Origin of the sequence: Paenirhodobacter huangdaonensis (genome assembly GCF_004022465.1) — a bacterium.
Taxonomy (GTDB): Bacteria; Pseudomonadota; Alphaproteobacteria; order Rhodobacterales; family Rhodobacteraceae; genus Rhodobacter; species Rhodobacter huangdaonensis.
Genome location: NZ_SAVA01000011.1, coordinates 1 through 112673 on the forward strand (window position 1 = coordinate 1; position 112673 = coordinate 112673).

104 protein-coding genes are annotated in these 112673 nt (G+C 68.3%); 50 read left to right on the top strand and 54 right to left on the bottom strand.

Annotated features, from left to right (window positions below; translation table 11 throughout):
- Window positions 1-252 precede the first annotated feature (252 nt).
- The 3 genes from EOW66_RS16375 to EOW66_RS16385 all read left to right on the top strand — a co-directional run bounded on the left by EOW66_RS16375 (window position 253) and on the right by EOW66_RS16385 (window position 2427).
- On the top strand, window positions 253-492 hold the full coding sequence (locus EOW66_RS16375; RefSeq protein ID WP_128157367.1) for a hypothetical protein: 240 nt from the start codon (window positions 253-255) through the stop codon (window positions 490-492).
- 34 nt (window positions 493-526) lie between these two features.
- The gene (locus EOW66_RS16380) at window positions 527-940 is read left to right on the top strand and encodes an N-acetylmuramoyl-L-alanine amidase (RefSeq protein WP_164881159.1); all 414 of its coding nucleotides are present in this window, start codon (window positions 527-529) and stop codon (window positions 938-940) included.
- 347 nt (window positions 941-1287) lie between these two features.
- The gene (locus EOW66_RS16385; protein WP_128157369.1) at window positions 1288-2427 is read left to right on the top strand and encodes a rolling circle replication-associated protein; all 1140 of its coding nucleotides are present in this window, start codon (window positions 1288-1290) and stop codon (window positions 2425-2427) included.
- A 609-nt stretch (window positions 2428-3036) separates the two neighbouring features.
- On the opposite strand, the gene EOW66_RS16390 is transcribed toward EOW66_RS16385, so the two are convergent.
- From EOW66_RS16390 to EOW66_RS16415, 6 genes are all read right to left on the bottom strand, one after another.
- A complete protein-coding gene (locus tag EOW66_RS16390; RefSeq protein WP_128157370.1) occupies window positions 3037-4689 on the bottom strand; it encodes a glycosyltransferase family 4 protein in 1653 nt (550 codons plus the stop codon).
- Window positions 4682-6304, bottom strand: coding sequence for a class I SAM-dependent methyltransferase (locus EOW66_RS16395; RefSeq protein ID WP_128157371.1), 1623 nt, complete (start codon window positions 6302-6304; stop codon window positions 4682-4684). The genes EOW66_RS16390 and EOW66_RS16395 overlap by 8 nt, the downstream gene beginning before the upstream one ends.
- A 42-nt stretch (window positions 6305-6346) precedes the next feature.
- On the bottom strand, window positions 6347-7135 hold the full coding sequence (locus tag EOW66_RS16400) for a hypothetical protein (protein ID WP_338054887.1): 789 nt from the start codon (window positions 7133-7135) through the stop codon (window positions 6347-6349).
- Between the two features lie 38 nt (window positions 7136-7173).
- The gene (locus EOW66_RS16405; RefSeq protein ID WP_128157372.1) at window positions 7174-9492 is read right to left on the bottom strand and encodes a Hint domain-containing protein; all 2319 of its coding nucleotides are present in this window, start codon (window positions 9490-9492) and stop codon (window positions 7174-7176) included.
- A 59-nt stretch (window positions 9493-9551) separates the two neighbouring features.
- A complete protein-coding gene (locus EOW66_RS16410; protein ID WP_128157373.1) occupies window positions 9552-9830 on the bottom strand; it encodes a hypothetical protein in 279 nt (92 codons plus the stop codon).
- Window positions 9831-10338: 508 nt separating this feature from the next.
- Entirely contained in the window at window positions 10339-11268 is a 930-nt protein-coding gene (locus tag EOW66_RS16415; protein ID WP_164881160.1) for a LysR family transcriptional regulator, read from the bottom strand.
- Window positions 11269-11399: 131 nt separating this feature from the next.
- Here EOW66_RS16415 and chvE point away from each other — a divergent pair, with 131 nt between their 5' ends.
- From chvE to EOW66_RS16465, 10 genes are all read left to right on the top strand, one after another.
- Window positions 11400-12464, top strand: coding sequence for a multiple monosaccharide ABC transporter substrate-binding protein (chvE, locus tag EOW66_RS16420; RefSeq protein WP_128157375.1), 1065 nt, complete (start codon window positions 11400-11402; stop codon window positions 12462-12464).
- A gap of 72 nt (window positions 12465-12536) precedes the next feature.
- The gene (gene mmsA, locus EOW66_RS16425; protein ID WP_128157376.1) at window positions 12537-14051 is read left to right on the top strand and encodes a multiple monosaccharide ABC transporter ATP-binding protein; all 1515 of its coding nucleotides are present in this window, start codon (window positions 12537-12539) and stop codon (window positions 14049-14051) included.
- Window positions 14052-14055: 4 nt separating this feature from the next.
- Window positions 14056-15288 (top strand): multiple monosaccharide ABC transporter permease, encoded by a 1233-nt coding sequence (gene mmsB, locus EOW66_RS16430; RefSeq protein WP_128157377.1) that lies wholly within the window; start codon window positions 14056-14058, stop codon window positions 15286-15288.
- Between the two features lie 3 nt (window positions 15289-15291).
- Entirely contained in the window at window positions 15292-16260 is a 969-nt protein-coding gene (gene araD1 / locus EOW66_RS16435) for an AraD1 family protein (RefSeq protein WP_128157378.1), read from the top strand.
- A 31-nt stretch (window positions 16261-16291) separates the two neighbouring features.
- The gene (gene araD / locus EOW66_RS16440) at window positions 16292-18043 is read left to right on the top strand and encodes an L-arabinonate dehydratase (protein WP_128157379.1); all 1752 of its coding nucleotides are present in this window, start codon (window positions 16292-16294) and stop codon (window positions 18041-18043) included.
- 56 nt (window positions 18044-18099) lie between these two features.
- Window positions 18100-18993: a 2-dehydro-3-deoxygalactonokinase gene (locus tag EOW66_RS16445; RefSeq protein ID WP_128157380.1), complete on the top strand. Its 894-nt coding sequence runs from the start codon at window positions 18100-18102 to the stop codon at window positions 18991-18993.
- Window positions 18990-19607, top strand: coding sequence for a 2-dehydro-3-deoxy-6-phosphogalactonate aldolase (locus tag EOW66_RS16450; RefSeq protein ID WP_128157381.1), 618 nt, complete (start codon window positions 18990-18992; stop codon window positions 19605-19607). The genes EOW66_RS16445 and EOW66_RS16450 overlap by 4 nt, the downstream gene beginning before the upstream one ends.
- Window positions 19604-20485, top strand: coding sequence for an SMP-30/gluconolactonase/LRE family protein (locus EOW66_RS16455; RefSeq protein ID WP_128157382.1), 882 nt, complete (start codon window positions 19604-19606; stop codon window positions 20483-20485). Before EOW66_RS16450 ends, EOW66_RS16455 begins: the two co-directional genes overlap by 4 nt.
- Window positions 20482-21408 (top strand): Gfo/Idh/MocA family protein, encoded by a 927-nt coding sequence (locus EOW66_RS16460; RefSeq protein ID WP_128157383.1) that lies wholly within the window; start codon window positions 20482-20484, stop codon window positions 21406-21408. Before EOW66_RS16455 ends, EOW66_RS16460 begins: the two co-directional genes overlap by 4 nt.
- Entirely contained in the window at window positions 21405-22439 is a 1035-nt protein-coding gene (locus EOW66_RS16465; protein WP_128157384.1) for an aldose epimerase family protein, read from the top strand. Before EOW66_RS16460 ends, EOW66_RS16465 begins: the two co-directional genes overlap by 4 nt.
- On the opposite strand, the gene EOW66_RS16470 is transcribed toward EOW66_RS16465, so the two are convergent.
- The 16 genes from EOW66_RS16470 to EOW66_RS16535 form a co-directional block, all read right to left on the bottom strand.
- On the bottom strand, window positions 22400-22675 hold the full coding sequence (locus EOW66_RS16470) for a hypothetical protein (RefSeq protein WP_128157385.1): 276 nt from the start codon (window positions 22673-22675) through the stop codon (window positions 22400-22402). The genes EOW66_RS16465 and EOW66_RS16470 overlap by 40 nt on opposite strands.
- A 100-nt stretch (window positions 22676-22775) precedes the next feature.
- On the bottom strand, window positions 22776-24191 hold the full coding sequence (locus tag EOW66_RS20840; RefSeq protein WP_128157386.1) for an FAD/NAD(P)-binding protein: 1416 nt from the start codon (window positions 24189-24191) through the stop codon (window positions 22776-22778).
- On the bottom strand, window positions 24188-24322 hold the full coding sequence (locus EOW66_RS20845; protein ID WP_275402052.1) for a hypothetical protein: 135 nt from the start codon (window positions 24320-24322) through the stop codon (window positions 24188-24190). The genes EOW66_RS20840 and EOW66_RS20845 overlap by 4 nt, the downstream gene beginning before the upstream one ends.
- A 13-nt stretch (window positions 24323-24335) precedes the next feature.
- Window positions 24336-25199 (bottom strand): amidohydrolase family protein, encoded by an 864-nt coding sequence (locus EOW66_RS16480; RefSeq protein WP_128157387.1) that lies wholly within the window; start codon window positions 25197-25199, stop codon window positions 24336-24338.
- Between the two features lie 10 nt (window positions 25200-25209).
- A complete protein-coding gene (ssuD, locus tag EOW66_RS16485) occupies window positions 25210-26337 on the bottom strand; it encodes an FMNH2-dependent alkanesulfonate monooxygenase (protein WP_128157388.1) in 1128 nt (375 codons plus the stop codon).
- Window positions 26334-27788, bottom strand: a complete 1455-nt coding sequence (locus EOW66_RS16490; RefSeq protein WP_128157389.1) for an LLM class flavin-dependent oxidoreductase — start codon at window positions 27786-27788, stop codon at window positions 26334-26336. The genes ssuD and EOW66_RS16490 overlap by 4 nt, the downstream gene beginning before the upstream one ends.
- Window positions 27789-27802: 14 nt before the next feature.
- Entirely contained in the window at window positions 27803-28360 is a 558-nt protein-coding gene (locus EOW66_RS16495; protein ID WP_128157390.1) for an NAD(P)H-dependent oxidoreductase, read from the bottom strand.
- Between the two features lie 153 nt (window positions 28361-28513).
- On the bottom strand, window positions 28514-28936 hold the full coding sequence (locus EOW66_RS20935; RefSeq protein ID WP_128157391.1) for a Hint domain-containing protein: 423 nt from the start codon (window positions 28934-28936) through the stop codon (window positions 28514-28516).
- 99 nt (window positions 28937-29035) lie between these two features.
- Window positions 29036-29803: a hypothetical protein gene (locus EOW66_RS16505; RefSeq protein WP_128157462.1), complete on the bottom strand. Its 768-nt coding sequence runs from the start codon at window positions 29801-29803 to the stop codon at window positions 29036-29038.
- Window positions 29804-29861: 58 nt separating this feature from the next.
- Window positions 29862-32264: a Hint domain-containing protein gene (locus tag EOW66_RS16510; protein WP_164881161.1), complete on the bottom strand. Its 2403-nt coding sequence runs from the start codon at window positions 32262-32264 to the stop codon at window positions 29862-29864.
- 184 nt (window positions 32265-32448) lie between these two features.
- Complete coding sequence (locus EOW66_RS20445; protein ID WP_164881162.1) at window positions 32449-32589, bottom strand: hypothetical protein; 141 nt, start codon at window positions 32587-32589, stop codon at window positions 32449-32451.
- Between the two features lie 151 nt (window positions 32590-32740).
- Window positions 32741-34054: a TRAP transporter large permease gene (locus EOW66_RS16515; protein WP_128157393.1), complete on the bottom strand. Its 1314-nt coding sequence runs from the start codon at window positions 34052-34054 to the stop codon at window positions 32741-32743.
- A 21-nt stretch (window positions 34055-34075) separates the two neighbouring features.
- Window positions 34076-34648 carry a TRAP transporter small permease subunit gene (locus EOW66_RS16520; protein ID WP_164881163.1) on the bottom strand — a complete coding sequence of 191 codons (573 nt, stop codon included), beginning with the start codon at window positions 34646-34648 and terminating at the stop codon, window positions 34076-34078.
- Window positions 34648-35643, bottom strand: coding sequence for a TRAP transporter substrate-binding protein (locus EOW66_RS16525; protein WP_164881164.1), 996 nt, complete (start codon window positions 35641-35643; stop codon window positions 34648-34650). The genes EOW66_RS16520 and EOW66_RS16525 overlap by 1 nt, the downstream gene beginning before the upstream one ends.
- A gap of 70 nt (window positions 35644-35713) precedes the next feature.
- Complete coding sequence (locus tag EOW66_RS16530; RefSeq protein WP_128157396.1) at window positions 35714-37435, bottom strand: hydantoinase B/oxoprolinase family protein; 1722 nt, start codon at window positions 37433-37435, stop codon at window positions 35714-35716.
- Window positions 37432-39486, bottom strand: a complete 2055-nt coding sequence (locus EOW66_RS16535; RefSeq protein WP_128157397.1) for a hydantoinase/oxoprolinase family protein — start codon at window positions 39484-39486, stop codon at window positions 37432-37434. The genes EOW66_RS16530 and EOW66_RS16535 overlap by 4 nt, the downstream gene beginning before the upstream one ends.
- Window positions 39487-39633: 147 nt before the next feature.
- Here EOW66_RS16535 and EOW66_RS16540 point away from each other — a divergent pair, with 147 nt between their 5' ends.
- Window positions 39634-40359, top strand: coding sequence for a GntR family transcriptional regulator (locus EOW66_RS16540; RefSeq protein ID WP_164881165.1), 726 nt, complete (start codon window positions 39634-39636; stop codon window positions 40357-40359).
- 40 nt (window positions 40360-40399) lie between these two features.
- On the opposite strand, the gene EOW66_RS16545 is transcribed toward EOW66_RS16540, so the two are convergent.
- On the bottom strand, window positions 40400-41722 hold the full coding sequence (locus EOW66_RS16545; protein WP_128157399.1) for an NAD(P)/FAD-dependent oxidoreductase: 1323 nt from the start codon (window positions 41720-41722) through the stop codon (window positions 40400-40402).
- Window positions 41722-43071: a glutamine synthetase family protein gene (locus EOW66_RS16550; RefSeq protein WP_128157400.1), complete on the bottom strand. Its 1350-nt coding sequence runs from the start codon at window positions 43069-43071 to the stop codon at window positions 41722-41724. The genes EOW66_RS16545 and EOW66_RS16550 overlap by 1 nt, the downstream gene beginning before the upstream one ends.
- A 118-nt stretch (window positions 43072-43189) precedes the next feature.
- Between EOW66_RS16550 and EOW66_RS16555 the strand changes: the two genes are divergently transcribed.
- A complete protein-coding gene (locus EOW66_RS16555; protein WP_128157401.1) occupies window positions 43190-43870 on the top strand; it encodes a GntR family transcriptional regulator in 681 nt (226 codons plus the stop codon).
- A gap of 3 nt (window positions 43871-43873) precedes the next feature.
- Here the strand turns inward: EOW66_RS16555 and EOW66_RS16560 are convergent, their stop codons facing one another.
- From EOW66_RS16560 to EOW66_RS16580, 5 genes are all read right to left on the bottom strand, one after another.
- Window positions 43874-44125 (bottom strand): WGR domain-containing protein, encoded by a 252-nt coding sequence (locus EOW66_RS16560; RefSeq protein ID WP_128157402.1) that lies wholly within the window; start codon window positions 44123-44125, stop codon window positions 43874-43876.
- 130 nt (window positions 44126-44255) lie between these two features.
- Window positions 44256-45437, bottom strand: a complete 1182-nt coding sequence (gene repC, locus EOW66_RS16565; protein WP_128157403.1) for a plasmid replication protein RepC — start codon at window positions 45435-45437, stop codon at window positions 44256-44258.
- A 173-nt stretch (window positions 45438-45610) separates the two neighbouring features.
- On the bottom strand, window positions 45611-46573 hold the full coding sequence (repB, locus tag EOW66_RS16570; RefSeq protein WP_128157404.1) for a plasmid partitioning protein RepB: 963 nt from the start codon (window positions 46571-46573) through the stop codon (window positions 45611-45613).
- A complete protein-coding gene (repA, locus tag EOW66_RS16575) occupies window positions 46570-47763 on the bottom strand; it encodes a plasmid partitioning protein RepA (RefSeq protein ID WP_128157405.1) in 1194 nt (397 codons plus the stop codon). Before repA ends, repB begins: the two co-directional genes overlap by 4 nt.
- A 200-nt stretch (window positions 47764-47963) precedes the next feature.
- On the bottom strand, window positions 47964-48605 hold the full coding sequence (locus EOW66_RS16580) for a GntR family transcriptional regulator (protein WP_164881166.1): 642 nt from the start codon (window positions 48603-48605) through the stop codon (window positions 47964-47966).
- A 212-nt stretch (window positions 48606-48817) separates the two neighbouring features.
- Here EOW66_RS16580 and hydA point away from each other — a divergent pair, with 212 nt between their 5' ends.
- The 8 genes from hydA (at window position 48818) to EOW66_RS16620 (ending at window position 57625) form a co-directional block, all read left to right on the top strand.
- Window positions 48818-50227, top strand: a complete 1410-nt coding sequence (hydA, locus tag EOW66_RS16585) for a dihydropyrimidinase (RefSeq protein WP_128157407.1) — start codon at window positions 48818-48820, stop codon at window positions 50225-50227.
- Window positions 50224-50952 (top strand): maleate cis-trans isomerase family protein, encoded by a 729-nt coding sequence (locus EOW66_RS16590; protein ID WP_128157408.1) that lies wholly within the window; start codon window positions 50224-50226, stop codon window positions 50950-50952. The genes hydA and EOW66_RS16590 overlap by 4 nt, the downstream gene beginning before the upstream one ends.
- A gap of 44 nt (window positions 50953-50996) precedes the next feature.
- Window positions 50997-52025: a TRAP transporter substrate-binding protein gene (locus tag EOW66_RS16595; RefSeq protein ID WP_128157409.1), complete on the top strand. Its 1029-nt coding sequence runs from the start codon at window positions 50997-50999 to the stop codon at window positions 52023-52025.
- Window positions 52026-52095: 70 nt separating this feature from the next.
- Window positions 52096-52653: a TRAP transporter small permease subunit gene (locus EOW66_RS16600; protein WP_164881167.1), complete on the top strand. Its 558-nt coding sequence runs from the start codon at window positions 52096-52098 to the stop codon at window positions 52651-52653.
- Window positions 52654-52663: 10 nt separating this feature from the next.
- On the top strand, window positions 52664-53968 hold the full coding sequence (locus tag EOW66_RS16605) for a TRAP transporter large permease (protein ID WP_239017618.1): 1305 nt from the start codon (window positions 52664-52666) through the stop codon (window positions 53966-53968).
- Window positions 53969-53982: 14 nt separating this feature from the next.
- Window positions 53983-54717, top strand: coding sequence for a cyclase family protein (locus EOW66_RS16610; protein WP_128157411.1), 735 nt, complete (start codon window positions 53983-53985; stop codon window positions 54715-54717).
- A 90-nt stretch (window positions 54718-54807) separates the two neighbouring features.
- Window positions 54808-56190, top strand: a complete 1383-nt coding sequence (locus EOW66_RS16615; RefSeq protein ID WP_206363724.1) for an amidase — start codon at window positions 54808-54810, stop codon at window positions 56188-56190.
- Window positions 56191-56569: 379 nt separating this feature from the next.
- Window positions 56570-57625 (top strand): Hint domain-containing protein, encoded by a 1056-nt coding sequence (locus tag EOW66_RS16620; protein WP_239017619.1) that lies wholly within the window; start codon window positions 56570-56572, stop codon window positions 57623-57625.
- 71 nt (window positions 57626-57696) lie between these two features.
- On the opposite strand, the gene EOW66_RS16625 is transcribed toward EOW66_RS16620, so the two are convergent.
- Window positions 57697-58629, bottom strand: coding sequence for a LysR substrate-binding domain-containing protein (locus EOW66_RS16625; RefSeq protein ID WP_128157414.1), 933 nt, complete (start codon window positions 58627-58629; stop codon window positions 57697-57699).
- A gap of 115 nt (window positions 58630-58744) precedes the next feature.
- Between EOW66_RS16625 and lysA the strand changes: the two genes are divergently transcribed.
- The 8 genes from lysA to EOW66_RS16665 all read left to right on the top strand — a co-directional run bounded on the left by lysA (window position 58745) and on the right by EOW66_RS16665 (window position 67794).
- Window positions 58745-60058 carry a diaminopimelate decarboxylase gene (gene lysA, locus EOW66_RS16630; RefSeq protein ID WP_128157415.1) on the top strand — a complete coding sequence of 438 codons (1314 nt, stop codon included), beginning with the start codon at window positions 58745-58747 and terminating at the stop codon, window positions 60056-60058.
- A gap of 95 nt (window positions 60059-60153) precedes the next feature.
- Window positions 60154-61737 carry an ABC transporter substrate-binding protein gene (locus tag EOW66_RS16635; protein ID WP_128157416.1) on the top strand — a complete coding sequence of 528 codons (1584 nt, stop codon included), beginning with the start codon at window positions 60154-60156 and terminating at the stop codon, window positions 61735-61737.
- Between the two features lie 100 nt (window positions 61738-61837).
- Window positions 61838-62767, top strand: a complete 930-nt coding sequence (locus tag EOW66_RS16640; protein WP_206363725.1) for an ABC transporter permease — start codon at window positions 61838-61840, stop codon at window positions 62765-62767.
- Window positions 62767-63654, top strand: a complete 888-nt coding sequence (locus EOW66_RS16645) for an ABC transporter permease (protein ID WP_128157418.1) — start codon at window positions 62767-62769, stop codon at window positions 63652-63654. The genes EOW66_RS16640 and EOW66_RS16645 overlap by 1 nt, the downstream gene beginning before the upstream one ends.
- Before the next feature lie 4 nt (window positions 63655-63658).
- A complete protein-coding gene (locus EOW66_RS16650) occupies window positions 63659-64666 on the top strand; it encodes an ABC transporter ATP-binding protein (protein WP_128157419.1) in 1008 nt (335 codons plus the stop codon).
- Window positions 64663-65652 carry an ABC transporter ATP-binding protein gene (locus tag EOW66_RS16655; RefSeq protein WP_128157420.1) on the top strand — a complete coding sequence of 330 codons (990 nt, stop codon included), beginning with the start codon at window positions 64663-64665 and terminating at the stop codon, window positions 65650-65652. Before EOW66_RS16650 ends, EOW66_RS16655 begins: the two co-directional genes overlap by 4 nt.
- Before the next feature lie 8 nt (window positions 65653-65660).
- Complete coding sequence (locus EOW66_RS16660; protein ID WP_128157421.1) at window positions 65661-66176, top strand: L,D-transpeptidase family protein; 516 nt, start codon at window positions 65661-65663, stop codon at window positions 66174-66176.
- Between the two features lie 28 nt (window positions 66177-66204).
- The gene (locus EOW66_RS16665) at window positions 66205-67794 is read left to right on the top strand and encodes a D-aminopeptidase (protein ID WP_128157422.1); all 1590 of its coding nucleotides are present in this window, start codon (window positions 66205-66207) and stop codon (window positions 67792-67794) included.
- Between the two features lie 321 nt (window positions 67795-68115).
- On the opposite strand, the gene EOW66_RS16675 is transcribed toward EOW66_RS16665, so the two are convergent.
- The 3 genes from EOW66_RS16675 to EOW66_RS16685 are packed head-to-tail and all read right to left on the bottom strand — an operon-like array spanning window position 68116 to window position 69201.
- Window positions 68116-68526 carry an amino acid-binding ACT domain-containing protein gene (locus tag EOW66_RS16675; RefSeq protein ID WP_128157423.1) on the bottom strand — a complete coding sequence of 137 codons (411 nt, stop codon included), beginning with the start codon at window positions 68524-68526 and terminating at the stop codon, window positions 68116-68118.
- Complete coding sequence (locus EOW66_RS16680; protein ID WP_128157424.1) at window positions 68519-68881, bottom strand: antibiotic biosynthesis monooxygenase family protein; 363 nt, start codon at window positions 68879-68881, stop codon at window positions 68519-68521. The genes EOW66_RS16675 and EOW66_RS16680 overlap by 8 nt, the downstream gene beginning before the upstream one ends.
- Window positions 68878-69201, bottom strand: a complete 324-nt coding sequence (locus EOW66_RS16685; RefSeq protein WP_128157425.1) for an NIPSNAP family protein — start codon at window positions 69199-69201, stop codon at window positions 68878-68880. The genes EOW66_RS16680 and EOW66_RS16685 overlap by 4 nt, the downstream gene beginning before the upstream one ends.
- A 73-nt stretch (window positions 69202-69274) precedes the next feature.
- Between EOW66_RS16685 and EOW66_RS16690 the strand changes: the two genes are divergently transcribed.
- Complete coding sequence (locus EOW66_RS16690; protein WP_128157426.1) at window positions 69275-69940, top strand: ArsR/SmtB family transcription factor; 666 nt, start codon at window positions 69275-69277, stop codon at window positions 69938-69940.
- A 108-nt stretch (window positions 69941-70048) separates the two neighbouring features.
- Here EOW66_RS16690 and EOW66_RS16695 read toward each other — a convergent pair whose 3' ends face one another.
- Together EOW66_RS16695 and EOW66_RS16700 are read right to left on the bottom strand one after the other, a co-directional pair.
- Window positions 70049-70453, bottom strand: a complete 405-nt coding sequence (locus EOW66_RS16695; RefSeq protein WP_128157427.1) for a type II toxin-antitoxin system VapC family toxin — start codon at window positions 70451-70453, stop codon at window positions 70049-70051.
- Window positions 70453-70704 (bottom strand): type II toxin-antitoxin system Phd/YefM family antitoxin, encoded by a 252-nt coding sequence (locus EOW66_RS16700; protein ID WP_128149064.1) that lies wholly within the window; start codon window positions 70702-70704, stop codon window positions 70453-70455. The genes EOW66_RS16695 and EOW66_RS16700 overlap by 1 nt, the downstream gene beginning before the upstream one ends.
- Before the next feature lie 170 nt (window positions 70705-70874).
- Here EOW66_RS16700 and pqqA point away from each other — a divergent pair, with 170 nt between their 5' ends.
- The 5 genes from pqqA to pqqE are packed head-to-tail and all read left to right on the top strand — an operon-like array spanning window position 70875 to window position 74014.
- On the top strand, window positions 70875-70970 hold the full coding sequence (gene pqqA / locus EOW66_RS16705) for a pyrroloquinoline quinone precursor peptide PqqA (RefSeq protein ID WP_113901478.1): 96 nt from the start codon (window positions 70875-70877) through the stop codon (window positions 70968-70970).
- Between the two features lie 5 nt (window positions 70971-70975).
- Window positions 70976-71869 carry a pyrroloquinoline quinone biosynthesis protein PqqB gene (pqqB, locus tag EOW66_RS16710; RefSeq protein ID WP_206363729.1) on the top strand — a complete coding sequence of 298 codons (894 nt, stop codon included), beginning with the start codon at window positions 70976-70978 and terminating at the stop codon, window positions 71867-71869.
- Entirely contained in the window at window positions 71866-72627 is a 762-nt protein-coding gene (gene pqqC / locus EOW66_RS16715; protein ID WP_128157429.1) for a pyrroloquinoline-quinone synthase PqqC, read from the top strand. Before pqqB ends, pqqC begins: the two co-directional genes overlap by 4 nt.
- On the top strand, window positions 72624-72902 hold the full coding sequence (gene pqqD, locus EOW66_RS16720; protein WP_128157430.1) for a pyrroloquinoline quinone biosynthesis peptide chaperone PqqD: 279 nt from the start codon (window positions 72624-72626) through the stop codon (window positions 72900-72902). The genes pqqC and pqqD overlap by 4 nt, the downstream gene beginning before the upstream one ends.
- Complete coding sequence (gene pqqE, locus EOW66_RS16725; RefSeq protein ID WP_206363726.1) at window positions 72899-74014, top strand: pyrroloquinoline quinone biosynthesis protein PqqE; 1116 nt, start codon at window positions 72899-72901, stop codon at window positions 74012-74014. Before pqqD ends, pqqE begins: the two co-directional genes overlap by 4 nt.
- Here pqqE and EOW66_RS16730 read toward each other — a convergent pair.
- The 3 genes from EOW66_RS16730 to EOW66_RS16740 form a co-directional block, all read right to left on the bottom strand.
- Window positions 74011-75048 (bottom strand): hypothetical protein, encoded by a 1038-nt coding sequence (locus tag EOW66_RS16730; RefSeq protein ID WP_128157431.1) that lies wholly within the window; start codon window positions 75046-75048, stop codon window positions 74011-74013. The two genes, pqqE and EOW66_RS16730, sit on opposite strands and share 4 nt — an antisense overlap.
- Before the next feature lie 70 nt (window positions 75049-75118).
- Complete coding sequence (locus EOW66_RS16735) at window positions 75119-75673, bottom strand: transferrin-binding protein-like solute binding protein (RefSeq protein WP_128157432.1); 555 nt, start codon at window positions 75671-75673, stop codon at window positions 75119-75121.
- 99 nt (window positions 75674-75772) lie between these two features.
- Complete coding sequence (locus tag EOW66_RS16740; RefSeq protein ID WP_128157433.1) at window positions 75773-81913, bottom strand: cadherin-like domain-containing protein; 6141 nt, start codon at window positions 81911-81913, stop codon at window positions 75773-75775.
- Between the two features lie 237 nt (window positions 81914-82150).
- On the opposite strand from EOW66_RS16740, the gene EOW66_RS16745 reads away from it, so the two are divergent.
- On the top strand, window positions 82151-83035 hold the full coding sequence (locus EOW66_RS16745; RefSeq protein WP_164881168.1) for a LysR family transcriptional regulator: 885 nt from the start codon (window positions 82151-82153) through the stop codon (window positions 83033-83035).
- Here the strand turns inward: EOW66_RS16745 and EOW66_RS16750 are convergent.
- From EOW66_RS16750 to EOW66_RS16765, 4 genes are all read right to left on the bottom strand, one after another.
- Window positions 83032-84354, bottom strand: coding sequence for an HlyD family type I secretion periplasmic adaptor subunit (locus EOW66_RS16750; protein WP_128157435.1), 1323 nt, complete (start codon window positions 84352-84354; stop codon window positions 83032-83034). The two genes, EOW66_RS16745 and EOW66_RS16750, sit on opposite strands and share 4 nt — an antisense overlap.
- Window positions 84351-86081 carry a type I secretion system permease/ATPase gene (locus EOW66_RS16755; RefSeq protein ID WP_128157436.1) on the bottom strand — a complete coding sequence of 577 codons (1731 nt, stop codon included), beginning with the start codon at window positions 86079-86081 and terminating at the stop codon, window positions 84351-84353. The genes EOW66_RS16750 and EOW66_RS16755 overlap by 4 nt, the downstream gene beginning before the upstream one ends.
- A 114-nt stretch (window positions 86082-86195) precedes the next feature.
- Window positions 86196-87446 (bottom strand): NAD(P)/FAD-dependent oxidoreductase, encoded by a 1251-nt coding sequence (locus EOW66_RS16760; protein WP_128157437.1) that lies wholly within the window; start codon window positions 87444-87446, stop codon window positions 86196-86198.
- 67 nt (window positions 87447-87513) lie between these two features.
- Window positions 87514-88152: a TetR/AcrR family transcriptional regulator gene (locus EOW66_RS16765; protein ID WP_128157438.1), complete on the bottom strand. Its 639-nt coding sequence runs from the start codon at window positions 88150-88152 to the stop codon at window positions 87514-87516.
- Window positions 88153-88259: 107 nt separating this feature from the next.
- Between EOW66_RS16765 and EOW66_RS16770 the strand changes: the two genes are divergently transcribed.
- The 12 genes from EOW66_RS16770 to EOW66_RS16825 all read left to right on the top strand — a co-directional run bounded on the left by EOW66_RS16770 (window position 88260) and on the right by EOW66_RS16825 (window position 99578).
- Window positions 88260-89309: an extracellular solute-binding protein gene (locus EOW66_RS16770; protein WP_239017620.1), complete on the top strand. Its 1050-nt coding sequence runs from the start codon at window positions 88260-88262 to the stop codon at window positions 89307-89309.
- A 1-nt stretch (window position 89310) separates the two neighbouring features.
- The gene (locus EOW66_RS16775; protein WP_128157440.1) at window positions 89311-90165 is read left to right on the top strand and encodes an ABC transporter permease; all 855 of its coding nucleotides are present in this window, start codon (window positions 89311-89313) and stop codon (window positions 90163-90165) included.
- Window positions 90165-90935, top strand: coding sequence for an ABC transporter permease (locus EOW66_RS16780; RefSeq protein WP_128157441.1), 771 nt, complete (start codon window positions 90165-90167; stop codon window positions 90933-90935). Before EOW66_RS16775 ends, EOW66_RS16780 begins: the two co-directional genes overlap by 1 nt.
- Entirely contained in the window at window positions 90932-91966 is a 1035-nt protein-coding gene (locus tag EOW66_RS16785) for an ABC transporter ATP-binding protein (RefSeq protein WP_128157442.1), read from the top strand. Before EOW66_RS16780 ends, EOW66_RS16785 begins: the two co-directional genes overlap by 4 nt.
- Window positions 91963-92691, top strand: coding sequence for an MBL fold metallo-hydrolase (locus EOW66_RS16790; RefSeq protein ID WP_128157443.1), 729 nt, complete (start codon window positions 91963-91965; stop codon window positions 92689-92691). Before EOW66_RS16785 ends, EOW66_RS16790 begins: the two co-directional genes overlap by 4 nt.
- 37 nt (window positions 92692-92728) lie before the next feature.
- Window positions 92729-93697: a LysR family transcriptional regulator gene (locus EOW66_RS16795; protein ID WP_128157444.1), complete on the top strand. Its 969-nt coding sequence runs from the start codon at window positions 92729-92731 to the stop codon at window positions 93695-93697.
- Between the two features lie 67 nt (window positions 93698-93764).
- Window positions 93765-94718 carry an agmatinase gene (speB, locus tag EOW66_RS16800; RefSeq protein ID WP_128157445.1) on the top strand — a complete coding sequence of 318 codons (954 nt, stop codon included), beginning with the start codon at window positions 93765-93767 and terminating at the stop codon, window positions 94716-94718.
- A gap of 30 nt (window positions 94719-94748) precedes the next feature.
- Window positions 94749-95816 carry an ABC transporter substrate-binding protein gene (locus EOW66_RS16805; RefSeq protein WP_128157446.1) on the top strand — a complete coding sequence of 356 codons (1068 nt, stop codon included), beginning with the start codon at window positions 94749-94751 and terminating at the stop codon, window positions 95814-95816.
- Window positions 95817-95874: 58 nt separating this feature from the next.
- A complete protein-coding gene (locus tag EOW66_RS16810) occupies window positions 95875-96912 on the top strand; it encodes an ABC transporter ATP-binding protein (protein WP_128157447.1) in 1038 nt (345 codons plus the stop codon).
- Window positions 96909-97766, top strand: coding sequence for an ABC transporter permease (locus EOW66_RS16815; protein ID WP_128157448.1), 858 nt, complete (start codon window positions 96909-96911; stop codon window positions 97764-97766). Before EOW66_RS16810 ends, EOW66_RS16815 begins: the two co-directional genes overlap by 4 nt.
- On the top strand, window positions 97763-98563 hold the full coding sequence (locus EOW66_RS16820; protein ID WP_128157449.1) for an ABC transporter permease: 801 nt from the start codon (window positions 97763-97765) through the stop codon (window positions 98561-98563). The genes EOW66_RS16815 and EOW66_RS16820 overlap by 4 nt, the downstream gene beginning before the upstream one ends.
- A complete protein-coding gene (locus EOW66_RS16825; protein WP_128157450.1) occupies window positions 98556-99578 on the top strand; it encodes an alcohol dehydrogenase catalytic domain-containing protein in 1023 nt (340 codons plus the stop codon). The genes EOW66_RS16820 and EOW66_RS16825 overlap by 8 nt, the downstream gene beginning before the upstream one ends.
- Window positions 99579-99586: 8 nt before the next feature.
- Here the strand turns inward: EOW66_RS16825 and EOW66_RS16830 are convergent, their stop codons facing one another.
- From EOW66_RS16830 to arcD, 12 genes are all read right to left on the bottom strand, one after another.
- Window positions 99587-101356, bottom strand: a complete 1770-nt coding sequence (locus EOW66_RS16830) for a sigma-54-dependent Fis family transcriptional regulator (protein ID WP_128157451.1) — start codon at window positions 101354-101356, stop codon at window positions 99587-99589.
- A gap of 128 nt (window positions 101357-101484) precedes the next feature.
- Complete coding sequence (locus tag EOW66_RS16835; protein ID WP_128157452.1) at window positions 101485-103065, bottom strand: GMC family oxidoreductase; 1581 nt, start codon at window positions 103063-103065, stop codon at window positions 101485-101487.
- Window positions 103066-103076: 11 nt separating this feature from the next.
- On the bottom strand, window positions 103077-103676 hold the full coding sequence (locus EOW66_RS16840; RefSeq protein WP_128157453.1) for a twin-arginine translocation signal domain-containing protein: 600 nt from the start codon (window positions 103674-103676) through the stop codon (window positions 103077-103079).
- 202 nt (window positions 103677-103878) lie between these two features.
- On the bottom strand, window positions 103879-104598 hold the full coding sequence (locus tag EOW66_RS16845) for a lipoyl protein ligase domain-containing protein (protein WP_128157454.1): 720 nt from the start codon (window positions 104596-104598) through the stop codon (window positions 103879-103881).
- Window positions 104595-105287: a 2-oxo acid dehydrogenase subunit E2 gene (locus EOW66_RS16850; RefSeq protein ID WP_128157455.1), complete on the bottom strand. Its 693-nt coding sequence runs from the start codon at window positions 105285-105287 to the stop codon at window positions 104595-104597. Before EOW66_RS16850 ends, EOW66_RS16845 begins: the two co-directional genes overlap by 4 nt.
- Window positions 105284-105517, bottom strand: coding sequence for a biotin/lipoyl-containing protein (locus EOW66_RS16855; RefSeq protein WP_128157456.1), 234 nt, complete (start codon window positions 105515-105517; stop codon window positions 105284-105286). The genes EOW66_RS16850 and EOW66_RS16855 overlap by 4 nt, the downstream gene beginning before the upstream one ends.
- 74 nt (window positions 105518-105591) lie before the next feature.
- Window positions 105592-106620, bottom strand: coding sequence for an alpha-ketoacid dehydrogenase subunit beta (locus EOW66_RS16860; RefSeq protein ID WP_164881169.1), 1029 nt, complete (start codon window positions 106618-106620; stop codon window positions 105592-105594).
- A 10-nt stretch (window positions 106621-106630) separates the two neighbouring features.
- Entirely contained in the window at window positions 106631-107617 is a 987-nt protein-coding gene (locus tag EOW66_RS16865) for a thiamine pyrophosphate-dependent dehydrogenase E1 component subunit alpha (RefSeq protein ID WP_239017621.1), read from the bottom strand.
- A 239-nt stretch (window positions 107618-107856) separates the two neighbouring features.
- Window positions 107857-108768, bottom strand: coding sequence for a carbamate kinase (gene arcC / locus EOW66_RS16870; protein ID WP_128157457.1), 912 nt, complete (start codon window positions 108766-108768; stop codon window positions 107857-107859).
- A 3-nt stretch (window positions 108769-108771) separates the two neighbouring features.
- Window positions 108772-109773 (bottom strand): ornithine carbamoyltransferase, encoded by a 1002-nt coding sequence (gene argF / locus EOW66_RS16875; RefSeq protein WP_128157458.1) that lies wholly within the window; start codon window positions 109771-109773, stop codon window positions 108772-108774.
- A 15-nt stretch (window positions 109774-109788) separates the two neighbouring features.
- On the bottom strand, window positions 109789-111006 hold the full coding sequence (locus EOW66_RS16880) for an arginine deiminase (RefSeq protein WP_128157459.1): 1218 nt from the start codon (window positions 111004-111006) through the stop codon (window positions 109789-109791).
- Between the two features lie 14 nt (window positions 111007-111020).
- On the bottom strand, window positions 111021-112475 hold the full coding sequence (arcD, locus tag EOW66_RS16885; RefSeq protein WP_206363727.1) for an arginine-ornithine antiporter: 1455 nt from the start codon (window positions 112473-112475) through the stop codon (window positions 111021-111023).
- Window positions 112476-112673: the final 198 nt, after the last annotated feature.

Sequence of the window (112673 nt, forward strand, 5' to 3'; positions counted from 1 at the left end):
GCCGGATGGAGCGCGAGATGCGCCTCACCATGGCGCGGATGCAGGCGGCGACGGCGCGGGTGGAGGCGCGTGAGCGCGCCCTCGCGCAGGTCGAGCGTATGCCGAAAGCGCCGGTCGAGCGCGAGCCCGAGGTGATCGAGGCGCCGGAGGCGACGGCGCAGGCTGGTGAGTAGCCGGCGCTATGTGAAGCGGATCTGGCGTGTCCCGAGAGATCGGGGCGCGCTGGAATACCTCGCGACACTCATTGTCAAGATGCTGGTCAAGCACGGCTGGCCGGCGTCGTGGCGTCGCGAGCCCTTCACTGATGGTTTCGTCGTGGTCAGCCATGACCACGGCGAGGCCTTGCCGCCCGACTTCCTAGAGGCCGTGCAGATCGCGGCGCGGATCGTCGCGAGGACCTATCGCGTCGAGATTGAGCAGCATGGCTCTTTCGTTGGCCTGCTCTGTGACTATGAGGTCACGGCTGGCGGGCACTTTAAAAAGCTGATGTAATCACATGATTTTGCAAGGAAAGGCTCGGGCCCCTGTGCGCGAGGTGGTCTTGCATTGCGCGGCGATCAGGACCGGGCAATTCTCGCACATGTCGCCGTTTCAGGTGTTCGCTACGGTTAATCGGTGGCACACCGAGCGGGGTTTTAAGAACGGTTTCGGGTATCACGGGCTGTTCATGCCCGATGGCACCTGGTATTCCGGGCGCCCTCTCACGATGATCGGCGCACATGTCCTTGGGCATAACACCGGCACGCTCGGGTTTCTGCTGATTGAAAGTCAGCAGATCACCCATATTGCGCAGTTCGGCGACTGGTTCACCTCCGCGCAGGCGCTGGCCGTCAAGGCCAAGCTGCGCGATCTCGACGGCATCGAGAAGGTTTCTGGGCACAATGACTATGCCCCGAAGCTGTGCCCCGGCTTCCATGTGCAATCGGGGGATTGGTTGTGATGTTTTTCCATGGTGTCGTTGGCTTGCTTGGCGCAGCTTCGTTTCTGTTGTCGTCCCGGGCATATCAAGGCTTCTGGCGTATCGTCGGCGTGGTTCTCGCCGCGTGCGCCTGTGCTTGGGCCTTGTTGTGCTTTTTGTTGTGGGCGTCGCTGTGATCTAGCGCCGACCGCGCGCCCTACCCGCCTGTTTCAGGCGGGTGGGGCGGCGCATTACCCTTGTTCCTGTATGCAGTTTAAGAAACTCTGGACATGTGCACCCGCCCTATTGAGAAAGACGGAAAGACCTTTGCCTGTCGCACCTGCGACGAATGTATTGCCACTCGCCGGCATGGCTGGGTGGCTCGGGCGATGGCCGAGAAAACGGGGCACGCGCATTGCCTCGTGATCGCGTTGACCTACTCGGACGAAACTGAAATCGGGCGGCAGGGCGCGCGGATGTTCGCATATGCGGACGTGCGCGCCTTTTTCGCGCGTCTGCGCGCTGCCGCTCGTCGGTATGCTGATGCTGAGAGGCTGAACGAGGCGCCGGTTATTCGGTTCCTGTGTGCCGGTGAGCAGGGCGACCGGAACGGGCGCTGCCACTGGCACATGATCGTGTATAGCAACCTCGATCTGATGAAGCTTGGCACTTTTGAGGGCCGCTTTGGTCGCGTGACCAAGCGGGCCGATATGATGACGGTCGGCAAGCGTAAGCGCCGCCTGAACTGGTCCCTGTGGCCTTACGGCTTCGTGACCCTGCAAGAGCCTGACCAAGGCGGGATGAACTACGTCCTGAGTTACTGTCTTAAAGACCAGTTCACCGGCGAAAAGTCCGAAGGGACCATGCGCGAGGCCAAAGCCGAGCGGTTCGCCACTGGTCTGTTTCGAATGAGCAAACGCCCGGCCATTGGCGAGGCGTGGCTCTATTCGAAGATGGAAGCGCTTGACGCCAAGGGCGCGGTGCTTCCTGCCGTGGAGCTGAGGATACCCGATTTTCACGGCTATTACGTCCCGAGCGGTTCCTTTCGTGAGAAAACGCTCTGGGCTCTCGTCGCGCTGAACAGGCGCGTTGTATGGGCCACCGGCGCCCCCGCGCCGCAGTGGCCCTCTTTGCTTGCCTCGTGTCGTGAGAACGAGGCAGATTTGGAGATCCTGAATGGCCCACAAACCGACGAAGAAGACCCCCTCGAAGTCGAGATTGAGCGGCGGCGCTCTCTCGCGGCCGGCGAAAGCGCGCGGCGTGATTTTGCCCGGCGATGCGGCGCCGCTGTGGCCTGCGATTGGTGCCTCGGATTCCTTACCGAAGCGGCGCTTGCCGAGCGAGGTATTGAACGCTTCGAGGACGAGGCCGGCGTCTGGCAATATCGCTCGACTCCGGGCCGAGCGTCACTTGCCGAGCGCCGTGCTGAGCGCGGAAGCGGCATCAATTCCGACTGCCGCGAGCGAGGCACGAAGCTCGCCCGTCTCACCTTCCCGGCGACGGGAGGAGGTGCGGGACATGCTGGATGACCCGCGAAAGACGGTCTGCAAGGAGCGTCCCAAGGATACCAAATCCAAGGGGGGTGGTTCACGGGCCTTTGTCCCGTGGTGTGATCGTAAGAAATAAGCCCCCGGCCCCGCTCTTTTCATTAAGGGCTGTAGGGGCCGGGGGCGTGGTTGGAGCTGGCGCAACGCCAGCGTCCTGTTTGGCCCGGGGCACGGTTCGGCAGGTAGCACGGTGCTTGCTCTCCGTTCGCTCTGCGCGCGCTGCTGAGTGTCCCCGGTGCCGCTTATGCGCAGCCCCCCATGACTGGGGGGCGCAGCGCAAGGGGGGTTGATCCCCCTCCCTCTCGGGAGGGAATGGTGATACTGCATCCCCCGGATGGATCGGCCCTGCAAACGATGCAGTTCAACCGGAGGTTGTTTTCACCTCATAATGTGTTGTCATCGTGCGTGTTAACCTGTTCGGTTTATGTTCACGCCAGAATTTGCGCCAAAGGCGTTGACAACCTCACCCCCTTGTGTTTACTATAAGATGTGCGATTTTCGCACCGCGCTTGACCTTCTCTTGCTTATACGAATCGCGATGCCCTTGGGCTGATCTGGCTGACCGCCCCAGATCAGTCGTGCCTGCAGCCTTTAGTCCGCCAATCCATATTTCTGCAGAAACAGTGTGCAGCGCTCGACCGTGAGCCTGTTCCAGCCGAGATCGGTCGCCAGTTCATCTATCGTGCCGCCCGCTGCGCCACGTGCGGTCAGCGCCGCCAGGACGCCTTCCAGCGTTGAGATTTTCTCGGCGGACCAGCCCAACCTGTCATAGCCGCGCACTTCAAAAATCAGTTTCAGGCGCGCGGCATCGCCGACGGCAACCACCCTGTCATCCGAGCGGTTTGCGAGCACCGTCGGATAGCTTCCGAAGATATCCATTGGCGCCGTTCCGACGGGATTATGGTGTGAGCCTCTGCCTTCGGGATTGCCCGAGATCAGGCGAATGGACGTCAGCTCTTCCCAGAAGTCCTGGATCTTCGGGATGATCACGCTCCAATCATACTCGCTTCTGACGCGGCGCATTCCGGCAGCGCCCATGCGCCGGCGCATCTGCGCGTCGCGGGCCAGCGCAACGAAGGCGGCGGTCATCTGGCGCAGGTCGATCCGGGTCAGCATGGATAGCCGGTTGCCATATTGCGCATAGGAAAACTCGCCGGACAGGTAGCCTGCGGCCTCTCGCTGGCTGGCGTCGGCTGCCACACTGCGGGTCGGAACCCTGATGCCGACATCGGGCGAAACGGTGTCGCGCATCCCATCCCAGTCCGACGCCACCACCGGCAATCCCGCGGCCATTGCCTCGATCGGCGAGAGACCGAAGGTCTCCTGAATATTGTCGATCGGAAAGGCGAAGATATCCCCGGCCGACAGCGTCTGCTTGCGGCAGAGCGGGTCGTCGCCGGGAAGATGATGGAAGGAGACCGACGGCATCAGGTTTTGCGCACAATCGTTGAAGATTGCCTCGCTGAGGCTGTCGCCGAAGATGCCACAGGCGATGAAATGCAGCCGTTTTTCCTTCCCCAGCTGCTCCTGCGCCTTTTGCAGCGCGATGAACAGGGGGCCGGGATCGAACTTGCCGTAAGGCAGCAGCCGCGCGACCGTGACCACCGCGATATCGTCGTCACCCCATTTCATCTCTTCGCGCAGGGTCGCCCTGGCCTGTGCGTCAGCAGTGAAATCGTCGCTGTTGATGCCAAGTGGAATGACCGGCAGTTGCGGGCGGGGCGGAACGTTGCCAAAGCGGTTGCGCAAGAAAGCCTCGGCGACTTCAATGTTGCGAACCGTCGCGGCACGGACCGCGCGCGAGGTGCAGATCACGCCGTCCCACTCGGCCTGCGGTCCGGCCCGGAGATCGAAAAAGCCGCGCATGACCAGCTGCGTCGCGGTGGTGTGCGTGAGCCCGCAGATCGAATAGCGATTCATCCCGAACGCCTGGCGCTGCCAACAAAGGTCGGCAAAGTTCGGAGCAGGAAAATACAGGGTCCCGACCGGTGCAATTCTGGGGGTCTGGCCGTGAAATACGGCGCGGTGAGGCTTCGTGGGCGCGTACCGATCCTTGACCTCGGCAAAGTCTTTGCTGCCGCCGTGCCCCCGTGTCAGGGATACAAATTCATCCACATCGGCATGGCGGAAGAAGCCCTTGAGGAATGACTCGCCCGCCATGCGGCGCCCGTTGACCCCGTTCGCGCCGGGATCATAGCTATCGCTAACATACCAAATGGCGGCGTTTCGGCTGGCCTTACTCAATGCGTTCCATCCATAGCCAGGGAGTTGGTCCCTTGCGCCACTCCCAAAGTGCGGTCAGGCGATCAAGGTCGCTCAGCTCTTCCATCCAGTCGGGCAGCACACCGGCTTCAATGCGCCGGGCAAGCTTCGTCACCCGATGGGTGGACGCAAATCGGCTGGCGATCGCATCGGACAGTCCGGGACGATCGCAGTCATGGACCTCGACAAGAATATCGGCGTCACGCAAACCCACCGCCCGGGACGGGTCCAGCAAGCCGTCCTCGGCGCCCTCGATGTCGCAAATCACGACGCTTCTGGCCTTCAGGCAGATGTCGAAATGCTCATGCCCCCATTCGCCGCCGATCTCGACGCGGTCGAGCACGCCGTTGCGCCGAGCAAGCGCCGCACAGGCCTCGCGCGCGGCCGGGCTGGCATCGCGTGCGATCACCTTCGCCGCCGGCAACCTCCGCGCCAGACCGACGGCATAATAGCCTTCGGCACAGCCGATATCGATCACCAGGTCATAGGCGCGCGCGACGATGGTCTCGATGACCGGCGCCAAAGAGGCCTCGTAACAGCCCAGCAGGCGTGGCACGCGTGCGCCTTCGGTCGCGGCAATACCGTAGTCCATTCCGGCGAAAGGACCGCTCCCGACCACGGCGCCCTGCCGCTGGACCAGGGTGTTCTCGATCACCTGCGCGCGCCATTTCGCCAATAGCCTGTAGGCCCGGGTCAGAGACCGGATCGACGGCTCCCGCTCAGCCAGTGATCGCAATTGCGATGTCACAGCCTGGGTGAGACCGGAGGCTTGCGCCGATGCCTTCGCGGGCCTTGCCCCCTGGCCGTCGCGCCGTTGCAAGGGGCCGGTCCCCTGTGCCGCGTCCTTGCGCTGATAGCCCAAGGTCGCTTCCTGTTGCGGGTCAAGCTGGCCCCACAGGAAATCGCGATCCGCTGCGTCCAACGGCTCATATTCCCCCGCCGCGAACAGCCCTTCGCTCTGGCGCCCGCGGCGCGCGGCGACGGGCTCGAAATCCGGGCCTCTCGGCACGCCGAACCGTTCGGAAATAGCCTGAAGGAACCCCTCCGGGTCCTCTGCCACGTCTTCATGCCTGACCAGGATGCAATTGCCGAACCGGTGCGGCAAAGACAGGAACCCGGCATTTTTGGCGGTGCGCAGGGCGCAGATATTGGCGAACCTCTCGCCGGTCAGCGGATGGCGGTCCCATTGCAGCTCGGCCCCGAGGACCGGGTCATCCTCGCCGAGACCGAAATTCGGCTCATCCGCCCGGGATAGCCATTGCGCGCGCAGGAACGCCTGAAAGGGCAGGATGCGAAGCTGCGGGTCCGCATGCCACGGCCGCCGGTGCATGCTGCGCAGCCAGGCCTCGGGCTCTCGGAACACCCCGATTGCCAGGGTGGTGACCGGCGCGGCCAGCATCTGCGGGAAGGCGTGTTTCCAGCCGTAGCGAAAGCCGAACCGGCCGATCCGGTCCCCCGGGCTGTCGGCAAACGCCGGAAAGTTTCGCCGGACCAGCTCCATCGCGTGGTTGGTGCCGGAATTGCGCTCGCCGAATACCATCGCGGCCGACAGATCCGCCGGCGTCGTCCTGATCGCTATGGTGGGGAACCGGCTCATGCCGGAGCGGGCGCGCGGCCGGGCGCGGCGAAACGTTGCATGTCAGGCGCCATCCTGCCCCCGCTCCTTCGGCACCAGAAGCGTCTTGGGGCGCGCCGCCTCGGCGGCCCGAAACAGGCTGAAGGTCTGGTTGACAGAGGAGGCCACCCCCGCCATCGACGCCATCCAGCGCTCGATCTCGGGGGTGCGCTCCACCGGCACGACCTGCACCGGACGGTCCGGGCCATCGGCCTCGAACTGGCAATAGAACAGCGGATCGCCCCGCTTCAGGATCAGATCCTTGCCGGTGTCGTGCCATTCGAACGCCCACATCAGCGGCCGCAGCCAGGCATGGATCGGAAACCGCCCGCCGAAGATCGTGCCGGGCAGCGGTTCGGAGCGGTAATGCGCAAAGGCATCGAGCTGCGTGATGTAGCAGATTTCCTCCGCGACGAAGCAATAGCCCAGGGACAACTGGATCGTCGGCTTGTCCGGGTAGCGCCACTCGCTCTCCTGCACCAGGTGCACGACCTGGCCCAGCTTGCCAGCCCGGAGCGTCCCGCGCGGTCCGGCCCGGTTCACCAGCTGCGGCTGCCCCTTGTCGCCGCGGGTGAAACCGATGTGGATGTCGTAAGGGCAACGGATCAGGAAGTAGCGGCTTTCGAGCTGCACGACCCCGGGGCACCGCGCCGCCGATTTGGCGTGCGTCTTATTCGTGCCGCGGAAACTCACGCGTTCGGGCGGAAACATCACGATTGAGGAGGTATCGTGATCCATGAACCAGCCGACCGTCACCGGCCCCGACTTCGGGCTGAAGTCGGGACGCTGAAGGGTGATCCCAATCTCCATCATTCCCCCACCTTCGTCGCGTCCCGGCGCCCAGGTTGCTGTCATGCTGTCTCAAGCAGCGGCTTGCTGTTCTTCGCGATGCACCCTGCAAGGGTGCGTGCCTCGCGCCCTTTCAACAGCATGCGGGCGCCGTCCGGGCACTCTTCCTGCCCCCAGGTCTCCAGTTCCGGGAAAATCGAGACGATCTCTTCGATGACCTCAGGCGGGAACGACTTGAGCGCCTGCGCCCCGGTGTAAAGCGACTCCGTCATGGCGCCGTTGGAAAAGACCACCTCGTGCCGGCTGCACAGGAAGTGCCAATAGCTCACCTCGGTCACATCATGCGCCACCTCGACCCCGTCGATCGTCAGCAATTGCTTGGCGGCCGCCAGGACTTCGCTTTCGCCAAACATGCGCTTCGCCACTTTCGAGCGGATCAGCACGCGGTGCTGCGGCGAGACCAGAAGATCCCTCTCAGGCAGCCCGCCGCCAAGTGCGCCCTTGCGGATGCGGATCGGCCGAAGTTTCGGCTCGGCAGCAAGGCGCCCGGCATCAATGTGGCGCGACCCGATCCAGCGGATTTCCTGAGCGCCGTTGTCGGCTGTCACGACCACATCGCCCGCATGAAGATCTTCGATCATCACCTCGCCGTCCGGTGTCATGATCCCCGTGCCCGAGGCGAAGCACACGACATTCGTCTGATCCCAGGTCAGCCCGCCGGTGATGCCGGTCATGGTCAGCGTCGGCCCGCTCATATCGGTGCCGTTGAAGCTGATGACGCCATCGGCCAGATCGTGGTTCATCGCCATGATCGGCTGGACGAAATTCGTGCCGTTCGCGGCGTTGTAGGCCGCGAGCGTCGCATCGTTGAAGATGCCGCTCAGATCGACGAAGTCGTTGTTCGACTGGATGCCGTCGGTGTAGTTCCCGCCGTCTCCGGCGGTGAAGTCGGTGATCGTGTCGTTGCTGGCGCCATCCCAGTAGAAGAAGTCGTCGCCGGTTCCGCCGGTCAGCCTGTCATCACCGGCGCCGCCCATGATCGAGTCGTTGCCGGCATCGCCATTGAGCGTATCATTCCCGACAGAGCCCCAGATCGTGTCGTTGCCATCGCCGCCATAGGCCAGATTGTTGCCGGCCGGGTCGCCGATATCGCCACCTGCGATCGCATCGTCGCCGGCGCCGCCAAAGAGCGTGTCATTGCCGGCATCGCCCAGAATCGAGTCGTCGCCCGCATCGCCATAGATCTCATCGTTCCCGGCAGAGCCCCAGATCGTGTCATTGCCGGTGCCGCCGGTAAGACTGTCATTGCCATCGCCGCCGATGACACTGTCATTGCCGGCATCGCCGTGCAGCGTATCATCCCCGGCGGTGCCCCAGATCGTGTCCTCGCCATCGCCGCCATAGGCCAGATCGTCGCCGGCCGGGTTCGTTACATCGCCACCGTCGATCAGGTCATTGCCGGCACCGCCGAAGATCGTGTCATTGCCGGCATTGCCGGCAATCGAGTCGTCGCCCGCATCCCCATTGAGCAAGTCATTGCCGGCATTGCCCCAGATCGTGTCATTGCCATCGCCGCCATAGACCTGATCGTCGCTGATCGGCTCCGTTACATCGCCGCCGCTGATCAGATCGTGGCCGAGACCGCCGTAGATCGTGTCGTCCCCGGCATTGCCGGCAATCGAGTCGTTGCCATCGCCGCCCAGAATGGAGTCATTCCCGCCGCCGCCGCGCAGATCATCGTTCCCGAGCCCGCCGTCGATGATGTCATCCCCGGCGAAGATGGCATCGTTGCCGTCGCCCCAGATCGTGTCGTCGCCGGCACTGCCAAAGAGCGTGTCATTGCCATCGCCGCCCTCGATGGAATCACTGCTGTCGCCACCGTCGATGGCATCACCGCCGGCACCACCATCGATGGTGTCGCTCCCGGCGCCGCCGGTGATCGAATCGTTGCCGGCTTCACCCCAGATCGAATCGTTGCCGTCCTGCCCGAACAGGTCGTCATCGCCTGAGCCGCCGTTGAGCACATCATTGCCGGCTTCCCCCCAGATCGAATCGTTGCCGTCCGCCCCAAACAGCCCGTCATCGCCTGCGCCGCCGAGGATGGAATCGTTGCCGACTACACCCCAGATCGAATCGTCGCCATCCTGCCCATACAGCCTGTCATCGCCGGCGCCGCCGACGATCGTGTCGTTGCCGGCTTCACCCCAAATCGCATCGTTGCCGCCCTCCCCAAACAGTCGGTCGTTGCCGAGCCCGCCGATGATCGCGTCGTCGCCGAGGCCGCCGTTGACCGTGTCGTCGCCGCCATAGCCGAATATCGTATCGTTGCCGGAAGTCCCGTAGAGGGGATCGTTCCCAGGGCCGCCATTAATGATCGCCATGCGGATCTCCCAATCCCTAGACTGAACATTACAAGTTCCAGATCACCTCTGCGCCGCCGTCAGCACAGCCATTGCGGTTCTGGTTCCCAAGTGAGGTCTTCTTCGATGCCACCGCAAAGACGGTGATCTCTGCCTGCACCGAAGAGCGCATCGCTGCCGCCCCGGTCGCACAAAGGATCGTTGCCCACGGCGCCAGCGGGGCCGTCATTCCCGGCGCCGCCGAAAGTCAGGTTGCGGCCGGCGATACCGAAAATGTGGTCGCCGCCGCCAGACCGGCGCATCGCCCCGCGATCGGCCGGGCCGGTGAGTGTATCGTTTCCGACAGTGCCATTGACCATCTGACAGGCTCCCTGTGGCGTTCGACGCACATTGCAGACCGGGATGGATGCAAACCCTGGTGAGGTGCGGTCTCCCCCACATCCTCACGGGCTGCTCCTCCCCTGGCGCGAATGCTGCTGCTGGGGTTGCCAGCGCCTCCAAAATCAGGACCGGCCTCCGCGCTCCCTCAATCGGTGGCAGACGCTCCCCCTCTCAACAACTTCGCTATTGCCCCCCATCGGTGACACCAGGCCGCGAAGGCGCTGTTGCGCCAATGGCGTGATGTGGGGCTGTCCAGCGGGGAAGCCGCCGTTGCGGCGGGAGTTTCAGCGCCTGTAACCCGATGGTTTCGGAGTTCTGGCGGAATGCCTCGCACAGATCTCGCGCCATCGGCACCCATGTGCCGACCCCTCTAACCACATGGGTTCATGGCGAGACTTCTGAAACCGTTCGGTCCATGCGCCGTCGGGAGAATTGCGCGATTTCCTCGCGCTTCCGGGGCCGGCGACATCCGCGGTGCCGGCCGCGCTAGAACTGGCGGATCGAGGCCCGCACCCGGTCGAACAGCATCCCGGCGGCGCGCGGCATCGTCCGTCCCTTCGCCCGCAAGATCATGTAGGGCTCCACCGTCATCAGCCGGTTCAGCTCGAGCCGGCGGAACCCGGCGGACACCGGCGGGTCGAGCATCAGGTCCATCACCTCCTGCGACATCGGCGCCACCGAATCCGTCTCGCGCAGCAGCGCGACGATCACCAGCAGCGACGAGGCGGTGATGACATTGGCCGGCGAGGCCAGCCCCTCGTCGTGAAAGGCGCTGTCGATCGCAAGGCGGATCGGCGTGCCATGGTCTTGCAAGATCCAGGGCAGCCCGTGCAGGTCGCGCACCGAGACCGGCCCGCGGCCCAGATGCGGGTGGCCGTCGCGCACCATCAGCCGCACGATCTCGTCGCGCGCGGGCTCGAGCTCGAACGCCCTGTCGTCGACCCGCGGCGGCAGCCGGGCCAGCGCGAAATCGAGATCGCCCCGCTCGAGCGCCTGCACCAGCACGCCCGAGGGCGCCACCTCCACGCTCACGTCGATCTGCGGCGCGCGCGCCTTCAGCCAGCGGATCGCCGGCACCAGCTGACCGAGCGCCGGTCCGGTCACCGCGCCGACCCGCACCGCCCCGCCCCGCCCCGCCGCCATCTCGTCGAACTCGGCACTCATCAGCGCATGGTCGTGCACGATGCGGCGGGCATGGTGGGCGATCAGCGCACCTTCCGGCGTCGGCTCCATCCCCTTCGGCGTGCGCAGGAACAGCCGCAAGCCGAGCTGCGCCTCGATCTCGGCCAGCATCCGCGAGGCGGCCGGCTGCGTCATCCCGCAGGCCACCGCCGCGACCTGCAACTGGCCGTGGGTGGCGACCTCCAGCACAAGACGGCTTTGCGCTGGACGCATGTTCTGTAAGAATTCCGCCATGCAGCATACCATTATTGGAATACACTTTCCGTGTATTGATATTTGAACGCCATGTCACTCCCGATGTATCCCAAGATACCTCCCGCGCGGGAGGTACGCGGGGCGAGGAGGCCCCGCCATGGGAGGACAAGATGAAATTGCTCAAACTGGCGGGTGCGCTCGCCGTCAGCGCGTTGGCGCTGGCCTCGCAGGTCCAGGCGGAAGGCAAGGGGCTGATCGGCATCTCGATGCCGACGAAATCCTCGGCACGCTGGATTGATGACGGCAACAACATGGTCAAGCAGTTCCAGGCGGCGGGCTATGACACCGACCTGCAATATGCCGAGGACGACATCCCGAACCAGCTCGCCCAGATCGAGAACATGGTGACCAAGGGCGTCAACGTGCTGGTGATCGCGGCGATCGACGGCACCACGCTGTCGAATGCGCTCGACAACGCCGCGGCGGCCGGGGTCAAGGTCATCGCCTATGACCGGCTGATCCGCGACAGCGGCAACGTCGACTATTACGCCACCTTCGACAATTTCAAGGTCGGCGTGATCCAGGCCAGCTCGCTCGTCGACGGGCTGAAGGCGCGCTTCCCCGACGTGCACCCGTGGAATGTCGAGCTGTTCGGCGGCTCGCCCGACGACAACAACGCCTATTTCTTCTACAACGGCGCGATGTCGGTCCTGCAGCCGCTGATCGACGCCGGGGATGTGGTGATCGGCTCGGGCCAGACCGGGATGGACAAGGTCGGCACGCTCCGCTGGGACGGCGCGGTGGCACAGGCGCGGATGGACAACATCCTGTCCGCCACCTACACGCAAAAGCATGTGAACGGCGTGCTCTCGCCCTATGACGGGCTGTCGATCGGGATCTTGTCCTCGCTCAAGGGCGTCGGCTACGGCTCGGGCGACCTGAAGATGCCGATCGTCACCGGCCAGGACTGCGAGGTGCAGTCGGTCAAGTCGATCAAGGCGGGCGAGCAGTATTCCAGCGTGTTCAAGGACACCCGCGAACTTGCCCGGGTCACCGTCTCGATGGTCGACGCGATGATGAAGGGCGGACAGCCCGAGGTGAACGACACCACGACCTACAACAACGGCGTCAAGGTCGTGCCCTCCTACCTGCTGCAGCCGATCGAGATCGACGCCAGCAACTACGAGAAGATCCTCGTCGAGTCCGGCTACTACACCGCCGATCAGCTGAAATGAGACGGCCCGGCCGCCCGGCTTCGTCCCGGGCGGCCTCCACCTCCGGCCTCCGGGCCCGGCAGGAGCAGGACCATGACCACCCTCTTAGAAATGCGCGACATCACGAAGGAATTCCCCGGCGTCAAGGCGCTCGACCGGGTGAACCTCTCGGTCGCGACGGGCGAGATCCACGCCATCTGCGGCGAGAACGGCGCGGGAAAATCGACGCTGATGAAGGTGCTCTCCGGCGTCTACCCGGCCGGCAGCTATGACGGCGAGATCCATTATGACGGCGCTCTGGCGCAGTTCCGCACCCTGAACGACAGCGAATCGCGCGGCATCGTCATCATCCATCAGGAGCTTGCGCTGATCCCGCAGCTCTCGATCGCCGAGAATATCTTCCTGGGCAACGAACGCGCCCGCAACGGCGTGATCGACTGGGCCGAGACCTTCCGCCGCACCGAGGAGCTGCTTGCCAAGGTCGGGCTGAAGGACCCGCCCGGCACCATCGTCGAGACCATCGGCGTCGGCAAGCAGCAGCTCGTCGAGATCGCCAAGGCGCTGTCGAAGAACGTGAAGCTGCTGATCCTCGACGAGCCGACGGCGGCGCTTCAGGAAAACGACAGCCGCAAGCTGCTCGACCTGATGAAGGAACTGAAATCGCAGGGCGTCACCTGCATCATCATCAGCCACAAGCTGAACGAGGTGCGCTATGTCGCCGACACGGTGACGGTGATCCGCGACGGCACCACGGTGTCACGCCTCGACGCGGCGGCCGGCCTGTCCGAGAACCGCATCGTGCGCGACATGGTGGGGCGCGACATGTCGCATCGCTACCCCGAACGGCACCCGGCCCTCGGCGCGGTGGCGATGCAGGTCAGCGGCTGGAACGTCTGGCATCCGGACCAGAACCGGCGGGTGATCCGCGACATCTCCTTCAGCGTGCGGGCGGGCGAGGTCGTCGGCATCGCCGGGCTGATGGGCTCGGGGCGCACCGAGCTTGCGATGTCGATCTTCGGGCGCAGCTGGGGTCGCAACATCTCGGGCGAGGTGCAGATCGACGGCGCGCCCCGGGACCTGTCCACCGTCTCGAAGGCGATCGACGCCGGCCTCGCCTATGTGACCGAGGACCGCAAGCAGCTTGGCCTGGTGCTCGAGGAAAGCATCCGCTTCAACAACACCCTCGCGAACCTCGGCGAGGTGTCGCGGGCCGGGGTGCTGAACGAGGCCGAGGAAACCGCCGTGGCCGAGCGCTACCGCAAGGCGATGGCGACCCGCACCCCGACGGTGATGCAGACCGTGGGCAACCTGTCGGGCGGCAACCAGCAAAAGGTGGTGCTGGCGAAATGGCTGTTCACCGGCCCGAAGGTGCTGCTCCTCGACGAGCCGACGCGCGGCATCGACGTCGGCGCCAAGTATGAAATCTACACGATCATCAACGACCTGGCCACGCAGGGCAAGGCGGTGGTGATGATCTCGTCCGAGATGCCCGAGCTGCTCGGCATGTGCGACCGGATCTATGTCATGAACGAAGGGGCCTTCGTCGGCGAGCTGATCGCCTCCGAGGCCAATCAGGAGCGCATCATGTCGCTCATCGTCACGGAGTGAGGAAATGACGATGCAATCCACCGGGACCGTCTCGAACGGCGGCGCGCTGAAGGCCTATCTGAAATCGCACATGCGCGATTACGGCCTGCTGGTCGCCCTGATCGCGATCATGCTGTTCTTCCAGATCGTGACCGCGGGCACGCTGATGCGCCCGGTCAACATCACCAACCTGTTCTTGCAAAACAGCTACATCATCATCATGGCGCTCGGCATGCTGATCGTCATCGTCTCGGGCAACATCGACCTGTCGGTGGGCTCGGTGATGGGCTTCATCGGCGCCCTCGCGGCGGTGCTGATCGTCGAATACCACCTGCCGGTGCCGGTCACGATCGTGATCGCGCTGGTGCTCGGCATGGTGATCGGCGCGGCGCAGGGCTATTGGGTCGCCTATTGGAAGATCCCGTCCTTCATCGTCACGCTGGCCGGGATGCTGGTGTTCCGCGGCGCCTCGCTGTGGCTGCTGAACGGGCAGTCGGTCGGGCCGTTCCCGATGTCCTTCCAGATGCTGTCGACGGGCTTCGTCCCCGACATCTTCCCGACCGGCCTGACCACTGCCGCGGGCGCGCTGTTCGGCGAGCGCAACCTGAACCTGCTGTGCATGGCGCTCGGCGTCATCGCCTCGGTGGCGATCGTCTGGACCGGGCTGAAGGGGCGCGCGCGCGAGGCCCGTTATGGCACGGTGAGCGAACCCGCGAACGTGTTCTGGCTGCGCACCCTCATCGTCATCGGCGCGCTGCTGTTCCTGTGCTACAAGCTCGCCACCTTCCGCGGCCTGCCCAATGTGCTGATCTCGATGGCGGTGCTGACGCTGATCTACGCCTTCGTCACCCAGAACACGGTGATCGGCCGGCGGATCTACGCGCTCGGCGGCAACGCCAAGGCGGCCAAGCTCTCGGGGATCAAGACCGAGCGGCTGACCTTCCTCGCCTTCGTCAACATGGGCTTCCTTGCCGCGCTGGCCGGGCTGATCTTTGCCGCGCGGCTGAACACCGCGACGCCGAAGGGCGGCTACGGGCTCGAGCTTGACGTGATCGCGGCGGTGTTCATCGGCGGCGCCTCGGCCTCGGGCGGCACCGGCAAGGTGATCGGCGCGGTCGTTGGCGCCTTCATCATGGGGGTGATGAACAACGGCATGTCGATCATGGGCATCGGCATCAACTACCAGCAGATGATCAAGGGCCTGGTGCTGCTCTCCGCGGTGATCTTCGACGTCTACAACAAGAGAAAGCAGGGCTGAGCCATGACCTTCCTGAGCCAGTTGAAAACCGGCGGCGTGATCGTCCGCGAGGGCGCGCAGGCGCGGCTGCTGCCCGGGCTGAACTCGACCTACGCGCTTGCCCAGGCGGCGATCGCGGCCGGGGCGGGCCTGGCCGATCTGCTGCCCGCGGGCGGCGAGACGGTGGACCTGCCGGCGCTGCTCGCCGCCGGGGCGATCGACGTGCCGGTGCGCCACCCCGAGCCCGCGCGGATGTATCTGTGCGGCACCGGGCTGACGCATCTCGGCTCGGCGGCGACGCGCGACGCGATGCACGCCGGCACCACCGAGCAGCTCTCCGACTCGATGAAGATGTTCCGCATGGGGCTCGAGGGCGGCAAGCCCGCCGCGGGCGGTGTCGGGGTGCAGCCCGAATGGTTCTACAAGGGCCCCGGGACCGAGGCCGTGGCCCCGGGCGAGCCGCTGACCTCGCCCGCCTTCGCCCTCGACGGCGGCGAGGAGCCGGAGATCGCCGGCTTCTACGTGATCGGCCCCGACGGCGTGCCGAACCGCCTCGGCTTCAGCCTCGCCAACGAGTTCTCCGACCATGTGACGGAACGGATCAACTATCTGTTCCTCGCCCATTCGAAACTCCGCCCGGCGAGCTTCGGCCCCGAGCTGCGGCTCGGCCCGCTGCCCGCGCATGTCGAGGGCCGCTCGCGCATCCTGCGCGGCGATACGGTGATCTTCGACCAGCCGTTCCTGTCGGGCGAGGAGAACATGTCGCACACGATCGCCAATCTCGAGCACCACCATTTCAAATACGCCCCGTTCCGGCGCCCGGGCGATCTGCACGTGCACATGTTCGGCACCGCCACGCTCAGCTTTGCCGCGCAGCTGACGGCGCAGCCGGGCGACGTGTTCGAGATCTCCTCGCCGCAGTTCGGCCTGCCGCTGCGCAACCCGCTCGCGGTGGCGCCCGCCACCGGCCCCGCCGTCGTTCACTCCCTGTAAGACAACCCCGCAAGATCCGGAGGGTTTCCCGATGTCCGCCCGCTCCTTCACCCCCGCCCCCTGGCCGCGCCCGCTGCGCTCGCAAGCCTGGTATGGCGGCGAGTCCCGCGATGTCATCTATCACCGCGGCTGGCTGAAAAATCAGGGCTACCCGCACGATCTGTTCGACGGCCGGCCGATCATCGGCATCCTGAACACCTGGTCCGACCTGACGCCCTGCAACGGCCATCTGCGCGAGCTCGCCGAAAAGGTGAAGGCCGGGGTCTGGGAGGCCGGTGGCTTCCCGGTCGAGGTGCCGGTGTTCTCGGCCTCGGAAAACACCTTCCGGCCGACGGCGATGATGTTTCGCAACCTCGCCGCCCTCGCGATCGAGGAAACCATCCGCGGCCAGCCGATCGACGGCGCGGTGCTGCTTGTCGGCTGCGACAAGACCACGCCCTCGCTGATGATGGCGGCGGCAAGCTGCGACATCCCCTCGATCGTGGTCACCGGCGGGCCGATGCTGAACGGCTGGTTCCGCGGCGAGCGGGTGGGCTCGGGCACGCATCTGTGGAAATTCTCCGAGGCGGTGAAGGCCGGCGAGATGACCCAGGCCGAGTTTCTCGAGGCCGAGGCCTCGATGAGCCGCTCCTCGGGCACCTGCAACACGATGGGCACCGCCTCGACGATGGCCTCGATGGCCGAGGCGCTCGGCATGGCACTGTCGGGCAACGCCGCGATCCCGGCCGTCGACTCGCGCCGGCGGGTGATGGCGCAGGTCTCCGGGCGGCGCATCGTGCAGATGGTGAAGGACGACCTGAAACCCTCGGACATCCTGACCAAACAGGCCTTCGAGAATGCGATCCGCACCAATGGCGCGATCGGCGGCTCGACCAATGCGGTGATCCACCTGCTCGCGCTGGCCGGCCGCGTCGGCGTCGATCTGACGCTCGACGACTGGGACCGTTGCGGCCGCGACGTCGCCACCATCGTCAACCTGATGCCCTCGGGCAAATACCTGATGGAAGAGTTCTTCTATGCCGGCGGCCTGCCGGTGGTGATCCGACGGCTGGGCGAGAACGGCACGCTGCACAAGGACGCGCTGACGGTCTCCGGTCATTCGATCTGGGACGAGGTGAAAGAGGTGCGGAACTGGAACGAGGAGGTGATCCTGCCCGCCGACCGGCCCCTGACCGCGCAGGGCGGAATCGCCGTGCTGAAGGGCAACCTCGCGCCGAACGGCGCGGTGCTGAAACCCTCGGCGGCCTCGGCCCATCTGCTGGTGCATCGCGGCCGCGCCGTGGTGTTCGAGGACATCGACGATTACAAGGCGCGGATCGACGATGATGCGCTCGACATCGACGAGACCTGCGTGATGGTGCTGAAGAACTGCGGCCCGAAGGGCTATCCCGGCATGGCCGAGGTCGGCAACATGGGCCTGCCCGCCAAGGTGCTGAGGAAGGGGATCACCGACATGGTGCGGATTTCCGACGCCCGGATGTCGGGCACCGCCTATGGCACCGTGGTGCTGCACACCGCGCCCGAGGCGGCGGCGGGCGGCCCGCTCGCGGTGGTGCGCGACGGCGACATGATCGAGCTCGACGTGCCGAACCGGCGCCTGCATCTGGACATCTCCGAGGCCGAGCTGGCCGCGCGTCTGGCCGCGTGGCGACCGGCCGGGGAGGCGCCGCAAAGCGGCTATGCCTGGCTGCACCAGACCCATGTGCAGGGCGCCGAGACCGGGGCCGACCTCGACTTCCTCGTCGGCTGCCGCGGCAACGCGGTCGGCAAGGAAGCGCATTGAGCGCGGCGCTCCGGCCGGCCCCGGCCGCCGCACAGCGGCAAGGACAGGACAGCACGATGGTTTCTGCGCGGATCACGCCGGACTGGATCGCAGTCGACTGGGGCACCTCGGCGCTGCGCGCCTTCGCCATGCGCGGCACGGCGCCGATCGCCGAGGCGGTCTCGGCCGAGGGCATGGCCAGCCTGGCGCCCGACGGTTTCGAGCCGGCGCTGCTGCGCCTCGTCGGGCCCTGGCTCGGTTCCGGCACGACGCCGGTCATCGCCTGCGGCATGGTCGGTGCCCGCCAGGGCTGGGCCGAGGCGCCCTATCGCCCCGTCCCCTGCCCGCCCGTCGCCGCCGGCGAGACGCTGCGCCTGCGCGCCCGCGATCCGCGCCTTGCCGTCGAGATCGTGCCCGGCCTGTGCCAGCACGCCCCCGCCGACGTGATGCGCGGCGAGGAAACCCAGATCGCCGGGTTTCTGGCCGGGGAGCCCGGTTTCGCCGGCACCCTGATCCTGCCCGGCACGCATTCGAAACATGTGCGCGTCGCCGGTGGCCGCGTCACCGGCTTCACCACCTGGATGACCGGAGAGCTGTTCGCCCTGCTCGCGACGCACTCGGTGCTGCGCCTGACGCTCGCGCCGGACGGCACGGATCCGGCCGCGTTCCGGCACGGGGTGCGGCAGGGGCTCGACGGCGGCGGCCTCGCCGGGCTCTTCGCGCTGCGCGCCGAGGCGCTGCTCGCCGGGCTCGATCCGGTGGCGGCGCGGGCGCGGCTCTCGGGCCTGCTGATCGGCGCCGAGCTTGCCGCGCAGCCGCCCGCGCAAGACTGCGTGGTGATCGGCGCCGAGGCACTGGCCCGGGCCTATCTCGACGCGCTGGCACAGGCGGGCATCGCGGCGCGCGCGATCGGGGCCGGGGCGCTGGTGTGCCGCGGTCTCGCCCTTGCCCGGAACGGAGGAACGACATGACACGCAAGCTGATCGCGATCCTGCGCGGGCTGCCGCCCGGCGACGCCGTTGCCGTCGGGCAGGCGCTCGTCGAGGCCGGCATCACGACGATCGAGGTGCCGCTGAACTCGCCCGAGCCGCTGGTCTCGATCGCGCGGCTGGCGCGGGCCTTTGCCGGGCGCAGCGAGGTCCGGATCGGCGCCGGCACCGTGCTGACGGCGCAGGAGGTGGCGCAGGTCCGCGCCGCGGGGGGGCGGCTGATCGTCTCGCCCAACACCGATGCGCAGGTGATCGGCGCGGCGGTGGCGCAGGGGCTGGATTGCTGGCCCGGGGTGTTCACCCCGACCGAGGCCTTCGCGGCGCTGCGCGCGGGTGCGACCGGGCTGAAGCTGTTCCCCGGCGCGCTCGCCGGCCCCGAGGGGCTGCGGGCGCTGCGCGCAGTGCTGCCGCCCGCAACGCAGGTCTATGCCGTGGGCGGCGCCGGGCCCGGCAATTTCGCCGCCTGGCGGGCCGCCGGGGCCGACGGCTTCGGCCTCGGCACCGCGCTTTATGCCCCCGGCCTGACGGCGGATGCGGTCGCGGCGCGGGCGCGGGCGGTGATCGTCGCCTATGACGCGGCCGGGGGGCCGGCATGAGCGATCCGTTCGACCCCCGGATCTGCGCGCTTGGCGAGGGCGCCCTGTGGCACCCCGGCCGCGGCGCGCTGTTCTGGTTCGATGTCACCGGCCGCCGGCTGCTGTCGCGCCTGCCCGAAACCGGCGAGACCGGCGAATGGGCCCTGCCCGAGATCTGTTCCGCCGCTGCCTGGATCGACCGCGACCGGCTGCTGATCGCCTCCGAAACCGGGCTGTCGGTGTTCGACATCCCGGCCGGGCGGTGCACGCAGCGGCTGGCGGATCTCGAGGCCGACCGCCCCGAGACCCGCTCGAACGACGGCCGCGCCGACCCCTGGGGCGGGTTCTGGATCGGCACCATGGCGAAGGACGCCGCCCCCGGGGCCGGGGCGATCCACCGCCTGTTCGAGGGCCGGCTGCGGCCGGTCGTGGCCGGCCTCACCATCCCGAACGCGCTGTGCTTCGCGCCGGACCGGACGCGGGGCTATTTCGCCGACACCGCGCGCGGCCTGCTGTTCCGCGTTGCGCTCGACGCGCAGGGCTGGCCCGCCGCCGCGCCCGAGGTCTTCGTCGATTTCGCCGCCGCGGGGCTCTGGCCCGATGGCGCGGTGACGCTGGCCGATGGCACATTGCGCATCGCGTTGTGGGGGGCGGGGGCGGTGCTCACCGTCTCGGCCAGCGGCGAGATCGGCGCGCGCGACCTGCTGCCCGCCCCCCATGTCACCTGCCCCGCCTATGGCGGGCCGGACTTCCGCACGCTGTTCTGCACCTCGGCCACACAGGAGCTGTCGCCCGGGGCGCTCGCCGCCGCGCCGCTTTCGGGCGCCACCTTCTGCCGCACCGACGGCCTGCAGGGCCGGCCGGAACCCGCCTTCCGACTGCACGGAGACCTCAGATGACCCCCACCCCGATCGGCCTCGCCGGCCTTGGCACCATCGCCCGCAAGCAGCACCTGCCGGCGCTCGCCGCCACCCCGGCGCTGCGCCTCGTGGCGATCGCCGACCCCGCGGGCGGCCTCGACGGCCTACCCGCCTATCCCGGTATCGACGCCCTGCTGGCGGCCGAGCCGGGGATCGCCGCGCTCACCCTGTGCACGCCGCCGCAGGGCCGCTTCGAGCAGGCCGCGGCGGCGATCCGCGCCGGCCGTCACGTGATGCTGGAAAAGCCGCCGGGCACCTCGGTCAGCGAGGTCGAGACCCTGGCCGCACTGGCGCGCGCGCGCGGCGTGACGCTGTTTGCCACCTGGCACAGCCGCGCCGCCGCCGCGGTCGAGGAGGCCCGCCGCCGCCTTGCCCACGCCCCGATCCGCGCGGTCGAGATCATCTGGAAGGAGGACGTGCGCCGCTGGCATCCGGGCCAGGACTGGATCTGGCAGCCCGGCGGGCTCGGCGTCTTCGATCCGGGCATCAACGCGCTCTCGGTGGTGACGCAGATCCTGCCCGAACGGCTGCACCCGTTGGCTGCGGTGCTCGAGGTGCCCGCCAACCGCCAGACCCCGATCGCCGCCCGGATCCGGATGCGCACCGCCTCGGGCGTGCCGGTCGAGGCCGATTTCGACTGGCGCCAGACCGGCCCGCAGACCTGGCAGATCCGGGTGCTCTGCGACGGGCCCGAGATCGTGCTGAGCGACGGCGGCGCGACGCTGAGCGTCGGCGGCCAGACCCAGATCGCCGCCGGGGATGCGGAATATCCCCGCCTCTACGCCCGCTTTGCCGAACTGATCGCCGCGGGCGCCTCCGAGGTCGACCTGGCGCCGCTGCAGCTCGTGGCCGACATCTTCCTGCTGGGCGAGCGGCGCCTGGTCGAGGCCTTCGACGGATGAGAGAGCCCTTCGGCACCCTGCCCGACGGCCGCGAGGTCGAGCGCCTCACCCTGGCCGCCGGCGGGGTGACGGCGCGGATCATCACCTTCGGGGCGGCGCTGCAGACCCTCGTTGTGCCCGACCGGACGGGCACGCCGGACGACATCGTTCTGGGCCACGACGGGCTGGCGGGCTATCTGGCGCATCGCAGCTTCTTCGGCGCCACCATCGGCCGGGTCGCGAACCGGATCGCCGGCGGGCGCTTCCTGCTCGACGGGCGCGAGGTGCGGCTTGCGGTGAACGAGGGCAGCACCACCCTGCACGGCGGCCCCGACGGCTGGGACCGCCGGCTGTGGCAGATCGAGGCCGAAAGCCCCGGCGCGGTCCGGCTCGGCCTCGTCTCGCCCGCCGGCGATCAGGGCTTTCCGGGCCGGGTGCATGCCCGCGTCACCTATGCCCTGAGCGCCGAGGCCGGTGCCGCGGTGCTGCGCATCACCCACGAGGCGCAGACCGACGCGCCGACGCCGGTCGCGATGACCCATCACAGCTTCTTCGCACTCGCCGGGGCGCGCGGTCTGGCGACGCGGCCGCGCTCGGCGCTCGACTACCGGCTGACGGTGGCGGCCGCGCGCTATCTGCCGGTCGACGCGCACGCGATCCCGCGCGCCCCCGCGCCGGTCGGCGCCACCCCCTTCGACTTCCGCACCGGCCGCCTGCCGGTGACCGCGGTGCGCAGCGGCGTGATCGGCGGATACGACCATTGCCTGTGCCTCGACGCCGGCCGGGCCGAGCTGTTCGACCCGGTGACCGGGCGCCGGATGACGCTGTGCACCGATCAGCCGGGGCTGCAGGTCTATACCGGCGACGCGCTCGACGGCTCGGTGCGCGGCAAGAACGGCCGCGCCTATGCCTGCCAGGATGCGATCTGCCTCGAACCGCAGACCTGGCCCAATGCGGTGAACATGCCGCCCGGGCCCGGCCTGCCCTCCCCCATCCTGCGCCCCGGCACGCCCTATCGGGCGCAGATGTCGCTGCGCTTCACCGCGGACTGAGCGGCGCCGGGTCCGCTCCCGGCGGCCTGTCGCGAAGCCGCCCCCCCTGCCCCGCCGCTGTCGACCGGCACGCGCAGCGCGGTAAACCCCGACTCCTTGCGCCAGCCGATCTCCTCGAAGGGCAGGATGCGCTCGCGCTCGCGGCGCAGCCCGCCCTCGGCGATGCGATCGAAAACCGGCCGGAACCGGGCCTTCAGCGCCGCGGTCCCGGGAATTTCGGTCCGGGTGTCATGCAAGGTGATGGTCGTCTCCTGTCTGGCCCGGCCGGTCCGGCGGGCATGGGGGATCGGCCGGGCGCCACGCGGGCGCCCGCTCCGGAGGTCGGTCTCGGTCGGATCAGGCGCTGTGCGCGACCGGGCGCGCCCGCCCGGCCAGCGCCTGCGCCAGACGGGCAGCGACCCGCTCGGCGTGCTGCGTCACCTCGGGAATGCCCATCAGCTCGCCCACATGGCCGCGCGCCAGCGGGCCGGCGACGAACAGGCCGGGCACCGGCGCACCATCGCGGCCGACGGCGCGGCAGCCCTCGGTCACATCGAGCCCGAGCTGCAGCGGGTCGGCGCGGATCAGCCCGGCCGCGGCCATCGCGGCAAAGAGCGGCATCTCGCGCAGGATCGCACCATGCGCCGGGCCGGTGGTCAGGATCACCGCATCGAAGAGCCCCGCGTGCGCCCCCGCGCGCCGGTCGTGCCAGCGCAGCTCGACCCCGGCCGCGCTCTCCTGCGCCGACAAAAGCCGCCCCGCCACGATCGACAGCCGGCCCTCGGCAAGGCGGCGCTCGATCACCGCCTCGAGCTGCGGCGCGATGCGGAAGCGGTGCACGTCCCACCACACCCGCAGCCGGCGCACCAGCCGCGCGCGCTCGGCCAGCGGCAGCGCCGCCCAGATCACCGGCCCGTCACGGCGCACGTTGTCGAGCGTCGCCTGCCAGGGCAGGCCCGCGCCCGCATCGCGCCGCACCGCCGCCCGGACCCGGCGCAGCAGCGCAAGCGCGGTGCGGGCGGGATCGGTGGCGAAATCGGCCGCCGAGTCCGGATGGCCGAAGGCGTGCCCGCGCGGGCGCAGGCCGCGCCGCGACAGCGCGGTGATCCGGCCGGCGAAGCCCTGCCGGTCGAGGCTGGCGATCACGTCGGCCGAGGTCAGCCCGGTGCCGACGATCAGCAGGTTGCGCGCGTCCCGCGCCAGCACGCGCAGCCGCGCGCCGTCGCTGCTGTCGGCGATCAGCCGCGCCGAACCGGCGAGCGGCGCAAGGACCGCGGGCACGCCGGGCGGCGGATGGCTGGTGGCAAGCACCACCAGATCGGCCACCAGCCTGCGGCCGTCGTCGCAGCCAAGGGTGAAACGCGCGCCGCGCACCAGCGTCACCGCCCGCGCCCGCAGATGTTCGACCCGCCCCGCGGCCAGCAGCGGCGCCAGCGCCGCGGCGACATACTCGCCGACAAGGCCGCGCTGCACGAAAAGCTCGCCCGTGGCCAGTCGGGTGCCGACCGAAAGCGCGGGCCGGCGGGTCTCGACCCAGGTCTGCAACCCGCCCGGCGCGGCGCTGTCCATCGTCATCCGCGCGGCGGGCACGTTGATGCGGTGGCTCGGATCGCGCGTCGCATAGGCCAGCCCCTGACCAAGCTGCGCGCGCGGCTCGATCACCACGATCCGCGCCGGGCTGTCCAGGGCCCGGGCCAGGTGGAAGGCGGTGCTCGCCCCGGTGAAACCGCCGCCGATGATCGCCACCACCGGCAGGTCCGCGGCCGCGCTCATGCCACGGCCCCGACCGGCGCGGCCTTGCGCCGGGCGATCAGATCGGGGATCGCCCGCTGCGCAATGTCGTGCCGGCGGGCGAGCATCAGGCGGATCTGCGCATCGGGTGCGGGAAAGCGGGTGTCGGTCATCGCGGTTCCCCTTTCAACCGGCCGCGAGGCCCAGAAGCCGCGCCGCATTGTCATGGAAGAACCGGCCGAGCACCTCCTCGCGCAGGCCGAGCTGCAGCGCGTCCTCGATGCTCTGCCCGATCGGGCGGAACGGATAGGACGAGCCGAACAGCAGCTGATCGCCAAGCCAGCCGTTCGCCGCCTCGACATAGGCCTGACTGCCGGCCTGGAAGAGATACATGTCCGGGATGATGTGGATCGTCTCGTGCCGGAAGGCGAGACCGAGGATGTCGTGCACATTCGGCCAGTAGCCGTGAAAGACGCCGATCTTCAGCGTCGGGAACAGCCGCGCCACGGCAGCGAGCCCGGCCGGGTCGTTGAACCGCGGCGCCGGCGTCGTCGGCCCGCTCATCAGGAAGACCGGCACGCCCTCGGCCGCGGCCCATTCGTAGACCGGCAGATAGGCCGGATCGTCGGGGTGGCGCGGCGGCGTGCCGAAACCGGGCTCGAGGTCGATGCCGCGCAGCCCGAGCGGGCCCACGGCGCGGCGCGCCTCGGCGATCGCCGCCTCGGGGCCCTGCAACACCGGATCGACCGCACCGATGCCGCTCAGCCGCGCCGGGTCGAGCGCGACGATGCGCGCGATCTCGTCATTTCGCAGATGCTGCGCCGGGGTGTGGCGGCCGACGACCACGGCGCGCGCCAGGCCCGCATCGCCGATCTCGGCCAGAAAACCCGCCCCGGTGGCGGAGCGGGTGAAATGGGTGTCCGGCCCACGGGTGCCGACGCGGCGGTTGAGCCAGCGCACGGTGTCGAACTCGGGGGTGCCGGGCGTCCTGCCGAAGAAATCGTGCAGGAAGGCCGGGCGGCAGCGCATGTCGATGACGGAAAAGGTCATGGCTTTGTCCTCAGGAAGCGGCGCGCGCGCGCAGGTCGAAGGCGCCGCCGGTCTGGCTCGTGCCCTGCTCGGTCACGGCCGCCTTGCCGATGCGCGGGAAGATCAGTTCGGCGAAGCGGATCGCCTCCTCGAGATGCGGATAGCCCGACATCACGAAGGTCTCGATGCCGAGCGCCTGGTATTCGCGCATCCGCGCGACCACCGTGTCGGGATCGCCGACAAGCGCGGTGCCCGCGCCGCCGCGCACCAGACCGACCCCGGCCCAGAGGTTGGGCGCCACCTCGAGCCGGTCGCGCCGGCCGCCGTGCAGCGCCGCCATCCGGCCCTGCCCGACCGAATCCATGCCCGCATAATTCGCCTGGGCACGGGCGATGTCGTCGTCGGTCAGCCGGCTGATCAGCCGCTCCGCCTCGGCCCAGGCCTCGGCCTCGGTCTCGCGCACGATCGCATGCAGACGAATCCCGAAACGCACCTCGCGCCCCTGTGCCGCCGCCTGCGCCCGCACATCGGCGATCTTTTCCGCCACCGCCGCGGGCGGCTCGCCCCAGGTCAGATAGACATCGACATGCTGCGCGGCGAGCGCATGCGCGGCGGGCGACGAGCCGCCGAAGTAAAGCGGCGGGTGCGGGCGCTGCGGGCCGGGGTGGGCGTTCCGCGCCCCCTCGACGCGGAGATGCCGGCCCTCGAAATCGACGGTCTCGCCGGCCATCAGCCGCTTCCACACGGTCAGGAATTCCCCGGCATTCTCATAGCGGCCGTCGTGGCTGAAGAAGGCGCCGTCGGCGGCCAGCTCGCGCGGGTCGCCGCCCGGCACGACATTGAGCAAAAGCCGCCCGTCGAGCGCCGCATCCAGCGTCGCCGCCTGCCGCGCCGCCGCCGTCGGCCCGCTGATCGAGCTGCGCAGCGCCACCAGAAGCTTCAGCCGCCGCGTCACCGGCGCCAGCGCCGCCGCCACCACCCAGGGGTCGAGGCAGCTTGCCCCGGTCGGGATCAGCATCCCGTCATAGCCCAGCCGGTCGGCGGTGGTGGCGATGTCGCGCAGATAGGCGGGCTCGGGCGCCCGGCCGAAATCCGAGGTGCCAAGATAGCGCGTGTCGCCCGAGGTCGGCAGGAACCAGAAGATCTCGGGCGCGCTCATTCCGCCGCCTCCGAAACATCGCCCAGCCGGTCGAAGGCCGAGGGGCGCGAGGCGTCGGCGACGCTTTCGCGGCCGATGTAATGGTGGCGCCACTGCGCGGCGGGGTGGCTGTCGCGGGCAAGGCCGCCCGCATCGCCCAGCAGCTTCTCGCGCAGCGTGCCGGGGGCATAGCCCTGCTGCGCGCGGCCGCGCCGGCGCAGCTCCGGCACCACGAAATCGATGAAATCGGTGGTCGAGGCCGGGGTGATCGCATAGGCGAGGTTGAAGCCGTCGATGCCGCCCTCGTCGACCCAGCGTTCGAGCGCATCGGCCACCGTCTGCGGCCCGCCGACCAGCACCGGGCCAAGCCCGCCAATCGACCGCTTGCGGATCACGTCGCGCACCGTCCAGGCCTCGCCATCGGCGGCAAGGGATTCGAGCGTGGTGCGCAGGCTGTCATTCTCGACCGCGGTCAGCGGCTGATCGGGATCGAGGGTCGAGAAATCGAGCCCGGTCCAGCCGCCGTAAAGCGCGAGCACCCCCTCGGCGCTGGCATAGTCGAGGTATTCCTCATACTTGCGCTGCGCCGCCTCGTCGGTCGGGCCGGTGATGACGGTGAGCAGCGCGAAGATCTTCAGACTGTCGGCTTCACGCCCGGCCGCCGCCACCTCGGCGCGGATCGCATCGGTCAGCGTCTTCGCGGTCTCGGGGCTGGTCGCCAGCACGAACATCGCCTCGGCATGGCGGGCGGCGAACTTCCGGCCACGGGCACTCGCCCCGGCCTGGAAGATCACCGGCGTGCGCTGCGGCGAGGGCTCGCACAGGTGGAAGCCCGGCACCTTGAAATAGGCGCCCTCGTGGCGGATCGGGTGCACCTTCGCGGCATCGGTGAAGATCCCCCTCTCCTTGTCGCGCAGCACCGCGCCCGGCTCCCAGCTGCCCTCCCACAGCTTGTAGGTGACTTCCATGTATTCCTCGGCGAGGTCATAGCGCGCATCGTGACCGATCTGCCGGTCAAGGCCGATGTTGCGCGCCGCGCTGTCGAGATAGGACGACACCACGTTCCACGCGACACGCCCCTTCGTCAGATGGTCGAGGGTCGAGAGCCGGCGGGCGAGCAGATAGGGATGCTCGAAGGTCACCGCCGCGGTGATGCCGAAGCCGAGGTTGCGCGTCACTGCCGCCATCGCCGAGATCGCGCCGAACGGGTCGTTCACCGGCACCTGCGCCGCGTCGTGCAGCGCCGCCGCGGCCGAGCCGCGATAGACGTCGTAGACCCCCACCACATCGGCGATGAACAGGCTGTCGAAGGCGCCGCGTTCGAGCTCGATCGCGAGGTTGGTCCAATACTCGAGGTCATTATAGCGCGACGCCTGGCTTGACGGATGGCGCCAGGTGCCGGCCGCCTGATGACCGACGCAGGTCATGTCGAAGGCGTTCAGAATGATGCGTTTCTTCGCTTGGGTGGTCATCGGAAACTCCTGTCTCAGCCGGCCACGCGCAGCGGCGCGGCAAGGGCGTGGGGAAGGTGCGGGGCGAATTGCGCCACGGCGCGGTCAAGGCGCTCGTGGATCGGGCCGGCGCGCAGCGCGCCCGCGGCGAAATCGGCCGCCGAGGCATAAAGACCGGTCGGCAGGGTGATCGCCTCGAAGAAGCCGAACAGCGGCCGCAGCTGATGTTCGATCACCAGCGCGTGGCGCTCGCCGCCACCGCAGGCTGCCAGCAGGACCGGTTTGCCGGCCAGCGCCCCGGGCTCGATCAGGTCGAGGAAATGCTTGAAAAGGCCGGTGTAGCTGCCCTTGAACACCGGGCTTGCGACGATCAGCGCATCGGCCGCAAGGAACGCCGCGCGATGGCGGTCGGGCGCGGGCGCCCCGCCCTCGCGCAGCGCGCCGAAGCCGGGGCCGAGGTCATCGACATCGAAGACATGGGCATCGCCGCCGAAGCGGGCGGTGGCGCGGGCGGCGATGGTCTCGACCAGCGTGCGGGTCTTCGACGGCCGGCTCCAGGAACCGGCAAAGGCTGCGAAACGGGGACCGGACATGGCGGCTCCAAATGACGACTTTATCTGTAGATAATTGATAAAGTCGGGACCGCTCTGTCGCCATTCCAAACTCCGCCGGGTTTGGAGCTGAAAACCGCTCTCCGGGACGCGGCAGGGAGAAGAGTTTTCCGCCGCGCGCCGATCCGGCCGGACTCACCGCCCGGAAGACGGTGGTCGCCCGGCTCCGGGCAGCGCGTGGCATCGTGAAGACGGCGGCCCTGCCGCCGGACACCGCCGCGGCACATGGCGTTTGCTCAAAGGCCGCGGCCCGCGCTCAGGGAACGAGAGCCCGGTTGTTGCGCTGATGCCGCGCGACCAGACGGGACGCCCTGGACCTGGCAATGGCCTGGCGCGCCGCATCTGCCTTTGATTGCGGTGCGGCGACGAGCTTTGGAACACGCGCCCCGATCCAGCACAGCGCGCATCGTTGTCGAGCGTCAGCACCAGATCGCCACAGCGCAGGGTTTCGACACGGCCCTCGCCCCGCGACGTCCGGATCAGGGTTCCGGCCGAAAAGCACGGCACGACGGGGCTGTCGAGGTGCGAGGCAATCGTTCCGACGCCGTCCACGCCCACATGTCATGGGCCGCCATGTCCCACCTCCTGGCGGCGAAATAGCGTTGAAAGCGACCGGCCGCCCGCTCACAAGCGCTCACCCGGCGCCGCCAAAGCGCGTCACGACTTCGGCACCAGAAGCTTTGCCGGACGCGCCTGCTCCGTCGCGCGAAACAGGCTGAAGGTCTGGTTGATCAACGAGGCCACGCCTTGCATCGAGGCGACCCAGCGTTCGAGTTCGGGCGTGCGCTCGACCGCGATCAGCTGGATCGGACGGTCGGGACCATCGGCCTCGAACTGGCAATAGCACAGCGGATTGCCGCGCTTGAGCACAAGGTCCTTGCCGGTGTCGTGCCATTCAAAGGCCCACATCAGCGGCCGCACCCAGGCATGGATCGGGAAGCGCCCGCCGAAGATCGTCCCGGGCAGCGGCGTGGGGCGGTAATGCGCGAAAGCGTCGAGCTGCGTGACATAGCAGATCTCTTCGGCGGCAAAGCAATAGCCAAGGCTGAGCTGGATCGTCGGGCGGTCCGGAAAGCGCCACTCCGCCTCGTTCACCAGATGCAGGATCTTGCCGAGCTTGCCGGCGCGCACCGCGCCCTGCGGGCCGGCCCGGTTGACCAGCCGCGCGACGCCCTGCGCATCGCGTTCGAAGCCGATATGCAGGTCATAGGGGCAGCGCAGCACGAAATACCGGCTTTCCAGCTGCACCACGCCGGGGCAGCGGGAGGCGGTTTTCGCATGGGTCCGGTTCGCCCCCCGATTGCTCAGCCGTTCGGGCGGGAACAGCACCGCCGAGCCGCTGTCCTCGAGCAGGAACCAGCCCACCGTCACCGGCCCGGATTTCGGGCTGTAGTCCGGGCGTTCCAGGGTGATGCCAACATCCATTCGCAGTCCATCCATGCAAGGTGCGGGCCACGGGGGAGCGTGGCCCGCATCCGGGCGGTCAGGCGACCAGCGTCTTGCGGTTGCGCAAGACCCGCTCCGCCATCTGCCGGGCCGCGCGCCCCGGAACGAGGCGGCGCACCGCCTCGGTCTCGGCGCCCAGACCGAGGGCGAATTCGGGGAACAGCGCCAGGATTTCCTCGCGGACCTCGGGGCTGACTGCCTTCAGCGCCTCGGGCCCGGTGAACAGGCTTTCCGTCGCCGCACCGTTCGAGAACACCACCTGATGCGTGTCGAAGAGGAAGTGCCAATAGGTCACCTCGGTCACGTCCTCGGCGATCTCGACCCCGTCGAGGGCCAGCAGATGCTTCGCCGCGACAAGCACCTCGGCCTCGCCGAACATCCGCTCGGCGACGCGGGAACGGACAAGCACCCGGTGCTGGGGCGAGACGAGCAGGTCGCGCTCGGGCTGGTTCAGCCCCAGAACGCCGGCCCGGATCCGGATCGGGCGCAGCTTCGGATGCTGCGCAAGTTCCGCCGCCCCGACCTCGCGCCCGCCGATCCAGCGCAGCGGCTGATAGCCCGAATCGAGCGTCAGCACCTGCGCGCCGGGCTGGAGATCTTCGACCGCGACCTCGCCGTGCCGCGTCTTGATCATCGTGCCCGAGGCGAAGCACACGACATTCGTCTGATCCCATGTCAGCCCGCCGGTGATGCCGGTCATGGTCAGCGTCGGCCCGCTCATGTCGGTGCCGTTGAAGCTGATGACGCCATCGGCCAGATCGTGGTTCATCGCCATGATCGGCTGGGCGAAATTCGTGCCGTTCGCGGCGTTGTAGGCCGCGAGCGTCGCATCGTTGAAGATGCCGCTCAGATCGACGAAGTCGTTGTTCGACTGGTTTGCATCGGTGTAGGGCCCGCCGCTGTCGGTGCCGAAATCGGTGATCACGTCATCGCTGGCCTGGTCCCACACGAAGACGTCGTCGCCGGTTCCGCCGGTCAGCGTGTCGTTGCCGGCCTCGCCTTCAAGCCAGTCGTTGCCATCGCCGCCCAGGAGCAGGTCGCTGTCCGCCCCCCCCCAGAGCACATCATTGCCCAGATCGCCCACCAGCGTATCCGCGCCGTTCTCGCCCTGAAGCACATCATCGCCATCGCCACCCGACAGGCTGTCCGCACCGTCGCCGCCGAAAAGCGAATCATTGCCGGCCTCGCCCGACAGGGTGTCGTTGCCGAGATCACCAGCAAGATTGTCGTTGTCGTCACCGCCCCACAGATTGTCGTTGCCATCGCCGCCGAAGAGTGAATCGTTCCCGGCGCTCCCGAGCAGGGTATCATCGCCGGCATCACCAACCAGATTGTCGGCGCCATCGCCACCCGACAGGCTGTCGTTGTCCGCCCCGCCGAACAACGTGTCATTGCCGGCACCGCCCCACATGCTGTCCGCGCCGGCACCGCCGAGCAACGAGTCATTGCCGGCCTCGCCGACCATGTAGTCATTGCCGTCGCCGCCATCGAGGAGGTTCGCGTCGGTGTCGGTGACCCCGTCGCCCGTTCCGGCCCAGAGCGTGTCATTGCCGGCTCCGCCAAAGAGCGAGTCCGCGCCGACACCGCCCTGCAGCGAATCCGCATCATCGCCGCCATAGAGCACATCATTGCCGACCTCGCCGTAGAGACTGTCATTCCCGGCGGTGCCCCAGATCGTGTCATTGCCATCGCCGCCCTGGACGAGGTCATCGCCCTGCGGGTTGAGGCTGTCGCCGCCGTCGATCACATCATCGCCGGCGCCGCCAAAGATCGTGTCGTTGCCGACATTGCCGGTTATGCTGTCGTTGTCATCGCCGCCGTAGATCAGGTCATCGGCAGCGCCGCCGCGCAGGCTATCAGCCCCGATACCACCAATAATCGTGTCATTGCCGGGCTGCGCATCAGTCAGGCCATCCCCGAAGATGGTGTCGTTGCCGGCCCCGCCTTCGAGCCAGTCGCTGCCATCTCTGCCCTCGATGTAATCATCTCCGGCATCACCGAGGATCGTATCGCTGCCCGCTCCACCATCCACGCTGTCGTTGCCAGTGCCAGCCCCCATGTAATCGTTGCCGGTTCCACCATACATGGTGTCGGCCCCGCTCCCGCCGACCACGACATCATCGCCGGCATCCCCAGACAGAAAATCATTGTCGGCGCCGCCATTCAGCGTGTCGTTGCCGTTGCCACCATACATCGTGTCGCGGCCGGTGTCGGTCTCGTACTCGATCAGGTTGTCATTGCTGCCGTTGCCGTAATAGACATCGTTGCCGTTGCCGCCATAGATCCAGTCGCCATTGGCAGTGGGGTTCGACCCGGGGAACAGCACCTGCGTGCCGTTGCCGCCGGTCATCGTGTCGTTGCCGGCGCCGCCGAAATACCGGTCGTTGGTATTGTCGTTGGTCCAGGTGTCATTTCCACTGGTGCCGTAAAGGTCGGCCATCGTACGCTCCCATGCCATCTACAAAATCGCGCACACACTTCAATCTTGCAGATGGCGCCGGAATGGGCGCCGCCAGGCTGGAAACAGGGTGACACGAACGAGACCTTCTCCAGGAAGAGGAGAGCCGAGCGCAGGCGATTCGTGCCATTTCTCATCTCGATGTCAGAGGTGACGCAGATCAGCGTCAGTTGCGCCCGGTTGCGGCGGCCGCAGCCCCGTCGCCGCCCGCCGGCCCGGCCAAAGCAGGCCGCGCGAACCATCGCAGCAAGGTCCGCCCCGCACGCGGAAACAGCGGCGCCGCCCCGCCTTCGCGATGCAGCGTCATTGCGTCTCCGCCAAGCGAAGCACGCGGTCGCGTGGGAACCTGTCGTGTTGCAGCAAGGGGGGCCCGGCCGGACCGGCGCCACGTTCCGGCCGCCTTCGGGCCGCGCCCGGCACGGGATCGCGCCGGGGCCACGAGGGCCCCGGCGGGCCGGTCATGCGCCGTAAAGCTGGTTCGGCAGCCACAGCGCCAGCTGCGGGAAGAGCACCAGCAGGATCACCGCAAGCCCGAACAGCAGGAAGAACGGCACCGAGGCCCGCGCCACCCGCCCGAGCGGCCAGTTGGTCAGCCCCTGCAAGACGAAGAGGTTGATCCCGACCGGCGGGGTCAGCAGCCCGATCTCGACCATCAGCACCAGGAAGACGCCGAACCAGACCGGATCATAGCCCGCCGCCGTCACCAGCGGCAGGGTCATCGGCAGCGTCATCACGATGATCGCCACCCCGTCGACGAAGATCCCGAGCAGCAGGTAGAACGCCGCCAGCAGCGTGATCAGGGCCAGCGGATCGAGGTTCATCGCGCCGATCGCCGCGCCCAGTTCCTGCGGCAGGTGCAGATAGCCCAGCGTCGTCGACAGCAGCGAGGCCGAGACCAGGATGATGCAGACCATCGCGCTGGTCCGCACCGTGCCCATCAGGCTGACCCGGATCAGCTCCCAGCTCAGTTCCCGCAGCAGCGCCAGCACCCCGAAGGCCGCCAGCACCCCGACCGCCGCCGCCTCGGAGGGGGTGGCGATGCCGGAATAGATCGCGCCGAGAACGATCCCCATCAGCGCCACGACCGGCGCCAGATCCGCCAGCGCGCGCAGATAGTCGCGCCAGACGAATTCCTGATGCCCGGCCGGGGCGATGCCCGGGCGCAGCAGCGCCATCAGCATGATGAAGCCGGAATAGAGCCCCGAAACCATCAGCCCGGGCAGCACCCCGGCGGCGAACAGGCGGCTGACCGAGACCTCGGCGAGGATGCCGTAGATGATCATCGCGATCGAGGGCGGCAGCAACAGCCCGAGACTGCCGGCCCCGGCCAGCGAGCCGACCGCAAGGTTCTGGTCATAGCCACGCGCGACCAGCTCCTTCGAGGTGATCTTGCCCACCGTCGCGGTGGTCGCGGCCGACGAGCCGCTGACCGCGGCGAACAGCGTGCAGCCCAGAACGTTGGTGTGCAACAGCCGCCCGGGGATCCGGTCGACGAAGGGGGCCAGCCCGCGGAACAGCCGTGACGAGACCGAGGAGCGGAAGATCAGCTCGGCGACCCAGATGAACAGCGGCACCGCGGCCATCTCCCAGGTCGAGGCGCTGCGATAGGTGATCGTGCCGGCGATGGTGAAGACGCGCGCCATCGGCATGCCGACCAGGAAGTGCAGGCCGGCGAAGGAGACAAGCAGCAGTCCGGCAAAGATCCAGACCCCGCTGCCGAGGGTCAGAACAAGCATCGCGATCAGCGCCAGACCGGAAACGAGCGGGTCCATGTATTCCCTTTCTGCCTGTCGTTACAGGTCGTTCTGAAGTGGGTCGATGTCTCCCGGCGGCACCGGACCCGGCAGGTCGAAGATCTGCCGCAGGGTCCAGGCAAAGACCTGGAGGCTGAAGATCATCAGCCCGGCGGCGCAGACCGCCTCGGGAATCCAGAGCGGGATCTCGGCGATCGAGCTCGAGGTGCGTCCGCGCGCGAAACTGCGCAGCGCCGACTGGGCAATCACCCAGCCGATCTGCGAGGTCACGGCGAGCGTGGCAAGGCCGCAGATCGTTTCCAGCACCCGGCGCGGACGGCCCGAAAGCCGGTCAACCAGCAGCCCGACGCGCACCAGCGCCGAATGCTCGAAGGCATAGCCGAGCGACAGGAAGGTGGCGCCGGCGATCGCATAGCCCACCACCTCGTCAAGCACGAAGGTCGAGCGGTCGACCATCCGCAGGGCAATTTCCAGCAAGATGTGCAGCACCATGCCGACGACCAGCAGCGCGGCCACGGCCGCGGCGGCTTGCGACAGGGCAAAGACGCCGCGCTGGAAGAGCATCGCCGGCCGGTTCCGGCCGGCGATGTCTCGGGTGTCGGAGGCGCTCATCATTGCGCGCGTTTCGCTTCGAAGGCGGTGAGGATCGCCTCGGCGTCCGGGCCCATCTTCGCCTTCCACTCCTCAAGCGCGGGCTTCGCGGCCTCGGTCAGCGCCGCGATATAGGCGGGATCGACATCGGTGACGACGGTCATGCCGTGGCTCTTCATCTCGGCGTAGTTCTGCGACACCCGGTCCGCGAGCAGGTTCCAGCCGAAATCCTCGGCCGCCTTCGCCGCCTCGGCAACCCAGGCCTTCTGCTCGTCGCTCAGCGCCTCGTAGGCATCGCGGTTCATGTGCACGAATTGCAGCGGCATCGCATAGTTCACCTCGGTGAAATGCGACTGCTGTTCCCACAGCTGCGAGGCCGAGCCGCCATCGGCCGAGGTCAGCACCGCGTCGATCGCCCCGGTCGAGAGCTGCGGCACGGTATCGGCCCAGCTCAGCTGCACCGGCGTCGCGGGGGTGTTGCCGAAGGTGATCGTGCCATTGGCGTCATAGGTGCGCAGCTTGACACCGGCGAGCGCGTCCATCGAATCGAGCGGCTTGTTGCCCCAAAGCCCACTCGGCGGCCAGGGCGTGGCGAACAAAAGCACCTGGTTGTCGCGCTCGAGCACCGCCTCGTAATAGGGCTTGGCGATCTCGTAAAGCAGGCGCTCTTCGGCGGGCGTCGTCACCAAGAACGGGATCGAGGACAGCACGAAGACCGGGTTGATCCCCGACCAGGGCGTCGCGAAGGACGAGGCGAGGTCGAGCGCCCCGTCGCCGACGGCATCATACTGGTCGAGCGACTTGTAGCCGAGCGCCGCGCCGTGATGCGCAGTCACCACGATGTCGCCGCCCGAGACCTGCTTCAGCGTCTCGATGAAGGTGTCGGCGGATTGCGCATGGACCGAATTCGGCGGGTATTCGTTGGCCAGATCCCAGGTGACCGATTGCGCCCGGGCCGGCAGTGCGGCGATGGCGAGCGCCCCGATGAGAAGTGGTTTGGTCAGCAGTTTCAGCATGTCTCGATTTCCCTGTTGGTCTTGTCGTGATCGGTGATGTCCGGGGCGGCCGCAACCGCCCCGGGCACGCTCATCCGCGTCGTTGCGCGGGATAGTTCCGGTCGAGGAAGGCCGGGCTGTACTTGCCCGACAGCGTGTCCTCGGCAACGGCCTCGGCACTGCGTTCGGCGGCGGGGCCATAGCCGCCCGATCCCGGGGTCTCGACCACGATGACCTGATCGCGGCGCAGCGGCACCGCCGAAGGCTTGGCGACCAGCACCGTCTCGCCCGCCTCGCCTTGCAGCACGAAACGGCCCGGCCGCCCCGCGCCCCCGCCGAAGATCCCCCAGGGCGCATTGGCAAACCGCTCTCCCGCGCCGTTGAAGGTGCAGTCGTGATCCACCGGCGCGATCACCCGGCGCAGGCCCGCGCCGCCACGATAGCGCCCTGCCCCGCCGGAATCCTCGACGAAGCCGTAGCTGAGCACCCGCAGCGGGTATTCGGTCTCGATCGCCTCGATCGGCAGGTTCGAGGTATTGGTGATATGCACCTGCACACCGTCCTTGCCGTCGCGGTCATTGCGCCCGCCGGCGCCCCCGCCCAGGGTCTCGAGATAGAGATAGGGCTTGCCGCTGCGCGGGTCGATCCCCGAGAACACGGCGGTGGTGTTGGCGCCGTTGGCGGCGCCGACGGCGGCATCCGGCAGCGCCGGGGCCAGCGCGCCGATGATCACATCGACCAGCCGCTGCGAGGTGTTGAGCCGCTGCGCCACCGGCGCCGGGGCGATGCAATCGACGATGCTGCCGGGCTCGGTCAGCAGTTCGCAGCACTCGAGAATGCCCTCGTTATTGGCGATCTCGGGGTCGAGCAGCGTGCGCAGCGCATAGGCGACCGCGGCCTTCGCGGCATTGCGGGTCAGGTTGATGTTGCCCTGCACCTGCGGCGCCGAGCCGCGCAGGTCGAACACCGCCCGGTCGCCGCTCACCGTGATCTCGAGCCGGAGCGGAATGTCCGAGGTGCCGCAGCCGTCATCGTCCATCACATCCTCGAAGCGATAGACGCCGTCGGGCAGACCGGCGATGGCGGCGCGCATCCGGGCATGGGTCCGGCTCAGCAGCGAGGCCCAGACCTGCTCGATCAGCTCCACCCCATAGCGCTCGGCGATCTCGCCGACCCGGCGCAGCCCCAGCCGACAGGCGGCGATCTGCGCGAAATGATCGCCCCGGCGTTCCTCGGGGATCCGGGCATTCAGCAACAGCAGATCGAGAATGTCCTGCTGCAGCTCGCCCGCCCGGAACAGCCGCACCACCGGGATCCGCAGCCCCTCCTGATAGATCTCGGACATGCCGCCGGCCATCGAGCCGGGCACCATGCCACCGATATCGGCGTGGTGGGCGATGTTGCACACGAAGCCCAGAAGCCGGCCCGCGACGAAGATCGGCGCGGCATAATTGATGTCGGGCAGATGGGTGCCGCCCGCCACATGCGGATCGTTCGCCACGAAGATATCGCCCTCGCGGATCTCCTCGGGCGCATAGCGCGCCAGCACCGCCTGCATCAGCCCGGTCATCGAGGCCAGATGGATCGGCAGCGACATCTCGGCCTGCACGATCAGCCGCCCCTCGCGGTCACAGATTGCGGTCGAGTGGTCGTGACGCTCCTTGATGTTGGTCGAATAGGCGCTCTTCATCAGCGCGATGAAGGTCTCGTCCACCACCGAGCGGAAAGCCGAGGCGACGATCTCGACGGTGATCGGATCGGGTCCGCCCGGCGCCGCGGCGGCGGGGGCGGTGGGGGTGTCATGACGGGTCAAAGCTCGGTTTCTCCACGGGTAATCAGGATGTTGCGGGCTTCGTCGACACGCGCGACATCGCCCGGGAACAGCAGCAGGGTGGAATCGAACTGGTCGATCACGGCGGGGCCGGTCAGCTCGGCGCCGGCGGCCAGCTCGGCCCGGTCATAGACCGGGGTCTCGAGCGCGGCCGGGCCGCTGAACCAGACCGGACGCCGGGCCTTGGGCTGCGGCGTGCGCGAGGCGGTGTCGCGCGGCGGCGGCGCACCGATCTTCGGCCGCGCGCCCTGCGGGGTCAGGCGCAGCGCCATCACCTCGACCGGGTCCTCCGGGTTGAAGAAGCCATAGGCGCGGGCATGGGCGTCGAAGAACGCCTGTTTCAGCGCGTCGAGGTCGGTGAGCGCGCCGGAAACCGGGATCTGCAGCTCGTAGTTCTGGCTGGTGTAGCGCATGTCGGCGACCAGCGTCGTGCTGCGCTCGGCCACCGGGATCGCCTCGGCCTCGAACCAGGTCTCGGCCTCGGCGCGCATCTCCTCGGCCAGCCGCGACAGCACCGCACCGGCCGCCGCCGTCAGCGTGATGCGCTGCGAACGCACCAGGCTTTCCGACCGGCCCGAGACCAGCAACCCCTGCGCACACAGGATGCCCGGCGAGAGCGGCACGAGGATCTGCCGGATCCCGAGCGCGCGCGCGCAGGCCTCGGCATGCAGCGGCCCGGCGCCGCCGAAGGGCATCAGCACGAAATCGCGCGGGTCGTGGCCGCGCTCGACCGAGATCGCCCGGATCGCGCGCACCATGTTGGCGGCCATCACGTCAAGGATGCCACGCGCGGCATCCTCGACGCTGCAGCCGAGCCGCGCGGCCACCACGCCCACGACGCGGAAGGAGGCGTCGACATCGAGCGACATGTCGCCGCCCAGAAGACCACTGGTCGAGAGCCGGCCCAGCACCACATTGGCGTCCGTCACCGTCGCCTGATCGCCGCCGCGGCCATAGCAGGCCGGGCCGGGCCGGGCGCCGGCGCTGGCCGGGCCGACCTTCATCAGCCCGTCGCGGTCGAACCAGGCCAGCGAGCCGCCGCCCGCGCCCACGGTGTTGATGTCGACCATCGGCATCCGCACCGGGAAGCCCGCCACGTCGCGGTCGAAGGCAAGCCCGATCGTGCGCTCGCGGATCAGCGCCACATCGGCGCTGGTGCCGCCGACGTCGAAGGTGATGACATTGGCCACGCCCGATTGCAGCGCCGTGTGAATCGCCCCGTTCGCCCCCGCCGCCGGGCCGGACATCGCGGTCCGGATCGGAAACTCGCGCGCGGTCTCGACCGACATCAGCCCGCCGCTCGACTGGTTCACCCCAAGGCTCGAGACCGGCGAGCGCGCCGCGACCTCGCGCTCGAGCGTGCGCATGTACTGCGCGAAGGCCGGTTGCAGATAGGCGTTGAGCAGGGTCGTGGACGACCGCTCGTATTCGCGGAATTCCGGCATCACGTCGGACGAGGCAGAGACCGCAACCCCCGGCATCGCCGCCGCGATGCGCGCCTTGACCGCCTGCTCATGCGCCGGGTTGAGATAGGCGAAGAGGAAGGCGATGGCGACCGCCTCGACCTCTTCGGCGCGCAGCGCCGCGATCACCGCATCGACGCTGTCCATGTCCAGCGGTTCGACCACGGCGCCGTCGGCGCCCACCCGTTCGCTCACCTCGAAGCGCAGATGGCGCGGTGCCAGCGGCGGCGGGAAATCCGCCTTCAGATCGTACATCTTCGGCCGGATCTGCCGGCCGATCTCGACCAGATCGCGGAAATTGCGGGTGGTCACCATCGCCACCTTCGCGCCGGTGCGCTGGATCAGCGCATTGGTCGCCACCGTCGTGCCGTGGCCGATGGCGCGGACGTCGGCGAGATCGAACCCCGCCTTCTCGGCCAGCGCGTCGAGCCCGGCGATGATCGCCTCCGCCGGGTTGGCGGGCGTGCTCGACACCTTGTTCAGGGCGATGCGCCCGCTGCCGCTCTCGATGGCACAGAGATCGGTGAACGTGCCCCCGACATCGACGCCGATCGTCCAAGTTTCGGACATGTTATGCATCCTTCCAGTATTTCCTCAAAATACACACTGTATAATGTGAACCTGTCAACAACTCAGATTCGTCTCCATTCCTTCTTGGAAAATGCACATGCGCGGCTGTATACCAGCGCTTGGAAAGCGTGCAGCGAGAGCGAGAACATGACAAAAAAAGCCGCGGCGACGAAACCGGCAGCGGAACGCGGGGCAGAACATGTCTACCGCATGCTGCGACAGGCGATTCTGCGGCTGGAGCTGAAGCCCGGATCGGATCTCGACGAGCTGGAGATCTCGGCCCGCTACGAGGTGTCCCGGACCCCGGTGCGCGAGGCGCTGATCCGGCTCACCGCCGAGGGCCTGGTGCAGGCGGTGCGCGGCCGCGGCTCGCGCGTTGCGGCGATGAATCTCTTCGATCTGCGGGATTTCTTCGAATCACTCGACCTGCTGCAGCGGGCGCAGACCACGCTCGCCGCGCTGCGCCGCACCCCCGCGCAACTGCACGAGATCGAGGCCGCCGCGCAGGGCTTCGAACAGGCCGCGCCGCGGCGCGATGTCGATGCGCTCAACGAGATGAACTTCCGCTTTCACCTGGCGATCAGCGAGGCCGCGCATTCGCGCCACCTGCATCACGCCTATGAACGCGCGCTGATCGAGGGCATGCGGGTGGGGCATGTCAGCTTCATCGAGCATGACGGCAGCAAGGCGCGGCTGCAACACCATCTCGACCAGACCATTGCCGATCACCGCGAGATGGTCGCCCTCATCCGCGATCAGGACAGCGAGAGCGCCGAACGTGTCGCCGCCCGCCATGTCGAGCTGTTCCGGAACCGGATCGTGGCGACCGTGCTGTCGCCCGATGCGACGCGCAAGATGCCGGTCCCGGGCTAGTCAGCCGGGGGGCCGTGGCCCCCCTGCCCTTCCGGCCGCCTTACACGCCGAGCCGGTCGCGCACCGCGTACCACCACGAGCCGATGACCGAATACGGCACGCGGAACATCCGCCCGCCCGGGAACGGGATCCAGGGCATCTTCGCGAACATGTCGAAGCGGCTCTGGTCGCCGTGGATCGCCTCCGACAGGATCCGCCCGAAAGTGTGCGAGCCGGTCACGCCATGGCCGGAATAGCCATGCGCAAAATAGGTATTGGCGCCGATCCGGCCCATCTGCGGCACGCGCGAGAACGAGAGCGCGAAATTCCCCGACCAGGCATAGTCGATCTTCGTGCCCTTGAGCTGCGGGAAGACCTTCTCGAGGTTCTTCCACAGCTTCGCCTTGATGTCCTTCGGATCGGTGCCGCCATAGACGGTGCCGCCGCCGAACAGCAGCCGGTTGTCCGCCGACATGCGATAGTAATCAAGGATATAGCGCACGTCCTCGATGCAGACGTCGGACGGCATCAGCTGCCGCGCCAGCTTTTCGCCAAGCGGCTCGGTCGCCATCACCTGGGTCGAGACCGGCATCACCCGCCACTCGAGCGTCGGCACCACATGGCCGAGATAGGCGTTGCCGCACAGCACCATGACCTTGGCGACCACCCTGCCCTTCGCCGTGCTCAGCGACGGCTGCGCCGAGGCGGTGTCGACCGAGATCACCGGCGACATCTCGAAGACCGTGCCGCCAAGCCGCTCGATCGCTGCCGCCTCGCCAAGGGCAAGGTTCAGCGGGTGCATATGGCCGCCCTTGTGGTCGATCATCCCGCCCGTGTAGAGGTCCGAGGCGGCGTGCTGGCGCATCTCGTCGCGGCTCAGCATCTCCTGGCTCTCGATGCCATAGCTGCGCCACAGCTTGCGCCGCGCCTCGAGCTCGCGCAGATGCGCCTGCGTCAGCCCGGCAAAGACATTGCCCTGCTTCAGATCGCATTTGATGTCATAGGTGGCGATGCGCTCGCGGATGATGTCGCCGCCCTCGGTCACCAGACTTGCGACGAATTTCGCCGCATCCTCCCCATAGCGCCGGCCGATCGTCTGCAGGCTGGCGTTCAGCCCGTTGACGATCTGCCCGCCGTTGCGGCCGGACGCGCCCCAGCCGATCCGCGCGCCCTCGACCACCGTCACCTTGTAGCCCTTTTCGGCCAGATGCAGCGCCGTCGACAGGCCCGAGAACCCCGCGCCAAGCACGCAGACATCGGTCTCATGCGTGCCCGTCAGCTCGGCGCGCAGCGGCGCCGGATTGGCCGAGGCGGCATAATAGCTCCCGGTATGGGCGCCAGTGCCGGCATAGGGGTGGTTCGGAAACGGGGAGTTGGCGTTCATCAGACGGCTTCCAGGTAGGAGTGATATTCGAAATCGGTGACGTGGCGGGTGAAGCGGCGCAGCTCCTGCAGCTTGCACTGCACGAACATCCGGCGCAGGCGCTTCGAGAAGACCTGCTCGACATGCACGCCCTTCTCGAAGGCCTCGATCGCCGAGGCCCAGTCGGGCGGCAGGGTCTCGATCACCTGCGTATAGGCGTCGCCCACCAGCGGCGCGGGCGGCTCCCATTGCCCCTCGATGCCCAGAAGCGCGCCGCCAAGGATCGAGGCCAGCACCAGATAGGGGTTGGCATCGGCGCCCGCGACGCGATGCTCGATCCGCCGCGCCTTGTGGCTGCCACCCGGAATGCGGATCGCCACGGTGCGGTTTTCATAGCCCCAGGCGACCGAGGACGGCGCATGCGAGCCCGGCAGCAGCCGGCGATAGGAGTTCTCGTGCGGCGCGAAGACCAGCGTGTTCTCGGCCATCGTCCGGATCAGACCGGCGACGGCGTGGCGCATCCGCTCGGTGCCCTCGTCGCCGCCATTGTCGAAGACGTTGCGGCCCTCGGCATCAAGCAGCGAGAAATGCACATGCATCCCCGAACCGGCACGGTCGCCATAGGGTTTCGCCATGAAGGTCGCGGCAAAGCCGTGCTTGCGGGCGATGCCGCGCACCAGCCGCTTGAACAGCACCGCGTCGTCCGCTGCTTCCAGCGGGTCGGCCACATGCATCAGGTTGATCTCGAACTGCCCTGCCCCGTTTTCCGAGATCGCCGCATCGGCCGGAATGCCCTGCGCCGCGCAGGCGTCATAGACCTCGTTCAGGAAGGCATCGAAATGCTGCAATTCGTCGAGCGACAACGCCCCGTCGCTGTCGAGCCGCTTGCCGGTCACCGGCGAGCACGGCGGCTGCGGCGCGGCATTCGACGGATCGACGACGTAGAATTCCAGCTCGGTCGCCACCACCGGCGTCAGCCCGAGCGCCTTGTAGCGCTCGACGATGGCCGCGAGCGCCCGGCGCGGATCGCCCGGAAACGGCTCGCCGTTCTCGGTCCGCATCCAGAGCTGGGCAAAGGCCGCCGGCCGCGCCGTCCAGTCGACCGGGATCAGCGGCCGGCCGGTGAAATCGCACAGCCCGTCGGCATCGCCGGTGTCCCACACCAGTTCGTTGCCCTCGATGTCCTCGCCCCAGATGTCCATGCCGAGCAGCGACAGCGGCATCCGCAGCCCGCCGGAGACGATCTTCTCGACCTGGTCGACCGGCACGCGCTTGCCACGCATCACGCCGTTCAGGTCGCAGATGCAGGCGAAGATCGTCTCGATTTCGGGGCGGTCGGCCAGCCAGGCTGTCGCGTCCACGGGCTTCATTGTGATACTCCCTGAAATTTTGTGATATCTTTTTTTCATCTGTGATAGGAAATCGCCCTTGAGTCAAGCCTCGTCCCGGGCCATTCTGCGCCGCGACCTCCCGCATCCCAAGGCCCAGATGACTGATTTCCCCCTGCCCGAGATCCCGCCCGCCGAGGGCATGACGACCCAGGAGCATGCCTATGCCCGGCTGCGCAACGCGGTGATGGTGGGGGCACTGAAACCCGGCACGGCGCTGACCTTCCGGGGCCTCGCGCAGGCGCTTGGTCTCAGCCCGACGCCGATCCGCGAAGCGGTGCGCCGGCTCAGCACCGAGAAGGCGATCGAGGTTCTCGGCAACCGCCGGCTGCGGGTGCCGCAGATGACGCCGGGCCGGTTCGAGGAGCTGGTCGAACTGCGCGTGCTGCTCGAGACCCACGCCGCCGGCCGCGCCCTGCCCTATCTGTCCGAGGTGGTGATCGACCGGCTCACCGCGCTCGATGACCGGATGGATGCCGCGATCGCCGCCCATGACCTCGACGCGCTGACCCGGATGAATCAGGAATTCCACAAGACGCTTTACGCGCTGCACCCGGATCAGGCGACGATTCCGCTGATCGAGAGCATCTGGCTGCAACTTGGGCCGTTCCAGCGTCAGGTGATCGAGGATATCGCCGCGATCACCATGGTCGACCATCACAAGGAGATGCTGGCGGCGATGCGCGCCCGCGACGCGGCGGCCCTGCGCGTGGCGCTCGAGCGCGACATCCATGACGGGTCGATCCGCGCCGGCCGCGCCATGCTTGCCACCGCGCGCTGAGCGCTAGAACAGCGCGAGCTGCACCGGAATCACCGCATAGCCGCGACGCAGCTTCAACGCCTTCAGCCGCTCGCAGGCGGCTTCGGCCTCGGGCAGCGTGGCGAGGTAAACCGTCAGGCTGCCGCCTCCGGCCCGGCCGATCGGCCCCCAGCGACGAACCAGGCACCACTCGCCGAACAGCGTCTGCGTGACGCTGATCTCGTAGAACCGGCGCTGGCGCCGGATGTGGTTGATCTTCTCGAGCCGGATCTGCACGGGGGCCTCCTTGTGCCCGCTTCCTAGCGCATCGCGCGGCCAAGGAAATCCCCCTTCGACACGGCGCCGGCAAAGTTGACAGCTGTCAACACCCTCCACCCACCGGCGCCGGTTGACAGCTGTCAACCGATCACGCCGCGCGGGTGTTGTCGGCGCGCAAAAGCGCCATCACCATCGGCCCCGGCGAGAAGCCACCGGCCGCCGCCTTAGCGGAGAGCGAGCGCAGATACCCGCCCGGGCTGCGGATCTCGGCGGCGCGTTGCAGGATGCAGGCCAGCGTCACCGCCGCCGCGCCGTCGCCCATCGTCGCCCGCGCTTCGCGCCAGGCATCGGCGCTGATACCGAGCATCGGCCGGACGAAATCGGCAACGCCCACCAGCTCGTGCCAGCTGTCGACCCCATGCGGCGCATAGTCGAGAAGATCGGGACAGGATTTCAGCACAAGATAGAGCGGCAGCTTCGGCACTTCCCGGTCGGGTTCTGGCGCCTCCGCCCCGGCCAGCCCTTCCTGTTCACTGGAAGGTTCAGATTCATAGAGGAGTCTGTTTGAATCCTGTATGTGCCGCTCGGAATCGAGGGCATTGCCGCTCATTTCTTCTGTTTCGATCGGAACCAGACGGGCATTCACTGCATCGAGAAGGTCGGCGGCCTCGAGCCCCAGGGCTTCAAGCGCCGCGGTATCGAGCTTGCGGCGCAGGCTGCGGGCCATCAGCCGCGCACGATCGGCGAGCGCGTCCCAGTTGCCGCCCAGCTCCTCGCCGAAGGCAATCAGCTTCGTCGCGTCGCGCAGGCGCAGCACCACAGCCTCGCGCAGCCGCTTCAGCCGCAGGTTGGCCGCCCGCGCTGCCTCGGCCGCCGATGCAATCTCGGCCGCACGGACGAGGAGGGGACGCAGATCGAAGCCGAAGGCCACCGCCAGCCCGCCGTCGAGCCCGCGCGCGGCGTAACGCTTGCCGTTCGGGCTGTCGTGACGCAGCACGAGGCCCGCCCGCACTAGGGCCGAAAGATGCCGGCGCAGGGTCGATTCCGCCATGCCGTGCGTGCGTTCGCCAAGCGCCGCATTCGAGGGAAAGACAATGGTGCCGTCACCCTCGGCGAGCTGCAGATGCGGATGGAAGCTGACCAGCGCCGAGAGCACGGCAAGATCGCGGTCGGAGATGCCGAAGGCCGCGCGCGCCGCGGTCAGGTCGCGCAGGATCGCCCATTTGTCGGGCGCCGAGGCGGGCAGGGGGGCCTCGGCCAGGGCGCGCTGTGCCAGATGGCCAGCCGCAACCGGTCGCCGCCCGAAAGGCGTCGTGGAAATGTGCTGCATTCGGTCTTCACGAGGCAAAAAGAAATCGGCCACCGCAGATGCGATGTTGACAGAGATTCGTCGGGCCTGTATTTCTTGAGTGCTAGATCAAGAACGGGCCTCTCGGGATGTCATGTCCTGGGGGGCTTTTCTCTATTGGCCGGGTCGTGCCTCCTTGGTTGCGGGTAACGGGGTCATGCGCCCTCGCTCCACTTGCGGTGCAGCGCGGGAAGTTCGGTCAGAAGCCAGTCCTCGAAGCCACGGTCGAGCCGCTTCTCGAAGCGCAGCGTCAGGCGGCCGCCGCGGCGCTCGGCCTCGGCCAGCGGCATGCCGTTCACGCTGTCGATGCGCTGCGGGGCAGGGCGGCTGTGCACGGGTTTCGGGCCCTTGGCATAGGCAAGCGCCGCCTCGAACCGCGCGTCCGAGGTGGCCCCGCCCGAAAGGTTCACCATCGCCACCACCTCGGAGGCGGCATGGTCGCCCGCCTCGATCGCATCGGCGAGCGCGAGCCAGCGGTCGCGCCCCACCGAGGGGGCGGCACCGATCGCCTCAATGATCTCGGGGGCGACCCGCTCGGCCACAGACAAAAGACGTGAAATCAATGTCTTGTCCATCGAGAGTGTGTCGCCGATGATCTTGCGTTCATAGCCCGCGGCACGCATCTGCCGGGCAAAACTGGCCTTCTCGATGAAGGACAGATCGCGGCGGGCGGTGTTTTCCTGCCCCTGCGCGATCAAGAGGTCGCGGTCATCAAGTGCGCGCACCAGCGCCTTGACCGGCCGGCCGAGATCGCGCAGGGCAAGCACCCGGCGGCGGCCATAGACGATCTGATAGCGGCCCTCGGCCGAGGGATGCGGGCGCACCAGCACCGGCACCTGCTGGCCGTATTCGGCAATCGAGGCGCGCAGCGCCGCATCCTCGGCATCGTCGCTTTCCAGCCGGTCCTGCACCCCGCCCGCGTCGATCAGCGCCGGGTCGATCTCGACCAGGGCACGGGCCTGCAGATCGGCGACCGAGCGCGAGATCGCGCCGATCGCGCCGCGGGCAAAGCGCGGCCGCTCGGGGTCGAGCCCCGAAATCGTCCGACCCGGGGCAGGGGAGGGGGCCTGCGGATCGGTCGGGCCCATCAGCCCGCTGAGAAGGTTCTTCCGGCTCATCCGCGCCCCCATGCTTTCTGGATCAGCCCCTCGATCTCGCCATTGACCGCGTTCAGGCTTTCCATCGCGCGGTCATAGGTGGCGCGGGTGAACTGCGACTTGTCGATCTCGTAAAGCGTCTGCTTGGTGATCCCGGCATCCGAGATCGCGGTCGATTTCAGCACCGTGTGGTTCAGCACATGCTCGCCGAAGAGCGCCCGCATGAAGCTGACCATCTGGTTTTGCGGCCCGTCACCGGGCTCGTAGCGGGTGATGACGTAGCGCAGCCAGTCATATTCCATGTTGCCGCCCGCATCCGCGACGACGCCGAGCAGGTTCGAGGTCATCAGCAGGAACTGGCACATCGACATCACATCGAGCATCTGCGGATGCACGGTGACGAGAACGGCGGTGGCGGCGGACAGCGCACTCATGGTCAGGAACCCAAGCTGCGGCGGGCAGTCGATGATGACGAGGTCATACTCGGCCTCGACCTCTGCCAGCTTCTCGGCGATCCTGGTAAAGAACATCTGACCGGAGCGCGCGGCAAGCACGCGGGGGGTGTCGTGCTCGAACTCCATCAGGTCGAGGTTGCCCGGAATCAGGTCGAGATTGGTGAAATAGGTCTTGCGGATCACCTCGCGCAGGGCGACCGGCTCGTCATAGCGGATCGCATCATAGAGCGTGCCGCCGTCGAGCAGGTCGAATTCCGGCTGGAACCCGTGCAGGGCGGACAGCGAGGCCTGCGGGTCGAGGTCGATCGCCAGCACCCGATAGCCGTCGAGCGCGGTCTTCTGCGCCAGATGCGCGGCGGTGGTGGTCTTGCCCGAGCCGCCCTTGAAGTTGATGACGGTGATCACCTGCAGATGGTCGCGGGTGCCGTCCGCATGGGTGCGGCGGCCGGGCAGGTAGGTGCCCGGCACCTTCGCGCCCTGTTCGAGCAGCCGGCGCAGGGCCATGATGTCGTCGGGGGTGTAGAGACGGCGGCCGCCGGGGCCGGTCTCGGGCTGCGGGCCGCGGCCCTCGAGGCTGAGCTTGCGCAGATAGGCATCCTTGACGCCCAGAAGATCGGCGACCTCGCCCGAGGTGAACCGGCGCAGCTGCTTGTGCGCATCGGGCGGGAACAGCTGTGCGCGATGCGCCAGCAAACGCTCCGAAAGCTTCGCGGCATGTTCGCCCACGAGCCGGTCAATCCGGGTCTGTTCCGTCATGTGCTGCCCTCAGCCGAAGCGTTTGTTACGCTCTTTGGCGATTGTTTCTCTGCTTGGCGTAAATGAATGCGGCAGAATCGGGATTCGGGCAAGCCCTTTTCCCACAGCAGCCTGTGGAAAACTTCGCGCACGCGCAAGGGAGGGCAGGGGGAGGGGGCGGTTGCGCCGCAGGCAACAACGCCGCTTGGCGCGCGAACCGCTCAGACAGACGAACTGCGGGCAAGCGCGTTGCCCGAGTTGAGGAGATGGCGCCGCCAGATCCCGGCCGCGGCCGGCGGATCGTGCCGACGCAGCGCGGTCATCAGTTGTTCGTGCTCGTCGACAGCCTCGATCCAGCGGCTCTCGTCCAGAAGCGCCATGTGCCGCCCCTGCCGGACCCGCATCATCAGCCGCCCGTGCGCCTCGATCAGGATCGGATTGCCGCATTCGGCAATGATCAGATCGTGGATTGCGCTGTTGGCGACGAAATAGGGATTCAGCGCGCGCGCCTCGAAATGCGCCCGCATCTCGGCATGGCGCGCCTCCAGCTCGGCCAGGATCGCCCCCGTCATCCGCTCCGACAGCTCGCGCGCGGCAAGCGCCTCAAGCTCGGCAATGACCTTGAACAGGTGCTGCGCCGTCTCGCCATCCAGCGCTGCGACCTCTGCCCCGCGGTTCGGACGCAGCACCACCAGCCCCTCGGCGGCGAGGATCTTCACCGCCTCGCGGATCGGCGTTCTGGAAATGGCATACCAATCCGCCAGATCCCGTTCGACAAGACGCTGCCCCGGGCCGATTTCACCCCGAATGATTCGATCTCGCAGATCCTTGGCGATTTCTTCCGAGCGCTGAACGTATGCCACTGCTTTCCCTATGTAAAACCTGTGTCCGACTTGTGCCTTGCCTAGTCTCAGATGGATCTCACGGCCAGACATAAACGTCCAACCTTTTCAGCATCAGGGTATTTTCCCCGGGGTTTACGCACAAATGTTAGGCGGAAGTCCCCGCTTGATGCATGAAATTCGTGACCATCCGAACACAAATGGCATACCAAAAGTGAGAACTGGAGGCACTGATGACATTCGACAGGATCATCCGCGGGGCGACGGTGGTGACGGGCGACGACGCGCGCATCTGCGACATCGGCATCGCGCAGGGGCGCATCGCTGCGCTGGGGCTCGCGCTCGACGACACCGGGGCCGAGGTGATCGAGGCCGCAGGCCTGATCGCCCTGCCCGGCGGGATCGACAGCCATGTCCACATCTCGCAGCCCTCGGGCCCGGGCGTGGTGATGGCCGACGACTTCGACAGCGCGACCCGCGCCGCGGCCTTCGGCGGCAACACCACCGTGATGCCCTTCTGCCTGCCCCGGGAGGGCGAGACGCTGCGCGAGGCGGTCGCCAGCTATGTCAAGCTGGCCGAGGGCAACTGCCACATCGACGCCGCGATCCACCTGATCGTGAAAAGCACCGACCCGGTGACCCTGGGCCAGGACCTGCCGGCCCTGTACGCAACGGGCTTCACCTCGTTCAAGGTGTTCATGACCTATGCCGACATGGCACTGAGCGACCGCCAGATCCTCGAGGTGCTGAAGGTCGCCAAGGAACTCGGTGCGGCGGTGATGGTCCATGCCGAGAACGAGGATGCGATCGAGTATCTGCGCGACGAAGCCGAGCGGAAGGGCGAGACAGATCCCAAGATGCATGCCCGCACCCGGCCCGTGCCGGTCGAGCGCGAGGCGACCCACCGGGCGCTGTCGCTCGCGCAGATCGCGGGTGTGCCGATCACCATCGTCCACGTCTCGAACGGCGAGGCGCTGGACGAGATCCGCCGGGCCCGGTTGCGCGGCCAGGTCGTGCATGCCGAAACCTGCCCGCAATACCTGACGCTGACCGCCGATGATCTCGACCGCGCGGGTTTCGAGGGCGCCAAGTATGTCTGCTCGCCGCCGCCGCGCGACACCGCCGCGCAGGCCGACTGCTGGGCCGGGATCGAGCTTGGCGATTTCGACCTCTATTCCTCGGACCACTGTCCGTTCCGCTTTGCGGACCCCGAGGGCAAGGATGCACCGGGCGCACGCGCAAGCTTCCGCAACATCCCGAACGGCATCCCCGGCGTCGAAACCCGGCTGCCGATCCTGTTTTCCGAAGGCGTGGTGAAGGGCCGCATCTCGCTGCCGCATTTCGCCCGGATCACCGCGACGAACCATGCGCGGCTTTACGGCCTTGCGCCGAGGAAGGGCATGATCGCGGTGGGGGCCGATGCCGACATCGTCCTTTGGGACCCGACGATCACCCGCACCATCACCCAGTCGGAGCTGCATCACGGCGCCGACTACACCCCGTGGGAGGGCTTCGCCGTCACCGGCTGGCCCGTCGCCACTTTCCTGCGCGGCGAGCCGCTGATCCGCGATGGCGTCCTTCTGGCCGAAGGTCGCGGCGGTGTCATCGACTGCGGACAACCTGACCTGAGAGCCCTGCCATGACCACACGGATCGGCCTGATCACCCCCTCGTCGAACACCGTGCTCGAGCCCGAGACCTATCGGCTCCTGCACGACGTTCCCGCGATCACTGCGCATTTCGCCCGCTTCACGGTGCTGAAGATCGGCACCGGGGCGGATGCCCTCGGTCAGTTCAGCCTCGAGCCGCAGCTGGGCGCCGCCGCGCTTCTGGCCGACTGCAAGCCCGACGTGATCGCCTGGTGCGGCACCTCGGGCGGCTGGATGGGCATCGGCCAGGACGAGGCGCTCTGCCGCGCCATCACCGAACGCACCGGGGCCCTCGCAACAAGCTCAACACTGGCCCAGATTGCGGCCTTCCGCGCGCTTGGCGTCAGCCGTTACGCGCTGGTCACGCCCTACCTGCCCGATATCCAGTCGAAGATCGTCGAGACCTTCGGGACGGCCGGCTTCGACTGCGTGGCCGAGGAGCATCTGGGAGATCCCGGCAACTTCTCGTTCTCGACCTACGGCGAGGAGCAGATCGCCGGGATGATCCGTCGCGTGGCGCAGGCGAAGCCGCAGGCGATCAGCATCTTCTGCACCAACTTCAACGGCGTGCGCATCGCGCCGATCCTCGAGGCCGAACTCGGCATCCCGGTGATCGACTCGACCACCCTCACGCTCTGGCACGCGCTTGTTCTGGCCGGGGTCGACCCCGGCTGCGTGCCCGGCCAGGGCGCGCTCTTCCACCACAAGAAGTCCGCCTGAAGCGGTCCTTACCAGTACCCGACAGTCCACACGGAGAGATACCCATGACCCGTTTCCTGACCTCGGCCGCGCTCGTGCTGGCGCTTGCCGCCCCGGCGATGGCCGAAACCCTGCAATTCAAGGTGCTCGGCCAGCCGGTCGCCACCGGCAAAATCCTGAACGAACTCGAAAAGCCCTTCTTCGAGAACTTCGCCGCCGAGACCGGTCTGGACGCCACCGCGGCCTTCAGCCCGGTCGACACCACCGGCATCAAGGACCCCGAAGGGCTGCGCATCGCCAAGGGCGGGCTGTTCGACATCGTCTCGCTGCGCTTCTCGCCGATCTCGCGCGATGCGCCTGTGGCGCTTGGGCTCGACCTCGTGGGGCAGAACGCCGACTATGCCGCCGCGAAGAAATCGACCGAGCTGTTCCTGCCGGAGGTCGAGAAGGTCTTCGCCGAGCAGTTTGACACCAAGCTTCTGGGCGTCTGGCCCTTCGGCCCGCAGATCCTGTTCTGCAAGCCCGAGATCAAGTCGCTGGCCGATGTGAAGGGCCTCAAGGTCCGGGTCTTCGACCAGAGCATGGCGAACTTCATCGCCTCGCTCGGCGGCACCGCCGTTCCGCTGCCCTTCTCGGAAACCCAGCAGGCGCTGCAGCGCGGCATCGTCGACTGCGCCCTCACCGGGCCGAGCTCGGCCAATGCCGCCGGCTGGCCCGAGGTCACCACGACCGAGCTGCCGCTGGGCTTCACCGTCGCCTTCAACGGCTACGGCATGAACATGAAACGCTGGAACGCGCTCTCGGCCGACCAGCAGGAGAAGATGCAGGCCGCCTTCACCCGGCTCACCGACAAGATCTGGGCGCGCTCGGAAGAGCTCTACACCGAGGCGCTGCGCTGCAATGCCGGCCAGACGCCCTGTGCCCTCAAGTCCTACAACCTGAAGATCGTCGAGCCGACCGAGTCCGACCTCGCCGCGGTGAAGGATGCGCTGAAGAACATCTCGTTCCCGGCCTGGAAAGAGATCTGCGACCAGGCCACCCCGGGGTGCTCGGATGCCTGGATGTCGACCATCGGTGCCGACCGCGGCTTCTGACCGCCTGACCGGGCCGGCTTCGCCTGGTGCGGGGCCGGCCTCCCCCCTTTTCCTGAAAAGGAGCATTTCAATGAAGCGGCTGTCCGTCATCGCGGGCTGGGTCTTCGGGCTCGGCATGCTGGGCCTTTCGCTCTTCGTCACGCTCGACGTCGTGGCCCGTAAGTTCTTCGGCTTCTCGTTCGAAGGGACAGACGAGATGGGCGGCTACGTGCTTGCGGTGGGGGCCGGGCTCACCTTCGTCGTCGCACTCGCCGAAGGGGCGCATATGCGTATCGACGTGGTCTATGCCAAGCTGCCCGTCACAGCACGCGCCATCGTCGACGTGCTGGCGGCGACCACGCTCGCGGGCATGGCGGCACTTCTGGTCTGGCTCGGCTGGCGGACGCTGGACGAGAGCCTCGCCTATCACTCGACAGCCCCCACGCCCTGGGCCACGCCGCTTGTCTGGCCGCAGGCGGTCTGGCTGATCGCGCTCGCCGCCTTCCTGCTTCTGACGCTGATCGTTCTGGTGCAGTCGCTGCGTCTCGTTCTGACCGGCCGCTTCCGCGAGGCCAACGCCCGCTTCGGCAGCGCGGCCGAGAAGACCGAACTGGAAGCCGAACTCGCCGACTTGCAACGCCGAATCTGAGGACAGACCAATGATCGATATCGGAACCGTCGCGATCGGCTTCGCCGTGATGCTGGGACTTCTTCTGCTGGGCCTGCCGGTCGCGGCGGTCATGGCGATCACCGGAGTGATCGGGGGCGCGCTGCTTTATGGCATGCCGCTCGTCACCTCGATGGGATCGGTCGTCTGGGGGGTGCTGAACGACAATGTCATGACCGCGATCCCGCTGTTCATCCTTCTCGGCGAGATCCTGCTGCGCTCGGGCATCGCCGACAGGATGTATGGAACGCTGATGCTCTGGCTCGGACGGCTGCCCGGAGGCCTGCTGTATTCGAACATCGGGGCGAGCGCGATGTTCTCGGCCACCTCTGGCTCGTCGGTGGCCACCGCGGCGACCGTCGCCACGGTCTCGCTTCCGGCGCTGACCGACCGCGGCTACCCGGTGCGACGCTCTTTGGGATCGCTCGCGGCCGGAGGCACGCTCGGCATCCTGATCCCGCCGTCGGTCAACCTGCTGATCTACGGCTCGCTCGCAGGCGAATCCGTCGCGCGCCTGTTCGTCGCGGGCGTCATCCCGGGGATCCTGCTGACCCTGCTGTTCAGCCTGTGGATCCTCATCGAAGCCAAGATCTGGCCGGCCGGCGAGACCAAGATGGCCCCGACCTCATGGTCCGAGAAGATCGCCTCGCTGAAGAACCTGTTCGGACCCGCGCTGATCTTCCTCGTGATCACCGGCTCGATCTATTCGGGCTTCGCGACGCCGACGGAATCCGCCGCGCTCGGCGTGATCTCGGCGCTGGCGCTGGCGGCCGCGCATGGGCAGCTGTCGCTCGACTTCCTCGGCCGGTGCTTCATGAACACCGCACGGACCTCGGGGATGATCCTGCTGATCGTGGTGGGCGCGTTCATGCTCAACGTCACGCTCTCGCTTGGCGGTGTCGCGCAGGCCGCGACGGCCTGGGTGTCGTCGCTTGGACTGTCGACCACGGGGCTGCTGATCGCCTTCATCGTCTTCTACATCGTCCTGGGCATGTTCATGGACGTGCTTTCGATGATGGTGCTGACCATCCCGGTCGCGCTGCCCATCGTCATCGCCGCCGGTGTCGATCCGATCTGGTTCGGGATCTTCATCATCCTGATGTGCGAACTGGGCCTGATCACGCCCCCCGTGGGGATGAACCTCTACGTCGTCCACTCGGTCCGCTCCGACAAGGGGCCGTTTCGCGACGTCGCGCTCGGCGCGCTGCCCTATGTCGGGGTCATGATCGGCTTCGTTCTCCTCCTGATCGCCTTCCCCGCAATCGTCACCTGGCTGCCCGGCCAGATGCACAACTGAAAGGCCCGCGCCAGATGAGCAAACGCATCATCGACCTGACCCTGCCGCTGGAGAACGGGCTTCCCGCCCCGGGACGACTGGCGCGCCCGGTGATCATCCCGCACACGACCCACGAGGACTCGAGGAAGTTCAAGCAGGGCACGCCCGACGACCTGCTGACCTTCAACACCTGGTATCTCGGGATGATCGACCACTCCGGCACCCATATCGACGCGCTCTCGCACAACGATCCGGAGGGGCTGACCGTCGATCAGATGCCGGTCGAGTGGTTCATGGGCAAGGCGGTCTGCCTCGACCTGCGCCACGTGGGCGACCGGGGCGACATCACCGCCGAAGACATGGAGGCCGCCGCCCGGAAAGCCGGCGTCAAGGTCGACGGCCATATCGTGCTGATCTGCAGCGGCATCAACGCCCGTCACTGGCCAGATCCGGAAATCTGCCGGATGAACCCCCAGGTCACGGCTTCGGCCACCCACTGGCTGCACGACCATGGCAGCCGCGTCCACGGGGTCGAAGGTCCCTCGACCGACCGGATGGACGAGAACCTTTTCGTCAACCACCGGATCTGCCGAGACCTGAAGATGGTCCATTACGAATGGCTGTGGAACCTCGAAGAGGTGCTGGGCGTCGGCGAGTTCCAGTTCCAGGGCGTGCCGCTTCGGATCACCGGTGCCTCCGGTTCGCCAGTGCGGGCGCTGGCCTTCGTCGACGGATGTCAGGGGAAGGCATCGCCGCAGGCCGGCGCTTGACGGCGCCTGCGGCCATGTCGCGACGCATGAGGGCGTCTGGATCGCGCGGTGCGGGACCATCGCCCGCGCATGGCTCACCGGAGAATGCAGATGATTGAGGATGCCACCGCCCTTGCCGCCCGGATCGCGACCGGCGAGCTGTCGGCTCTCGACGCGACCGAGGCTGCGCTGTCTCGGATCGCGGGACTGGATCCGCAGCTGAACGCCTTCATCAGCGTGGATGCCGAGGGGGCACGCGCAACCGCCCGGTCTTTGGATGATGCCCGGGCGAAGGGGGCGGAACTCGGCCCCCTGCATGGCCTGCCGATCGCGATCAAGGACGTCACGGCGACGAAGGGGCTGCGCACGACCCAGGGCTCGACGCTTTTTGCCGGGCATGTGCCTTGCGAGGATGCGCTGTCGGTGGCGCGGTTGCGCGACGCGGGCGCAGTGATCATCGGCAAGACCAACACGCCGGAATTCGCCTTCGGCGCGGTCTGCACCAATCGGCTCTGCGGCCCGACCCGCAACCCTTGGGACCCCGAGCGGACGTCCGGCGGCTCTTCGGGCGGATCGGCCGTCGCGGTGGCGACCGGCATGGTGGCGCTGGCCCAGGGCACGGACTTCGGAGGGTCGGTGCGCATGCCGGCCTCGTTTTGCGGGATCGTCGGATTTCGTCCCGCCCCCGGCACGATCCCGGAACCGGATCGCCCGCTCGGCTGGGGGGCCCTCGCGACCCAGGGGGTACTCGCCCGGTCGCTTCGCGATGCGCGACTGATGCTGTCGGCGATGGCCGGACCCGATCCGCGCGATCCGCTCTCGTGCCGTGCGACCCCGGTCGAGCCGGTGCCGGATCGCCCGCTGCGCCTTGCCGCGAGCCCGGACCTCGGCGGCGCCTTTCCCATCGACGCCGAGGTCGCCGCCGCCTTCGCCGAGGCCCTGACCGCAGTCGAGGCGGTGCTCGGTCCGACGACCGTCGCAGCCCCGCAGCTCGACGGTGCCATCGAGGCCTTCAAGACGCTGCGCGCCGCTGAATCCTGGTTCCGCTCCGGCGCGATGGTCGAGGCCCATGCCGAGGCCCTGACCCCCTCCTTCGTCTGGAACGTCCGCCAGGGACGCGCGATCTCTGCGGCCGAATACCTCGCGGCCGAGGCGACGCGCACCCGCAGCTGGCGCGCCTTCTCTGACTTCTTCCGGCACCAGGATCTGCTGGTCATGCCCACCTGCGCGGTGCTGCCGTTTCCGAATGCTCGGGGCGAAGTGCTCGAGGTCGGGGGGCGGCAGCTCGGGTCGATCATCGACTACCTCGCCTGCACTTTCCTCGTCTCCCTCGTCGGCTTCCCCGCGCTCTCGATCCCGGCACCGCGCCGCGCCGGCGCCTTGCCTTTCGGGCTGCAGCTTGTCGTCCCGCCCGGACGCGAGCCCATGCTGTGGCATGTCGCCGAACGGCTGGAGGCGTCGGGCTTCGCGACCATCTGTCCCGGTGCGGTCTAGCCCGCCCATGTCGCCCGTGGCGGACAGCCGCCCGCCGTGGCCGCCTTCGGCCAGATCGAGCCCGACCGGCAGGGGCAGAGAGGAGCTCAGATCATCCCGGAAACTGTCCGGGCGATGGAGAGTAGCTCCCTTGGCCATAAGAGGGGCTCTCGCCGCGAGGCCCCGACGCTCTGCTCCGCCCATGAATTTAGGCATTTCCCATGCTTCAGCGGTTGCATTTTTGATGCTACTTTAAGGCACCGTTCTGGTCCGGGATGGTTTGACGGCGGCTTGCCTCAGAGGCTGTTTCGGACCCGGGCGGGGCTCTGCAACTGTTTTGACTGTCATTCGGGTAACGAGACGGCGGTGTATGCCTCTCGACATTGTAAGGGGTGCGCAGATGAGCTTTGACATGTCTGGAACTGCAATCCAGAGGGTCTCGGGCCTGATCCAGATCGATTTCTCGATCGGCAACGAGTACCAGGTGAACTACCCGCTCAACCTGGGGTCGCTGATGACCCAGACGGGCACGCTGACCGCCGACGACCAGAACGGCAACGGCGGTATCTCTGCCGGCGAGACGATCGACCATAACAACACCGATATTCTCTTCTTCGACACCATCCCCGACCTGAGCAATGCAACGGTGCTGGGCGTCGGTTACATGGGGGGGATCGTGAGCGGCCTTGTTGTCCGCTACCCCGTGATCCTGGTCGCGTCGGGCTCGAGCCAGTACCTGATCTATCCGGAAGGGCCGCCGGATCTGCTCACGCAGGTCACCGGAACGCTGAACACCACGCTGCATTTCTACGCCAATGCACAATACTACCCGGGCGGCGGGGTGCCCTGTTTCGCCGGCGGCACGCGGATCAGGACGCGGCGTGGCGAGATCGCGGTGGAGGCGCTTCGGGTCGGGGACTCCGTCCTGACCGTGGATGATGGCTATCAGCCGATCCGCTGGATCGGATCGCGGCATCTGTCATCGGGCGACCTCGCCATGAGCCCGCAGCTGCGGCCGATCCGTATTCGTTCGGGCGCCTTGGGGGCGGGGGTTCCCGAAGTCGATCTTGTCGTGTCTCCGCAACATCGGGTTCTGGTGCAGGCCGCGGTGGCGGAACGCATGCTCGGGGAGGCGGAAGTCCTCGTTGCGGCAAAGCATCTCCTCGCGCTCGACGGGGTCGAGGTCGCCGGGGCGATGGCAGGTATCACCTATTGGCACATCCTGTTCGACGGGCATCAGCTGGTGTTCTCGGCCGGTGCGGTGACCGAAAGCCTGTATACCGGCTCCGAGGCGCTGAAGTCTGTCAGCACAGCGGCGCGCGATGAAATCTTCGCACTCTTCCCGCAGCTTTTGGCCGGTGTGAGGCCCTCGCCGGCACGCCCTCTGGTGCCGGGCCGCCTGGCCGCCAGGCTGGCGGAACGGATCTCGCTGAATGGCAAGGCCTTGGTGAGGTGATCCCGTTGCGGCGCGGCTGATCGTATCGAAGCCATCCTGGCGATGGCTGCGGTGCCCGCCGGCAAGACCGATCAGGAGGGGACATCGCGCCGCAAGAAACCTTCGAGCTCGCCGGACATCTCGGCGGCCACCTCGCGCAGGGCGGCGATAAAGCGGTGTATCTGCACGAGCCGGCTCGAGCGCCCGGGATGCCAGAGCGACAACTGGTAGGGGACGGAATGGGACAGGCGGCGGAAGACGACGCGCCGGTCGATCTGGCTGGCTGCGGTCAGCGGATTGATGATCGAGATCCCGAGCCCGGCCGCCGCCATCGCACAGATGCTGGAGGCGGTGGTTGTCTCGGCGGCATAGTCGCGCCCGACCCCTGCCGCCTCGAACATCAGATCAAGCTTGTGCCGGTAGGGATCATGGTGGCTGAAATAGAGGAAGGGCTGGCCGGTGAAGTCCTGCGGCGACAGGACCTTGCGGTGGGAAAGCGGATGGCCCTGCGGCAGCACGCAGACCATATCGCCGACGTCGACCGTCTCGCTCGTGGCACGATCGTGTTCGAACAGGTTCTCGGCGATGCACAGATCGAAGACTTGCGTCGCCATCTCGGTCCGCAGCGAGGGTTCCTCATGCGAATGGATCGAGAAATGCAGCGCCTGCGGCGATTTCAGGCATCGCTGTATCACTCGCGGGATGAGCGCCTCTGCATAGGCAGGAATGCAGGCGATGCGGAAGTTTGCGGCATTGTGGCTGCGAATCGCCGAGGCGGCACGCCCGATCTCGTCGAGTCCGACGAAGGAGCGCAGCACGACCTCATGCAGGAGCAGCGCCTGTTCCGTCGGCGTCAGTCGCTTGCCGAACCGAAAGAACAGATCGAATCCGAGCCGCGCTTCGATGTCGCGCAGCTCACGGCTGAGGGTCGGCTGCGAACTGCCCAATTTCGCGGCAGCCGCGGTGATGCTCTTGTTCAGCATCACCGCGTTGAACACGTCGATCTGACGCTGATTCAGTTTCATTTCCTGGTCCCGGCGGCGATGCATATCGAAAGTGGATAAGAGACCACAATATAGAATTATGTGCGCAGGGATGCATCAGGGAAAGATGGGCTGATCCTGCAACCGAAGAGGCCCCATGCCCCGCTCAAAGTCGCCCCTCGCCCTCCGCCCGGACAGCCCGTGGTTCAGCCGCCGCAAGGGCATCCTGTCGATCGACGACGTGCCGCTGGACCGGATCGCGGCCGCGGTCGGAACCCCGTTCTACGCCTATTCCGTGACCGCACTGCGACACCATTATCGCGCACTGACCGAGGCGGTCGCCCCGCATCGCGTCGAGGTCTGCTTTGCCGTCAAGGCCAACAGCAACATCAACGTGCTGGCCGAATTCGCGGCACTCGGCGCCGGGATGGACATCGTTTCGGGCGGCGAGATGGCACGGGCGCTGGCGGCGGGCACGCCGGCAGGGCGCATCATCTTCTCGGGGGTCGGCAAGAGCGACGCCGAGATCCGCAGCGCGCTGCGGGCCGGGCTGGGCCAGATCAATGTCGAAAGCCCGGCAGAGCTCGACGCGGTGGCGGCGGCGGCACGCGCGCTCGGGCTGCGCGCGCCGGTGGCGCTGCGGGTCAATCCGGATGTCGATGCGCTGACCCATGCCAAGATCACCACCGCCCGCAAGGACAGCAAGTTCGGCATCGCCATCAACGAGATCCCGGCGCTTTATGCGGCGGCCGCGGCGCGGCCTGAATTGCATGTGGTCGGTCTGGCGGTGCATATTGGCTCGCAGATCCTCGATCTCACGCCCTTCCGCCTTGCCTGGAGTGCGATGGCTGCGTTGATCCGCGATCTCCGCGCGGCAGGGCAGCAGGTCGACCGGCTGGATCTCGGCGGCGGTCTGGGCATCGCGGGCGCCGGAGGCCCGGGCCCCGACCTCGCAGACTATGCACGGATCATCGGGCAAACGGTCGGCGACATGGGCCTGGCCCTCACCATCGAACCGGGCCGCTGGCTTTGCGCGCAGGCCGGGGTGCTGGTGGCCGGGGTCCACTATCTGAAGCGCGGGGATGGCGCCGATTTCGCCATTCTGGACGCGGCGATGAATGATCTGATGCGGCCAGCGCTCTACGACGCGCATCATCCCGTCACGACGGTCCATGAGCCCCGCCCTGCGCCGGCGATGCCGCTCGTGCGCCTGGTCGGGCCGGTCTGCGAAAGCTCGGACGATTTCGGAACCTATCCGGATCTCGGCGCGCTGCGGGCCGGGGACCTTCTGGCGTTCCGGGATGCCGGCGCCTATGGTGCCGCGATGTCGTCCACCTACAATTCGCGGGATCTGATCCCCGAGGTTCTGGTGGAGGGCGACAGGTTCCGCGTCATCCGCCGCAGGGTGCAGATCCGCACGGCGCTGCGGCTCGAAACGCCCGGTGCCTGGCAGGTCACTGGCGCGGTCTGACAGAGAACGGGGGAGGCCGTGCGACAGGCATCCCCTGCACAAGAAAAGTCGCAAGACGCCGGACAGACGGCAACACGAACAGAAGGAGGTATCGAATGACCGGGAAACTGAACCTGCTACTCGCCACGGGCCTGACCAGTCTTATGCTGCTGTCGCCCGCCTTTGCCGAGAACATGCTGCGCGTGTCCTATTCCGAGGACCCGAAGAGCGCCGACGCGCAGATGACGACGGATTTCTACACGCTGCCGCTGAACATCTTCGACCGGCTGGTGGAATCGGAGACCACCGGGCCGGGGCAATCGGCGCTGGTCCCCGGGCTGGCCGAACGCTGGGAAGTCTCGGATGACGGGCTGACCTACACCTTCCATCTGCGCAAGGGCGTGAAGTTCCACAACGGCGCAGTGCTGACCGCCGACGACGTGGTCTATACCTTCGACCGGATGCTCAATCCCGCGACGAAGGCGCTGAACACCGACATCCTGACCTTCATCGCCGGCGCCGAGGAGCGGCTCGACGGCAAGGCCGACAGTGTGTCGGGGCTGAAGGCCCTCGACGACCAGACCGTGCAGATCACCCTGACCAAACCCTACGCGGCCTTTCTCGCGCTGCTCGCGGCTCCCGGGGCCTCGATCTACAATCGTGCCTTCACCGAGGCGGCGGGCGACCAGTTCGGTCTGACCCCGGAAACCACCAATGGCACCGGCCCCTTCATCTTGCGTGACTACACGCTGAACGACAGCGAGATGCTCGAGGCAAATGACGAGTACTGGCGCGGCCGGCCGAAGCTCGACCGGCTTCTGATCCGCGTGGTCTCCGATCCCGATACGCTGCGGATGCTGTTCGAATCCGATGAGATCGACGTGTTCGACATGGATTTCGCCCCGACTCAAACGCCCTATTTCTACGGCTCCGACCAGTGGAAGGACCATATCGTCTCGGGGCCGCGTGTCGGCATCTACTATTACAACATCAACCAGCTGAAGAAGCCCTTCGACGATCCCCGCGTCCGCAAGGCGTTCCAGATGTCGATCGACCGGCAGACCATTCTCGACAAGAACTTCTACGGCAAGGGCAAGCTCGAGAACGGCGTGATGCCGCGCGGGCTGCGCTGCTATGCGCCGGCCGAGCCGATCGCATATGATCCGGCGAAGGCGAAGGAGCTGCTGGCCGAAGCGGGCTATCCCGACGGGGTCGAGATCAATCTGCAACAGGTCTCGAGCTGGTCGTCGCGCTGGTCCGACATGAACCAGATCATCCAGGCGCAGGTTGCCGAGGCCGGGTTCAAGGCGAAGATCATCACCACCGACGAGGCGGCGTATCTGGCGGCGCGCAAAGCGGGGGACACGGATGCCTACACGCAGGTCTGGTCAGCCGACTTCAACGATCCCGACAACTTCTTCTACACCTTCTTCTCCGAAACGGGCAGCAAGTCGCGCGGTTACAACAACAATGACCCCGAGGTCTTCGCCGCGATCGAGAAGGCGCGCGGGATGACCGACCCGGCGGAGCGCTGCAAGCTCTATCAGGATCTGACGGCGCGGATCGTCGATACGGATGCCGCCTGGGTGCCGCTGTTCAGCCTCGATCACAGCTTCGTCGTGCAGCCCCGGGTGAAGCATTTCGTCGTTCCGTGGAACGGCTGGAGCGACATGAGCTATTACAACGTGGAAGTGGAATAACGGCTCCCCTGCCGGGGCGTGCAGATCCTGCGCGCCCCGGCTGCCCGTTCCGGCCGAACGCGCCCGTTGCCCTCACAGAAAGAGCATTCCGCTGATGTTGATGTTCACGCTCCGACGCATCCTGGTGTCGATCCCGGTGCTGATCGGGATCACGATCATCCTGTTTTTGATGATGAACGTGGTGCCCGGCGACCCGATCGAGCTGATGATGCGAGAACATGCAAGCCCCGACGTGATCGCGCGGGTGCGGGCCCAGATGCATCTCGATGACCCGATGGTGGTGCGCTATTTCCGGTTCCTGTGGAATGCGTTGCAGGGCGATCTGGGCAACTCGATCAAGCTGAACCGGCCGGTGACGGACCTGATCCTGAAAGCGTTTCCGAACACGTTGTCTCTCGCGGTCTGCGCCGCGCTGGTGTCGTGGATCATCGGTATTCCGGCGGGCATCCTCTCGGCGGTGCGCCGCGACAGTCTGCTTGACCGGTTCTTCATGGGGTTTTCGCTTCTGGGCGTGTCGATGCCGATCTTCTGGTCGGCACTGCTGTTTCAATACATCTTCTCGATGAAGCTGAAGCTGCTGCCGGTGTCGGGGTTTTACGGCTGGAAATACATGATCCTGCCGGCCGTCGTTCTGGGCTGGTCCTCGGCCGGGGTCATCGCGCGGCTGACACGGTCGAGCCTGCTCGAGGTGATGCGGCTCGATTTCATCCGCACCGCGCGGGCCAAGGGGCTGCGCGAGACCGGGGTCATCACCCGCCATGCGCTGAAGAACGCCCTGATCCCGGTGGTGACGATCATGGCGATCCAGGTGGCGAGTTTGTTGTCCGGCGCGGTCATCACCGAGGCGATCTTCTCGATCCCCGGCGTCGGCCGGATCACCGTAAGCGCGATCTCATCGCGTGACATGCCGCTGCTGCAGGGCGCGGTGCTCTTTGCAACGGCGCTGGTGATCCTCGGAAATCTGGTGGCCGACATTCTCTATTCGATCCTCGATCCCCGCATCCGCGCCCAGATGAGGAAGGAGGCATGATGACCCGTTCCATCGATTCGGCCGCGGCTCCGGAGACCCCCGATGAAGCAAGCTTCCTGCGCGACACCGTCCGCGCCTTCCGGCGCAACCGCATGGCGATGGCGGGGCTGATCTTCATTCTGCTTCTGGTGTTCTGCGCGGTCTTCGTGCCCTGGATCAGCCCGCATGATCCCTATCGCGTCGCCCTCGACGAGCAGTTGCTGCCGCCCTCGACCACCTACTGGCTGGGGACCGACAATTTCGGCCGCGACGTGCTGACCCGCATCCTGTACGGGGCGCGGATCTCGCTTGTCGTGGGCATCGTGCCCAGCCTGATCTCGCTGTTGATCGGCACCATCATGGGGATCCTGAGCGGCTATCTGGGCGGCAAGACCGATTTCGTGGTGATGCGGCTGGCCGACATGATGATCGCCTTCCCGTCGCTGCTGCTGGCGATGGTGGTGATGTACACACTGGGAGCGAACCTGCTGAACATCTTCCTTGCCCTCGCCCTGGTCGGCTGGGCCTCGGTCGCGCGGGTCGTGCGCTCGCTGACGCTCGCGCTGCGCGAGAAGGAGTTCATCGAGGCGGCCCGCGCCAATGGCACCTCGCGGCGCACGATCATGTTCGCCCATGTCTTCCCGAATGTGGTGCCGACACTGATCGTGCTGTTCTCGCTGTCGATCCCCGAGGCGATCATGTGGGAATCGAGCCTCTCCTTCCTGGGCGTGGGGGTGCAGCCGCCGGCGGCAAGCTGGGGGCTCCTGGTGGCGAAGGGGAAGGAATACATGTTCCAGAACCCGAGCGTGGCGATCTCGCCGGGGGTCGCGATCCTGCTGGCAGTGCTTGCCTTCAATTTCATCGGCGACGGGCTGCGCGATGCCCTCGACCCCTCGATGAAGGACTAGGACGATGACGCAGGATACGATCCTCTCTGTGCGCGGTCTTTGCACCGATTTCAGCGGCGGGCGCGGGGATGTCCGGGTGCTGGATGAGCTGTCCTTTGACGTCGGGCGGGGCCGCATCGTCGGGCTCGTGGGAGAAAGCGGCTCGGGCAAGAGCATGACGGCGCTGTCGCTGATGGGGCTGGTGCCGCAGCCGCAGGGCCGGGTGAGCGCACGCTCGATCCTGCTCGACGGCAAGGACCTGTCGAAACTGGGCCCGGCCGGGATGCGCGAGATCCGCGGCCGCGACATCGCGATGGTGTTCCAGGAACCGATGACCAGCCTGAACCCGGTGCGCAAGGTCTGGGAACAGGTCGGCGAGCCGCTGGCGATTCATCAGGGACTGGGCCGCCGGGCGATCCGGGCGCGGGTGCTGGAGATGTTCGAGCTGGTCGGCATCCCCGAGCCGAAGACCCGGCTCGATGCCTATCCGCACCAGTTGTCGGGCGGGCTGCGCCAGCGGGCGATGATCGCCATGGGGCTGATCTGCGAGCCGAAGCTGCTGATCGCCGATGAGCCGACGACCGCCCTCGACGTGACCACGCAGGCCCAGATCCTGCGGCTGATGCGTGATCTGCGCGACCGGGTGGGAACCTCGATCATCATGATCACGCATGATCTGGGGATCATCGCCGAGATGTGCGACGAGGTGAACGTGATGTATGCGGGCCAGATCGTCGAACAGGCCGATGTGTTCGAGTTGTTCGAGCGCCCCGCGCACCCCTATACCCGCGGGCTGCTGGCCTCGATCCCGCGCGCGACCGAGCCGCGGGTCTCGCGGCGGATGCCCTCGATCCCGGGCATGGTGCCGAACCTCGCCAAGCTGCCCGAGGGATGCCGCTTCGGCCCGCGCTGCGGCGAGGCGATGCCGATTTGCCAGCGCGCGCCCGAACTGAAGTCGCTCGGGCAGACCCATGCCAGTCGCTGCTGGCTCAACTGCCCGCAAGAGGCCCTGAGTCAAGGAGACGCGTCATGACGACCGACACCGGATCGGAAATCGTTCTCTCGACCCGCGCACTGACCAAGCATTTCCATGTGGGCGGCGGGTTTGCCGGGCGCCCGTCGCGGGTCGTGCGCGCGGTCGATGGCGTCACGCTGGACATCCGCGCCCGCGAGACCTTTGCCCTGGTGGGTGAATCGGGCTGCGGCAAGACCACGCTCGGGCGGGTGATGCTGCGCCTGCAGGAGCCGACCTCGGGAGAGATCGTCTATGACGGCACCGAGCTGACCGGGCTTGGCGAAGGGGCAATGCGGGCGCTGCGCAAGAAAATGCAGATCGTGTTCCAGGACCCCTATGCCTCGCTGAACCCGCGCATGCGGGTCGAGCAGATCCTCGCTGAGCCGCTGCGCAGTCACGGATACGGCACCCCCGCCGAGATCCGCGAGCGCTGCGCCGAGCTGCTGGAGCTGGTCGGGCTGCGCACGCAATATCTGCGCAATTATCCGCATCAGTTTTCGGGCGGGCAGCGCCAGCGCATCGGCATCGCGCGCGCGCTGGCGAACAAGCCCGATTTCGTGGTCTGTGACGAAAGCGTCTCGGCGCTCGACGTGTCGATCCAGGCCCAGGTTCTGAACCTGCTCGCCGATCTGCAGGATCAGCTGAAACTGACCTATTTCTTCATCACCCACGATCTTGCCGTGGTGCGCCAGTTCGCCGATCGGGTGGGGGTGATGTTCCTGGGCCGGCTGGTCGAGGTCGGCACCACCGAAGAGATCTTCGCCCGGCCGCTGCATCCCTATACGATGCTGCTGATGGCCGCCGTGCCGCGCCCCGACCCGCGCGCACGCGGAGGCGAGCGCCCGATGATGCAGGGCGAGATCCCGAGCCCGATGGCACTGCCCCCGGGGTGCCGGTTCCACACGCGCTGCCCCTTTGCACGCGACATCTGCCGGGTGGAAGACCCGGTCTTGCAGAGCCGCGCCGGCCACACCGTGGCCTGCCATTTCCCGCTGGAAAGCTGAGAGAAACCATGGACCTGATCGTAACCAGACAGGGAGACATCTGGCAGGCGCGTTTCGGCGAGCACGTCTGGCGTGCAGCGGTCGGCCGCAGCGGCATCGCCGAGAAGCGCGCGGAGGGCGACGGCGTGAGCCCGCTCGGCTGCTGGCCGATCCGGCGCGTGCTCTGGCGTGCCGACAAGCTCGGTGCCGCGCCGGTCTCGGCCTTTCCGACCTCCGTCATCGCCCCCGATGACGGCTGGTGCGACGCGCCCGAGCACCCCGATTACAACCGGCCCGTCAAGCTGCCCTTCGCCGCGAGCCACGAGGAGCTGTGGCGCGAGGATGACCTTTACGACATCGTGGTCGTGCTGGGGCAGAACGACGATCCGGTGGTTGCCGGCGCCGGCAGCGCGATCTTCCTGCATGTGGCAAGTCCGGGCTATGGCTGCACCGCGGGCTGCGCAACGTTGAGCCGTGACGACCTGCTCGAGTTCCTGGCACTGGCGCCGCCGCAGACGCGGCTCTGCTTCTGCGACGCGGAATGAACCTCCAGGGCATGGCCGGAGTGGACAGATGAGCACAGTCGACATGCGGGCGCTCGAACGCGCGCTGGATCTGCTGCCGGACCAGTATCGCGGCCCCGCAGGGGTGGCGGGGGTCGTCCATCGCGGCCGGGTCATTGCCCGGCGTGCCTGGGGGTATGCCGACACCGCAGCCCGGATGCCGATGACGGCCGGGTTGCGGATGCCGATCTGTTCGATCTCGAAACAGATGACCTGCGCGCTGCTGCTGGACCTGTTTGCCGATCCGGAGGTGCTGGCGCCGCGTCTTGCCGAGCTGCTGCCGCGCTTCCGCGGCGCTCTGCCAAGCATCGCACACCTGTGCCATAACCAGTCCGGCCTGCGTGACTACTGGGCCCTGACCGTCTTGCACGGCGCGGCCCCGGAAGGACGCTTCACCGCGGCCGACGGGCTGACCCTGCTGGCACAGGCTGAGGACGGGCAGTTTCCGCCCGGAACGCAGTATTCCTACTCCAACGGAAATTTCCGCCTGCTGGCCGAGCTGATCGTCCGGGCCACGGGGCGCGATTTCGGCACGCTGCTGGACGAGCGGATCTTCCGCCCCGCCAAGATGGCGACCGCATGCCTTGCCCCGGACATGGCCACGCGCCCCGACGGGGTGGTCGGCTACGAGGGCAATGACGAGGTCGGCTTTCTGCCGGCGCAAAGCGCGCTCACCTGGTTCGGGGATTCAGGCGTTTCCGCCTCGCTCGAGGATATGCTGGCCTGGGAGCAGCACATCGACGCCACGCGCGACGATCCCCGGGGGCTCTACAACCGGATTTCCGCGCCGGTCTCTTTCGCCGATGGGACGGCTGCGAGCTATGGCTATGGGTTACGCCGCTACCGTCATGCGGGCCGGGCGGTGACCGCCCATGGCGGCGGGGTGCGGGGGTTCTGTTCCTATCGGCTGCATCTGGCGTCAGAGCGGCTGTCGGTGGTCGTGCTCTTCAACCATGAGGCCAGCGCGATGCGCGCCGCCGAAGGGCTGATGACTGCGGCGTTGGGGGCGGCGTTGGGGGCGGCGGAGCTTGCCCCGCTGCCGCGCGCCGCCGCCGGCGAGGGCTGGAACGGGCTCTGGTTCGATCACGGGCGCGATCTGTTCCTGCGGACCCGTGCCGTGCCGGGGGGGGTGCGGCTGCACTATGCCGTCTCGCCGGTGGTGTTGCCCGTCTCCGGGGAAAACCGTGCCGAAGCCCCCGACCTTGCGCTGCGGCGCGAAGGGGATTTTCTCCTGATGGAGCGCCGGGCCGAGAACCTGACCCTCCGTGCCACGCGGCTGGAGCCGCTGATCTGGGCCGATGCGGCGGAAATCTCCGGGCGCTACCACTCCGACGCGCTTGGCGCGGTGCTGGAGATCGAGGCCCGCGACGGCGCGGCAAGCATCGGGTTCGAAGGCATGTTGGGCGCCGGGCCGATGGAGCGGATGTATCCGCTGGCGCGGGATCTGTGGGCGGTGACCAGCCGCCGCGCGATGGATGCCGCGCCGCCCGGGGAATGGACATTGCGGATCCACCGAGATGCCGCGGGCCGGGTGGAGGGGCTGACGCTCGGGTGCTGGCTGGCGCGCGGCATCGCCTATCGTCGGCTCTCCAAACCCTGACGGCCGGGAACAGCCCGCCCTGGCCCGGAAGCCTCTCGCCGCTTTCCCGGTCAGCGCCGCGCAAGCCGGCATCGCCGCCGCGGCTCCGGACGCAGGCCTTCGGGGCCTGCACCCGTGGCGGCCAGATCGACGATCAGCAGCGCTTCCCGCCGGGGGCCAGCGCAGGCAAGGGCGTCGCCGTCGGGGCCGGGGATGACGGATTTCCCGCGCTCCTCACGAGGTTGGCATGAACCACCATGTATCACCCCATGCGCCAGCACGAGCCCCCCGGCCGCGCGGAAGATCGAGAGGATCCCGACACGGGCGGATCGGGCCTATCGCTCAGCGCACGCCGGTCTGCAGAGTGCCGCCGTCGGACCATGCCTCGGACGCGCGCCGCGCCAGATCTTCCTGATCGCAGATCAGCACAAGCCGGTTGTGATGATCGGAATATTGCACGAGGACGTTGACCCCGGCCGCGGCGAGGGCACGGGAGATCGCGCCCAACTGGCCCGGCGTGCCCTGTTTCAACCGGCGGATCAGCGGCTTGCGGATCGCCACGACCGCGATCCCGGCATCGCGCGCCGCGCGGGCCGCAGCCCCGCCATCGCGGAACAGGAAATGTGCGAGGGTCCGGTCCCCACCGCTGAACACGCCGCCGCCCTCGAAGGACACGCCGGCGCGCGCCATCGCCTCGCCCAGTTCGGCCAGAGCGCCGGGGCGGTTTTCCAGATGAAACTCGAGGTCAAACATGATCGGAGGTCTCCTGATGGATGGCGCGGCTGTCGGGCGGAGCCTCGGCGCGGGCGGTCATGCCGTACTCCCGGGTCACCGCCGCGATGCGCAGATGGTAATCGGCAAAGACGCGATCGCGGCCAGCAGCCTGCACGCGCCGGTGCTCAGGCAGGTTTCGCCAAGCCGCGACCGCCGCTTCGTCGCGCCAGAATGACAGCGACAGGACCTTGCCGGGGGTGGTCAGGCTCTGGAACCGCTCGATCGAGATGAAGCCATCGAGCTCCGCCAGCAGCGGTCGCAGGTCCGCCGCCAGACCGAGATAGTCGGCCTGCGCCGGGCCGGGAACCCAGGCCTCGAAGATGACGGCAATCATGCACGCCCCCCATGCGGCGCCGAGGCCAGCTTGACGAACAGGCGGCTTTCGCCTCGGATGAAGCCCTCGCGCCTGGCAAATTCGGAATTCGCGCGCCCCAGAGGATCGGCCGCCAGACGGGCGCGATAGGCTTCGTACCCGGCCAGAGACGGCAGCGAATAGAGGCCATAGGCCGTCGTGGTCGAACCTTCGTGCGGGGCGAAATAGCCGATCAGATCGGCACCGCAGCGCGGGCTGCATTCCCCCCAGTTGCGGGCATATTGCGCGAAGAGCTCGCGCCGGTTCGGGTCGATGTCATAGGTGATGACGCAGGTAATCATGGGGCCGTGCCTTTCTTGCTGACACCCGGTCTAGCCGGTTGGAGGCAGGGAAAGGTTCGATTAGGATCGAAGCATGAGAGAAGGCCCCGATATCGCCCGCATAGCCGCCCTTGTGGCCGATCCTGCGCGCAGTGCGATGCTGATTGCGCTGATGGATGGGCGTGCGCTGACCGCAACCGAGTTGGCGGGCCTCGGCGGGATCACCCGGCAGACCGCCAGCTCGCATCTTGCGAAGCTGGTGGATGGCGAGGTGCTGGTGGTCGAGGCGCAGGGGCGGCACCGCTATTTCCGCCTGGCAGGGCCTCATGTCGGCAGCCTGCTTGAAGCGCTGATGGTCTTTTCGAGCGATGCAGCGCCGCCTGTGCGCACCGGTCCGCGCGATCCCGCGCTGCGCAAAGCCCGGATCTGTTACGATCATCTGGCGGGCGAGATGGGCGTCCGGCTGTTCGAGCGGATGCAGGCGGATCAGTGGTTGGCGGATGATCTGACCGTGACCGGCCGCGGCCGTGACAAGCTGGCCGAGATCGGTCTCGATCCTGAGAATCTGCAGCCGAGCAATCGACCCCTGTGCCGTGCCTGCCTCGACTGGAGCCAGCGGCGACCGCATCTGGCGGGGCGGTTAGGCAAGGCCATCCTGGATCATCTGATTGCCCGATCCTGGGCGCGTCGGCTGCCTGCCTCTCGCGTCATCAGGTTCAGTCCGGACGGCGAGCGGCGCTTCGACAGGTGGCTCGGCTGAGCGACGGCTTGTCCCGCATCCCGACCGCGCTTGCGCCGAGGCGTGCGGCCCGCCGGGCTGGCCCCGGTTTCCCCCCGGTGCCCAAAACAGGCTCTGTTCGGGCCGGAATCAGCCGAACGGGTCTTCGAGCCGGCAGCCGGTGGGCAGGAAGTCGGCGGTGTTGCCGGTGACCACGGTGGCATCGTGTGCAAGCGCCGTGGCGGCGATCAGCAGATCGGCGCCGGCATGGCCGATCTCGGCCGAAAGCCGGCCCCAGATCCGCGCCTCCTCGGCGCCAAAGGGCAGGAGGCGGTCGGAGAACAGCGTCACCGTGCGCGACAGCCACGCCCGCAGATCCTGCGCGAAGGCGGGGTTCAGCACCTCCTGCCGGGCGATGCCGCGCTCGATCTCGCCCAGTGTGATCACGGAGAGGAACAGCTCTTCGTCGCGCTGGCGGGCAAGCCAGGCCGAGACCGCGGGGCTGCGTTCGGGCCGGCGCAGAGCCGAAATCACGTTGGTGTCGAGGATCAGCATCAGAAGGCGACGTCGCGCGGCGTGACCGCGGGGCGATCCTCGGGCAGGGCGCCGCCCTTGGGGAAGGCGCGCAGATGCGCGGCGAAAGAGCCGCGATGCGCCGTCGCGGCAGCCTGCATCCGGGCGTAATCGGCGGCCGAGAGCACCACGACGGCGGGCTTGCCGCGCCGCGTCACTTCTTGTGGCTGGCCCGCAAGCGCGGCCTCGACCACGGCGGAGAAACGGTTCTTGGCGTCTTGCAGCGTCCACATGGCGGGCCTCCTGTCCAGCTACCTGTCTAGATAGGCGCGGGAGGGACCGGAATCAACCCCCTGCCGCGCCCGCATCTCCGACCAAAGGAGGGATCGCGCGACCCGGGGGCGATCTGGCAGCATGGGGCCATCGCCCGACGCCACGGGCGCAACCTCGGGAGGAGAGACAGATGGCCTGGACGAAACCGGTTCTGCGCGAAATCGAATGCGGCATGGAAATCAACATGTACGGCCCGTCGGAAGACGAAGGCGGCGTGCTGTTCTGAGCGCCTTGCGACTGCGCATTCTGGGCGCCGCGGCGGGCGGCGGGCTGCCGCAGTGGAACTGTCGCTGCCCGAACTGCGCGGCCGCGCGGGCGGGCGAGATTGCGTCGCTGACGCAATCCTCGCTTGCCGTTTCGGGCGATGGCGGCGGCACCTGGGCGGTGCTGAACGCCTCGCCCGACATCCGCGCGCAGCTGGCGGCGGCGCCGCCCCTGCACCCGACCGGGCCGCGGGCGGTGCCGCTTGTCTCGGTGCTGCTGACGAATGGCGACATCGACCACATCGCGGGGCTGCTGACGCTGCGCGAGATGCAGGGGTTCGACCTCTTCGCCACGCCGGCGATTCTCGACGTGCTGGCGGCGAACCCGGTCTTTGACGCGCTGCGCCCCGATCTGGTGGCGCGCCGGCCGGTGGCCCTCGAGGCGCCGTTTCGGCTGGCACAGGGTCTTGAGGCGACGCTTTTTGCCGTGCCGGGCAAGGTGCCGCTCTACCTCGAGGGCGCGGTGGTCGAGTCCGGGCTTGTCGGCGAGCAGACGGTGGGGGTGGAACTGCGCGGGGCAGGGCGCCGGGTGCTTTATATCCCCGGCTGTGCCGCGGTCACGCCCGATCTTGCCGCACGGATCGAGGGGGCGGATGTGCTGTTCTTCGACGGCACGCTCTGGGCCGACGACGAGATGATCCGGGCGGGGCTGGGCCACAAGACCGGCGCGCGGATGGGGCATCTGTCGATCTCGGGCCCCGGCGGCACGATCGCGGCGCTCGCGGACGTGACCATCGGCCGGCGCGTCTTCGTGCACATGAACAACACCAACCCGGTGCTGCGCCCGGGCTCGGCGGAACGCGCCGGGGCCGAGGCGGCAGGCTGGACCATCGGACAGGACGGACTGGAGATCACCCCATGACGGAGCCCGCCGCTTCCCCCGCCGGTTTCGAGGCGCGGCTGCGCCGCATCGGCGCCGAGCGCTATCACGACCTGCACCCGTTCCATCACCGGCTGCACGGTGGCGGCTGCACCCCCGATCAGGTCCGGGCCTGGGTGATCAACCGCTATTACTATCAGCATTCGATCCCGATGAAGGACGCGGCCTTCATGTCGCGGGTCGAGGACCCGGTGCTGCGCCGCGCCTGGCGCTCGCGGATCGAGGATCACGACGGCACCGAGACGAACGAGGGCGGCATCCGGCGCTGGCTGCGGCTGGCGGAAGCCGTGGGGCTCGATCCCGACTATGTGGCGTCGTGCGAAGGCGTGCTGCCGGCGACGCGCTTTGCGGTCGATGCCTATGTCCGGTTCGTGCGGGAAAAGACCCTGCTCGAGGCGGTGGCGGCCTCGCTGACCGAGCTTTTCGCGCCGGCGATCCATGCCCGGCGGATCGAGGGCCTGCTGCGCAACTATGCCTTCGCGAATGACGCCGCGCTGAGCTATTTCCGGGCGCGGCTGAACGAGGCGCCGAAGGACGTGGCCTTCGGGTTGCAATGGGTGCTCGACCACGCCGATACCGACGAGAAGCAGGATGCGGCGGCGAAGGCGCTGATCTTCAAGACGGATGTGCTCTGGGCGCAGCTTGACGCGCTCGAATCGGCCTATGTGCTGCCGGCGCGGATCCCGCCCGGGGGCTGGGTGCCGGGCGAGGGGCTCTTGTCCCGGGCGCAGGCGTCGTGATCGGTCCGGGCGAGGTGCCGCGGCTGCCGCGCGGCGTGCGGGTGCAGGCGGACCGGGTGCGCGGGGGCTGGGTGCTGCTCGCCCCCGAACGGGCGGTGACGCTCGATGCCGTGGGTCAGGCGATTCTGGCCGAGGTCGACGGTGCCCGCAGTTTCGGCGAGATCTGCGCCCGTCTCGCCGCCGCCTTCGGCGCGCCCGAGGCGCAGATCGCCGAGGATGCCGGCGGCTTCCTCAATGCGCTGCGCGCGCGGCTGTTTCTGGAGATCACCCCATGATCCGCCCGCCGATCGCGATGCTGGCCGAGCTGACGCATCGCTGCCCGCTTGCCTGCCCCTATTGCTCGAACCCGCTCGATCTGGTGCGCGGGGCGGCCGAGATGGGCACCGAGGACTGGGCGCGGATCTTCCGCGAGGCAGCCGATCTCGGCGTGTTGCAGCTGCATCTGTCGGGCGGCGAGCCGGCAGCGCGGCGCGATCTGGTCGATCTGGTCGCGGCGGCGCGGGCGGCGGGGCTTTACACCAACCTCATCACCTCGGGGATCGGGCTGACCGCGGCGCGGCTTGCGGCGCTCGATGCCGCGGGGCTCGATCATGTGCAGCTCTCGCTGCAGGGCACTGATGCGGCGATGGCCGATGCGATCGGCGGGCTCGAGGGCGCCTTTGCCCGCAAGCTCGCGGTGGCGGGCCAGATCGGCGAGATCGGCTTTCCGCTGACGCTCAACGCGGTGCTGCACCGGCGCAACCTGCATCAGCTGCCGCGCGCGATCGAGATGGCGCTCGAGCTGGGCGCGCGGCGGCTCGAGGTGGCGACGGTGCAGTTCCACGGCTGGGCGCTGCGCAACCGCGACGCGCTGATGCCAACCCGCGCGCAGGCGCGCGAGGCCGGGCAGATCGTCGCCGAGGCGCGGGCGCGGCTGCGCGGGCGGCTGGTGATCGACTATGTGCCGGCCGATTACCATGGCGAGTATCCGAAGCGCTGCATGGGCGGCTGGGGCAGCACCGGGCTGAATGTCGCGCCCGACGGCACGGTGCTGCCCTGCCACGCGGCGCAGACCATCCCGGGGCTTGAATTCTGGTCGGCGCGCGAAATGCCGCTCGCCCGGATCTGGGCCGAGAACCCCGCCTTCAACGCCTATCGCGGCACCGGGTGGATGGCCGAGCCCTGCCGCTCGTGCGAACGCAAGACCAAGGATTTCGGCGGCTGCCGCTGTCAGGCGATGGCGCTGGCGGGCGATGCCGGCGCGACCGATCCGACCTGCGTGAAATCGCCCCTGCACGCGGATCTCGCGGCCCGCGCCGAGGCGCATGCGGCGGCCGATGCCGCCTTCGTCTTCCGTCCCGCACCGGGGCGCGAGACCGCGGGGCAGGGGGCGGGGCAGGGGGCCTAGAAGCGCAACGACAGCTCGACGGTCAGGCTGCGCTCCGCCAGCACGCTTTGCCGCGCCGTGACCAGCTCCCAGCCAAGCGCCAGATCCGCCGCGAGCGGCCGCCCTCGTCCCGAGACCAGCGGCACCCCCCGCACCAGCCGCGCCGAGACCCGCCGCTCGCGCCGCGCGCTGCCAAGGAACTGCCCGCCCGCGCGCTGCTCCTGCGCCAGCTCGATCCGCGTCCACTCGCCAAGGATCTGCCGGGTCAGCGCAAGGCCCAGCCGGTGGCGCATCGCGACCTCGCTGGCGACCGGCTCGCCGAGCGACAGCGCCAGATCGAGCCGCGTCGCCCCGGGCCAGACCGTGGCCAGCGTCGCCGTGCCCTGCCATTGCAGCGCCCCCTGCGCCAGCCGGGCGCGGCGCAGCACGCCGCCGCCCTCGAGCAGCACCGGGCCAAGGCCGAAGCCGTGGCTCAGGCCGATCTCGGCCGCCGAGCCCCGGCTGAAGCCAAGCGTGGTCCGGGAAAAGCCGGTGCTCAGGCATTCGCGCAGGCTGGTGCGCGCGCTCAGCCCCTGCCGCAGGCAGGCGCCGGCCTGCGCCGTGCTTTTCGCCTCGGTGCCGCCGAGCGCATGCAGGTAGCGGGCATCGAGGAAGGCCTCGGCGGCAAAGCGGCCGCCAAGGGCGAAGACCGCATTCGCCTGCCCGCGCAGCCCGGCCATCAGCCGGGCGCGGGCGCGGTAGTCGGGATCGACGCGGAAGGCGAAGCCGCCAAGATCGAAGCCCGTGGCCTCGTAGCCGCCATTGGCGTTCGGATCATAGCTGAGCAGCGGCCGCAGCCGCGCCTCGCCCGCCGCAAGACCGGGCCCGGCCCAGCCATAGCCGAGCCGGCGCAGCTCGGCCTGCGCCAGCGGGCGCTCGGCCGGATCGAGCCCGTCCCGGCCAAGCGCGGCAAGCCGCATCGCCGGGGAGGCGAGGGCGAATTGCAGCGGTGTCAGGGCCGCCGGCTCGGCCCGCGCCGGGGCGCCGGCCCCGGCCAGCAGGGTGCAGAGCGCCACCGCAGATGCGAAAAGCGCGCCCCGGACCCGGCCGGGGCGCACATGTTTTCGGGGCTGCATCCGTGCCAGCTCAGCGCGCCACGATGAAGGCGCCGTTGAAGGCGCCGGTGGCCCCCGCGCCATCGGCGATCACGCCGCGCACCGCCTCGGCGTCGGCGCCGAGGAAGCTGCCCGACATCTGCGCGTTGACGTCCTTGCCGCCGACCGTGCCGGTCAGGTCACCGCCCAGCACCGCGCCGGCGATCTGCGCGCCCGAAACCGTCATCTGGCCGCTGATCGGAGCGTTCGCGGCGTCGCGGAAATTGTCGATCCCGCCGGTCACCGCGCCGGTGGCGAAATCCGCATTCAGCGCCATGTCGCCCGACATCGTCGGCGCCTGCAGCAGCGCATCCATGTCGGTGCCCTTGCCGAACACCGCCGCGCCGGCATAGCTCGCCTGGCCGGTCGCGGGCATCGCCGCGGCGACGGTCGCAGTGGTCCCGGCATATTCGGTGTTCAGCGCCTTCGCCCGGACGACCGCATCTGCCGGCGTCGGAGCGGGGGCCGGGTCCGAGGACGAGCCGCCGCCGCCACAGGCGGCCAGGGCGGAAAGCGCGACGACGGCGGGAAGGATCAGGAATTTCATCATTCAGGTCTTTCGATCAGCAGACAGGCTGCGTTTGGGGAAGAGGAGGGGGGCCGCGCCGGACATCCGGCACGGCCCTGTCTGGAAGCGCCCGCCGGATCAGGCGAAACGGAAGTCGTCGGCGCTGAGCGCGTCGAGGCCGACATGCGAGAGCTGGACCGTGGTCGCATCGTCGAGATGCAGCACCACGCTGCCGTCGATCTCCTCGAGCAGCGCCGAGAGCGCCTCGAAGTCGTGCAGCCCGGCGAAGCCGGTCAGGTCGATGACGTCCTCGCCCGCGGTGAAGTCGGTCACCACGTCGCGGCCGCCCCCCGGAACGAAGGCGAAGGTGTCGGCCCCCGCGCCACCGGCGAGGAAGTCGTCGCCCGTGCCGCCGATCAGCACATCCGCACCCTCGCCGCCGAACAGGGTGTCGGCACCGTCACCGCCGTGCAGCACGTCGTCGCCATGGCCGCCCAGCAGGATGTCGTCGCCCGCCTCGCCGGCCACCGCATCGCCGCCGTCGCCACCGAAGATCAGGTCATCGCCGGTGCCGCCGCGCACGGTGTCGTCGCCGGCACCGCCCAGCACCACGTCATCGCCCGCATCCGCCTCGATCAGGTCGTCGCCGCTGCTGGCGAGGATCTGGTCAGCGCCGGCGCCGCCGAGCAGCAGCGTGTCGAGGGCGCTGTCGCCGGTCAGCACGCCGCCCTCGGGCCGTGCCTCGAAGGCGCCGCCTTCGGGCATCACGATCACCTCGACCTCGGCGCTGTCGGAACCGCCCCGACCATCCTCGACCGTGTAGGTGAAGGTGGCGCGGCCGATGTGGTCCGGGGCCGGGGTGAACAGGATCTGGCCGTTCTCGAGCACCACCGTGCCGGCCGTGCTGGTCACCTCGGTGATGGTCAGCGGGTCGGCATTGGCGTCGGTGTCGTTGAGCAGCAGCGCCGCCGCCGCGATCAGGATCGACTCGCCCGTCCGCACCCGGTAGCCGGTGTCGCGCTGCGCCGCCGGCGCGGTGTTCGGCACCGGCGCGGGCTGCGGCCCGTCGGTGTCGAGCGCAAGGACCGTCACGTCGTCAAAGCTGACGCCCTGGCTGCCCCAGGAATAGAGCCCGACCGTGCCGTGATCCGAACCGCTGCCGGTGATCGCGTAGGAGAACAGCGGATTGCCATCCATGAAGGCCTGGATCGTCGCGCCGTCGACGGTCACCCGCAGGTCGAAGGCCTCGCCCGGGGTGTAGCGGGCGGGGATCTGGATCAGGTATTTCTCGACCCCGTCCTTCACCTCGATCAGCTGGAACAGGCTGGTGCCCGAGGCCGCGTCGAGCTCGACCTTGTAGTAGTTGTCGGGGTCCTGGTAGTTCAGCAGCAGGCCGAGCGCGCCGTTGTCCGGGGTCTCGACCCGGGTTTCGACCTGATACTGCGACCAGTCCTGCGCCGCGGGGTCCGCGATCAGCGCATAGGTGCCCTTGCGCAGCACATGGGTGCCGTCGCCAAGCGGCGACCAGCCCTGCTGCCAGCTGTCGGCGGCATCGGCCGAGGTCCAGGTCAGCTGCCGGCTGTCGACGTCGGTGGTCTGCGTCAGACGCCCGTCGATGACCTGCCAGTCGCCCTTGCTGCCGTCCGCGCCCGCACCGTTCTGCTCGCCCTCATCGACGATCGTCCAGCGCCCGGCATAGTCGGCATCGGAGAAGTCATCCGAGAACAGCACCCGGTCCTGACCGACCGCATCGACGGTGAGCGTGTCACGATCGGTGCGGCCGCTGGCATCGGTGATCTCGAGCGTCACCGTCTGCTGCCCGGCCGCCGAGAGCGTCACCTCGGCCTGCGGCCCGGTGGCGATCTCGTTGCCCCGGGCATCGAGCCAGCGCCAGCCGGTGATCTCGGCATCGCCGTAGCTTTGCCCGGCATCGAGGGTGACCGTCACCTGGCCGTCGCCATCGGTATCGACCGCCGAGAGGTCACGGCCGGCATGCGCCTGCAACCCGAGCGCGCCGACATAGACGTTGTCGAACTGCGAGGAACGCTGATTGTCCGAGTAGAAGCCGACCGAGCCGCCGGTCAGCGGATCGGCGTCGGTGACGGTGCCGAAGACCGACTGGCCGTCGAGGAAGACCCGGATCTCGCCGCCGCTCACCGCAACCTCGAGCTGCGCGTCGCGCGCCCAGGGGCTGCCCGCATGGACCGAGGCAAGCACCGTCTCGACCCCGTCCTTCACCCGCACCAGCTCGCGCGTGTTCTGCGCCGAGTTGAAGGTGACGCGATAGGTGTTGGCCTCGTCCTGGAAGTAGAAGACCGCGCCGATCGTGTCCTGGTCGGTGGATTTCAGCGTCAGCTCGTAGCGGTAATCCTGCCAGCCGCGCGCCCCTTCGCCTTCCCACACGAGGATGTTCTCGCCGGTGTTCGAGCCCTCATAGACCCGGCCCTCGGCGATCTCGTCGACCTCGACGCCGTCGACGCGCTCGGCATAGCTGCCCTTGACGACGAAGTTGCCGGTCTGGCTTTCCGACTGCTGCAGGCTGGCATTGGCGTTGCCGTAGGTGTCGGTGATCGTCTCGCCCGAGAAATCGAGCTGGAAGCTGATCTGCGACGGCGCGGTTTCGAGGATCGGGCCGGGGCTGACGCCGCCAAGCGTCGCCACCTCGTCTTGCGAGAAGACGTGGTCGGTGAACAGCACGTTCTTCACGTAGACGTCGCTGGTCTCGCCGTCATTGTCCGAGAACAGCAGGAAGCCCTCGTTCAGGTCGATCTGGAAGCGCTCGGCCGAGGCGGTGGTGGTGCCGACCAGAACGCCGTCGATGTATTTGGAGATCAGCGCGCTGTCGCCATCGGTGGCGATGGTGAAGGCGACCCGGTGCCAGACGTCCGAGGTCAGCCGGCCCTCGTAATCGCTGCTGATGCCGATCCCGTTCGAGGCGTTGCGGAACAGATCGGCGTCAGAGCGGTTGCTGACGTCGGTCTGCAGGAACGACAGCCACGAGCCGCCGCCGGTCGGGATCAGGATGTCATAGACGAGCGAGTATTCCGTCGCCACGGTGCCGGCCGGAACCGGCTGGGCGGCGGTGACATGCAGCACCTGCTGCGGCTGCAGCGCGCCGATCGCGGTGACCTCGGCCGAAATCCCGGTCTGCGGCGTTTCGGGGGTTTCGGGGGTTTCGGGCTCTTCGGGCGTGGCCGGTGCCACCAGCGGAACGCCAAGCGCCGCATCGGTGGTCGGGGTGAGGGTCACCTCGCCGCCCGCCGCGACGGTCGCCGGACCCGAGACGACGGCAAGGCCATCCGCCCCGGCGACGATCTCGGAGCCCGCGACGCCCTCGGGCAGCGCGATGCCGCCCGCGCTGGTGCCGCCAAGCGCGGCAACCTGCGCCGCACTCAGGACCTCGCCGGTGACGCTGATCGCCGAGACCGCGACCGGCGCGGTCTCGCCGTCATCGTCGCCAAAGAGCAGCGCGCCATTCTCGAGGTCGAGCGCATAGCGCGCATCGGCCGCGACGTCCTGCGCGCCGACCAGCACGCCGTCGACATATTTCGAGATGATCAGCCGGCCGTTGTCCAAGGCGAAGGTCAGCACCACCCGGTGCCAGGCGTCGAGGCTGATCTCGCCCGCGTAATCCGACATCGTGCCGAGGCTGAAGCCCGCGCCCGAAAGCTTCATAAACATGTCGGCATCGCCGCCACTGACCGCGCTCGACTGCAGCAGCGACATGTAGCCCGCCGCCGTCGCCGCGGGGACCATCAGGTCGAAGGCGAGCGAATAGGAGGCCAGATGCCCGTCGGTGCCGGCGATGCCGGGGCTCAGGACGAGGCCGTTGTCGCCGGTGGTGGCCGAGACGAGAACCGCGGCCATCGTCTCGGTCGGTGCCGGCGGCAGCGGCACGCCAAGCCCGACGTCGGTGACCTGGCCGAGGGCGAAATCGCCGCGCGGCTCGAGGCTGCCGGTGCCTTCCTGCGGCTTGAAGCCCAGTTCGCTGGCGCGGAAGCGGGCGCCCTCGACGCCGTCAGGCAGCACCGCGCCGCCGGCCGTCGTCCCGCCCATCTCGGCGATCTGAGCGGCGCTGAGCACCGCCCCGGTGACGCTGACCGCCGAAACCGCCACCGGCGCCGTCTCGCCGTCGTTGTCGGCAAAGAGCAGCACGCCGTTCTCGCCGTCGAGCGCATAGCGCGCCGCATCGGCGGCCGAGACCGTCTGCGCCCCGACGGCGGCGCCGTCGATGTATTTGGTGATGACGACCGAGCCGTCGTCCTGCTCGTCATAGGTCAGCACGACGCGGTGCCAGGCGTCGAGGCTCATCGCCCCGGCATAGGTCGCCGCGGTGCCGACCGACAGGCTGTCGCCGCCGAGCCGCAGGAACATGTCGGCGTCATTGCCGTTGCTCAGATCGGACTGGATCAGCCCGATATAGCCGCCCGCGGTGTCCGCCGGCACCATCAGGTCGAAGACGAGCGAGTAGGAGGCGAGCAGGCCGGGCCCGAAGCCGGGCTTCAGCAGCAGCGCCTGATCGGCCGCGGTCGCCGGCACCAGCACCACCTCGGTCGCGGTGGCGGGCCCGGCCGGCGGCGTCGGGTCGGTCGGCTCGGCGGGGGTCACCGGGGCCGATGCCGCGGGCAGGCCGGCGATGCCGAAACTGTCGGTCGTGCCATGCGAGACGACCGGCTCGACCACGACCGAACCCGGTCCCCAGCCCTGCGCGTCGCCGTCATTGAAGGAATCGACGAGCAGCGTGCTGTCGTTCGCCACGATGACCTGCACCGCGTCGCGCGACACCGCGCCGGTCGAGCCGGTCACCTCGAGCGTCAGGAAATGCCGGCCGGCCGGCAGATCGAGCGTCGGCGTCGCGCCTTCGGCGACGACATTGCCGTCGGCATCCTTCCAGACATAGCGCAGCCCCGCGTCCTCGCCCGGGTTCAGCGCCGCGCCCTGCAGCGTGACCTGCGCGTCGCCGCTGCCTTCCGTGGTGACGAAGAGATCGTTGCCGGCCTTGGCAATGGCATGGAGCACCGGCGCCGACAGGTCGAGCGACAGCGTCTCTTCCTGGCCGCGATAGGGGCCGTCGAGCCCGTCGCGGTCGAGCGTCTCGCCGCGGTCATCGCTCAGATAGCTGCCGGTCAGCGCGAAATAGGTCGAGGTATAGGCCTGGTTGTTTTCCGGGTCGATGGTGACGAGGCGGATCGCGCCCGAGCCGCCGTTGCCGTGCTGGATCTCGTTCGCGACGCCGTTCTGATAGTTCACCAGCATCTGATAGACCGGGTTGCCGAAGTCGTCGTAGGACTCCAGCGTCTCGGCGCCGTCGCCGAAGATATGGCCCGAGAAGGTGAAGGTGACGTTGCCGTAGGGCTTCACCAGCTCGCGGTAGAGGGTTTCGCCGTCATTGCTGCCCTCGGCCTGCTGACCGAGACCATAGTCATAGCCTGCGCCCTCGCCATAAAGCGACGAGCCGGTCGAATCGTGGCGCCCGGCAAAGTTCATGTAGGCGTGGGTGGTCAGGATGACGCGCTTGTCGAGGTTGTCCTCGATCACGTCCTTCGCCCAGCGGATGACATCGTCCGAGGGCCCGAATTCGAGGCTCAGCACCAGCCACTCGACGCCGTCGGGCGAGGTGAAGGTGTGATAGTTGTTCGGCGCGCGCTCGGGCGCCATGTCATAGACACCGCCGAAGGTGTCGTTGATCTCGGCCTGATGCCCGGGCGAGTAGTAATAGTCCATCCAGGTCGTCGAATGGTCGCTCGCCGAGCCGCCGACGCCCTGGTCATGGTTGCCCGCGGTCAGCGAATAGGGGATCTGACCGTCGAGGATGCTCAGCGCCTCGGTCACGTTCTGCCACATCTGCTGGCTGGCGCCGGCGGTGACATCGCCCACATGGGTCACGAACTGGATGCCGAGCCCGTCCTTCTGGTCAACCAGCCATTGCGTCATCAGCGCGAGGGTGGGCGCGCCTTCGGCATAGGAGTAATCCTGCGTGTCGGGCAGGACGGCGATGGTATAGGCGTTCTCGCCGGTCACCCGCACCCGCAGGTTCTCGGTGACCGAGGCGCCCAGGGCATCCGTCGCGGTGATCTGCAGGTCGCTGTAATCCAGCGTATCGCCGTAATCGAGGATCAGCTGGCCGGCCTCGACATGCGCCGAGAGCACCTCGCCGTTCGAGTTCGTGACCGTATAGGACAGGTTCTGACCGGAGAAGGTTTCGGAAAGGTCGAAGACCTGCGGTTCCGTTCCGCGCCGGACCAGAAAGTCGGCGATCGGTTTGAGGATCGTGGGCATGAATGGTTCCTGAGTGGCTTTTGCGAAATCGCAAAAATTCGTTTTGCTGGCGGAACCTAGGCGGCGAGTTTAACAGAAAGTTGACAATTCTCCGCCGCCGCCCGCGGGTTCTTTCAATGGCCTCCATCGACACAGCAGATGGCTGGGCGGCACGGTCCGGCTGTCGCCCAAACGTCACGTTGCCCGCCTAGAGAACGGCCTGCGCCGGCTGCGGCGCGACCGGGCGCGGGGGGAAGAATGGCGACGCTGACGGAATTGCGCGCGTTCCACCTCGTCGCCGAGGCGGGCGGGTTCTCGCAGGCCGCGCGTGAGCGCTCGGTGTCGCAGTCGACGCTGTCAGCACAGGTGCGCGGGCTGGAACGGGTGTCCGGCGTGCGGATGTTCGAGCGCAAGGCGCGCGGCATCACGCTGACCGCCGAGGGCGAACGGCTGTATGCGATCACCCAGCGGATGTTCGCGGCCGAACAGGAGGCGCGGCACCTGCTGAGCGGCGGTGTCGCCCTGCAGGGCGGGCACTTGCGGCTGATCGCCGATGGCGCGCCGATCCCGGTGCGCATCCTGTCGAGCCTGAGCCGGACCAATCCCGCGCTGAGCTTCAACCTGACGGTCAGCAACTCGCAGACGGTGAACGAGGCCCTTCTCGACTATCGTGCCGACATCGGCATCTCGGCGCATCTGCCCTCGGACCCGCGGCTGCGCGCCCAGCCCTTTGCCCAGGCGGCGCTGACCGCGATGGTGCCCGCGACGCATCCGCTGGCCCGCCGGCCGTTCCTGACCCTGGCCGAGATGATCCGGCACAAGATGGTGATCCGCGAGAAGGGATCGCAGACCCGCGCCGTGCTCGAGGACAACCTCGTCGCGCAGAAGCTGGAGTTCGACAGCGTGCAGGAGGTCGGCCGGCAGGATGCGGTGCGCGAGATGGTCGCCGCGGGCTTCGGCATCGGCGTCGCGGTGACGCTTGAAACGACGCCCGATCAGCGTCTGGCCTTCCTGCCGATCGCCGATGCCGCGATCCGGCTGACGGAATATGTGATCTGTCTCGACGAGCGGCGGCGCAACCCGATGGTCGGCGCCTTCATCCGCGCGGCGATGGCGATCGACTGGTCCGCCGCCGGCGCTTAATCCTCGCGCAGCGCGGTCTGCATCTGGTCCGAGATCGGCTTCAGCAGATAGCTGAGCAGCGTCCGTTCCGCGCCCTCGAGAAAAGCCTCGACCGGCATCCCGGGCTTCAGTGCGATACCGTGCAGCGCCGCCAGATCCTCCGCATCGGGGGTGACGCGCAGCAGATACCAGCTCTGGCCGCTGCGCTCGTCCTGGCTCAGGTCGGCGGCAATGCTGGTCACGGTGCCGCCGATCTCGGGCGTGGTGCGCTGATTGAAGGCGCTCAGCCGCAGCCGCACCGCCTGGCCGGGCCGCACCTGGTCGATATCGGCGGGCGAGACCTTGACCTCGACCATCAGCCGCCGGTCGCTCGGGATGATCGACATCGCGGTCTGCCCGGCGTTCAGCACACCGCCGCGGGTGTGCACCGCCAGCTCGTGGATGGTGCCGGCGACCGGCGCGGTCATCACCGTGCGGGCAAGACGGTCCTGCGCGGCGATGCGCTTTTGCTCGAGATCGCTGCGCTCGGTCTCGAGCTTGCGCAGCTCCTCGATGACCTCGTTGCGCGCGTCCTCGGTGATCTGCTGCATCTGCATCCGCACCTCGGTGATCTCGCCCTGCTTGCGCGCCAGATCGGAGTGCAGCGAGCCGGCCTTGCCTTCCAGATCGGCCGCCTCCTGCTCGGATTTGCGCAGCGCCGCAATCAGCGACAGCCCCTGCTTGCGCAGCTTGCGCTGGTCATCGACCTCGGCGCCGACGAGACGCGCCGCGCGTTCGACCGCCGCCTTCTGCGCGCTCAGCCCGGTGACCTCGTTGCCGAGCTGCCCGATCCGCTCGCTCAGCTGGGCGATCTTGGCGCGCAGGCTCTCGCTGCGCCCCGACATCAGGATCCGTTCGTCCTCGATCGCATTGCGCGCCGCCGTGCCGGTCTCGGGGTCTTGCGCCTGCGTCAGCAGCGCCGCGGGGAAGGTCAGCGCGGTGCCGTCGCGTTCGGCCACCAGCCGGGCCTTGCGCGCGGCGATCTCGATCAGGCGGTTCTCGATCCGCGAGAGCTCGGCCTGCACCTCGGTCTGGTCAAGCCGCAGCACCACGTCGCCTTCGCGCACACGGGCGCCGTCGCGCACCGCGATCTCGGAGACGACGCCGCCCTGCGGGTGCTGGATCGCCTTCGCCGCGCCCTCGACCGCGACCGTGCCCGCCCCCATCACCGCGCTTTCGAGCGGCACGAAGGCGGCCCACAGACCGACCGCCCCGAGCGTCAGGGTGCACAGTACCGTCGTGGCCCGGATCAGCGGGCGCAGCGAATAGGGCTGTCCCGCATCGTGCATCGTCGTCATCATTTCTGCACCACCGCACGCGGATGTTTCACCACCTGCCCCAGAATTTCATCCCGCGGGCCATAGGCCCGCAGCCGCCCCGCCTCGATCATCGCCACCTTGTTCAGCGCCGCCAGCGCCGAGGGCCGGTGCGCCACGCAGATCACGATCGAACCCGCCGCGCGCAGCCGCCGGATCGCCTCGGTCAGGGCCTGATCGCCCTCGGCATCAAGGTGGGCGTTCGGCTCGTCCATCACCACGAGGAACGGCCGCCGATAGACCGCGCGCGCCAGCGCGATGCGCTGCCGCTGCCCGGCCGAAAGCGCCGCGCCATCGTCGCCGAGCCGGGTGTTGTAGCCCTCGGGCAGGGCGAGGATCATCTCATGCGCGCCGGCCAGCTCGGCCGCACGCACGATCTCGTCGGTCGGCGCGTCGGGCTCGAGGCTGGCGATGTTCTCGGCGACCGTGCCGGGCATCAGCCGGATGTCCTGCGGCAGGTAGCCCGCAAAGCCGCGCGCGCCGAGGCGCCACTGGTCGGGCGCCGCACCGTCGAAGCGCAGCCCGCCCGCAGTGCCGGGCCACAGCCCGAGCACGCCGCGCAGCAGGCTGGTCTTGCCCGCCCCGCTCGGCCCGATGACACCGAGACCATCCCCCGCCTCGAGCCGCATGTTGACGCCCGCCAGCAGCGGCCGCGTCTGCCCGGGGGCGCTGACCGCGAAATTGTCGAAGACCACATCGCGGGCGGGGGGCGCGAGGTCGATCCCCGAGGGCTCGGCCGGCAGCAGCGCGAAAGATTTCTCAAGCCGCGCGCGGGCGCCGCGGGCAGAGCGAAAACCGCGCCACTGGGCGATCGCCTGCTCGATCGGGGCGAGGGCGCGCGACGAGATCACCGAGGTCGCCATCATCGAGCCCGCCGACAGCTCGCCGCGGATCACCAGCCCGGCGCCCGCCGCAAGGGTCAGCGACTGCAGCAGGAACCGGAACCCCTTGGCCAGTGCGCGCAGATCGCCCGCCCGCTCCGCAAGCGTCAGCTGCGCCTGCACCAGCGCCCGGTGCGCCGCATCCCACCGCGCGCCGATCCGCTCGAAGATGCCAAGCGCCTCGGCGCCCTCGCAATCCTGCAACCCGTTCTCGGCCAGCGCATTGCGCACCGCCATCTGCTGCGAGACCCGGGCATTGGCGCCCTGCGACACGCGATCGGCGAGCAGCGTCAGCGCGAAGAGCATCGCCGCGCCGATCGTGGACATCAGGCCGAGCACCGGGCTGAACAGGGTCAGGACCAGCAGGTAGACCGGCGTCCAGGGCAGATCGAACAGCGTCAGCGGGCCGCCGCCGTTGAACTGCCGCAGCGTGTCGAGATCGCGCAGCGGCTGTTGCGCGTCGGCCCCGCCCTGACCAAGGCGCGCCCGGGCCCCGGCGACGGCAAAGATCTTCGGCGCGATCTCGGCGTCGAGCCGCGCCGCGATCCGCCCCCCCGCCCGCGACCGGACGCCATCGAGCGCCGCCTGCACCAGATAGAGCAGGCTCACCAGCGCCAGCAGGACGACGAGCGTCGCGAGGCTGCGGCTGCTCAGGACCCGGTCATAGACCTGCATCATGAACACCGGGCCGGTCAGCATCAGCAGGTTGATGAGGACCGAGATCGCGGCGAGGAACAGCATCTCGCCACGCCCCGCCTGGAAGAAATCCCCAAGTCGGGCAGCGGGCGGCGGGGAGCGGCGCGACAGGGCGCGCGCAGAAGGCGAAGGCATGCGGAAGTCCCGACGTGGTCGTTGGTGTGCAGCCGATCACCTATTGCGGCAACGCATCAGTTTTATGACGCGCAGAAGCGGAATTTCCGTTTGCCGGGGGCATTTTGCCCGACCTCAGGCCGCGCGCATCACCTCGGGGCGGGCGGCGGGGGCGAGCGCCGCCAGAAGCTCGGTGCGCGCCCCCGCCATCGCGTCCGCCAGCAGCCGCGCCGTCGTCGGACCAAGGGTGAAGCCCTGATGGCCATGGCCGAAATCGACCCAGAGCCCGGGCTCTCCCGGCACCGCGCCGACGAGCGGCAGCATGTCGGGCAGGCAGGGGCGGTGGCCGAACCATTGCGGCTCGGCGATCCGCGTGCCGATCTCGACCAGCTCCGAGGCGGCACAGGCGCCGCGCAGAAGCTGGCCCGGATCGGACGGCGCGTCGCGGGCGACGAGCGCGGCGCCGGTGGCGATGCGCAGCCCGCGCCGCATCGGGCTCAGCACAACCCCGGCATCGGCATCGATCAGCGGCCGCTGCAACCGGACCGGCGCGGCGAAATGGCCGTGATAGCCCCGCTTCCACAGCATCGCCACGCGCCAGCCGAGCCGGGCGAGCAGATCGGGAGCCCAGGGGCCGAGCGCGATCACCGCCTGCGCCGCGCCGACCGGCCCCGACGCGGTATCGACCTGCCAGCCCGCGCCCGTGCGCGCGAGGCTTGCGGCCTCGCCGCGCAGCACGGTGCCGCCGCGGCGGGTGAAAAGCTCGGCATAGGCCACGGTCAGCGCGCCCGGATCATCGCTTGTCCAGCAGTCGCCCCACAGCAGCCCGCCCGCCACCGGCCGCTTCAGCGCCGGCTCTGCCGCCGCCACCGCCGCACCGTCGAGCGCGGTGACCGTGACGTCATACTCGCGGATCAGCCGCACCGTCTCGGCCGCCGCGGCCTCGGCGCCGCGCGCATCGCGCCAGATCTGCAGATAGCCGGTGCGGCGGATATGCGGCTCCTGTCCCGCCGCCTCGATCAGCGGCGCGTGATCGGCAAGCGCGCGTTGCACGAGCTGCGCATAGACCGCCGAGATCCGCCGGTGCCGCGCCGGCGCCGAGTTGCGGAAATAGCGCCACAGCACCGGCGCGAGGCGGGGCAGGGCGGAAGGGTCATAGACAAGATCGTTCGTGCGTCCGACGGCATAGGCCGCGAGGGTGCGCAGATCGCGCGGCATCGCATAGGGCTCGACCGCCTCGCCCTGCACGAAGCCCGCATTGCCGAAACTTGTCTCCTCGCCCGGACCGCGCCGGTCGACCAGCACCACCGCATGGCCCCGCGTCTGCAGCTCAAGCGCGGCGGCAACCCCGACCATGCCGGCGCCCAGGACCAGAACCTCTGCCATCTCGCACATCTCCGACCAATCACGGCGCAAGTGATCGCGCGAAAGCCGGCCGGGGGCCAGTGCAAAATCAGCCGGCCGGCAGCGGATGCAGCGGCGCCGCCAGCAGCCGGGTCAGCGCCGCGACATGCCCGGCCATCCGCCCGGTCAGGCTGGCAAGCGGCATCGCCTCATCCATGGTGAAGCCCGCGAACAGCGCGTTCAGATCGGCGAAGATCACCGCGCCAAGCGCCGCCGCATCGACATCCGCCCGGATCGTGGTGCGCGCCTGCAGCCCGCGCAAGAGCGCCGTCACCTGCCCGGCCAGCGCCGCGTCGAGTGCGAAATAGCGCCGCGAGAACGGGGTTTCCGGATGCTGGATCGAGAGCGCCATCGCGGTGCGCCACATCTCCTTCGTCAGATAGACGAGGGAATGGTCGTAATAGGTCGAGATCAGCGCGAAAAGCGCCGCCTCGGCCGTCGCGGGCGGGGCGGCGACCACCGCCTCGCCCTGGTGCAGCACCTCCTCGACTTCCATCGAGACGATGGCAAGCAGCAGGTCCGCCTTGTTCTCGAAGTAGTTGTAGAAGGTGCCCACGGAGACCTCGGCGGCCTCGGCGATGGCGTCGATTCGCGCCGCCTCGTATCCGACCTGCCCAAAAAGTGCGCTTGCCGCCGTCAGGATCGAGCGGTTCCGTTTCGCCTTCTGTCTTTCGCGCAGCCCGGCCATCGCGGCTCCCTCGCCTCTTCAAAATTATCATTGACTGAAAAAATGAATGCGTTCAATTTTTTTCTGAAGCGGCGCCGAAGACGTGCCGGACGCAACGGGAGATGACGATGAGACTGACGACTTGCTGTGCCGCGGCCGCCCTTCTGGCCGCCCTCGCCCCGACGGCCCGGGCCGAGGAGCTGAACGCGCTGATCTGGTGCGACCACGCCGATCCGGCGCTGCTCGAACCCTTCGAGAAGGCGCATGACGTCAAGGTCAACACCAAGGAATACGAGGGCACGGCGGCGGGGCTGACGATCCTCGAGCAGTCGCGCCCGGGCGATTGGGACGTGATGGTGATCGACGCGGTCGATGTGCACCGCGCGGTCGAGCGCGGGTTGCTGGCGCCGCTGCCCGCGACCGGGATGGCGACGGCCGATTACTTCCCGCAGGTGGTGATGGCCGCGAACAATTCGGTCGATGGCGTGACCTATGCGGTGACCGAGAAGTTCGGCTACAACACCATCGCCTTCAACAAGGCGGCGGTCGATCCCGCGGACATGAAGAGCCTGAAGACGCTGTTCTCGGGCAAGTATGACGGCCGCATCGCGGTCTATGACTATTACCTGCCGGTCGAGGGGATCGTCGGCCTGTCGCAGGGCATCGCGACGAAGGATCTGGACGCCGCCGCGCTCGGGCGGATCAAAGCGCCGCTCTTCGCGCTGAAATCCGCCTCGAAGCAGGTCTCGGACGTGGTGGCGAGCCAGACCGCGCTCGCGACCGGCGAGGTCGACGTGCTGGTCGGCGGCGGCGAATGGCTGACCGCGGTGTTGCACGCGGAAAACCCCGATCTCGACTGGACCATCCCGGAAGAGGGCGGGCTTCTCTGGGCGCAGTCGATCGCCGTGCTGAAGGACTCGAAGAAGCCCGAGCTGGCGCTTGAATTCGTGAAATACATCACCTCGCCCGAGGGGCAGGCGCGGCTGGCCACCTCGTCGTGCTACTGGGGGATGCCGGCGAACCGCAAGGCGGGCGCGCAGCTCGACGCCGATCAGAAGGCAGTGCTCCGCTGGGACGAGCAGGACGACTATCTTGCCCGCGCGCAGCTTTACCCGGTGCCGGATGCGGCGACCGATGCCGCGATGCAGGACCTGTGGACCGAGATGCTGCAGAACTGAGATGGGCATCGAGGCGATCGAGAAACGGCAGGGGGCGGCGCTGGTGCTGCCGGCGCTGCTCTGGACGGTGGCATTCTTCGTGCTGCCCTTCGCTGCCATGGTCTGGATCAGCCTCGGCCATCTGGACGGGCGCGAGATGGTGCCGGGGCCCGACCTCGGCAACTATCTGCGGATCTTCACCGAGCCGGCGCTGAGCCGGGGGATCCGGGTCTCGCTGGAAATCACCCTGATCGTCACGGTGATCTCGGTGGCGCTCGCGTGGCCGCTCGCCTGGATCATCGCCACCCGGGTGCCTCCGCGCTGGCGCCGGCTGGCGCTGCTGCTCGCCGTGCTGCCGTTCTGGACGTCTTACGTCGTGCGCTCCTACTCCTGGGCGCTGGTGCTCGGCCAGAAGGGAGTGGTGATGACCGCGCTTCTCGGGCTCGGCATCCTTGATGCGCCGGTGCAGATCATGGCGACGCGGGCGGCGACGGTGATCGGCTTCGTCCATTTCTTCGTGATGCTGCTGACGCTGACGATCTATTCGAACCTCGTGCAGCTTTCGCCGAACTATGCCCGCGCGGCCGAGGACCTTGGCGCCTCGCGGTTTCAGGTGATCCGCCTCGTCATCCTGCCGCTGACCCTGCCCGGCGTGATGACCGGCGCCTTCCTGACCTTCGTGCTGTGCATCGGCGATTACATCACGCCGCAGATCCTTGGCGGCAACAACGAGCTGACCCTGCCGCAGCTGATCATGCTGCAGCTCGGCCGGCGCGGCGATTACCCGATGGCCTCGGCGCTGTCGGTGGTGCTGATGGCGCTGGTGACGCTCGCCTATGCCGGATGCGCGCGCTGGCTGAAGATGGAACGGGTCTGATGCGGTTTCTCTCCTGGGCCTATCTGGTCGCGCTTTTCGCCTTCATCCTGCTGCCGGTCGTGGTGCTGGTGATCTTTTCCTTTCAGGACGGCCGGCTGCCGGTGCCGCCCTTCCGCGGCGCGACGCTGAAATGGTATGCCGAGATTCTGAGCGACCGCGACCTGATGGCGGCGCTTGGCAATTCGCTGCTGGTGGCGATCGGCTCCGCGACCCTGGCGCTGCTTCTGGGGTTCATGGCGGCCTCGGGACTGGCGCGGGTGGCGCTGCCCGGCACGCTGGCGATGCGCGCGCTCCTGATCGCGCCGATGACGGTCAGTTACCTGATCATCGCGCTTGGCCTGCTGCAGATGTTCAACGCGGCGGGCGTCGGCCCCTCGCTGCTGACCACCGGCATCGGCCATGTCGTCATCAACCTGCCGCTGTGCTTCTCGATCCTCTACGCCGCCATGGGCGAGCATCAGAAGAACGCGATGCGCGCCGCGCGCGACCTTGGCGCGGGCGAGTGGCAGGTGCTGGCGCTGGTCTCGGCGCCGATGCTGGCGCCGGCACTCGCCGCGGCCTTCTTCCTGTCGGTCACCTTCAGCTGGGACGAGTTCATCATTGCCTTCCTGCTGACCCGCTTCGACGTCACCCTGCCGGTCGAGATCTGGTCGATGCTGCGCTCGGGGCTGTCGCCGAAGACCAACGCGATCGGCTCGCTCGTCTTCCTCGTCTCGGTGGCGATCACCGTCACGCTTGAGTTCACACTTTTCCGAAAGGCCAGAAAATGACCGCCGAGGTGCGCATCGACGCCGTTCAACACCGCTTCGGCAGCTTCACCGCGCTGCGCCGGGTCGACCTGACCATCGCGCCCGGCGAGTTCATCGTGCTGCTCGGCCCCTCGGGCTGCGGCAAGACCACGCTGCTGTCGATTTTGGGCGGCTTTCTCACCCCCTCCGAGGGGCGGGTGACGATCGGCGGGCGCGACATGACGCAGGTGGTGCCGAAGGATCGCCCGACGACGACGATGTTTCAGGACTATGCCCTTTTCCCGCACATGAGCCTGCGCGACAACGTCGGCTTCGGGCTGCGGATGCGGGGCGTGGGGCGGTCGGCGCGCAACGCGAAGGCCGAGGAGATGCTCGCCATGGTCGGGCTCGCCGACAAGGCCGGGCGGCGCCCGCATGAGCTGTCGGGCGGGCAGCGGCAGCGCGTGGCGCTCGCCCGTGCGCTTGCCGTCGAGCCCGAGGTGTTGCTGCTTGACGAACCGCTCGGCGCGCTCGACCTCAAGCTGCGCCGGCAGATGCAGGACGAGCTGAAGGCGATCCAACGCCGCGTCGGCACCACCTTCGTGCATGTCACCCACGATCAGGAAGAGGCGATGGCCGTCGCCGACCGGATCGTGGTGATGAACGCCGGCCGGATCGAGCATTGCGGCACGCCCGAAGAGGTCTACATGCGGCCCGCGACCCTCTTCACCGCGAATTTCATGGGCGAGGTGAACCGCATCCCCGTCAGCCGCGGCGACGGGGCAGGGGTCAGCAGCCCGCTTGGCCCGCTCGCGCTGCCCGCCCCGGCGCGCGGCGTGCTGTGCCTGCGCCCGGAATCGGTGGGGCTGTCGGGGGAGCTGGCGCTCGGCCCGGCGCGGCTGGTCGAGGCGGCCTTCTTCGGCGCCTATCTGCGCGCGCATTTCGCCCCCCTTGCCGCGCCCGGGATGCGCCTTGTCGCGCATCTGCCGCAGGGCACGGCGCTGGCGCCCGGGGCGGAAGTGATGCTTCATGGCCGCAACCCGATCGTCCTGCCCGAAACGGAGACCGCATGAGACGCATTCCCCCCGCCGACTGGTATCGCCTCCGCAGCGCCGGCGACGGCATCACCCAGATCGACGAGCCCTTCATCCAGGAGTTCTTCCGCTGCAACATCTGGCATGTGCGCGGGCGCGACCGCGACATGCTGGTCGACAGCGGCATGGGCGTGGTGTCGCTGCGCGAATGGGTGCCGCTGGTGACCGAGCGGCCGCTCGATGCCGTCGCAAGCCACACCCATTTCGACCACATCGGCTGCAGCCACGAATTCCCCTGCCGGCTGTGCCATGCCGCCGAGGCCGAGATCCTCGCCCAGCCGACGCGCGAGAACACGGTGGCGGCGGGCTATGTGACCGACGAGATCTTCGACGCGCTGCCGCCCGAGCCCTACCGCTCGTCCACCTACGCGGTGAAGGCGGCACCGGCGACGCGGCTTCTGGCCGATGGCGACCTCATCGACCTCGGCGACCGGCAGTTCGAGGTGATCCACACGCCGGGCCATTCCCCGGGCGGCATCGCCCTTTGGGAAGCGGCGAGCGGTGTGCTGATCTCGGGCGACATCGTCTATGACGGCCCGCTGGTCGAAGAGACCTATCACTCGAATGCCGAGGACTATCTGCGCTCGATGCAGCGCCTTGCCCGGCTGCCGGTGCGGGTGGTGCATGGCGGGCATTTTCCCTCCTTTTCCGGCGCGCGGCTGCGTGACATCATCACCGCCTGGCTGAGGGAGAAGGGTGCCTGAGCGGCAGGTCCCGCCCCGTCCGGCCGGGAGGATCCCGATGCAGCTTGCCGGAACCGACATCCGCCTGTTGCGCGTCTTCGACGCGGTGGTGCGCCATCGCGGCTTTGCCGCCGCACAGGCCGAGCTGAACGTCTCGGCCTCGACGATCTCGGCGCAGATCTCGGCACTCGAGGACCGGCTCGGCGTGACCCTGTGCCGGCGCGGCCGCGCCGGGTTCCGCCTGACGCAGCGCGGCGAACAGGTGCACCGCGCGATCGAGCGGCTGCTGGCTGCGATGGACGGGTTCGTGTCGGAAACCGCGGCGCTGCGCGACACGCTCGCCGGCACCCTGCGCATCGGCGTCGTCGACAGCGTGGTGACCGACCCGAATTTCCGCCTGTATGAGGCGCTCGCGGCGCTCGAGAAACGCTCGTCCGCAATCCGTTTCGAGATTGCCCAGACCTCGCCGCAGGAGCTGCAGACGCGGGTGCTCGACGGCGTGCTGCACCTCGGCATCGGGTCGTTTCCGCACAAGGTGGCGGGGCTGCGCTACACGCCGCTTTATGAAGAGCGCAACACGCTTTACTGCGCCCGCGGCCACCGGCTGTGGTCGGTGCCCGACGCCGATCTGACGCCCGAATTCGTCGCCTCGCTGAAGACCGTCGGGCGCAGCTACTGGCGCGAGGATCACTGGAACAACCGCGATTTTCGCAACTCGACCGCGATGGCGCAGGGGCTGGAACAACAGCTGATCATGATCCTGACCGGCGCCTTCATCGGCTATCTGCCCGACCATGTGGCCAAGCGCTGGTGCGATCACGGCCGGCTGCGCCGCATCCTGCCCGATCATTTCGTCTATCGCTGCACCTTCGACGCGATCACCCGCGACGCGACCGAGATCGCCCCCCTTGCCAGGGCACTGCTCGACGAGCTCGAAACGCTCTATCCTGCGCCCCTCGCGGCGTCCGGCCGAGGTGCTGAAGAATCCGGCAGCACCGAAGGCAAACATCGGGTTTTGTCCAACTGAACTTCGATACACAGGTATTTTTTCGAAGCAATCCCCGCCGCATCCTCGCCCGCAGATGGAGGCGAGAATGACGAAAACGCTGAACCAGCCGCTTGGCGGCAACACCATGCCCCGCTTCGGGGGACCGGCCACGATGATGCGCCTGCCGGCGGCGCCCTCGGCGGCGGGGCTCGATGCCTGCTTCCTCGGCATCCCGATGGATATCGGCACCTCGAACCGCGCGGGCACCCGCCTCGGCCCGCGCCAGATCCGCGACGAAAGCCGGATGATCCGCCCCTACAACATGGCGACCGGCGCCGCGCCCTTCGAGGCGCTGCAGGTGGCCGATATCGGCGACGTGCCGATCAACACCTTCGATCTGAAGAAATCGGTCGAGATCATCGCCAGCCATTACCGCGAGGTGCTGAGCCACGGCGTGATCCCGCTGACCCTTGGCGGCGATCACACCCTGACCTGGCCGATCCTGCGCGCGATCAAGGAACGCCACGGGCCCGTCGCGCTGATCCATGTCGACGCGCATTCCGACACCAACGAGGACATGTTCGGCGAGACCGTCGCGCATGGCTGCCCGTTCCGCCGCGCGTGGGAAGAGGGCTGCCTGATCAACGACAAGGTGTTCCAGATCGGCCTGCGCGGCACCGGCTATAGCCGCGAGGAATTCGAGTGGGGCCGCAAGCAGGGCTGGACCTGCATCCAGGCCGAGGAGTGCTGGCACAAATCGCTGACGCCGCTGATGGCCGAGATCCGCGCGAAGATCGGCGATGCGCCGGTTTACCTCAGCTATGACATCGACAGCCTCGACCCGGCCTTCGCGCCCGGCACCGGCACCGTCGAAGTGGGCGGGCTGACCACGATGCAGGGGCTCGAGATCATCCGCGGCACCGCCGGGCTGAACCTTGTCGGCGGCGATCTGGTCGAGGTCTCGCCGCCCTACGATCCGGCCGGCAATACCGCGGTGATCGCCGCGAACTTCCTCTTCGAGATGCTCTGCGCGCTGCCCGGCGTGCCGCGGGGCCGCTGACACAGAAGCCGGACCAACAGGGAGAAGACCATGATCAACAGACGTGCATTCCTTGCCGCCACCTCGGCCGGCGCCGCGATGCTTGCAGCCCCCTCGGTGCTGCGCGCTTCCGGCGCGGCGCTGAAGGTGGGCACCTATGGCGGCTATTTCCAGAACAGCTTCGACAAGTTCATCTATCCCGATTTCACCAAGGAAACCGGGATCGAGATCGAGTCGATCGGCGAACCCACGGGCGAGGCCTGGCTGGTGCAGCTCGGTCAGGCGGCGCGGGCAAACCAGGCGCCGGCCGATGTCTCGATGATGGCGCAGGTCGCGCGCATCAAGGGCGAGCGCGCCGGTCTGTGGGCAAAGCTCGACGCGGGCAAGATGAAGAACCTCGGCGTGCTGCCCGCCCACTTCGTGCACCATTATGAGGACGGCGCGCTTTACGGCACCGGCGCGGTGAGCTGGTATGTCAGTCTCGTCACCAACACCGACACCTTCCCCGAGGCGCCGACCTCGTGGAAGGCGCTCTGGGCGCCCGAGCAGAAGGACAGGCTCGGGCTGATGTCGCTCGCCTCGAACTCGTTCCTGCTCGAGATCACCGCGACCACCTTCTTCGGCGGCACCGAGATCCTGACCACCGACGACGGCGTGCTTCAGGTGATGGCGAAGCTCGCCGAGCTGAAGCCGAACGTGCGGCTGTGGTATCGCGACGAGGGCCAGTTCCAGCAGGCGCTGGAGACCGGCGAGATCCCGATGGGCGAGTATTACCACGACGTGACGGGCCTTGCCGCGAGCCAGGGCAAGCCGGTGCGCTCGACCTTCCCGGAGGAGGGCGCGGTGCTCGATTCGGGCTCGTGGGTGGTGTCGAAGGCATCGAAGATGCTCGATCAGGCGCAGGTCTTCATCGACTACATGGCGCAGCCCGCGGTGCAGGCGAAACTGTCGCGCAATGTCGGCACCGCGCCGACCGTGCCGCGCGATCTGACCGACCTGACCGACGCCGAATTCGCCGCCGTCTCCTCGGACAAGGCGCCGATCCTGCCGCTCTCGACCCTTTACGTCGACAAGGGGGACTGGGTGTCGCAGAAGTGGTCGGAACTGATCACCGGCTGAGGGCATCCCCCGCGCGCCCCGGTTCCGGCCGGGGCCGCGCAAGGCTGAGGAGGCCGCCATGACCGAACTCCGCATCGAGGGGCTGAGCAAGCGCTTCGGCACCTATCTTGCACTCGACGACGTGTCGATCACCATCCCGAACGGCAAGTTCGTCTGCCTGCTCGGCCCCTCGGGCTGCGGCAAGACCACGCTGTTGCGGCTGATCGCCGGGCTGGAGACCCCCTCCGAGGGGCGGATTCTGGTCGGCGGCGCCGACCTTTCCGCCGTGCCCAGCCACAAGCGCGGCATGGGCATGGTGTTCCAGTCGCTCGCGCTCTTCCCGCATCTCGACGTGGCCGAGAACATCGCCTATCCGCTCGCCATCCGCGGCACTGACCGCGCCAGCCGGCAGGCGACCGCGGCGCGGCTTCTCGACCTCGTCAAACTGCCCGGCATGGGCGGGCGGCGCATCCACCAGCTCTCGGGCGGCCAGCGCCAGCGCGTCGCCATCGCCCGCGGTCTGGCGATCGACCCCAAGGTCTTCCTGCTCGACGAGCCACTCTCGGCGCTCGATGCGGGCCTGCGCGAGCACATGCAGATCGAACTGCGGCAGATCCAGCAGAGCCTTGGCGTCACCACCGTCGTCGTCACCCACGACCAGAAAGAGGCCCTGACCATGGCCGACCTCGTGATCGTGATGAAGGATGGCAAGGTGCAGCAGGCCGGCACACCGATGGAGATCTATCACGCGCCGGCGAATGCCTTCGTCGCCGATTTCATCGGCAGCACCAACCTGATCCCCTGCCGCTGGGACGGGCAGGCGATCGAGGTGCTGGGCCACCGCCTGACGCCCGCCGAGGGCGACCGGATCGCCACGGCGCCGGGGCTTGCGCAGCTGTCGGTGCGCCCCGAACATGTCGAGATCGCCACCCCCGGAACCGGCTTTGCCGCCGAGATCACCTTCATCCGCGACCTTGGCGAAAGCGTGCATTTCGTCACCCGCTGCGGCGCGCAGACAATCACCGCGCAGGTCGCCCCGGGCGCCCGCCCGCCCTTCGGCGTGGGCGATGCCGTCTCGCTCAGCTTCCGCCCCGGCAAGCGCGTGGTGCTGGCATGACCGCTCCCGCCACCCCCGAAACCGCGGTGCCGCGCTGGATCGCGCTCTGGCCGGCGTTGATGCTCGGCCTGTTCTTCCTTGTCCCCTTCGGGATCATGCTCTCGGTCTCGGTCGCGCACCGGGTCGCGGGCGGCTTCTTCGAGCCGGGCTTCGAATGGGCAAGCTATATCCGCTTCCTGACCCCGTTCTTCGGCCGCGTGCTCGCCGTGTCGCTCGGCATCTCGCTCGCCGCGGCGGCGATCTGCGTGGCGCTCGCCTTCCCCTTCACCGTCTTCCTCGCCACGATGAGCCGCACCGTGCAGACCCGGGTTCTGGTGGTGCTCCTGTCGGTGCTGTCGCTCTCCGAAGTCATCATCGGCTTTTCGCTCTCGACGCTCCTGTCGCAGACCGCCGGGATCGGCAATCTCTTCGCCGCGATCGGGCTGATCGACGCGCCGCGCGCCTATACGCCCTCGCTTTTCGCGCTGCTGACCGGGCTGTGCTATCTCGGCTTTCCCTTCGCGGTGCTGGTGCTTTACGCCCCCGTCTCGCGGCTTGACCCCGAGATCGTCGAGGCGGCGCGGGTGATGGGCGCCTCGGCCGCGCGCGCCTTCTTCGGCGTCGTGGTGCCGTTGCAGCGTGGCGCGCTGACCGGCGCCTTCATCCTCGTCTTCGTCTTCACCCTCGGCTCCTACCTGCTGCCGCAGCTTCTGGGCCGGCCCGAGCACTGGACGCTCTCGGTGCACATCACCGATCAGGCGATCTATCAGGCGAACCTGCCCTTTGCCGCGGCGATGTCGGTGTTCCTGATGCTGGTGGCGTTGGCGCTCGTCGGGCTTGCCTCGCTCGCCGGGCGCGACAGGGGGGCGGCATGACCCGGGGGCTGAAACTTGCCTATATCTGCGTGCTGCTGGCGCTGCTGCTGGCACCGCTTGTCGTCGTCACCGGGGTGTCGCTGAACGGCGCGCAGAGCCTGCGCTTTCCGCCGCAGGAGCTGTCGCTGAAATGGTATGGCGCGCTTTTCCACGACAGGGAATGGCTGGTGCCGCTGATGAACTCGCTCATCATCGCCACCTGCGCCGCGGCCCTTGCCGTCGCCATCGCCGCGCCGCTGGCCCTCTATGCATGGGAGCGCGGCGGGCTTTTCGCGCGGTTGCTGACCGGGCTTGGCCTTGCGCCCTTCGCGCTGCCGCCGGTGATCTCGGCGCTTGGGTTCATGATCTTCTGGATGACCGTCGGCGGCTATGGCCAGATCTGGGCGACGATCGTCTCGCATGGGGTGTTCCTCGTCACCCTGCCGCTCGTCACCATCTCGCTGGGTCTCAAGGCCACCGACCGCGCGTTGATCGAGGCGGCGCGGGTGATGGGCGCCGACCGGATGACGGTGCTGCGCACGGTGATCGGGCCCTTGCTGCTGCCCTATGTCGTCTCGGGCTATGCCTTCGCCTTCGTGCTCAGCCTGAATGAATACATCATCGCCTACATGGTCGCGGGCTTCACCGTCGAGACCCTGCCGATCAAGATCTTCAACGCCCTGCGCTATGGCTATACGCCGATCCTCGGCGTGGTCTCGGTGATCTTCGCGGCGCTGGCGGCGCTCGTCTTCGGACTGATCGGCCGCTTCGGCAACCTGCCGCGGCTGATGGGGGCGGAAAGGGTGCGCGATGAGTGACCTGCCGACGAGGATGCGCGCGGCACTGCTCGATGCGCCGGGGGCGGCGCTGCGTCTGGCCGAGGTGCCGGTGCCCACGCCGGGCCCCGGGCAATACCTCGTCCGGCTCGAGGCCTGCGGGCTGTGCCATTCCGACCTGCATGTCCAGCGCGGCGAGGAGCCGATGCCGCCCGGGGCCTTCCCGCTGATCCTCGGCCACGAGGGCATCGGCCGCATCGTCGCGGGGGAGGGGCCCTTGCCCCATGGCACCCGCGTCGGCCTGCCCTGGCTTTACGACACCTGCCTTGGCTGCGGCCCCTGCCTCGGCGGGCACGAGACCTTCTGCACCGCGCAGCGCGCCCGCGGCCTTGATGCCCCCGGCGCCTTTGCCGAATATGCGTTGCTCGAGACCCGCTTCGCGCTGCCGATCCCCGAGGCGATCGACCCGGTCCGCGGCGGCCCGCTGCTCTGCGCCGGGCTCACCGCCTGGTCGGCACTCGAACGCTGCGAGGTGCATGCGGGCGCGCGGCTGCTGGTGATCGGCGCGGGCGGACTTGGGCAATATGCGCTCGAGATCGGGCTTGCCCGCGGGCTGCGCGTCGCCGTCGTCGAACCCGATGCCCGCAAGCGCGCCGAGATGCGCGCCCGCGGTGCCGCGCTGGCCGTCGCCCCGGGCGAGGTGCAGGCGATCTGCGACTGGGGCGGGGCGGATATCACGCTGAATTTCGCGCCGACGCCGAAGGTCTGGGACCTGATCGCGGCGGTCGCCAACCCGCTCAGCCAGATCGTCGCCGTGGCGCTGGTGCACGAGCCCGTGGCCCTGTCGATGATGTGGCTGATCAACGGCGGGCACCGGGTGACGGGCTCCTCCGTCGGCACCCGCGCCGAGCTTGCGGCCTTCCTCGCCTTCGCCGCCGATCACCCGTTCCGCGTGGCGGTCGAGCGGGTGCCGTTCGAGGAGATCAACGCGGCCCTCGAACGGCTTGCGGCGGGCGAGGTCGCCGGCCGCATCGTTCTCGACTTCGGCGGGCGCTGAGCGGCGCCTCAGTGCACCGGCCGGCGCGCCCCCTTGCCGGGGCGGTGCAGGTCCTGTTCGCGGATCCGGCGGTTGAGGGTGGCGCGGCTCAGCCCCGTCACCTTCGCCGCCCGCGTCACGTTCCAGTCGCACAGCCGGAGCACCTCGGCCAGATCGTGCTGCGCATCCGCGACCGCGAGCGCGCCGATCCGGCAGGCGACATGCTCGGGCAGATCGGCGCGCATGATCATCCCGCCGTCGCAGCAGGCGCAGGCGACATCCAGCGCGCCGCGCAGCTCGCGGATATTGCCGGGCCAGTCATGCGCCGCGATCGCCGCCATCGCCTCGGCGGCAAGAGCCGGCGGCCCCTCGGGCGCCAGGGTCCGCAACAGGTGGCGGATCAGCCGCTCGCGGCTTTCGAGCTGCCGCACCGGCGGCAGATCGAGCACGAAGCCGCCGAGGAAATGCCCGAGTTCCGGCAACAGCCCGGTATCGCCGCTGGCGCAGGTGGCGACGAGGGCAGGGCGATGCCCGGCCGCACCCGCCCGTTCGAGACAGCCCAGAAGCGCGCCTTGCAGACGCGGCGGCCATGCGGCGAGCGCTTCGGCCAGCACCAGATCCGGCATTTCCGCCGCGTCCCGGTTCCAGCCCTCGATGCGCGCCGCGATGCCCGTCTCGGCCTCGCTGCGGCTGTCGAGAACGCCCGCACTCCCCGGCGCCCGGCCCGCTTCGGCCAGCAGGACCCGCGCGGCATGGCTCTTGCCGGCGCCGACGGGGCCGCGGATCATCACCGGGGTGCCGGCCCGCAGCAGCCGGCGCGCCTGATGCAGCCGCGCCGGTGGCAGGAGGCCGCTTTCGGCCAGTGCCAGAAAGGCCGGGGCGCCGGTCAGCGCCTGCGCCGCGCGGCCAGCGGCGCGGGGCCGGGCCGCGGGCAGGCCCGCCGCGCTGACCCGGATCGCGCCGGCCGGACCCGCGCCGGGGGCCAGGCTCGCCCACCGGCCAGGCCCCCGGTCGGCAGGCTCGAACCGGGTGCCGAAGATTTCCTCGAAGCTGCGCCCGCACAGCGCGGCCCCCCGCTCGGGTTCCGGCAGGACCGCGCGCGCCGCCGCGGTGATCGCAAGGATCCGGCCGTCGCCGTCCAGCGCGACCAGCGCATTGCGCCGCCCCGCGGGTGCGGCGCCGGCGGCGGGGGCCGAGACCTGCAAGGTGATCCCGCCGCCGAAGCGGCGCAGGAAGAGCCAGGCCTGCACCCGGTCCGCCGCGGTGTTCAGCACATGCCGCGCAAAGGCGAAATCCGCGGTGTTGCCGCGGTCGATGGTGGTGAAATTCAGGATCGCGAGCACCGCATCCTCGGCGTCGAAGACCGGCACGGCGGTGCAGGCGAAGGGCCGCAGCGTCTGATAGAAATGCTCGCTGCCGCGCACGGTGACGGCGTGCCGGCCAAGGCTTGCCATCGACACGCCATTCGTGCCCGCGATGCGTTCGTCCCAGTTCGACCCGGGCGCGACGCCCCGGCTTTCGAAGGCGTCGCGGTCGGCGTCGCGGCAATGGATGTCGAGCAGGATCTGGTCGCGGTCGGTGACGACGAGCGCGCTCGCGGTCTCCGAGGCGAGTGTGGCGAGCTGCGACAGCCCCTGCAGCTCGCCCGAGGTCATGTCATTGAACGCCTCGCGGCGATGCGCGATCTCTTCGCTGCGCAGGCGCAGGATCGGACGGGCAAGGCCGGCGACGAGATTGTGGCGGTGCGCGCAGCGCTCCCAGGATGCGGCGATCGCCTGGCGATGCTCCGCTTCGGTCATTCGGTCCACCTCGGCATCCTCCCAAATGCTGGTGTCACACCAGAGTTCTCCGTGCCGCGCGGAAAATCCAGCGGTTTCTGCCGCCGCAGCGCGGCGGGGCCGGCGCCGCGGCGACGCCGGCCCGCCCCTCACAGCGATCCCGCCGCCATTTCGCGCGCGATGTGCTCTGCCTGCCGGATCGCCAAGGCGACGATGGTCAGCGTCGGGTTCGCCGCGCTCGAGCTCGGGAAGGCGCTGCCGTCCGAGACGAAGAGGTTGCGCACGTCATGCGCCCGGCCCCAGCCATCGACCACGCCCTCCGAAGCCTTCGCCGCCATCCGGTTGGTGCCCATGTTGTGGCTCGCCGGGTAGGAGGGCAGGTTCCACACCTGCGTCGCCCCCACGGCGCGATACATCTCGCCGGTCCGCTCGTAGGCATGGGCCGCCATGTTGACCTCGTTGATATGCGGGGTCTTGGTGACGATCGGCACCGGCAGGCCGTGCTGGTCGGTCTCGCTCGGGTGCAGGGTGATGCCGTTGCCGGCCTGCGGCAGGTCCTCGCCGCAGATCCAGGTGCCGGACATATAGGCGTATTTCTCCAGTGCCTGCGCGTGCTCGCGGCCCCAGCCCGAGGCCGAGGGGTTGAGGAAGACCGACAGGAACGGCAGGCCGAGGGCCAGGATCTCCAGCCGGTAGCCGGCATAGAAGCCGCGCGAGGGGTCGTTGCGCGCCTCGTCCGAGATCACCCCCGCGACCGTGGTGCCGCGGTTCATGTGCACCTTCTCGGGCATCTCGGCGAAGACCCCGGCGCTGTTGTGGGTCATGTAGTTGCGCCCAACCTGGCCCGAGGAATTGGCGAGCCCGTCGGGGAACAACGACGAGGCCGAGTTCAGCAGCAGCCGCGGGCTTTCGATCGCGTTGCCGGCGACGCAGACAAGCCGCGCCTTCTGCCGCTGGATGGTGCCCGCACCGTCGGCATAGAGCACGGCGGTGACCTTGCCGGTCGCGTCATGCTCGATCTTCAGCGCCATCGCGTCGCAGCGGATCTCGCAGTTGCCGGTGGCCTCGGCGCGGGGCAGCTCGGTGATCATCGTCGACCATTTCGCCCCCACCATGCAGCCGCTCATGCAAAAGCCGTATTGCTGGCAGGCCGGGCGGCCGTCGTTCTCGACCGAGTTGATCGCCATCGGCCCCGAGACGATGTCGCGATAGCCCATCCGCCGTGCCCCCTCGGCGAGCACGCGGAAGCTGTTGTGCCAGGGCAGGTGCGGCATCCCGGTGGTCTTGCCCGTCACCCCCATCTTGCGCTCGGCCGCCTCGTAATACGGGGTGAGCTCGGCCAGCGTCAGCGGCCAGTCGGCGACCGAGGCGCCGGGGATGTCGCCGTTCAGCGTGCGCATCCGGAACTCGTGCTCCTGAAAGCGCAGCGCCACGCCGGCCCAGTGGATGGTCGAGCCGCCATAGCCCTTGACGATCCAGGCCGGCAGGGTCGGGTGGTTGCGCTTGCCGTGCCATTCCCCGGCCGAGATCCGCTTGTCGAGCCAGGAGATCTTGTTGAACATCGTCCATTCGTCATTGACGATGTCCTCCTGGCCGAAGCGCGGCCCGGCCTCGAGCACGACCGATTTGATGCCCTTCTGTGCCAGTTCGTTGGCCAGCGTGCCGCCGCCCGCGCCCGAGCCGATGATGACGACGAGGCTGTCGTCGTCGAGGTCGAATTTCGTGGTCATGAGATCATTCCTTAGCGCTGAACCTGGGCGAGCAGCTCTTCGGGGCTCGGCCCCGGCGGCAGCCAGTCGATGTCACTGAACCCGGCGTGCAGGAAACCGCCGAAGTCCGAGGCGGGGCCCTCGTAGCCAAGCGCCGGCCACAGGTCGGGGGCGTTGTAGATGCCGAAGACCCCGGCCCAGCGGAACTTCTGGAAGAAGGGCGTGGTCTCGATGCCGCGCAGGATCCCCTCGCGCTCATAATCCTCGGCGACCTCGGTGAAGGGCCGGCCGAAGGCCGCGCGGGCGCGCGCGTCGAGCTCGTCGACACCGTCGCGCAGCAGCCCCTTCACGCCCTCGTCCGCCGCCGCCTCGTCGAGCATGGTGTCGACAAGGCGCTGATAGGTGGCGAGGCTGACGATCTGCGGCCCGTGCGGGAAGGTGTCGCGCATCACCCGCAGCATGGTGTCGGCGCGGGCGGTGCCGATCGTGTCATTGGCCCAGGCGGCCACCGGCAGGGCAAGGCCGGCAACCGCGCCGCCGGCGGCGACGGCGGTGGTCATCAGGAAATGCCGGCGCGACAGGCGGCGGGCAGGCTGCGTGCGCGACGGCGCGCGCGGGTGGTCGGTGCTCATCTCGGGCTCCGTTTGGGCGGGCAGTCCGGCCCGGGCCGCCGGCGCGCAAGGGCGGGCGGAGGCAGGCTGCCGATGATGGATGGGGTGAAGCGGGGGCGGCCCGGGGCGGGCTCAGCCGGGGCCGGAAAGCCCGTGCCGGGGGTCGGCGTCTCGTCTCATGTTGTCCTCCCTTTCTGATGTCGTGATGCGCGTCTGGCGCGGTTCAGGCCGTCCGCCCCTGTGCCGGGGCAGGCGATCCGTCCGTGTCCTCCTCCCCGAGGGCACGGATGAATTCGGGCACGCCGAGATCGGGGCGCTCGGCGCGCAGGCTGGTATGGGCCGCCACCGTGACCCCGGCGCCAAGCGCGAGGTCGCGGTGCAGCCGGTCGATCACCGGCACCACCGCGGCAAGCGGCGGGTCGATCAGGATCAGCGCATGGGCCAGCACCGCCCATCCGCCGTCACGGCGCTGCCAGCGCTGCGCGGTGCCGACGATCTTGCACCCGGCAAGCGACAGGTTCCACGCCCCGTCGCAAAAGCTGCCCCCGGTCGCGCCGGTGCTGACCGTCAGGCCGAGCCGGGCGAAGGCCGCGGCCAGCGGCGCGCAGATCCGCCGATAGCCGGCCTCGAGTGTCAGCCCCGCCTCGGCGGGAAAGGCGAGGGCCAGATTGAGCACGCCCGGCCCCTGCGGCACCGGGCCGCCGCCGGTCTGGCGGGCCAGCAGCGGCCAGCCCGCCGCCGCGGCGCGCCCGGCGGCCGCGGCAAAGCCCGGGCGGCGCAGGCAGGCCGCCGGCAGCACGATCGCCGGTGTGCGGGCCTGCCACAGCAACCGCGCCGGCTGCCCCGTCGCGGCGACCTGCGCCAGCATCGCGACCTCGGCCGCGATCCCCTCGGCGGCGCTGTCGAAGCGGCAGGGCGCGGCGCCGGTCACACCGTCCGTCACGGCGCGAAATCCTCGATCTCGTGGCACAGCGTGGTCAGCGCCGCGGCCGCCGGCGCGCCGTCGATCGCGCGGTGATCGAAGGTCAGCGACAGGCCGATGAAGGGGCGCAGCCCGATTGCGCCGTCGGCCTCGCGCACCGCGCGCTCGTGGATGCAGCCGATGCCGAGAATGCCGATCTGCGGCGTGTTCAGGATCGGGGTGAAGGCCTCGACCCGGGTCAGGCCGAGGTTCGAGATGCAGAAGGTGCCCCCGGTCATCTCCGACACGCTGAGCTTGTTCACCCGCGCCCGCGCCGCCAGATCCTGCCGCGCGGCGCGCAGGGCGGCGATGTCCAGCGCCTCGGCGCCGAAGATCGCCGGGGCCACCAGCAGGTTGCCCGGCAGCGCGATCGCGACGGAAAGATCGACCTGCGTCGACAGCCGCAGCTCGCGCTCCTCGAGGCGGCCGTTCAGCCCGGGATGCGCCTTCAGCATCCGCAGCGTCGCCAGCATCAGCAGATCCTCGACCGAGGCCTTGACCCCCTGCGCCGCAAGCGTCGCGCGCGCCGCCAGAAGCCGGCTGGCGTCGGCGCTGGCGTGATGGGTCAGCTGCGCCGCCTCGGCGAGGCTTCTGACCATCTTCTCGGCGATCATCGCCCGCATGCCGCGCAGCGGCACGACGGTGGTGACAGCGGCGGGCGGCGCGCTCATTCCACCCGCCCGATCACCGCGCCCTTCGGCACCACCGCGTCCTGCGCCGCCACGATCACCAGCCGGCCGGCGGCGGGGGCGTGGATCTCGTACTGGACCTTGGCGGTCATGATCTCGGCGATCAGCGCGCCCTCGGCCACCTCGGCGCCGTCATCGGCAAGCCAGGAGGTGATGACCGCCTCGGTGTCCTCTTCCCACAGGTCGGTGGGGATGATGATGTCAGTTGCCATGTCGTTTTCCTTATCTGTGGCCCGGGGCGGGCCGCTGGCCTGCGGGGGCGGGCGGGCCCGCCCCCGGGCGGCGGTCACGCCGCCATCTGCGCCCATGCCGCGACGATCTTCGCGGGATTGGGCAGGCAGAACTGTTCCATCACCCGCGCGTAGGGGATCGGCACATCGGGATAGGCCACCCGCACCGGCGCCGCCTTCAGCACCGAGAGGTCGTGCTCGACCACCGAGGCGATCACCTCGGCCGAGACGCCGAAGCTGTGGTAATCCTCGTCCACCACGATCAGCCGCCCGGTCTTGGCGACCGAGGCGCGGATCGTGTCGCGGTCGAGCGGCACCAGCGAGCGCAGATCGACGACCTCGGCCGAGACGTTCTGCTGCGCCAGCGTGTCGGCCGCCTTCAGCGCGTGATGCACCCCGATGCCGAGCGAGACGATGGTGACATCGCGCCCCTCGCGCACGACCTTCGCCTTGCCGATCTCGACGGTGTAGCTGTCTTCGGGAACATGCACGGTGGCGCCCGGTTCGGTGCCAAGCCAGCCCATCCCCTGCAACCCCTTGTGATACATGTAGACCACCGGGCTGTCGTCGCGCAGCGCCGCGGTCATCAGCCCCTTGGCGTCATAGGCGTTCGAGGGCGCCACCACCTTCATGCCCGGCAGATGCGCGAAGGTGCCGTAAAGACATTGCGAGTGCTGGCCGCCGTCCGAATAGCCGCCGCCGGTCGAGGTCATCAGCACCATCGGCACCTTGAGATGGCCGCCGGAGAAGTAGATGTTCTTCGCCATCAGGTTGTAGATCGCGTCGAAGCAGACACCGAAGAAGTCGACGAACATCAGCTCGACCACCGGCCGCATCCCGTCCTGCGCGGCGCCGACCGCGGCGCCGATGAAGCCGGTCTCGGAGATCGGCGTGTCGCGCACCCGCTCGGGGCCGAATTCCTCGATCAGGCCGCGGGTATTGCCATAGACGCCGCCGAGCGTGCCGATGTCCTCGCCCATCACGAAGACGGTCGGGTCGATCCGCATCTCCTGCGCCAGGGCCTCGGCCATCGAGCGGGCGATGGTCAGCTTGCGTTCGTTGGATTTCACAATCGTTCCGGTCATCTCATCCCCCTCAGGCAAAGACCGCGGTCAGGGCGTCCTCGGGACGCGGATCGGCGCTGTCGCGGGCAAAGCGGATCGCCGCGGCGACCCGGTCCGCCGCCGCGCCCTCGGCGGCGACGAGCTCGTCCTCGGAGAAGCCGAACTCGGCCAGCAGCCGGGCGCGCATCTTCGGGATCGGATCGGCGGCGAACAGCGCCTCCTTCTCGCCTTTCGGGCGATAGGCCTCGGCATCGCCCATGAAGTGGCCGGCCAGACGATAGGTCTCGCATTCGATCAGCGTCGGCCCCGCGCCGGCACGGGCGCGCGCGATCGCCTCGCCCGCGACCTCGTAGATCGCCAGCGGGTCGTTGCCGGCGACATAATGGCCCGGAATGCCATAGGCCGCGGCGCGCACGTCATTGCGCGCCACCGAGGTCGAGGCGCTCTTCGGCACCGAGATGCCCCAGGAATTGTCCTCGATCACGCAGATGAAGGGCAGCTTCCAGACCGCGGCGAGGTTCATCGCCTCGTGGAAGGCGCCCTGGTTCGCCGCACCGTCGCCGATGAAGGCGACCGCGACGCCGGGCAGGCCGCGCAGCTTGCGCGACAGCGCCGCCCCGACCGCCGGGCCAAGCCCCTGCGCGATGATCCCCGAGCAGGCGAAATTCACCTTCGGGTCGAACAGGTGCATGTGGCCGCCGCGCCCGCCCGAAAGCCCGCTCGCCTTGCCGAAGATCTCGGCGACCATCGCGTCGAGGTCGACGCCCTTGGCGATCGCCTGATGATGCGGGCGGTGCGTCGCGGTGACGATGTCCTCGGCGCTCAGATGGGCGCAGACCCCGACCGCGACCGGCTCCTGCCCGTTCGAGAGGTGCATCTCGCCCGGGATCGGGCCGTTCGCCATGTTGAAGACCGGCGTCTTGCCCTCGAAATAGATCTTGGAAATGGTTTCCTCGAGCCTGCGGCTGAGCACCATGTTGCGGTACATCCAAGCCAGCTCGTCGCGTGATGGCGTCATCTGATCCTCCCCGTTTGCAGCGGCGCAGGGCATGGGTGGCCCTGCTTGCGAGGATCTTTCTCAACCCGGCCATGCATGTGCTGCAACGCAGGATCGCCTCTGCGCTGCAGCGTGTCTCAGACTGTCTCAGGGAATTGGCGCCCGGGCCGGCGCGGGATACGGGCAGGGCAGGGGCGGCGGCGACCGCCGCCCCCGCTTTGCCGGACAGGCCGGCCTCAGCCGCCGCTGGCGGTCAGACCTCAGCCGCCGCTGGCGGTCACCAGCGTGCCGGCGGTGCCGGCGACGATGGCGACTGCATCCTCGAGCCGGCCGATCCCGGCCCGGCCGCCGGTCGCCTGGACGAAGTCGACCGCGGCGCGCACCTTCGGCCCCATCGAGCCGGCCGGAAAATCGGCGGGCGACAGCGCATCGGCCGCAACCGCCGCCAGCGGCCGGGCCTGCGGCGTGCCGAAATCGCGGTAGACTGCGGCGACGTCGGTCAGCATCAGCAGCATGTCGGCGCCGAGCTGGCGCGCCAGCAGGCCGCTTGCCAGATCCTTGTCGATCACCGCCTCGATCCCGGTCAGCCCGCCCTGCGGCAGGGTGACGACGGGGATCCCGCCGCCGCCCACGCAGATCGGGATCACCCCCTGCGCAAGCAGCAGCTTCAGCACCGGCGCCTCGAGGATCTCGAGCGGCGCGGGCGAGGCAACGACGCGGCGCCAGCGGTCGTTGTCGGGCGCGACGGTCCAGCCGCGGGCAGCAGCAAGGCGGCTGGCCTCGTCGCGGTCATAGACCGGACCGATCGGTTTCGTCGGATGCCGGAACGCCGGATCCTGCGGATCGACCCGGACCTGGGTCAGCAGCGTCGTCACCAGATGCCCCGGCAGGGCATTGTCGAGCTCCTGCTGCAGCACATAGCCGACCATCCCCGCGCTTTCGGCATCGAGCACGTCAAGCGGGAAGGGCGCCTCGGGCGTCGCTGCCGCCTGCAGCGCCAGAAGCCCGACCTGCGGCCCGTTGCCATGGGTGACGACGAGCCGGTGGCCGGCCTGCACCAGCTGCGCCAGCACCGCGGCCGCGGCGCGGATGTTGGCGCGCTGGTTCTCGCCCGTCATCGGCTCGCCCCGGCGCAGGAGCGCATTGCCGCCAAGGGCCGCGACGATCAGCATGGCTCAGCCCCCGATCGTCGCGACGAGCAGCGCCTTGATCGCGTGCATCCGGTTCTCGGCCTCGTCGAAGACGATCGAGGCGGGGCTTTCGAACACCTCCTCGCTCACCTCCATGCAGTCGATGCCATAGTCCTTCAGCACCTGCGCGCCGACCTCGGTCTCGGCATTGTGGAAGGCGGGCAGGCAATGCATGAACTTGACGTAAGGGTTGCCGCTGGCCGCCATCAGCGCCGCATCGACCCGGTAGGGGGTGAGCAGCCGGATCCGCTCGCCCCAGGCCGCGCTGGCCTCGCCCATCGACAGCCAGACGTCGGTGTAGATGAAATCGGCGCCCTTCACCGCGGCGACCGGATCTTCGGTGAGGGTGAAGCGGCCGCCGGTCGGCGCCGCCATCGCGCGGATCTCGGCGACGAAGCTGTCCTCGGGCCAGAGCGCGCGCGGCGAGGCGATGCGGAAGTCCATCCCCACCTTCGCCGCCCCGATCGCCAGCGAGCGGGCGACGTTGTCGCGGCCCTCGCCGGTGAAGGTCAGCACCATGTCCGACAGATGCTTGTGGGTGAATTCCCGCATCGTCATGAAATCGGCAAGGATCTGGGTCGGATGGGTCTGGTCGGTCAGGCCGTTGTAGACCGGCACCCCGGAATAGCGGGCGAGGGTCTCGACATCGTGCTGCGAGAAGCCGCGATACTCGATCGCGTCATACATCCGGCCCAGCACCCGGGCGGTGTCCTTCACCGTCTCCTTGTGGCCCATATGGCTGCCCGAGGGGCCGATATAGGTGACCTCGGCGCCCTGGTCATGGGCGGCTACCTCGAAGCCCGAACGGGTGCGCGTCGAATCCTTCTCGAAGATCAGCGCGATGTTCTTGCGGGTCAGGCGGGGAACTTCGGTCCCCGCCATCTTCGCCACCTTCAGATCCGCCGCCAGCCGCAGCAGGAAGCGGATCTCGTCGGGGGTGAAATCGGCCAGCGTGAGAACGCTGCGGCCGTGCAGATTGACAGGCATATGTGCCTCCTGTGCTCAGATCGGGTCGCGGGCGATCGGGCAGGTCATGCAGTGACCGCCGCCCCGGCCGCGGCTCAGCTCCGCGCTTTCGATGGTGATGACCTCGACGCCGGCGTGACGCAGAAGCGTGTTGGTATAGACGTTGCGGTCATAGCCGATGACCACCCCGGGCTCGACCGCGACAACGTTGTTGCCATCGTCCCATTGCTCGCGCTCGGCCTCGTAGTCGTCGCCGCCGGTGGCGACGATGCGCAGCTTCTTCAGCCCCATCGCCTCGGCCACCACCGCGGTGAAGGGACGCTTTTCCTCCCGCACATCGACCGAATGCGCGCCATCGCCGGGCCGGATCGAGAAGGTCCGGATCCGGTCCACCACCGGCGGATACATCGTCGCCAGATCGGCGTCACACAAGGTGAAGACGGTGTCGAGATGCATGAAGGAGCGGTCGCGCGGCATCAGCGCGGCGATCACATGCGTCGCCTCGCCCGCGGCAAAGAGATTGCGCGCCAGGCTGCCGACCGCCTGCGGGGTGGAACGCTCGCCCATCCCCACCAGCACCACGCCCTTGCCCACCGGCATCACGTCGCCGCCCTCGAGGCTGCAATGCGCGCCGATATTGTCGGGCGAGACGAAGGGCACGCCGGCGTCGCGGAAGCGCGGATGGAAACGATAGATCGCCTCCACATTGGCGGCCTCCGGCCGGCGCGCCGGCCAGAACATCGGCCCGACCGAGACCGAGCGATAGATCCAGCACGAGGAATCGCGGGTGAAGAGCTGGTTCGGCAGCGGCGGCAGCACGAAATCCTGCGGCAGCAGGGTCTGCCCGAACAGGCCCGGCGGCGCGAAGGGCAGCTCGGCCCGGGTCACCCCGCCGATCAGCCGCGTCGCCAGCTCGGCCGCCGGCAGCGCGCCGAGCCAGCCGCGCAGCTCGGGCGCCAGATCATAGCCCACCATGCCGGGATCGACCCGATGCGCCAGCAGCCAGTCACGCGCTTCGGCCTGGTCCAGCGTCTCGGCGAGCAGATCGCCGAACAGATGCACCATCACCCCGCGTTCGCGCAGCGTGTCGACCAGCACGTCATGCTCCTGCCGGGCCCGTTTCACCCAGATCACGTCGTCGAACAGCAGGTCGTGGCAATTGTCCGGCGTCAGCCGGCGCAGGCTCAGGTCGGGACGATGCACGATCACCTCGCGCAGCTTCCCCACCTCGGAATGGACACCGAGGTCACTCATGGTCTTTTCCTCCCTTACAGCGCGCTGACGGCGCCGATCCACATCTCATAGGCCGCGTAGAGGCCGACGAGCACCAGCGCCACGGCGAGGATCGCCTCGATCGCGGTGAAGCTGCGTTCCTGCCGTTCCTTGCGGGCCCAGATGTAGAACACCACACCCGGCGCATAGAGAACGGCGCACATGAACAGATAGGACAGCCCCGCCGCATAGACGAGCCAGATCCCGTAGACCGTCGCCAGAAGCCCGACCAGCATCGGCCCGATCCGGTTCTCGCCCGCGGCATAGTTCTCGCCGGTGAGGGCAAGTTTCGCCGCATAGGCGCCCGAGAAGATATAGGGCACGAGGATCATGCTCGAGGCGATGGAGAACAGCGCCTGATAGGTGCTCTGCGCAAAGAGGGTGATGATCAGGAACAGCTGCACCAGCACATTCGTCACCAGCAGCGAGGTGACCGGCACCTTGCGGTCGTTCTCCTTCGCGAAGAAGCGCGGCATCGTGCCGTCCTTGCCTGCGACATGGGGCACCTCGGCGGCGAGCATCGTCCAGCTCAGATAGGCGCCGAGCACCGAGACCACCAGCGCGAGGTTGATCATCACCGCGCCCCAGGGGCCGACGACGGCCGCCATCACCCCGGCCATCGACGGGTTCTTCATCTGCCCGAGCTCTGCCTGGCTGATGATGCCAAGCGACAGCAGCGACACCAGCGCATAGAGGATGATGCAGGTCAGGAAGCCGAGGACGGTGGCGCGGGCGATGTCGCGCCGCTCAGCCGCACGGGCGGAATAGACACTCGCCCCCTCGATGCCGATGAACACCCACAGCGTGACGAGCATCGTGCTCTTCACCTGGTCCATCACCGTGCCGAGGCTGGCGTTGCCCTTGCCGGAGAAGTCGGCAGAGAAGACATCGACCTTGAAGGCGAGCGCCACGACGAGGACGAACAGCACGATCGGCGCGATCTTCGCCACCGTCACCACGGTGTTGACCACCGCGGCCTGTTTCACCCCGCCCAGAATCAGGAAATGCACGGCCCAGACCAGCACCGAGGCGCCCAGCACCGCCTGCCAGGTGTTGCCGTCGCCGAACGCCGGAAAGAAGTAGGACAGCGCGCTGAACACCACGACGGCATAGGAGACGTTGCCGACCCAGGCACTGATCCAGTAGCCCCAGGCGCTGTTGAAGCCGATGAACGGGCCGAAACCGGCCTTGGCATAGGCATAGGGCCCGGCGTCGAGCTCCGGCTTGCGCATGGCCAGCGACTCATAGACGAAGACAAGGGCGAGCATCCCCACCGCGGTGATGCCCCAGCCGATCAGGATCGCCAGAGGCCCCGCCCCCGCGGCCATGTTCTGCGGCAGGCTGAACACGCCCGAGCCCACCATCGAGCCGATCACCAGTGCCGCCAGTGCCCCAAGGCGAAGCTTGTCGCCGGTTCCCGGTGATTTGTCCGAGACAGTCATATCGCTCATGAAATTTCCTCCACATTCAACTCTCCCCAAAAGGGAAAAGTTGTCCGCCCCTCTCCCTCACGGAGAAGGTCGTTCAATTTCAATATTATACCGGAACTTCGCAGAAAAAAGAAGCGCAATCGGAACAGCCGGACCCGACGAAACCCTGCGCCGGGCCATCCGCCGACAGGATGCGCATACCCCGCCCTGCCGGCTTAC

What these genes read in the sequence shown, in the direction of transcription:
- argF (WP_128157458.1), bottom strand. Translation starts at nt 109,773, where the DNA reads ATGCCTGTCAATCTGCACGGCCGCAGCGTTCTCACGCTGGCCGATTTC.
- EOW66_RS16520 (WP_164881163.1), bottom strand. Translation starts at nt 34,648, where the DNA reads ATGAGCGCCTCCGACACCCGAGACATCGCCGGCCGGAACCGGCCGGCG.
- EOW66_RS16685 (WP_128157425.1), bottom strand. Translation starts at nt 69,201, where the DNA reads ATGATTACCTGCGTCATCACCTATGACATCGACCCGAACCGGCGCGAG.
- EOW66_RS16590 (WP_128157408.1), top strand. Translation starts at nt 50,224, where the DNA reads ATGACCACACGGATCGGCCTGATCACCCCCTCGTCGAACACCGTGCTC.
- repC (WP_128157403.1), bottom strand. Translation starts at nt 45,437, where the DNA reads ATGCAGCACATTTCCACGACGCCTTTCGGGCGGCGACCGGTTGCGGCT.
- EOW66_RS16680 (WP_128157424.1), bottom strand. Translation starts at nt 68,881, where the DNA reads ATGATTGCCGTCATCTTCGAGGCCTGGGTTCCCGGCCCGGCGCAGGCC.
- mmsB (WP_128157377.1), top strand. Translation starts at nt 14,056, where the DNA reads ATGACGATGCAATCCACCGGGACCGTCTCGAACGGCGGCGCGCTGAAG.
- EOW66_RS16455 (WP_128157382.1), top strand. Translation starts at nt 19,604, where the DNA reads ATGAGCGATCCGTTCGACCCCCGGATCTGCGCGCTTGGCGAGGGCGCC.
- ssuD (WP_128157388.1), bottom strand. Translation starts at nt 26,337, where the DNA reads ATGAGCGCGCCCGAGATCTTCTGGTTCCTGCCGACCTCGGGCGACACG.
- EOW66_RS20845 (WP_275402052.1), bottom strand. Translation starts at nt 24,322, where the DNA reads ATGACCGACACCCGCTTTCCCGCACCCGATGCGCAGATCCGCCTGATG.
- EOW66_RS16610 (WP_128157411.1), top strand. Translation starts at nt 53,983, where the DNA reads ATGAGCAAACGCATCATCGACCTGACCCTGCCGCTGGAGAACGGGCTT.
- EOW66_RS16460 (WP_128157383.1), top strand. Translation starts at nt 20,482, where the DNA reads ATGACCCCCACCCCGATCGGCCTCGCCGGCCTTGGCACCATCGCCCGC.
- EOW66_RS16445 (WP_128157380.1), top strand. Translation starts at nt 18,100, where the DNA reads ATGGTTTCTGCGCGGATCACGCCGGACTGGATCGCAGTCGACTGGGGC.
- EOW66_RS16780 (WP_128157441.1), top strand. Translation starts at nt 90,165, where the DNA reads ATGCGGTTTCTCTCCTGGGCCTATCTGGTCGCGCTTTTCGCCTTCATC.
- EOW66_RS16745 (WP_164881168.1), top strand. Translation starts at nt 82,151, where the DNA reads ATGGCGACGCTGACGGAATTGCGCGCGTTCCACCTCGTCGCCGAGGCG.
- EOW66_RS16775 (WP_128157440.1), top strand. Translation starts at nt 89,311, where the DNA reads ATGGGCATCGAGGCGATCGAGAAACGGCAGGGGGCGGCGCTGGTGCTG.
- EOW66_RS16750 (WP_128157435.1), bottom strand. Translation starts at nt 84,354, where the DNA reads ATGATGACGACGATGCACGATGCGGGACAGCCCTATTCGCTGCGCCCG.
- pqqE (WP_206363726.1), top strand. Translation starts at nt 72,899, where the DNA reads ATGATCCGCCCGCCGATCGCGATGCTGGCCGAGCTGACGCATCGCTGC.
- EOW66_RS16615 (WP_206363724.1), top strand. Translation starts at nt 54,808, where the DNA reads ATGATTGAGGATGCCACCGCCCTTGCCGCCCGGATCGCGACCGGCGAG.
- EOW66_RS16830 (WP_128157451.1), bottom strand. Translation starts at nt 101,356, where the DNA reads ATGACCGAAGCGGAGCATCGCCAGGCGATCGCCGCATCCTGGGAGCGC.
- mmsA (WP_128157376.1), top strand. Translation starts at nt 12,537, where the DNA reads ATGACCACCCTCTTAGAAATGCGCGACATCACGAAGGAATTCCCCGGC.
- EOW66_RS16690 (WP_128157426.1), top strand. Translation starts at nt 69,275, where the DNA reads ATGAGAGAAGGCCCCGATATCGCCCGCATAGCCGCCCTTGTGGCCGAT.
- EOW66_RS16400 (WP_338054887.1), bottom strand. Translation starts at nt 7,135, where the DNA reads ATGATGGAGATTGGGATCACCCTTCAGCGTCCCGACTTCAGCCCGAAG.
- EOW66_RS16605 (WP_239017618.1), top strand. Translation starts at nt 52,664, where the DNA reads ATGATCGATATCGGAACCGTCGCGATCGGCTTCGCCGTGATGCTGGGA.
- EOW66_RS16755 (WP_128157436.1), bottom strand. Translation starts at nt 86,081, where the DNA reads ATGCCTTCGCCTTCTGCGCGCGCCCTGTCGCGCCGCTCCCCGCCGCCC.
- EOW66_RS16495 (WP_128157390.1), bottom strand. Translation starts at nt 28,360, where the DNA reads ATGTCCGGTCCCCGTTTCGCAGCCTTTGCCGGTTCCTGGAGCCGGCCG.
- EOW66_RS16525 (WP_164881164.1), bottom strand. Translation starts at nt 35,643, where the DNA reads ATGCTGAAACTGCTGACCAAACCACTTCTCATCGGGGCGCTCGCCATC.
- EOW66_RS16860 (WP_164881169.1), bottom strand. Translation starts at nt 106,620, where the DNA reads ATGACCGGAACGATTGTGAAATCCAACGAACGCAAGCTGACCATCGCC.
- EOW66_RS16795 (WP_128157444.1), top strand. Translation starts at nt 92,729, where the DNA reads ATGCAGCTTGCCGGAACCGACATCCGCCTGTTGCGCGTCTTCGACGCG.
- speB (WP_128157445.1), top strand. Translation starts at nt 93,765, where the DNA reads ATGACGAAAACGCTGAACCAGCCGCTTGGCGGCAACACCATGCCCCGC.
- EOW66_RS16595 (WP_128157409.1), top strand. Translation starts at nt 50,997, where the DNA reads ATGACCCGTTTCCTGACCTCGGCCGCGCTCGTGCTGGCGCTTGCCGCC.
- EOW66_RS16625 (WP_128157414.1), bottom strand. Translation starts at nt 58,629, where the DNA reads ATGAAACTGAATCAGCGTCAGATCGACGTGTTCAACGCGGTGATGCTG.
- EOW66_RS16535 (WP_128157397.1), bottom strand. Translation starts at nt 39,486, where the DNA reads ATGTCCGAAACTTGGACGATCGGCGTCGATGTCGGGGGCACGTTCACC.
- chvE (WP_128157375.1), top strand. Translation starts at nt 11,400, where the DNA reads ATGAAATTGCTCAAACTGGCGGGTGCGCTCGCCGTCAGCGCGTTGGCG.
- EOW66_RS16760 (WP_128157437.1), bottom strand. Translation starts at nt 87,446, where the DNA reads ATGGCAGAGGTTCTGGTCCTGGGCGCCGGCATGGTCGGGGTTGCCGCC.
- EOW66_RS16375 (WP_128157367.1), top strand. Translation starts at nt 253, where the DNA reads ATGCTGGTCAAGCACGGCTGGCCGGCGTCGTGGCGTCGCGAGCCCTTC.
- EOW66_RS16765 (WP_128157438.1), bottom strand. Translation starts at nt 88,152, where the DNA reads ATGGCCGGGCTGCGCGAAAGACAGAAGGCGAAACGGAACCGCTCGATC.
- EOW66_RS16785 (WP_128157442.1), top strand. Translation starts at nt 90,932, where the DNA reads ATGACCGCCGAGGTGCGCATCGACGCCGTTCAACACCGCTTCGGCAGC.
- EOW66_RS16405 (WP_128157372.1), bottom strand. Translation starts at nt 9,492, where the DNA reads ATGGCGATCATTAATGGCGGCCCTGGGAACGATCCCCTCTACGGGACT.
- EOW66_RS16395 (WP_128157371.1), bottom strand. Translation starts at nt 6,304, where the DNA reads ATGAGCCGGTTCCCCACCATAGCGATCAGGACGACGCCGGCGGATCTG.
- hydA (WP_128157407.1), top strand. Translation starts at nt 48,818, where the DNA reads ATGACATTCGACAGGATCATCCGCGGGGCGACGGTGGTGACGGGCGAC.
- EOW66_RS16490 (WP_128157389.1), bottom strand. Translation starts at nt 27,788, where the DNA reads ATGACCACCCAAGCGAAGAAACGCATCATTCTGAACGCCTTCGACATG.
- EOW66_RS16415 (WP_164881160.1), bottom strand. Translation starts at nt 11,268, where the DNA reads ATGGCGGAATTCTTACAGAACATGCGTCCAGCGCAAAGCCGTCTTGTG.
- EOW66_RS16385 (WP_128157369.1), top strand. Translation starts at nt 1,288, where the DNA reads ATGGCCGAGAAAACGGGGCACGCGCATTGCCTCGTGATCGCGTTGACC.
- EOW66_RS16700 (WP_128149064.1), bottom strand. Translation starts at nt 70,704, where the DNA reads ATGTGGACGCTGCAAGACGCCAAGAACCGTTTCTCCGCCGTGGTCGAG.
- EOW66_RS16820 (WP_128157449.1), top strand. Translation starts at nt 97,763, where the DNA reads ATGACCCGGGGGCTGAAACTTGCCTATATCTGCGTGCTGCTGGCGCTG.
- EOW66_RS16465 (WP_128157384.1), top strand. Translation starts at nt 21,405, where the DNA reads ATGAGAGAGCCCTTCGGCACCCTGCCCGACGGCCGCGAGGTCGAGCGC.
- EOW66_RS16510 (WP_164881161.1), bottom strand. Translation starts at nt 32,264, where the DNA reads ATGGCCGACCTTTACGGCACCAGTGGAAATGACACCTGGACCAACGAC.
- EOW66_RS16645 (WP_128157418.1), top strand. Translation starts at nt 62,767, where the DNA reads ATGACCCGTTCCATCGATTCGGCCGCGGCTCCGGAGACCCCCGATGAA.
- EOW66_RS16660 (WP_128157421.1), top strand. Translation starts at nt 65,661, where the DNA reads ATGGACCTGATCGTAACCAGACAGGGAGACATCTGGCAGGCGCGTTTC.
- pqqC (WP_128157429.1), top strand. Translation starts at nt 71,866, where the DNA reads ATGACGGAGCCCGCCGCTTCCCCCGCCGGTTTCGAGGCGCGGCTGCGC.
- EOW66_RS16515 (WP_128157393.1), bottom strand. Translation starts at nt 34,054, where the DNA reads ATGGACCCGCTCGTTTCCGGTCTGGCGCTGATCGCGATGCTTGTTCTG.
- EOW66_RS16835 (WP_128157452.1), bottom strand. Translation starts at nt 103,065, where the DNA reads ATGACCACGAAATTCGACCTCGACGACGACAGCCTCGTCGTCATCATC.
- lysA (WP_128157415.1), top strand. Translation starts at nt 58,745, where the DNA reads ATGCCCCGCTCAAAGTCGCCCCTCGCCCTCCGCCCGGACAGCCCGTGG.
- EOW66_RS16635 (WP_128157416.1), top strand. Translation starts at nt 60,154, where the DNA reads ATGACCGGGAAACTGAACCTGCTACTCGCCACGGGCCTGACCAGTCTT.
- EOW66_RS16665 (WP_128157422.1), top strand. Translation starts at nt 66,205, where the DNA reads ATGAGCACAGTCGACATGCGGGCGCTCGAACGCGCGCTGGATCTGCTG.
- EOW66_RS16770 (WP_239017620.1), top strand. Translation starts at nt 88,260, where the DNA reads ATGAGACTGACGACTTGCTGTGCCGCGGCCGCCCTTCTGGCCGCCCTC.
- EOW66_RS16790 (WP_128157443.1), top strand. Translation starts at nt 91,963, where the DNA reads ATGAGACGCATTCCCCCCGCCGACTGGTATCGCCTCCGCAGCGCCGGC.
- araD (WP_128157379.1), top strand. Translation starts at nt 16,292, where the DNA reads ATGTCCGCCCGCTCCTTCACCCCCGCCCCCTGGCCGCGCCCGCTGCGC.
- EOW66_RS20840 (WP_128157386.1), bottom strand. Translation starts at nt 24,191, where the DNA reads ATGAGCGCGGCCGCGGACCTGCCGGTGGTGGCGATCATCGGCGGCGGT.
- EOW66_RS16410 (WP_128157373.1), bottom strand. Translation starts at nt 9,830, where the DNA reads ATGGTCAATGGCACTGTCGGAAACGATACACTCACCGGCCCGGCCGAT.
- EOW66_RS16840 (WP_128157453.1), bottom strand. Translation starts at nt 103,676, where the DNA reads ATGAGCACCGACCACCCGCGCGCGCCGTCGCGCACGCAGCCTGCCCGC.
- EOW66_RS16810 (WP_128157447.1), top strand. Translation starts at nt 95,875, where the DNA reads ATGACCGAACTCCGCATCGAGGGGCTGAGCAAGCGCTTCGGCACCTAT.
- EOW66_RS16640 (WP_206363725.1), top strand. Translation starts at nt 61,838, where the DNA reads ATGTTCACGCTCCGACGCATCCTGGTGTCGATCCCGGTGCTGATCGGG.
- repB (WP_128157404.1), bottom strand. Translation starts at nt 46,573, where the DNA reads ATGAGCCGGAAGAACCTTCTCAGCGGGCTGATGGGCCCGACCGATCCG.
- EOW66_RS20445 (WP_164881162.1), bottom strand. Translation starts at nt 32,589, where the DNA reads ATGACGCTGCATCGCGAAGGCGGGGCGGCGCCGCTGTTTCCGCGTGCG.
- EOW66_RS16655 (WP_128157420.1), top strand. Translation starts at nt 64,663, where the DNA reads ATGACGACCGACACCGGATCGGAAATCGTTCTCTCGACCCGCGCACTG.
- arcC (WP_128157457.1), bottom strand. Translation starts at nt 108,768, where the DNA reads ATGCTGATCGTCGCGGCCCTTGGCGGCAATGCGCTCCTGCGCCGGGGC.
- EOW66_RS16695 (WP_128157427.1), bottom strand. Translation starts at nt 70,453, where the DNA reads ATGCTGATCCTCGACACCAACGTGATTTCGGCTCTGCGCCGGCCCGAA.
- EOW66_RS16545 (WP_128157399.1), bottom strand. Translation starts at nt 41,722, where the DNA reads ATGAACGCCAACTCCCCGTTTCCGAACCACCCCTATGCCGGCACTGGC.
- EOW66_RS16850 (WP_128157455.1), bottom strand. Translation starts at nt 105,287, where the DNA reads ATGAGCGCGCCGCCCGCCGCTGTCACCACCGTCGTGCCGCTGCGCGGC.
- repA (WP_128157405.1), bottom strand. Translation starts at nt 47,763, where the DNA reads ATGACGGAACAGACCCGGATTGACCGGCTCGTGGGCGAACATGCCGCG.
- araD1 (WP_128157378.1), top strand. Translation starts at nt 15,292, where the DNA reads ATGACCTTCCTGAGCCAGTTGAAAACCGGCGGCGTGATCGTCCGCGAG.
- EOW66_RS16825 (WP_128157450.1), top strand. Translation starts at nt 98,556, where the DNA reads ATGAGTGACCTGCCGACGAGGATGCGCGCGGCACTGCTCGATGCGCCG.
- EOW66_RS16865 (WP_239017621.1), bottom strand. Translation starts at nt 107,617, where the DNA reads ATGACGCCATCACGCGACGAGCTGGCTTGGATGTACCGCAACATGGTG.
- EOW66_RS16675 (WP_128157423.1), bottom strand. Translation starts at nt 68,526, where the DNA reads ATGTTTGACCTCGAGTTTCATCTGGAAAACCGCCCCGGCGCTCTGGCC.
- EOW66_RS16880 (WP_128157459.1), bottom strand. Translation starts at nt 111,006, where the DNA reads ATGAGTGACCTCGGTGTCCATTCCGAGGTGGGGAAGCTGCGCGAGGTG.
- EOW66_RS16735 (WP_128157432.1), bottom strand. Translation starts at nt 75,673, where the DNA reads ATGAAATTCCTGATCCTTCCCGCCGTCGTCGCGCTTTCCGCCCTGGCC.
- EOW66_RS16740 (WP_128157433.1), bottom strand. Translation starts at nt 81,913, where the DNA reads ATGCCCACGATCCTCAAACCGATCGCCGACTTTCTGGTCCGGCGCGGA.
- EOW66_RS16505 (WP_128157462.1), bottom strand. Translation starts at nt 29,803, where the DNA reads ATGGATGTTGGCATCACCCTGGAACGCCCGGACTACAGCCCGAAATCC.
- EOW66_RS16805 (WP_128157446.1), top strand. Translation starts at nt 94,749, where the DNA reads ATGATCAACAGACGTGCATTCCTTGCCGCCACCTCGGCCGGCGCCGCG.
- EOW66_RS16550 (WP_128157400.1), bottom strand. Translation starts at nt 43,071, where the DNA reads ATGAAGCCCGTGGACGCGACAGCCTGGCTGGCCGACCGCCCCGAAATC.
- EOW66_RS16620 (WP_239017619.1), top strand. Translation starts at nt 56,570, where the DNA reads ATGAGCTTTGACATGTCTGGAACTGCAATCCAGAGGGTCTCGGGCCTG.
- EOW66_RS16450 (WP_128157381.1), top strand. Translation starts at nt 18,990, where the DNA reads ATGACACGCAAGCTGATCGCGATCCTGCGCGGGCTGCCGCCCGGCGAC.
- EOW66_RS16540 (WP_164881165.1), top strand. Translation starts at nt 39,634, where the DNA reads ATGACAAAAAAAGCCGCGGCGACGAAACCGGCAGCGGAACGCGGGGCA.
- arcD (WP_206363727.1), bottom strand. Translation starts at nt 112,475, where the DNA reads ATGAGCGATATGACTGTCTCGGACAAATCACCGGGAACCGGCGACAAG.
- EOW66_RS16600 (WP_164881167.1), top strand. Translation starts at nt 52,096, where the DNA reads ATGAAGCGGCTGTCCGTCATCGCGGGCTGGGTCTTCGGGCTCGGCATG.
- EOW66_RS16555 (WP_128157401.1), top strand. Translation starts at nt 43,190, where the DNA reads ATGACTGATTTCCCCCTGCCCGAGATCCCGCCCGCCGAGGGCATGACG.
- pqqA (WP_113901478.1), top strand. Translation starts at nt 70,875, where the DNA reads ATGGCCTGGACGAAACCGGTTCTGCGCGAAATCGAATGCGGCATGGAA.
- EOW66_RS16855 (WP_128157456.1), bottom strand. Translation starts at nt 105,517, where the DNA reads ATGGCAACTGACATCATCATCCCCACCGACCTGTGGGAAGAGGACACC.
- EOW66_RS16650 (WP_128157419.1), top strand. Translation starts at nt 63,659, where the DNA reads ATGACGCAGGATACGATCCTCTCTGTGCGCGGTCTTTGCACCGATTTC.
- EOW66_RS16480 (WP_128157387.1), bottom strand. Translation starts at nt 25,199, where the DNA reads ATGACCTTTTCCGTCATCGACATGCGCTGCCGCCCGGCCTTCCTGCAC.
- EOW66_RS16815 (WP_128157448.1), top strand. Translation starts at nt 96,909, where the DNA reads ATGACCGCTCCCGCCACCCCCGAAACCGCGGTGCCGCGCTGGATCGCG.